Below are 113,555 nucleotides of genomic sequence, written 5' to 3'. Positions count from 1 at the left end.
TATTTCAGGCGCAGATTTGTCCGGATACAGGCGAACTTCTGACTGAAAGCAAAAAGATTTCTTCGGGATGCGGCGGACGATTTGCTGAGGGCCCCCATATGTATAAACTGGGAGACTGGTATTATCTGCTGACTGCGGAAGGCGGTACAGAGTTTTGCCATATGTCGTGTATTGCCCGTTCCAGATCCATATGGGGGCCTTTTGAGCCATGTCCCCATAACCCTATATTAACAGCAGTCAGAGAGCATAATCCAGACTTTGCGGGGCTTGGACATGGAGATATTGTGCAGGCTCATGATGGCACATGGTGGATTGTATTTTTAGGTCACAGGCTGACCGAAGCTTATTATCATCATATGGGGAGGGAGACAGGGATTGCTCCTTTAGAATGGATTGACGGATGGCCGGTAGTTAATAAAAATAAAGCTCCGGGCCTTCATATAGATATACAAACATCGGCAGGTGAAGGAAAGACAGAAACTTCTCCGGATATGTGCTGTAAAAACGGAGGCGTGGACATTTATGGCAATTCTTCGGTTCGTACTCTTTTTGACGGTAAACCTCTGGGATGGGAATGGAATTTTTTTAGAAAATTTTTTGACGGATATTCAATGGATGAACGTACCGGCTGGTTGACACTTTATGGAAATAAGTTTACATTAGATGATAAAGATACGCCGGCATTTATTGGGAGAAGAATTGATAATTTTGAATTTCGTGCAGAAATTCTTATGGATTATGTACCAGATAAATTTGGCGAGGCAGGCATCGCCATTGCGCATACGCCTTTTGTACATTATGAATTTGTATTAACCCGAAAAGACCATGCTATGAAATTTATTAACCTTTTATTTACGGATGAAGACGTCATTAACTTAATGAATTTTGGAATTGAAGGTGTACACTGGGAGGAAAAACCGGATGGCACAATTGGATTTCCTGAAGGCGTAGACAGTTCAAACAGCGGATATTATCTGAACGCAACATGGATTTTTGGAAATCAGTTCCTTTCCCGTGTATGGGAAGGAAATGATCCCGATTCCCGGCAGATTGCTTTGGAAAAACAGGAAAACGCCTTGTATTCACCGGCCATTGGCTTTACCGTGGATACATCTTTATTTGAGAATGAGCTGACTTCCATCAATAATATTATTGAAGAATATCGGAATGGTTTGATTTCAGGAGTATTGGATCCGGAAACAGAATTGCCTGCATTTCTTGAAAAGTTGGAAAATGGAGGTATGCCTGAGATTCTTCAATCCTGCCAGCAGCAGTATGATGAATGGAAAGCGCAGAATCAGTAGGAGGGGAAATAATTGGAGTTAGAAAAAATTATCCATCGTCTGGAAATTCTGGAGCAAAATAACCGGCTGCTGTCCCAAGATAACGCCAGACTTTCACAAAGGTGTGATCAACTGGAAAAAGCCTCTGTTTTATTGAAAGATAGAAATGAGATTTCTAATCTGATGTCAAAGTATATGCTTCTTCACGCGGCTTTCAGAGACGAGGAAATTATAGAGCTCTGAGCGAAAAGAGAGGACGTACATGCGGAGTATGGAAATGTGGGTGTGTATGAGGGTTATAAAAATGTTACCGATTATCACAGAGGACGTCCAAATCCTCCGGGAAAATGGATTTTTCACTCTTTGAGTAATGAAGTTCTGGAAGTGGCCGCAGATGGAAAAACGGCAAAGGGAGTGTGGCTGCTTTCAGGAACCGAATCCGGACATGGCCCTGCCCAGGACAACAACGCGCCTGAAAATTTCTATTGCGAAGGTATTTTTGACGGGTGCCGTGTGTGGGCACACTGGGTTTGGTCACGTTATGGCGTGGACTTTATAAAAGAGGATGGCACATGGAAATTCTGGCATTTCCATAATTATGAACTTCTGAGAACACCCTTTGATGAAAACTGGGTAACATATAATATGCGCCTGGTAAAAGAAAAATCCGGGAATAAAGGTAAGCCGGAGAAGACGATCCAATATGCCGGGAATAATGGAGAGATCAAGTATTTTCCTGAACCGGACAGGCCAAGTACTTTTACGTGGATATATGATGGAAGAACATCCCTGTCAGTTCTGGCTCCGCCTTTGCCCGAACCCTATACCCATTTTGAAGAAACTTTTGAATATTAACAGTGTTTAGCCGGTAACAGTCCAGCCTTCTCATTCCTGATGGCTGGACTGTTACTTCGTCCTCTTTAAAACTGTCATTGCAGTTTACCGCGTTAGTATGATATACTTGTTCCTAGAGAGTCTGTCCTGGGCAGACAGGTCTTTAGAAGGAGGAAATATTAGTAATGAAGAAGATCATTTTGACAGGCGACCGGCCGACGGGGAAACTTCATGTGGGACACTATGTCGGTTCGCTGAAACGCCGTGTGGAATTGCAAAATTCCGGCGAATATGATGATGTATTTATTATGATCGCCGATGCTCAGGCATTGACGGATAACGCGGATAATCCTGAAAAGGTGCGCCAGAATATTATTGAAGTTGCGCTGGACTATCTTTCCTGCGGGCTGGACCCGGAAAAGTGTACAATGTTTATCCAGTCTCAGGTGCCGGAGCTGACCGAGCTGAGCTTTTATTATATGAACCTTGTAACAGTGTCCAGACTTCAGCGCAATCCCACAGTAAAATCAGAAATCCAGATGCGTAATTTTGAGGCCAGCATCCCGGTGGGATTTTTCACCTATCCTATCAGCCAGGCATCCGATATTACAGCCTTTAAGGCAACAACGGTGCCTGTAGGTGAGGATCAGCTCCCAATGATCGAGCAGACAAAAGAAATTGTCCATAAGTTTAACGCGGTTTATGGGGAAACTCTTGTGGAGCCCCAGGTGCTTTTGCCGGACAACAAAGCGTGCCTGCGTCTTCCTGGCATTGACGGCAAGGCGAAGATGAGCAAATCTTTAAACAACTGTATTTATCTTTCCGACAGCGCTGAGGATGTGCGCAAGAAAGTAATGTCCATGTTCACCGATCCCAATCATTTGAAAGTTGAAGATCCGGGGCAGGTGGAAGGAAATCCTGTATTTACTTACCTGGATGCTTTTTGCCAGGATGGGCATTTTGAAAAATACCTCCCCGACTACAAGAACCTGGATGAGCTGAAGGCCCATTACACCAGAGGCGGTCTTGGAGATGTGAAAGTCAAGAAATTCCTCAACAACGTCCTTCAGGATGAGCTGGAGCCGATCCGCCAGAGAAGACGCCAGTTTGAGCAGGACATCCCCGGCGTGTACCGGATTCTTGAGGAAGGCAGCAAAAAGGCGGAATCTGTAGCTGCGGTAACTCTTGCCGAGGTAAAACGCGCCATGAAGATCAATTATTTTGAAGATCGTGAACTTATTGAGGAGCAGGCGCAGAAATACAGAGAAGGAAAATAATTACCAATATCAAATATTTGCAGGCGCAGGCGCAAAGCGTCTGAACGGCGCCTGGATCTATGCTATGCCGGGCACTGTGACATTTTGGGAGGAGGATGACTATGACAAGCGAGGAGAAGAAGATTAATGACGGCGTGCTGTTTTGTCCCGGAGATCCGGAACTGAAAGCGTTAAAGCTGAAATCCCACAATCTGAGCCAGGAATACAGCAGCACCCGCGAGGATGAAGTGGAGCGGCGGGCGGCCATCTTAAAAGAGCTTGTAGGGGAGCTGGGGGAATCGGTTTTTATCCAGGGACCGGTATTTTTCCACTATGGATGTCACACAAGTATTGGAAAACAGTGCTTTTTTAACTATAATCTTACCATTCAGGATGACGCCCATGTGACTATCGGGGAGGGCTGTGCCTTTGGCCCCAATGTAACCATTGTAACGCCGGTACACCCTATGCTGTCCAATGAGCGCCACCGCATTAAAACTGCTGATGGCTCTATCAAAGGGCTGTGCTACGCAAAACCGGTAGTTATCGGAAAGAACTGCTGGATCTCGGCAAATGTGGTGATCTGTCCGGGAGTGACCATCGGGGAGGACTGCGTTATTGGCGCAGGAAGTGTTGTAACCCGGAATATTCCCGCCGGAACCTTTGCCGCAGGGGTGCCATGCCGGGTTATCCGTGAGCTGACAGAGGCGGACAGCATGAAATATAAGCCGGAAATTCTGGCGGATAATACGCTGGTAGATTAAAAACAGATCTCCCGGCCAAGGGCCGGGCCACAGATAGAAAATAATATAACTAAATTGTAGGCCGGGGGATTTGCTCCCGGCTTTTCTTATAAAATTCCATAGGACTGACGCCGGCGATTTTTTTAAAAACTCTGGAAAAATAGTAAGGGTCGTCAAAGCCGCAGCTTTGGGCAATCTCGCTGATGGATAAAATACTTTTGTACTGAAGGATCTGTTCTTTGGCAAACTGGACTTTCAGTTCATGATAGTAGTGGAGCGGGGAACAGCCGCACTGTTCTTTAAATAAGGCTCTGAAATAATTGGAGGAGTATGGTGTGGAGCGGATGGCCTCATTAATATCAAAATCCGTATCGGCCACATGGTCGGCAAGAATTTTCTGGACGCGGAGGACGTGGGCGTTTTTTCCGGTAGCGTTGCGCCAGTGGGAAAGAAGATTTTGCATGGCGTCCACAATGGAGCGCAAAAAACGTTCCGCGTATACATCGGTGGCGGGGTTTATGGGGAAGGCGTAGGCCAGCTTAAATAAAGAGTAAAAGGACTGGCGGTCGTCATCCTGAAAGACAAGGACTGGCGCGGTGTCTTCCTTGAAGCAGAAATCCCCGATCAAAACGCTGCCGTCTACATAGCCTTCCGGGGAGGTTTTTCGGTGGGTAATGCCAGGATGAATACAAAAGATCGTTCCCGGGCGGAAGGGATAGGTTTTATCGTCGATAGTCGCCGTGCCGGAGCCTTCAATATTAATGATCACCTCCCAGAAATCATGATGATGGGGCGGATAATCGTAAAATTTTTCTTCTTTGCTCATCACTAAAAAATCCATATCTTTTACCTCCAATGATCAAAATCGTAATTTTGTCCATTTTTATCATTATATCATGTATGGAATAAAACAGGAGCTTTCAATATAATAAATTTATCCGATAAAGATCTGACGGATGAAGAAATTACCGTAAAAACGCCGTAATGAGACGTTTTCGGCAATGGGACTTTTATGGAATAACAGGAGGTAGTTTTTTATGAGTACTGAAAAAGGACATCCCAGAAGAGGGATCTGTCTGTACAGTTATCACAATCTTTTGGGAAAAACAATGACTTTGGAAGATGCTTTTCTGGAAATGTATGATACAGGGGCCACATGCTTTGAGTTCCTCACAAGCTATATCCCCAATTATCCCAATCCCACGCCGGAATGGGTGGACAAATACTGGAGACTGTGCGAGAAATATAATCTTCAGCCGTCCGAGCTTGGCCACTGGGCAGAAAACCATCTTCACCGCGGTCCCGGGATGACCGATGATGAAGTTGTGGAAGAACTGAAGCAGGATTTCCGTCTGGCAAATCTTCTTGGATTTAAGGCTCTGAGAACAAAGATTACATGTGTCAATGAACTGTGCGATCCGGAACCGGGATGGCAGAATTACATTGAGAAGGCTCTGCCTTATGCTGAAAAGTACAATGTGCGCATGCAGAATGAGGTTCATCTCCCAACAACCCTCCACACCCCTCATATCCGGGATGAATATCTGGATTTTATCCATCGCACGAAGACAGAGCATTTTGGCTTCAATATTGATTTCGGCACATTCCAGTACAGAGCGGCTAAAGGCGGCCGGGAAATGGATTTTTCCGATGTGACCAAACCGGAAGAGATTGTTGATTTCCTGCCTTACAGTTGGGTTTGCCATGCAAAGTTCAATTATGTCAATGAGAACTTTGAGGAGGAAACCATCCCTTATCCGGAAGTTATCCAGTATATGATCGACAATGGATGGAGCGGCGATCTTCTCTCCGAGTGCGAGTGCCCGATCCGTTTCCATGCGGAGGAAAGCCCGGAAAAATTCGCCCAGGCGATGGTGGAGATTCCGGAGCAAGTGCGCCGCCATCAGATTATGCTGCGCAACATTTTAGGATATTAAAAAGGAGGTTTACATAATGGTAGAATTTCAGCCGATCCAGCAGCGGGGATTTCATAATACATATGATGAAAATGGGGAAATCGACGGATTTGAGTTCCGCTTTGTCCCCAAATACTATAAAGGATACTGGTTTACCCAGTGCCGTTTCGGAAATGTAGTCGTTGACGGGGAAGTTTTCGACCGCGACGATATCATTTTTGAGTACGACGGCCTGGAATATACAAGAGAAGAAATGTTTGATCTTAAAAAATACTGGCAGTTCAGAACACCGCTTATTTATAAGATCAAAAAGAAAGGCGGCCTGTCTGTCGGTTATCATGATGTGAGCCTTCAGTTCGGCTGGGTATTAAATTATAACGGCGCCCTTGAGGCGGAGCCGGACGGCAGCGGCCTTGGCAATATGGCCCATATGTTTGATACAGATCATGAGAGACGAATGCTTCTGTGCCGGTAAAAAATTAATGCAAATCCCCCGCGCGGTATATTGCGCGGGGGATTTTTTCGGAGGTAATGAAAAAAAGATTTGCGATAAGCAGGGTATTATCGGTTGCTTTCAAGCCATGCGTCAAGCTGTTCCTGCATGGTGGCTACATAGGAATCTACGTCAGCGGCTTTGAGTTTCTCAATGAAACCGTCCAACTGATCGCTTCCCTCAATTCCGCTGGAGAAAGACGGACGCATTTCATTAATGACGTTGGTCAGAGCTGTCAGAGTATTTTCAACGGAAGTATTATCAATACCAAACCCAAGAAATTCGGATACAGTAGCTTCCTGATTAAGCTTCAGACATTCTTCTCGGTAATTGGCAGGCTGTCCGGCTCTGACTTTGGCAAGGAAGCCATTTCCTAAAATGGATGTGACATCGCCCAGGTAATATCCGCAGGTGGAGGCGTCCTGGCCTTCCAGGAAATCAATGGTTCCATCTTCAAGAGTCTGATAATGAACGCCTTCGATTCCCCATGTGATCAGGTTGACGATTTCCTCATCTGTGTACAAAAGATTCAGGAATTTAACGGCAGCTTCAGGTTCGGTAGCGGCCTGGGGAACTGCCCATGTAAATTTACGGATCAGGAGTGTATCAATGACCGATTCGCAAAGCTCAATGACGGTCATATCGTAGCCTACAGATTGGCTGACAGAGGCCGCGCCAAGGGAACCTCCGCCGATCAGTTTAAAGTACCCAAAGCCCCGGTTGGCCTGGATCACAGACTCCGCTGTGTCATCCTTGTTGGCCAGATCCCGGTCGATATATCCGGCCTCATACCATGAGTGGGCCCAGTCAGTGGTTGCTTTGTAAGCGTCTGTCTCATATCTGTTGGTGATGGTGGAGCCATTCCCCGGCAGAATAGAAATGATGGAATTATTTCCTTCGCCCAGAGCTTCATAGGAAAAGAAATTTCCATCGGCGTCGATCATATAGGGCGCTGTCAGAAATCCTCTGTTTCCACCGCAGAGCGGAATCATATCCGGCGCCACTTCTTTGACTTTTGCAAAAAGCTGGGTAAAATCATCGGCAGTCTGGATGCTTTCCGGGTCAATGCCGGTCTGTTCCAGAATATCTGTACGGCACACAAAGCACAAAGGCGTTGCTTTGTCTCCATAGGATGTGACGGAATAGATTTCTCCGTCGATGGTCGTTCCTGAGAGCCATTCCTCAGGAACTGTTTCCAGAAGTTCCGGCGCGTACTCGGTGAGAAGATCGCTGATACCCATAAGCTGGTTCTGGGAGGTCATAGAGTTAAAGTGGGCTGAATCTCCGGGAAGGGTGACCATAAGATCCAGTTTTTCATTGCTGGATACTCTCAGGTTGACCTGCTGGGCATAGCTGCCCATGTCAACGATCTCAAGATTGATCTCGGTGTTGATCTTCTCCCGTGTAATCTCATTGATGGCTTCTTCCACCATGTCAATATCTCCGGGAACAGTATTCAGGGTCCAGAAAAGGATATTGATCTGGGCGATATCTTCATCGGCGCCGTTGTCTGCCTGTCCGCTTTCATCGGCAGATGATGACGGGGCTGATGTGCCGGTGGCCTCGGAAGAACTTCCCTGCCCCTGGGATGATTCAGAATTGCCGCATCCGGCAAAGGTGCTGACGATGAGAGCGGCGGCCATAAAGCCTGTAAAAAAACGTTTCATAAATTAAATCCTCCCTTTTGTGTGCTGTGTTTACAGATTTCAGATTTTTTCTTTTACAATGAAGCTGGCAAATCCGGGTTTTTTTGTGTCCGAAATAGTATATCCCCGGCGAATGTACATATAATCGGTATCACCGGGCCTTGCCGGTGAGGACGCTTCAACGAAGTTGTCCGGATCCGGATTTGAGATGCAGTCCAGATAATCGTCAAGGACACTTTTATCCAGCCAGTCTTTTTCGTGGCTGGGGCGCATTCTGACAAAATTAATTTTTTTTAGCTTTTCCAGTGTGTTTTTATATTCCTGGATGGGAGCGGCAAAAACGGACAAAACAAGATGTGAGTTGGCTGCGTCGCCGATATAAAGATCCCCGGTTTCCCTGTGAAGAAGGGCGCAGCTTCCCTTTGTGTGCCCCGGAACATGGATCGTTTCCAGAGTGATTCCTCCAAGATCAAAAATCTCCCCTTCATGTAAAGGCAAAAGGGAAACGGGGCGGATATGAATATAATCTTCGTCTGCCATATCATCGGGGACAATATTGATATAATCCGGGCTGTTCCAGCCTTTTTTTGTGTGCCTGGAACAGTTCAATGTGTGTTCCCTGTTTTCGGGCCTGCTGTAAAAGCTGTACACTTCCCAGTCATCAGGATGCATATAGATGGGAACGTTGGTAAACTGGTCATTTCCGTTGGCATGGTCATAGTGTCCGTGGGTGTTGACGATGGTCAGCGGAAGCTGTGTGACAGAGCGTACAGCGGACACAAGATCACCTAGGCCGACGCCGGTATCCAGAAGGAGAGCCCGGTCTGTTCCGGTAAATAGTTCCATATAAACCCCTTCCAGACTGAAAATCCGGTAGATTCCATGACCTTCATCAATGATCTGGTAAAAATCTTTTCTCAGCGCCAAAATAACACCTCCCTGGCTGTCTTTCAATTAAACTGATAATGAAATTATAAGTAAATTTTTGTTGTTTTGATATGAAATATCTGCTTTATTATTTAAAAGCAGGTCATTGATTTATGAAGTTTTTGTAAAACCTATCTGAAAAAGCAAAAAAATGCTATAATGAATCATCGAGATTTGTTAATAACCTGCGGCCAATACGATAAATATCAGGAGTAGATGGTGATATGGAGAAGGAGGGTGCGTGGTGGAAGATGAATTTATAAAGCCCAGAGTTTTGACCATTGCGGCGTATGAGCCTGTGCTTTTTAAGGAGTATCATCTGTTTTTAATTTTAAGCGGTCATGTGCGGGGATTGATGGATGGAGAAAATTTTTTTATGGATGAAAGCGATCTTGTTCTGTGTCTTCCGGGAGAAAAGGTTATATTTTGGGGAAGCGGAAGGAATATGGTTTTAGATGTGCCGGTCAGCGTGTCTGTTATGGAAAAATATATTCCTGTCCATGAAGGGAGATTTATATGCAACTCGTCTGTTGACGCCCAGAGGGATTATGCCAATTTAAGATCTCTCATGGCAAAGCTGGCCATGGCGTCCTGCGAAACCGGGGAGGACAGCGAACTTTATGAGAAATCAGTTTTTTACGGCTTGCTGTATGATCTTAAAAACAGGCACTTTGAAAAAAACATTGTCAATGTCCCGGACATATCCCGGAAATATTCGGACAGAGTGAACAGGATCTTTAATTACATCCAGGAAAATTATGCCCGGAATATAAGCCTTGATGATGTTTCCGCGTATACCCATCTGTCTCTGTCTTATCTGTCCCGGTTTTTTAAACAGGCTTTCGGGGAGAACTTTGTGACTTATGTGAAAAAGTACCGGGTTGAGAGATCGCTCAGCGATTTATGTTACAGTAAAAAAACAGTGACACAGGTAGGAATGGATCACGGATTCGGAGACGCTAACAGTTATATCCGGGCTTTTCGGGAAATCCACGGGACAACGCCCAAGGCTTTCAGAGACCGGTTTAATGCCGGGAATGAACGGCAGAGTACCGTCCGGCTTTGCGAGATTACAGACAGAACCCGATACGTGGGAAAACTTCAGGAATATTCTTTAAACGACAGCGGCCGCAGCGGGGAAGCTATGCCGGAATCCAGGCATTATATTGTTCAGGCCGATCTTGAGGGGATGGCAGTAGCGCCCCTTTGGAAATGCGGAATCAATATTTCCTCGGCAAAAAATATTGGTTCAGGAGATATTTCTGATGAGATCAGCGAAATTCAAAAAGATATCGGTTTTGCATATGGACGTGTAAGCTTTCTGCTGATGAACCGTTATGTTTTTAAAGATACGGAGCAGGGGGGATATAACTTTTTCAGTTTTACGAAGATGGTCAGCCATCTCTTGTCCGTGGGAATGATTCCTTACCTGGATTTGACCTTCAGCCATGAAGAATGTAAAACTCCCGGAGGCTATGAAGTGGACGAAGCTCAGTTTCTTGACTGGCTTGAACAGATGCTCCTTTACAGTGTTAATGTTTTTGGCCGGGAGGAAATGGAAAAATGGATTTATGATATTGGAATCACATACAGTATTACGGACAGAAGTATAGAGAAAACTGCTGCTTTTATTTCAAGATATATTAAAGGGGAACAGATTATCCGAAGGATTCTTCCGGAAGCAAGGATCGGAGGATTTAATGTGACGTCAGATATGGCTGATATGTGCATGGAAATTTTAAGCGGAGTATTAGAGGCAGGAGGCCATCCGGATTTTATATCTATGAGCATATTTCCCTATGTTTTTGTGGGGGATAAGGCCGGCGAACGGATGGTATATTCTTCAGATCCTGAATATGCTCTTCACAGAGTACAGGAATGGAAACGGGCCATGGGTCATTGTCAGGGGATGGATGGCCGGGCGCTGCCTATTTATGTTAATGCCATTGGAACGACGGTTGCTCAGAGAAATTATATTAACGACACATGCTATCAGGCCACATTTATTGTGAAGAATATCATCAGTCTATTGGGTGAGGTGGGGCTTCTGATTTTTTATCAGATGTCCGATTACAATTTTTCTTATGCGGAAAACCATCTGCTCCTTAACGGACGGAACGGCCTGTTTTCCCAATTTCAGATCCACAAACCGGGATATATCGCATTTTCTATGATGTCCAGACTTACAGAGCTTGTCCTTGCTAAAGGACAGGATTATATTGTGACAAAGGGAAAGCATGACACATACTATATTCTGCTCTGCAATCATGTTCCTGTCAGCGACAGGTACTGTCTGAGGATATGGGACAATACCCCGATCAGCGAGGCTTATACAGTGTATGCCCAGGCAGATGATCTGAACGTACTTCTTACTTTAAATCATGTAAAGGACGGCGATTACCGTATTTTAAGCTATCATCTGAACCGGGAAAACGGAAGTTTGTTTGATGAATGGGAAAAAACCGGTTTCTGGGAAAATCCGGGGACTGAGGAACTGAAATATCTCCGCCAGGCTATACATCCCCGGAGAAACTGTTCAAAGAGGAGCAGCTTTAATGGTCAATTGAATTTTCATATTGGCGTGAAGCCTTTTGAGGTAATATTTATCGAAGCCTCCCTGATCATATGATTGACGTTGATCAAAGCTATATGCTATACTTAGCCAAGATGTAAAAGTTAAAACAGATTAAAGGAAGTGGAATTATGATACAGTCCAGAACCCATACCTGCAACGAGCTTCGAGCTACCAATGTGGGCGAGAAGGTTACGTTAGTGGGATGGTATGAAAATCTCAGAAAGGTGTCCAAAAATCTTGGATTCCTGATCCTCCGTGATTTTTACGGGACAACCCAGATTGTTATTGAAACTGAAGAAATGATGCAGGCGTTAGACGGTGTGAACAATGAATCCACCATCAGCGTGGAAGGTGTTGTGCGGGAACGCTCCAGCAAAAATCCAAAGCTGCCTACTGGCGAGATCGAGGTAGTTCCGGAAAAGATTTCCGTACTTGGAAGCTGCCGTTATAACGCCCTGCCTTTTGAAATCAATCACTCCACAGACGCGGATGAGAATTTAAGACTGAAATACCGGTATCTGGATCTGAGAAATCCTGCGGTAAAGGACAAGATTGTTTTAAGAAGCAAAATCGTGGCGGAACTGAGACAGAGGATGATGGATCTTGACTTTCTGGAGATCACAACGCCGATCCTGACATGCTCTTCGCCGGAGGGAGCCAGAGATTACCTTGTGCCTTCCAGAGTGCATCCGGGCAAGTTTTACGCCCTGCCCCAGGCACCCCAGCAGTTTAAGCAGATTTTAATGGCTTCCGGATTTGACCGCTATTTCCAGATCGCCCCCTGCTTCAGAGATGAGGACGCCCGGGCGGATCGTTCACCGGGAGAGTTTTACCAGTTGGATATGGAGATGGCCTTTGCCACCCAGGAAGATGTATTTTCCGTGGTTGAGGAAGTGCTTCCTCCTGTATTTGAAAAATACGGCAAGTATAAAACAGCCTCAAAGGCGCCCTTTACCCGCATTCCATTCCTGGAAGCTATGGATAAGTACGGCTCAGACAAGCCGGACCTGCGCATTGACCTGGTACTTCAGGATGCCACAGAAGTTCTGTCCGGCTGCGGCTTTGGGCCTTTTGAGGGCAATGTGATCAAAGCTGTTGTTGTGGATCAGTTTGGCGCGACCCGCAAAGTGATTGACAAGATCTGCAGTGATGTGGAAGTTCAGACTGGAAATAAAGCATACTGGTTTAAGCTGGACGACAAGGGCGATCTTGTGGGCGGTATCAGCAAATTCCTTGTCAACATTAAAGATCAGGTAGTTGAGGCCCTTGGCTTAAAGCCCGGCGACTTTATCGGTCTGACTGCGGGAACAAAACTTAAAGCTCAAAAGACTGCCGGCGTTCTCAGAAACCTCCTGGGAGCCAACTGCGAAGCTCATATGAAAAAAGAGTGCTATGAATTTTGCTGGATCGTGGATTTCCCAATGTATGAGATCGGTGAGGAATCCGGAGAACTGGAATTTTGCCATAATCCATTCTCTATGCCTCAGGGCGGCCTTGATGCGCTGAACAATCAGGACCCGCTGACGATCCTTGCTTATCAGTATGACCTGGTGTGCAACGGTGTCGAACTTTCTTCCGGTGCTGTGCGTAATCATGATCCGGAAATTATGGTGAAGGCATTTAATCTCATCGGCCTGGGTGAAGACGATGTGAAGGCCAAATTCCCGGCCATGTACAATGCTTTCTGCTACGGCGCTCCGCCTCACGCGGGAATCGCTCCCGGCGTTGACCGTATGATCATGCTCATTACCGGCGAGGACAGCATCCGTGAGATCATTCCGTTCCCGATGAACAAGAATGCCATGGATGTGATGATGAACGCTCCGGCCACGGTGGAGCAAAAACAGTTGGATGATGTTCATATCCAGATCAAAGTGGATGACAAAGATAAGGAATAAATAGGACAATTCAGGACGGCGTATTTTCTGCCCTGAATTGTTACGAATAAATTAAAATAAAAGCCTGAGAGTCCAGGGGATTGAAACCGTGGACTCTCAGGCTTTTTAAGTGGTTCATTTATCGTTTTACAGACTCGGTCTGACTTGGAAGCAGCCGAAATGAAGCGTTATTCTTCCGGATAAAATCCCGGTTTGCACAGGATTTCATGGATTTTGGTTTCCATAATGGATGAAGAGTAGGACGGAGTTATGACAAGGGCTGTATCCTGACCGCCTCCGGTACCTCCCAGGGCAACTACCGGCTGACCAAAAAGAATGGCGTCTGCGTCCAGGGCCATGACGGCACATTCAAAGCAGACTTTTGTTCCCTGTCCCAGGGTGCGCAGTGTGTCCGCCATGATTTCCAGCGGGTAGATCCCCTTAGAGCGGCTGCTGATACCCCGCTCTCCGGCACTCAGAGCGTGGGCGGCGGTGACAACAATGACCCCGTCTCTTTCAAGAGTTTTTTTCGTTTCCCATGGCATAGGATTAACGCCGCCTTTGGCGGCTGTGGACGCGGTGCGCACAGCCACGATCTGGTTATTGTAGCCCATATGGCGGGCCTTTTCAAAAAGCTGGTGAGCGCTGCTTCCCGTGTATGTGGCAATAACAATGGGGCAATTGAGTTCGATGGCTTTATTGAGAGCGATCGTAATGGTTTCCTCTGTATGTTCACGTCCGGGTTTGCCAAATATAATCATGAAAATTTCCTCCTTTTGCCTCTATTTTACTCTATTTTTATTGTGCTGACAATACAGGTTCCAGACAGCTTTTCATAAAACAGCCGATGGTGCAGGGCCGCCATAATGGCGGCGAAGAAAATATAAAAGAAATACACACCGGCCACAGTCAGACTTAAAAGGGCTGTTCCGGCGGCAGGGACACCGCGGCTGTCCAGCCATGGGATAAAGACACCAAAAATCAGTCTGGGCAAAACAACCATAATAATGAGAAAAATTCCCGGCCTCAGAAGATATTGGTACCAGGAGGCGCGGTTTTTTCTGTAAGGGATGATACGGGTTCTGGTCACATATTTCCCAAAAGTTTTTCCACGGAAGGTCATAGGAACAAAAGCGTAGTAAATAAAAGCAGCCAGCACTGGCGGATATGGGATATCCCAGTGGAGGACATGGCAGATCCCGGCGATTATGCCGCTCAAAAGGCCGAGAACGGGAATATCGCACATAAAAGAGATCAGACGCCGGGAAAATGACACCTCTCGTCCACGGTGAAAGCTGATTTGGTCGATCTGATTCCGGGAGGGCAGTATTTTTATAAAGGGAAAACTGGCGGCGTATCCAAGCATTCCCCCGGCAGTATTGGCAATAAGGTCGTCCACATCAAAAAGACGGTAGCTGCGGGGGTAAATAAAATAAAGCCCGGAAAGCTGGGTCAGCTCAAAAAGCAGAGATAGTCCAAAGGACAGCAGAGCCGTTTTTTTGAAACTGCACTGAAAATAATATCTCAGATATATGCCAAAGGGCATAGTCATAATAACATTAAACAAGAATTGAAAAAGGGCTTTGTTAAAAATGCTGGTGTAAGTTCCCGGATCAGAGAGATCTATGTGTGCCTGACGGATAATGTCCGCCACGAATTTAAAGGGAATTGGCTGCGCGCGGGGGCCGGTCATGGCCAGAACTTCCGCCCTGGAGGGCAGGGGCAGAATGACCAGAAAAAAGACGCACATCAGGTAAAGGATAAAAGAATAGACAATACCGATGCGGATACTTAAAACAGAACCATATTTGTGGTAATTATAAAGGATATAGGGAAGTGTAAATAAGAACGCCGCAAAAGGAAATAATATCACTGCCTGCATGATTACTGCCGGATAATCGCCCATAAGATTCAAAGCTCCTTTCTGGCATTGGCGCGAAAGACGCGGTATAATAGCCACTTTGTGGCTATTATACCTTGTCCGCTATAGCGTCCAAGATAAGGCTCCGCCAGGAAGCGTACATTTGCGCAGAGGAATGCTCGCTCTGCTCGCAGCGCAAATGACGCGGTATAATAGCGCTTCGCGGCTATTATACCATAAAAAAACTAAGAAGTAATCTTACAAATTAGTCACATTGAAAAAGGCGGCTGCATAAAAAGATAAATTGGGAGAATTAGACCGTGGAGCGCGCTAAAGTTTTGAATGAAAATGATTGATTGAATGTGAATGATATTGAATGATTGTAAATAATATCCAAAATATTGCATGAATTATTGTGAATTAATATGATTGATTTTGAACGATTTAAGCGATATAATAAAAACAACATTAAGGAACGGAGGTTGGTTTGAAAATGATTTATACAGTGACATTTAATCCTTCCCTGGACTACATTATTTCAATGAACGGATTCCAGATGGGAATGACGAACCGAACCAGAACAGAGCAGATGCTTCCCGGAGGAAAAGGGCTGAATGTATCTACAGTGCTTAGACATCTGGGGGCTGAAAATACGGCCCTTGGTTTTATCGCCGGATTTACCGGGGACGAGATTTTGCGCCGGGCAAAACTTCTGGGAATCCACTGTGATTTTATCCACTTGGATGACGGCTTTTCAAGGATTAATGTGAAATTGAAGGATTTTGACGGGACGGAGATCAATGGCAAAGGGCCGGAGATTTCACCTCATAAAGTCTTTGAACTTTTTGAAAAGCTGGATCGGCTGGAAAGGGGAGATATTCTTGTCCTGGCAGGGAGTATACCGGAAAGCATGCCGGACTCAATCTATCGGGATATTATGGATCGGCTGAAAGACCGGGGGATATTATTTGTGGTGGATGCTACGAAAGATCTTCTCCTCAATGTGCTTGAGTATAGTCCCTTTTTTGTTAAACCAAATAATCATGAGCTGGGAGAAATTTTTCATACAGAATTAAAAACAAGAGAAGATGTGGTTCCTTACGCGAGAAAACTCCAGACAATGGGCGCGCGAAATGTTCTCGTCTCCATGGCCGGTGAAGGCGCGGTGCTGGTGGATGAATATGACCGGGTTCACACTCTGGGGGCCCCAAAAGGCCAACTTGTAAACGCAGTGGGATCGGGAGATTCCATGGTTGCAGGATTCCTTGCCGGATGGCTGAAGCAGCAAAATTATCAGTACGCTTTCCATATGGGGATTTCTGCGGGGAGCGCCAGCGCTTTTTCAGAAAATCTGGCTACAAAAGAAGAAATTGAAAAAGTATACCGTCAGGTTGTCCAGATGCAGAGTGAATCTGACGGATTAAAGGAGAGGTAGAATATGAGAATCACAGAATTACTGGACCCCAGAAGTATTTCTCTCACAGGGGCTCCAAAATCGAAAAATGAAGCTTTGGACCAGATGGTTGAGCTGATGGCGGCAAGCGGAAAGATCAATGATAAGGAAGCCTACCGCAAAGAGGTGTACCACAGAGAAACGGAAAGCACGACAGGTATTGGCGGAGGCATTGCCATTCCCCACGGTAAGGGAGCTTTTGTCAGCGCTCCAGGGCTGGCGGCCATGGTGATTAAAGACGGTGTGGATTTTGATTCCCTGGACGGAGAGCCGGTCCGCCTGATTTTCCTTATTGCGGCGCCAAACACTAAAGATAATGTCCATCTGGACGTTTTAAGCAAGCTGTCCATGCTCCTCATGGATGACAATTTTGTAAATAACCTGGAAAACGCCGAAAGTGTAGATTCGTTTTTAAAGATCGTGGACGCGGCTGATGAGGAGAAGCCGGATCTTGATGATCAGCTAGCGGCACAGACCATTGACGATCAGCCAAAGGCATGTAAGATCCTGGCAGTGACGTCCTGTCCTACAGGAATCGCTCATACCTATATGGCGGCGGAGGGGCTGGAGAAAGCAGCCAAGGCTAGAAATTGCAGTATAAAGGTGGAGACCCGCGGATCCGGCGGAGCAAAAAATGTCCTCACGGACGGGGAGATCGCCGAGGCGGACTGTATTATTGTGGCCGCCGATGCCAAAGTTCCCATGGAGCGGTTCCACGGGAAAAAGCTTATCGAATGTGCCGTTTCCGATGGGATCAGCAAAGCAGATCAGCTTATTGACCGGGCTGTGAGAGGGGACGCGCCTGTATACGAAGCTGGAAGGGGCAGTGAGGAGGAGAGCGCAGCCCCGGCCTCCGGCGGCGGTGTGGGTCACAAACTATATACCCAGTTGATGAATGGTGTTTCCCATATGCTCCCATTTGTTGTGGGCGGCGGTATTCTTATCGCCCTTGCCTTTCTTATCGACGGCCTGTGTGTTGATGTGAACAGTCTTCCCGATGAAATGAGGGCAAACTTCGGCTCCATCACGCCGGCAGCGGCTTTTTTCCGACAGATCGGTAATCTGGCTTTCGGCTTTATGCTTCCGGTACTTGCGGGATTTATTGCTGAGGGCATTGCCGACCGTCCGGGTCTTGCTTTAGGTTTTGTGGGCGGAATGATTGCTGCCAACGGAAAATCCGGATTCCTTGGGGCATTGTTAGCCGGATTCCTGGCAGGATATGTAATCATTTTGCTGAAAAAAATATTTAACAGACTTCCGGAAGCTATTGAGAAAATTTCACCGGTGCTTTTATATCCGCTGTTTGGTATATTGATCACCGGGCTGATTATGCTCCTTGTTGTAGAGCCGCCTATTGGTGCCCTGAATACAGCTTTGAACACAGCCTTGACGAATATGAGCGGAACGAGTAAAATTTTGTTAGGTATTATTGTTGCCGGCATGATGTCCATTGATATGGGCGGGCCTTTTAATAAAGCCGCTTATGTTTTCGGTACGGCATCTATCGCCGCAGGCAATTATGATATTATGGCAGCCGTTATGATCGGCGGTATGGTTCCGCCATGTGCCATCGCCCTTGCTACATTGCTGTTTAAGAAAAAATTTACAAAGCAGGAGAGAGAGTCCGGACCTGTAAACTTTATCATGGGTCTTGCCTTTATTACGGAGGGCGCTATTCCATTCGCTGCTTCGGATCCTGCCAGAGTGATCCCGTCCTGTGTTGTGGGAGCTGCTCTCGCAGGCGCCCTGTCTATGGCCTTTGGCTGTACCCTTATGGCGCCTCACGGTGGAATCTTTGTATTCCCGGTGGTAGGAAATGCCCTCATGTATCTGGTAGCCCTTATCTTGGGAACGATTGTCGGCACCGTCCTTCTGGGATTTTTGAAAAAAACAGTAAAAGAATAGTCCAATATCCCGATGCCGGGCATCGGGGTATTATCATAGGCCAGGCGGCGCTGCGTATCTTGTATATACGGCGCCGCCTGAAATCGTTTTTGGACCAAGAGGGCGGGAAAAAGACGAAAGCTGACTGCGGCCGATTTTTCGGGGGCGGACTGTAAAAAGAGAGGTAGAAAGATGCTTACAGAAAAAAGACAGGAAGAAATTCTGGAAATGCTCCATCAAAAGGGAAGTGTCACTTTACAGGAGCTAAAAGATCATTTTAAGATCTCCGAATCCACAATCCGCAGAGATCTCAACGCGCTGGACGCAAAAGGCGCCCTGACAAAGGTTTTCGGGGGCGCTGTCCGCAGCGAAGACCCTATGGATATAAAGGAGGAGCAGGTATCTAATCGGGAGACTTTAAATGCCGATGCAAAAGCGGCCATTGGACAGTACGCGGCGTCCCTCATCGGTCCCGATGATTTTGTGTACCTTGACGCCGGAACAACGACCGGTTTTATGATCCCCTATTTGACTCAGCGCTCGGCGGTATTTGTGACTAATGCAGTATCTCATGCTCTGAGCCTTGGACGCAGCGGCTTTCGGGTGATCCTCATTGGCGGGGAATTTAAGTCGATCACAGAAGCACTTGTGGGCAATGAAGCTTATGTCAGCCTGGAAAAGTATAATTTTACCAAAGGATTTTTTGGGGCCAACGGCGTAAGTCCATCGGCGGGGTATACCACACCGGATATTAATGAGGCTCTGGTTAAAAAATGCGCTATGGATCACACCCAAAATCCTTATATTTTGTGCGACAGCAGTAAATTTTATCATCGGTCGCCGGTGACTTTCGGGGATTTTTCCAGGGCAAAGATTATTACTGAGATGATACCGGATAAAACTTTGGCCGGTTACAGCCATGTGATCGCTGTACAATAAGAGGGGAGGCTAATATGAACTTGTTATGAAAAAATTGCTGTTGTTTTTTAAAAATGATGTGGTCTTGACCGCAGCCCTGATACTGGCCATCATTTCCTGCTTTATTGTTCCGCCTAATACCGGATATTTGGATTATATTGATTTTAACACATTGATCATGCTGTTTTGTTTGATGCTTATTGTGGAGGGCATGGGAAGTCTGGATTTTTTCAGATATGTGGGCGACCGGCTCCTTCAAAAGACGGGGACAGGGCGGGGCGTTGCGCTGACGCTGGTCTTTCTCTGCTTTTTTGGAAGCATGTTTATTACCAATGACGTTTCTCTGATCACTTTTGTGCCCTTTGGCATTATGATCCTGGAGATGACAGGGCTTTTGTCAAGGGCATCATACACTGTAGTTTTAATGACCATTGCGGCAAATCTGGGAAGTATGTTTACCCCCATTGGCAATCCACAGAATTTGTATCTGTTTTCACTGTCCGGAATGAATGTGGGGAAATTTTTGCTGCTCATGCTGCCATATACCGTGGCGGCGGCGCTCCTGCTGCTCATCTGTATTCTGGCCGGTTATAAAGGAACAAAGCTGAGGGTCAGAGAAAGCCACGTGAAAATAAAAAATACGAAACGTTTGTGCTTTTACGGCTTTTTATTCGTATGTGCCCTTTTAACTGTGGCCGGCGTCATTCCCCATGAGGCGCTCCTTGCCCTGGTGGTGATGAGCATACTTCTCACCAACCGGATACTGTTTTCGCGGGTGGATTATTCCCTTTTGCTGACATTCATATTCTTTTTTATTTTTACGGGAAATATCAATCATATGGAAGCTCTGCGCCAGACCATCGCCCAGCTTCTGGCCGGGAGGGAGGCACAAGTAAGTATTGTCTGTAGCCAGGTGATCAGCAATGTGCCTGCGGCTATGCTGCTGTCCGGTTATACGGAAAATGTGCCCGGCCTTATTGTGGGAACTAATATCGGGGGCCTGGGAACTCTTATCGCTTCCATGGCAAGTCTGATTTCTTACAAGCAGATCGCGGGACGTTTCCCGGAGGCGAAGAAAAAATACATAGGAATTTTTACACTGTTTAATGTGATCTTTTTAGCTGTTTTATGGCTGATCATGTGGGTGGTTTAGAACCGGTGCTTTAGAAAATGAGGTGGTTTTATGTCAGATTTATCGCGGTTTCATCAAGCGCAGAAATATGATTATGACATTGCGTTGCAGGAAATAAAAAATGGCCGGAAGGAGAGCCATTGGATGTGGTATATTTTTCCGCAGATCCAGGGGCTTGGATACAGCAGCACGGCCCAGTATTACGCCATTTCAGATATGGCGGAGGCGAAAGCTTATCTGAAGGATAATGTGCTTAGATGCCGCCTGGTGGAGATTTCCCAGGCACTTCTGGATCTTCCAGCGAATGACGCGATGGAAGTGTTTGGCGTTCCTGACAATATGAAACTGAGATCGTCTATGACGCTTTTTTCTATGGCGGCCCCTGAGATTTCGGTGTTTCAGAAGGTACTTGATAAGTTTTTTGCCGGGCAGCCGGACCGCCGCACCCTGGAGATCCTTGAAACGTCTGAGATATCATGAAAGCACAGGCCCCGATGTGGGGGCCAAACGGTGATTGTGCAGGTGAAAAAGCCCCCGGCCATCGGCTTTTGAGAAATCAATGACCGAGGGCTTATTTAGAAATCGTTGTAAAAATTTGTTATTTATCTTTTTGAGTGGCTTTTTAGCTGTCTGTACCGTACAGCGAAGGTTACAAAAACAAAAAGGTAGATTAGGAACAGGATTGAGTACAGGATGAGAATGATCGTCATATCATTCCGGGGCTCGCCAATGACGGAAAGAAGCTGCGGGATGAAAACGCCAAATAGGATGATACAAAGGGGGAGCATTCTTCCCTGGAAAACTCGTTGGAGCATTTCCAGGCGGGATTCTTCGTCGCAGAAAATTTGTTCGTCACCGTCCATCGCTGCTCTGGATTTCCTGAAATAGCTGTATCCGAAAAAATCCATAAGATATTCCCAGCCGCAGTCCTGAAAAAGCTGAACGTATTCATCTTTATTTGAAAGTCCGTCCTGGTTGTAGTCCAACTGGTAGACAACATCTTCGGGAGTACATTTTTCAAAGTAGTAAATACCAGGGAAAACAACTTTGACAAATTTCCAGCCCTGACTGTGGCGCAGGCTCAGATATTCCCCCTCTTTTTCATAATCTGTAATGAGAAAAATACGAAATTCTTTTTTTGTCTGCTTCATCCCAGCACCTCCTCTACATTCCTGTATAGCCTTTTGATCCTTCGGATTTCAAGAGCCAAAACTTCCTGGCCAAGTTCTGTAATGTGGTAGATTTTTCTTTTTTCGTCTTCCCGGACAAAACGGATCAGGCCGTCCTTTTCCATTTTCCCAAGGCTTCCATACATGGTTCCGGGGCTGAGGATCACATTTTTGTCTGTAAGCTTCTCAACTTTCTGGACAATGCCGTAGCCATGCATATCTTCCCTAAGACACAGAAGAATATAAAAACTGGTTTCTGTCATAGGGACATAGACTTTTTTTATGTGTGCGTCCATAAAATCCCTCCCTACATATCGAATTACAATATATCGTGGTACTATATATAATATATCGCACTGCAATATATTTGTCAATACAGATCAAAGACTTTCCCTTGACATTTAATATAATGCCATTTATGATAATATTCGCATAAAAATTGATGACAAGGGGAGCTTGTGAAACAGGCTGAGAGGAAGTTGCAAACTTCGACCCATAACCTGATTTGGATAATGCCAACGTAGGGAATATAGAACTGTCCACGGTCTCTCCTTGTTTTCAGTTAATGAATAAGGAGGGAATTTTTATGTTTAACTTTTTAGTAAACAGCGAAGGCGCGCTCTCGGCGGCCGGCTATGCTGTATGTATCGCGGCCGGAGTCCTTTTCTTTATTGCGGCTCTTTTCTTTGCGGGAAAATTTTCAAAGAAAAAGAAAATGGGAACGAAGCAGCTTGTCTTCTGCGCGGCGGCCATTGCCCTAGCCTTTGTAACATCTTATATTCAGATCCTGCCTATGCCCTGGGGCGGAAGCGTAACTCTGTGCAGTATGCTTTTTATTGTCCTCGTTGCCAATTGGTACGGTGTTCGGACCGGCGTTTTGGTAGGGCTGGCTTACGGAATCCTTCAGTTTATTCAGCAGCCCTTTGTCCTTACCTTCTTTCAGGTCTGCTGTGATTATATCCTGGCCTTTGCCGCGCTGGGGCTGGCCGGCTTTTTCGTAAAAAGCAGACATGGGCTGGTGAAGGGCTATATTCTTGCCGTTATTGTCAGAGGCGCTTTTCATACTCTGGGTGGATATTTGTACTGGATGGATTATATGCCGGAAAGCTTCCCACAATCTTTGAAATTTTTATATCCTGTAATCTATAATTACAGCTATCTTATTGTGGAGGCAGCGATCACAGTGATCATTATTTCCATTCCGGCAGTATCAAGAGGTCTCCAAAGGGTAAAACAACTGGCCGTGTAAGCCTGTACCGCTTTCGGAGTGGGTAAGGTGCAAAAGTTCGGGGGAAGCCGCTTCTATGGTTTCCCCTCTTCTGTTTTCAATATAGCACATCGGGCAGTAGCCCGTTATTGTAAGGGGGTACTGAAACAGTCCTACCTTACAGAAGGCGGCAGTCTGCCGCTTATTTCCTTGTCTGGTTTCGTCTGAAATCGTCATTTTATAAAAATTTGGTGTCAAAATTGGTGTCAGAATATTGGTTGCAATAAGGAAAATGGAATGTTATGCTATAAGCAGGAGAGGAAGGGAATGTTATGAGGGATAACGAATGTATCGCTGATATGTTGAATATGGATGGGGATTCAGAAAGTATTCTTGCGGCCCGTGACCGGCGTGTGGCGGAGGCAAGAAAATTTAACCTGTTAAGCAACGTGTTTATGTCCGTAGCTTTAGATGATAAAGGCGCCTGCCAGTATGTGTTAAGGATTTTGACGGGAATCAAAGACCTGGAGGTTAAGGAAATCCGGTCACAGTACCGGATCTCAAAAATCCATTCCCATGATGCTATATTGGATATACTCGCGGAGGATGGCAGCGGACGGCTTTACAATCTTGAAATTCAGCGCAGGGACACCATAGACCATGCCCGGCGTACCCGGTTTTATGGTGCTATGATCGACAGCGAATATCTGGAAAAAGGCAGATTTTATGGAGAACTGCCGGATGTTTATATTATTTATATCAGCGAAACGGACTTATGGAAAAAAGGACATACGATTTATCCGATAAAGAAGTATTTCGGTGATACAGAACTTAAATATGATGACGGACAGTATATTTTATATGTCAATGCAGCGGTTGATGACGGATCAGAGACGGCAAAGCTGATGGAATATTTTAAAACCGCAGATCCTAATGACATGACTCATGGGGAGCTTTCAAAACGAGTGCATTATCTGAAATGTGAAGAAGGAGGGTATTAGGAAATGTGTGAGGTATCTGAAAAAATTTACAGAGAAGGTATAGAAGATGGAAGAATATCCGGTTCAAAAGAAGGCTGGCTGGAATCCCAAAAAGAAACAGCAAAAAATCTGTTTGATATGGGAATGTCGGCGGATACCATTGCTCAGGCGTTAAAGGTCAGCGTTAAGCTGGTTCAGGAATGGCTGTCTGGCAGTACAAGTCCAGCCAGATAAAAATGGTATGAACAAAAATAAATTTAAAAGGCCCCGGCAGTCAATTGATATGCTCCCTTTTAGGTAGACAGTTGAAAAAATAAAACTGTTTTCCTGGAAGGGGGCATTTTCTATGGGGAAGATTTCTCCGGAAGAAAAAATACAAAAGGTATTGCAGTATATTATGGGCCATGCGCATATTAATGTAACCATGGAAGTGTATAATCATCTGGATGACCGGTCAAGAATTGAAAAAGAGGTCGTCCGGCTGGATGATCTGGCTATAAGTTTCTGACACTAAAAATAAAAAATTGGTGTCAAATTGGTGCAAAACCGGAAAAATGGCATATTTCAGAAATTTTTGAGGCTGTGAACCCTTGATTTTATTGGGTTCACAAAAAATTCACAATTTTGTTAGCACTCACCTCTTGACAGTGCTAATAATAAGTGTTATATTACATGTAGAACAAAGGAAGGGGATCAAAAGAGAGAGATCGATAGAGATTCCCGGAAAGGTTCCAAAAGAAGTTTTTAATTCAAGTGTATATAAATAGTCGAATGGAGGAATGACTTATGTTGATGCCTAGTATTTTTGGAGAAAATTTATTTGATGATTGGATGGACTTCCCATTTGAAAGAGAATTTTTTGGCAGACGTAATCCTCTGTATGGAAAGAACGCAAAGAACATTATGAAGACCGATGTGAAGGAAACCGACAGCACCTATGAGCTGGATGTGGATCTTCCGGGATTCAAGAAAGAGAATATCAGCGCTCAGCTGGAGGATGGTTATCTGACCATTACCGCAAACAAGGGCCTGGATAAGGACGAGAAAGATAAAGATGGCAAGTATATCCGTCAGGAAAGATACAGCGGCAGCTGCTCAAGAAGCTTTTATGTTGGCGAAGGTGTTACTCAGGATGAGATCCACGCAAAGTTTGAAGATGGTATCCTGAAGCTGTCGATTCCTAAGAAGGATGCGAAAGCTGTAGAGAAAAAGAATTATATTTCCATCGAAGGGTGATGGATAAGTGAAACCGGGGCCATGAAAACCATGACCCCGGAGATAAAGATCTTCTGAATGTGATGTTGAAAACAATCCTTGATGACGGTTACCCGCCGGAAGGGCCTTTTGTGCCGCTGACGGAGGATGTGGTTACACCAAAAGGCTGGACCTGCATTGACGGAACCGTATATATGGATCCCCAGGGGACGCCGTACTTGATCTTTTCCCATTCCTTTGAGGATGTGCCGGACGGAGACATGTGCATGATAGAGCTGTCCCGTGACCTGACCCGGGCTGTGGGCGACCCGGCCGTGCTGTTTTCTGCCAAGGATGCCCCATGGGCCAAGCCGGTGCCATTTGCCAAAGAGGAGTTTCATATGGACGGGGATGTATATTTCACCGATGGGCCTGCGGTTTACACAACCGGTGATCACCGTCTGATCGTTATATGGTCCAGCTGGGGAGATCACGGCTACAGTGTAGGTATGGCTGTTTCTGACAGCGAGGATATTAAAGGCCCCTGGCGCCATCTGGAAAAACCACTGTTTCCGGAAAATGGCGGCCACGGCATGATGTTTACGGATCTTCATGGAGAGGCACGGTATGTGCTCCATTATCCCAATGATTTTTACAAAGAACGTCCCCATTTTTACCGGTTAAAGGAAGCCGGGGACGGATTAGAGCTTGAATAATGAAATGACCTGCGGCGCTGTATTTCCTGAGATTTCGGGAAATGCAGCGCCGCATTTTTGGACCTTGCAGGCACATGTTTACAATTTTGCAATGGTACTGACAATGTGAGTGCCGGATATTTTTTCATAAAAAAGCCGTTTATGAAGGACGGCCATAATGGCGGCAAAAAATAAATAGAAAAAGTAAATGCCGGAAACCATAAGGCTGAGGAGGGCCAGCCCGGCGGCAGCTGCGGACCGTCTGTCAAGCCATGGGATAAGAATCCGGTAGAACAGCCATGGAATCACATACATGACCAGCAGAAAGCTTCCCACCCGCAGGGGATATTGATACCAGCGGGTACGGACATTTTTAAAGGATGCGATCCGGGTTTTGGTAATGAATTTTCCAAAAGTCCGGCCCTTAAATACCATAGGTACCAGGGAAAAATAAAGGAACAGGACCATTGCCCCAAAGTGAGGAATGTCCAGATGAAAAATCCTTAAAAATGTTGAGGCCAGGCCGCCTAAAAGGGCAACAACGATCAGGTCAAACATGGCGGAAATCAGGCGCCGGGTCAGGGAAACCTGCCGGCCCCGGTGGAAGCTGACTTTGTCGATCCGCTCCCGGGAGGGCAGTATTTTTAAAAATGGTGAAATGATAGCGTAGCCAAAAACACCCCCTAAAGTATTTGCCAGAAGATCGTCTACGTCAAAAAGCCGGTAGCTTCTTGGATAAATAAAGTAAAGTCCCGAAAGCTGGGTCAGCTCAAAAAACAGGGACAGGCAAAAAGACAGGATCAGTGTTTTAAGAAAACGGCATTTAAAGTAATACCTTAAGTAAATCCCAAAAGGCACGGTCATGATCACATTAAATAAAAACTGGAAAAATGCCGGGTTAAAGATCCCTGTATAGGTTCGGGGCTGGGACGGGACGATGTGGGCCCGTCTCAGAATATCTCCCACAAATTTAAAGGGAACCAGCTGCATCCGGGCTCCGGTCATGGCGGAAACTTCGGCGATGGAAGGCAGAGGCAGGATCACCAGAAAATAAATGCACATTAAATAAAGGATAAATGAATAAACGATAATAATGCGCAGACTTAAAACAGATCCGTATTTATGATAATTAAAAACCACATAAGGCAATGTAAATAAAAAGGCAACAATAGGAAAAAGTATAAAAGCCTGAAGGATGACTACCGGATAGTCGCCCATAAAAACCTTCCTTTCATTTGGGGCCGGTCTAAATAAAAAGACAGGGCCGGATTTCTGGTCATATCATGCCAGGGCTTGGACTCTGGCATCATCTAACCATTTTATCACAAATTATTCTCACTGTTCCTGAAAAAAGCATAAAAATCTTAAGATAATTTAAACCTCTAAGATCATCGAAAGCTCTAAGGCGATTTAAAGGAACATCTGTCAGGACCGATGCCCTAAAGGGACGTCACAGGCTATGAACGGAAAAAATTTACCCGGACCGTTTTTCCTGGCGGAAGCGCAGGGGCGTTATCTGGTATTTTTGGCGGAAGGCCCGTATAAAGCCGGTGCTGCTGCCGTACCCGCAGGTCCGGGCGATTTCCTCAATGGTGGCGCTGGTATGGACCAGCAGTTCTGAGGCTCTGGCCATGCGGCAGTCTTTGATAAAAGCCCCGATAGTGGTGTGATAGCACAGATGAAAGCCGGTCTTTAGTTTTTGTTCATTGAGAAAGACTTTATGTCCCAGCTGGGCAATGGTCAGATTCGCTTCGGGGTTTTTCAGGATCATTTGGCGGACCTGCTCAATGGCCTGAAAGTCCTGCTGAGTAAAAGTAAGCTTCCTTTGGCCCACATAGATCACGGGACGGTTCCCTTCAGGAGAAAAATACCCTTTGGCGGCAGCCTGGGACAGGAAGCCAAGGCACTGGAGGATCATGCCTTCCAGGATTAACGGAGTCAGGTTTTTTAGCTCCTGAAAAGAGGAGAGCTGGGATAAAATGGCGGATACAGGGGATGGAAGCAGGTTTTGGGTAACATTGTCAGGGAGCTGTCCTAAAAGCTCTGTATGAGGCTCCAGGCTTTTCACGGCACTAATATAGTCAAAGGAGAGGGCGATCTCAATGCCTTTATAGTGAGCGCCGGACTGCCAGTATTGAACGCCTTTGATATTTTCTTCTTTAACGATAAAATTTACCGGTGAAGATGACCGGGTTTTAACCCCTTCCACATGAAAACGGGTCTTGCCTTCATAAAAGCTTCCAAAACGCAGGATCGGCCCGGCGTTGTGAAAGGACAGGTGAAATGTTTTAGGAATTTTATAATCGCCAATGGTAAGGACATAGGCATCCGGACGGTGATACACAAAGCAGCAGCCATTTTCCGGGTGGGCGCTGTTTTGCCACAGAGAGCCCGGTCCCAGAGGCGTTTCTGTGTAGTCCATCTGTTTAAAGATCATTTTCTGAAAGTTCATATGGGTCTTTAAGGACATTTTTAACCCTCCTTGCAGGATAGATAAACCAAAAAGGTTCATAATATAAATCAAAACGGTGCATTTTAGATTATATGTTGAATTTTATACAGGTCTATGATAACATACTTTCCGGTTGGTTAGCTATAACTAATTTATATAACGCCAGCAACAAAAGTATGGAGGATACTGTTCACACAGCAGCCAGACACTTGCTGTATGGCTGCGTAAGAACGTGATTCAGGTACGGAGTGAGTCCGTATCTTTATGCCCATAGACTGGGCAGATCATTGATATACAGGATTCCAGAAAGGAGCAATTTTATGAGCAATTTCAGAGTGATTTCTTTATTTTCCGCAGCAGTTATGGCAGCCGGACTTTTGGCCGGCTGTGGTTCAAATACGGGTTCAACCCAGGCGGGGAGCGGGGCAGAATCTCAGGTACAGACCGAAACCCAGGCTCAGGAAGCTTCCGGCAGCCAAAGTGAAACCCAGGCGGCCGGGGATGCTGAGGGCGGCATGCGCACCGTAGAAACAGATAAGGGAACTGTGGAGATCCCGGAAAATCCCCAGGTGATCTTTTCCGACTATTATCTGGGAGAATTTCTTGCCGTAGGGGTAAAGCCGGTGATCGCCTCCCCCTATTCCCTGTCTAATCCTTTTTTGGCGGATTATGTAGACGGGATTCAGGAAATGAACGTGGCCAGCGCAGAGACCTCTTTGGAAATGATCGTTGAGGCCCAGCCGGACCTTATTGTGACGATTACAGAGGCGGATTATGAAAAATACGCGGCCATAGCGCCCACAGTTTATATTGAGGACGGAAAGCGCACCGATGAGGAGCTGTTCCGCTATATTGCCGACCTGGTTGGGAAAAGCGATGAGGCGGAGGCCTATATTGCGGACTTTAATCAAAGGGTTATGGACACAAAAGATGAGATCCAGGAGATTGTCGGTGACCGGACTGTTTCTATTGTGGAGGTTTGGCCTCAGGAAATTTACGTTATGGGAAGCCATTTTGCCCGGGGCGGAAGTATTTTGTATGATATGTGGGAATTAAAGGCGCCGGAAGTGATCCAGGAGGAAATGGTGGATGGGGATACCACTTATGAAGTCGTTTCCCTGGAGGCGCTGCCGGATTACGCGGGAGATTTTATTTTGTATGGTGTTTTGGCGGATACGGACAGCGCTTTTGTGGAGGATTCTCAGCTGTGGAACAGTCTGGACGCGGTGAAGGAAGGCCGGGTACTTTCTTATGAGCAGGTGGCCTTTATGCACCGGGATCCCATTACCTTAAACGCTCAGCTGGATATTTTCCTGGAGTTTTTCAGAAGCTTTAAGGAGGAAGCATGAGTCGTTTCGCAAGAAAGAAGTTTCTTTTGTTCGTGCTGGCAGGAAGCGCTGGCGTCGTCGCGGCCGCAGTGCTTTCTGTACTCTATGGAAGCACAGATATTCCTGTGTCAAAGATCTGGCAGGCGCTGACCGCCCCGGATCTGACGGACCAGCAGCAGATCATTACTTATGAGCTGAGGATTCCAAGGACTTTAGGCTGTATGCTGGTAGGGGCGGCATTTGCTGTGGCCGGAGCCATTATGCAGGGCGTGACCCGGAATCCTCTGGCGGATTCCGGGCTTTTAGGGATTAATTCCGGGGCCACTTTTGCCCTGGCTTTATGTCTGGCTCTTCTTCCCGGGTTCAATTTTTCCGGCACTGTGCTTTTATCTTTTTTGGGAGCTTTGGGGGCCATGGTCATTGTTTACGGGCTCATGAGCCTGAAGCGGCAAAAGCTGGACCCGGTGCGCCTTGTGCTGGCGGGAAGCGCTGTGAGCCTGTTTCTTTCATCTTTAAGCCAGGGGATTTCCATGTTTTATAATATCGGCTATGATCTGACCTTCTGGACCGCAGGCGGTGTATCGGGCATCAGAGGCGCCCAGCTGGTCTTTGCGGCTCCTGTGATCCTGGCAGGACTGGTATGCGCAGTTATTTTATCCAGAAGGATTTCTTTATTAAGCTTAGGGGATGAGGCGGCCCGGGGACTGGGCCTTAGAATTGAGCGGACCCGGTCGCTGTGTCTTGGCGTTGTCCTCCTTTTGGCAGGGGGCGCCGTAGCCCTTGCCGGTCCCATATCCTTTGTGGGCCTTTTAGTGCCCCATGTGGTCCGCTTTTTTGTTGGGGCAGACTACCGGTCCATTATTCCATGTTCTATGATCGCCGGAGCATTTTTTATGCTTATTGCGGATATAATATCCCGCACCATTAATGCTCCCGCGGAAACTCCTATTGGTCTTGTATTTGCTGTCGTTGGCGTCCCATTTTTTATATGGACGGCCCGGAGGGAGGAAAGAAATGTGGACTAAGCATTTAAAAAAGAAAGGCCGTCAGGCCACGGTGATTACTGTGCTTATCGTGCTGCTTTTTGTGGCTGTGTGGGCGGATATTAATGCCGGCTACCGGCAGATCACCCTGGCTCAGCTTTGGCAGATCCTAACCGGTCACGGGGAGGCAGGACTGACCTATACATTGATCCATCTGAGACTTCCCCGGGTGCTGACCAGTCTTTTGGTAGGCGTGGGCCTGGCCGTGTCCGGCTGTGTGATCCAGGGAGTGTCAAGAAATGATATGGCGGAGCCGGGAATCCTGGGAATTAATGCGGGAGCCGGGCTGTTTGTTGCCGGTTTTATCGTGTTTTTTTCAGGCAGCGGTCTGAGCGCTTCCCTGCTTTTGCCTTTTCTCGCTTTTGCCGGTTCTGTGTGTACGGCGCTGGTGGATTACCGCCTGGCCCTGACCCGGCAGGGGCTGTCACCGAGACGGCTGCTCCTTATTGGCGTGGCCATGTCTACAGCCATTTCCAGTGTGACCACCATGCTCATGCTGCGCATGTCTGACAGCGAGTATGCCTTTGTGCAAAACTGGCTGTCCGGAAGTATCTGGGGCGCTACATGGCCGAATGTGGTCATGCTTTTTACAGGACTGGTCCTTTTTACAGGGTTTGTATTTTATAAAAGCCGCACCTTAAATGTACTTACACTGGGGCATCAGACCGCCACAGGGCTTGGGGTGTCTGTTTCCCGTCAGACGGTGATCCTGCTGGGAGCGGCTATTGCCATGTCCAGTTTGTGCTGCGCTGTTGGCGGAGGCTTAAGTTTTGTAGGCCTTGTGTGCCCTCACCTGGCCCGGCGTCTTGTAGGGCCTAATTTTAAAATATTGATCGGGACCACAGTTCTGACCGGGGCGCTTTTAATGACGGTTTCTGATATTATTTCCCGGACGCTGCTGTCCCCAAATGAAATTTCGATTGGGATCGTGGCCGCGGTCATTGGCGCGCCATACTTTTTATACTTATTGATCCGGTCTTGAGAAAGGAGGAACCTATGGAAGCCATATTAAAAGGGGAAGGCATATCGGTAGGGTATCAGCAAAACACCATTATCCAAGAGATGGACGTGCAGATTCCTAAAGGTCAGATCACTTCCATTATCGGGCCTAACGGCTGCGGAAAATCCACGCTTTTAAAGGCTCTGTCCCGGATGATGCCTGTTAAAACCGGTCAGGTGATCCTGGACGGGCAGCAGATTGCCCAGCTGCCTACCATCCAGGTGGCTCAGAAAATGGCCATTCTCCCTCAAAGTCCCCAGGCTCCCGGCGGCCTGACGGTGGAGGAGCTTGTGGCTTACGGACGTTATCCCCACCAAAAGGGCTTCGGAAAGCTGAAATCTGAGGATCATAAGGCCATTCAGTGGGCCCTGGAAATGACCCATATGGAAGCGTTTGCCCAAAGAAATATTGACGCCCTTTCCGGCGGTCAGCGGCAAAGAGCCTGGATTGCCATGGCCCTGGCTCAGGATACGCCGCTGATCCTTCTGGATGAGCCCACCACATATCTGGACATGGCCCATCAGCTGGAGGTGCTGGAGCTGCTGAAAGATCTTAATGAAACCTCTCACAAGACCATTGCCCTTGTGATCCATGACCTGAATCTGGCGGCCCGTTTTTCCCACTGGATGATCGCCATGCGTGAGGGAAAAGTGCTGTACGAAGGCACAGCGGAAGCGGTGATGACCAGGGAAGTTCTGGCGGATGTGTTTTCTTTGGACGCTTATGTGGATAAAGATCCGTGGACCGGGCGCCCTATGTGTGTAACCTATAGGATCAAGCCGGTGTATTCAAAAAACTGAAGAAATCAGGATTTGGAGTGTCCCATGTTTGGGATGCTCCTTTTGTATTTCAGGACGTCTGATGTAGGCGGAGAATGGGCTTAAAATAATGACTGATTTTGAAAGAAAGTGACTGATTGTGAACTATATACAAAAATAATTCCTAAAGATTGTGAACTAATATGATTGAATTTGACTGATTATGGCGGTATAATAAAACCAACATATAACTTCTCGGAATCTCAATGAATAAGATTCCAACCGAAAATTGACAACTGAATATCGTGCAGGAAAAGAAATTTACGAGAAATGGACATAAACATTGGACATAGCGGGTACTATGTCTTGAAAAATCTTATGGAGTCGTTTAAGATATCATTGTTAGGCGGTGAATCCTAATAATGATTCGTGAAATGCCTCGACGGATGGCATTTCCCAGGCATCAAGATGTTGGAGCATCATGATGCCGTAGAGGCGGCAGTACCACATCTTCGTAGAGCGGTGCCTGCCGTCTTCTAATTTATAGTCCTCTTTCTCACGCTTATTCGAGCGTTCCACGGAAGTCCTTCTGTCATATTCCTTTTCCCATGCTTTAGAGTCCCTTGGCGGTATGTTAAATAACCTTGGATTGTCATCGGTAAAGATATGTACGGTCCTTCCGTATTTCGCCGGTGAACAGGGATGTTCACAAAAGCAGCCACGTTTTCGGTTTGCTTTTGGGCATCGGTATTTGGCCCGATGCTTGGCAGCCTCATATCCATCTTTATGCATACGTAAGCCCATCTTACAGATTGGGACACCATCATCGTCAATGGTGAAATCGTCCTTATAAGTGAAGTGTCCGGTATGACCCGGATTCAGGTCGATAAAAGGTGTGATCTTTTCCCGTCTGCAGTATTCATAGACAGCATAAGCGTCATGGGCGGAATCCAGAAGGAGTTTTTCAATACGGAACTGCGGAAGGTATGCTTTCATGGTGAAAAAGGAATGCAGAAAAGAAAACATGTCATGCCGGGAAGCCCGTTCCAAAAGCGGAAATACAGGGAGGTCGCTGTGGGAATCGGAGGCCACATACATGTAGAGGTGGTAACCAAAAAAGTAGCAATCCCGATGGGAATCCCATCCCCAGTTGCAGTCCGGCTGAGAATAATGGCGTTTGCAGCTGCAGGAAGGACAGCCGTTTTTCTTACAATCGCAGATCCGTTTTTTCCGTTGCTGCGCAGCAGTACGGACAGGGGTGCCGTCACCGGCAAGAGCCAGATGGTCTGGAACGATCAAACCTTTCTGAATAGAACGATCCAGGAATTGCTGATGATAAAGCCGAAAAATGAGAAAAAAGGGATTCTCTGGTTTCAAATTCCAGCGTTCCAGCAAAGGAAGAAGTTTGGAAGCGGTACTGGAAGAATCACAGGGAGTTTTCTCACCTTTCTTTTTCCCTTTGGGTGGTTTCATTTTAGGGAAACGGTCTTTGGGGGAAAGATTGTCAGAGTCAGCCTGCCAGATGCGGGAAAAGAAATCATAAAAAGTCCCGACACCGGGAGTATCCCCGAAGGGGAAACCGCTGAGGATGGCATAAAGAGGAGTTTACCTGAGCATGCGGCACCAGACGGTGATGGAAGTTACTTTCAGTCTCAAAGCAAGCAGATAGGAGCGCAGCATGCAGGAAGGAAGCCTGGGTTCAGGGCCAAAAACAGAGTAACACTCCTGCATAATGGAATCCGTCAGGGAAAGATCGAGATACCAGAACTGCACGATATAATCCCAGGTGCTTTTGGGAAGCGCAAAGGGATCCGGATAGAATTTCAGAAAATCGGATACGAAAGTATCCTGATAGGCGGCATGACCGCCAGGATTACAAGGTAACAAAGAAATCGCCTCCAGTCGATTGAAATAAAATATAATCAATCGGCTTCGCCGCAAATTTTGAGCGAATTGTCAAGCGTTTTTTGAAAAAAAGTGGGTGATTTTTTTAAGATAGGGGTCGGAAAGCCTTATAAAATCGGGGCTGAAGATTCCGAGAAGTTATGATATACTGGCGGAGGATAGCACCGGGCAGCTTTATAATTTGGAGATCCAGCGGTCGGAAACCATTGACCATGCCCGGCGTACCCGGTTTTACGGGGCTATGATCGACAGTGAATATCTGGAAAAGGGAAAGACCTATGGAGAACTGCCGGATGTTTATATTATTTATATCAGTGAAACAGACTTGTGGAAGGCAGGTTATACTGTTTATCCAGTAAAGAAATATTTTGAAAATACAGCGCTTAATTATGTTGATGGGCAGTATATTTCATATGTGAATGCAGAGGTAGATGACGGATCCGAAACGGCAAAGCTGATGAAATATTTCAAGACCGCAGATCCCAATGATATGACCCATGGAGAGCTTTCAAAAAGAGTCCATTATCTGAAATGTGAGGAAGGAGGCTATGAAGAAATGTGTGAAGTATCTGAAAAAATCTACAGAGAGGGTATCGAGGATGGAAGAATATCCGGATTGAAGGAAGGGCGAAAAGAGGGCTGGCTGGAATCTCAGAAAGAAACGGCAAAAAATCTGTTTGAGATGGGAATGTCAGCAGATACTATTGCTCAGGCGTTAAAGGTCAGCGTTAAGCTGGTTCAGGAATGGCTGTCTGGCAGTACAAGTCCAGCCAGATAAAAATGGTATGAACAAAAATAAATTTAAAAGGCCCCGGCAGTCAATTGATATGCTCCCTTTTAGGTAGACAGTTGAAAAAATAAAACTGTTTTCCTGGAAGGGGGCATTTTCTATGGGTAAGATTTCTCCGGAAGAAAAAATACAAAAGGTATTGCAGTATATTATGGGCCATGCGCATATTAATGTAACCATGGAAGTGTATAATCATCTGGATGACCGGTCAAGAATTGAAAAAGAGGTCGCCCGGCTGGATGATCTGGCTATAAGTTTCTGACACCAAAAATAAAAAATTGGTGTCAAAACCGGAAAAATGGCATATTTCAGAAACTTTTGAGGCTGTGAACCCTTGATTTTACAGGGTTCACAATTTTTTCACAAAATTATTAGCACTCACCTCTTGACAGTGCCAACAATAAGTGTTATATTACATATAGAACAAAGGAAGGGGATCAAGAGAGAGATTGAAAGAGATTCCCTGAAAGGTTCCTGAAAGAGTTTTTAAATCAGAGCACATAAATAGTCGAATGGAGGAATGACTTATGTTAATGCCTAGTATTTTTGGAGAAAACTTATTTGATGATTGGATGGACTTCCCATTTGAAAGAGAATTTTTCGGAAGACGCAATCCTTTGTATGGAAAGAACGCAAAGAATATTATGAAGACCGATGTGAAAGAGACAGACAATTCCTATGAGCTGGACATTGATCTTCCGGGATTTAAGAAAGAAAATATTACCGCCGAGCTGAAAGACGGTTATCTGACCATCACAGCCAACAAGGGCCTGGATAAAGATGAGAAGGATAAAGAAGGCAAATATATCCGTCAGGAAAGATACAGCGGGAGCTGCTCAAGAAGCTTTTATGTAGGCGAGGCGGTAACTCAGGATGAGATCCACGCGAAGTTTGAGGATGGCATTTTGAAACTGTCTATTCCTAAGAAAGACGCCAAGGCCGTAGAACAGAAGAAATATATTTCCATCGAAGGCTGATGGGATAAAGAGCGGGGACGTTGAGAAACGTCCCCGGATGTGAAAAGCAAAGTCAAAAGCAATCCTGGAAGGCGTGAAAGCGCCGGAAAGGTTCAGATATAAATTGAAGTTGAATATGCAGGTTGAATGGAGGAATGACTTATGTTGATGCCTAGTATTTTTGGAGAAAGCTTATTAGATGACTGGTTTGATGATGATTTCTTTGGCAGACGCAATCCTCTGTATGGAAAACATGCAAAGAATATCATGAAGACCGATATTAAAGAGACGAAAGATTCATATGAATTGGACGTTGATCTTCCGGGATTCAAGAAAGATGATGTTAAGATCCAGCTTGAGGATGGCTATCTGACCATATCCGCAGCGAAAGATCTTGAAAAAGATAAAAAGGATAGGAAAGGCAGATATATCCGCCAGGAGAGATATACCGGAAATTGTTCAAGAAGCTTTTATGTCGGCAACGGTGTGACGGAAGATGATATTCATGCCCAGTTTAAGGATGGTATCCTGAAGTTGTCCGTGCCTAAGAAAGATAACAAAGCTGTTGAGGAGAAGAAATATATCTCTATTGAATAATATGAGTTGCCCGACAAATGGGCATGAGACACGGATTGCTCCGTACTTCGTACTCCCGCAATCCTAAAAACACCTCAAATCCGCTCATTTTTCTGCAAAAAATGACTGCTTTTCGGTGTTTTGCGCGCCACAAAGCCATGCTTGCCTGCGCAAGCGCAGCCCGCATGACCTTTTGTCGCTTGTCTCATAATATAAAGGGCGGCAGGCTTTTAGCCGCCGCCTGGAAGTGAAAGTAAAATAAGATTAAAATCGTTTATTATAGATATGAAGTCGGAATGGAGGAATGACTTATGTTAATGCCTAGTATTTTTGGAGAAAGTTTGTTAGATGACTGGATGGATTTCCCATTTGATGATGAATTTTTTACAAGACGCAGTCCATTATATGGAAAACATGGAAAAAACATTATGAAGACCGACGTTCGCGAGACTAATGATGCCTATGAGCTGGATATTGATCTTCCGGGATTTAAGAAAGAGAATATTACCGCTGAGCTGAAAGACGGTTATCTGACCATCACAGCCAACAAGGGCCTGGATAAGGATGAGAAGGATAAAGAAGGCAAATATATCCGTCAGGAAAGATACAGCGGTACATGCGCGAGAACCTTCTATGTAGGTGACGGCGTTACACAGGAAGACATTCATGCCAAATTTGAGGATGGCATTTTGAAACTGTCTGTTCCGAAAAAAGACGCGAAAGCGGTAGAACAGAAGAAGTACATTTCAATTGAAGGCTAATACAAACTCCATTTGCATTATTTTAATATAGCCAGAAGCCCCCGGATGGTGTATTTTAACCGTCCGGGGGCTTTTGTATTAAATATGGCGTTGAATGTAGCGGCAGGCGTGGGACAGTGGGCGAAAAAGTACGAGAGCCACGGCAAAGTTTCCAGCGCAGTGGAGCAGGTCAAAGGGGATGCCGCTGATCCAGTATGAAATTCCGGCATACAAACCTCCGGCGATGCCATAGGGGATAGCGCATAATAAACCATAAGATAGACCATAGGCCCCGGAAATAATGGCCCAAATGACCGGGTTCTCTATACGGTGGAAAATCCGGGCGATGATATAAAGAATAGCCCATATGTAGCAGTAGTTAAACCACCATATGCCAAACCCATAGAACAGTCCTTCCAGAAGAACAAAACCATAAATACTCATGAGTGACCATTTTCCGAAGACAATGGCGCTGACGATGACAAGAATGGATACCAGCTCAATATTGGGAAGAAAGGACAGAGCGACCTGGGCTGTAAACATGACGGCCGCCATTAAAGCGGCAAAGGCAATCTCTTTCGCTTTTGACATTTATCCTCAGCCCTTTGTGTACTCAATAGAAAAGACATCGCCGTCGGCAACAGGCTGCTGCGTGATACCGTAGTTACAGTATTCGCCATTGATGTAAAACGCCCAGTAAGCCTGATCCGTGTTATAGTCCGCAGTTTCTCCGTTGACGGTGATAACCATATCTGTGGAATCTGTCTCATAGGACAACCCGTCGGCATCATCCATGGCGCCCTGGAGATATTCCGCGTCTGTTGCAACTTCGTAGCTGGAAGTCTCGCCGGCGCTGTTGATCACATTGATGGTTATATCTTTGGAACCGGACTGAGTGCCGGGTCTGAAAATACAATAGATCACTCCAATGACTGCCACAATGACGATCAGGGCGATGAGCCCTATAATGACGCTCTTTTTGCTGCTTTTTTCATTCATTTTCATAGTGCCTCCTGTAGGTGAATATAACCAAAATCTGCTGCAATGCCGGAGGAATCCGGAAAGCCTTTAAAATTTTGGAATAATTTTATTATATTATAAAAATCACTATCATTTATGGAAAAATTCTATAAAAATCACCATGCTTTTGTATTTTTTTTGACTGCAACTGGTGCGAACATCTAACGCGAATATAAATAGTGGTGCTTTTCGTACTTTTGTGGTAAAATAAATTTATGCACAAATTCCGTAATCATTTAGTCAGACATACCTTTTTCATGCTGAGGTCTGCGCAAGCCGGGAGAAGGCATATGGGGAAGATGGGCAAATGATTTGTCAGGGGAGGAGATTTTATGGAAAGCAGATTAAAAGATATTCGTTCTACAAGAAACCCGAAAGCCAGGATCAAGGTTATGAATGGGCATTTCGCCACATCCCATTCCCATGTCAATACTTACATTGACATGTCCACTGTAAAGTGCCGTCATAATAATGCCAGAGAGACGGCGAAAACATTGGCGGACAGATATATAAACACAACGCCTGTGGATACGATTATTTGTCTGGATGGGACTGAGGTTATCGCTGCGTTTATGGCGGAGATGCTTGCGGAAAATGGAGTGATGTCCATTAACGCGGGGAAGAATATATCTGTTGTCACACCGGAATATGGCTCCGGAGGTCAGATTATTTTCCGGGATAATAATCAGAGAATGGTGAAAAATATGCAGGTACTTCTGCTTTGCGCCAGCACAACCACCGGAAAGACCATTGCTCAGGCTGTAGAATGTATTAACTACTATGGCGGGAGCGTATGCGGTATCGCGGCGATATTCAGCGCAGTCAAAGAGAGCCACGGCCTTGAGGTCAACGCCATCTTCAGCGGAGAAGACCTTCCTGTGAAGTATGAAGCTTTTGCTCCGTGGGATTGCCCGTACTGCAAGCAGGGTATGCATGTTGAGGCTGTGATCAACGGATTCGGCTATTCCAAGATTTAGAAAATGCATATCAGTTTTTGGGCAACAGTTTTGCCATGAAGGATGGCGCGGGATGAACTGTTGCGCTTTTGAGAGGTTGAGGCACCGTGGAGTATATTGTTGTAGATTTTGAATGGAATCAGAGCCCATACGGCAAGGGGACGGGAAAGAAGACGCTCCCTTTTGAGATTATTGAAATCGGAGCCGTAAAACTGGATGAGAAAAGAAATATTATAGATACATTTGACGCGGTCATACAGCCCAAGGTCTATAAGAAGCTGCACCACATGACCATGGAGCTGACCGGGATCACCCAGGAAGAGATCGGCCACGGTGCTTTATTTACCCATACCATTGTAGATTTTTTGCTGTGGTGTGGCGATGACTTTATGTTTTGTACCTGGGGCAACACAGATCTGGTCGAACTTCAGCGGAATATGAAATATTACCGGCTGGAGGACCTGCTTGTGGGCCCCCTGAAATACTATAATGTACAAAAGCTGTTTCGTATATTAAAAGATCCTATGGAACGGCCCTCCTGTTCCCTGGAATCCGCGGTGGAACTTTTGGGATTGTCTGGGGAATATCCGTTCCACAGGGCCATTAACGACGCCCGCTATACGGCTCAGGTTTTTGCCCAAATGGACATGGATCTGGTAAAAAAGCTGTATTCCGTAGATTATTATCAGAATCCTCAGACGAGACAGCAGGAGATCCATCTGGATTATGAGACTCACTCCAAGTACATTTCCAGAGAGTTTTCAACGAAAGAGGAAGCTTTGGCGGATCGGGAAGTGCGGTCCACCCGATGCTGCATCTGTCATCGTCCGGCGGCTAAAAAGATCCGCTGGTTTCTGGGAAAGAACAAAGCTTACTACAGTCTTGCCATCTGTCGGGAGCATGGTCTCCTCAGGGGAAAGATCCGGTTTAAGAAAACCGATGAAGACCGGATCTATGTCGTTAAAACTATACGTCCCGTGACGGCAGATCAGGTGAAGGAACTGAGGGAAATGAAAAAGAGCGTGGCGCAAAAACGAAGGGAAAAGCGCCGCAGAGAAAATGAGAGCCAGAGAGCCAGATAGAGAGCGCGTTTCAAAAAAGTTCCGGCACCGAAGATGATTTCAGTGCCGGAACTTTTTTTGGTGCGCCCGGAAGGGCGCTGTGTACCGGTGGCCAGGATCGGATTTAAGGTTCGTTTTCCTTTTGGCTATCGGCTTCTTTTTGGTTTTCAGTAAGCCGCTGGCGTTTCATCGCTTCATAACGGCGGCGTCTGCGGCGGCGTTTGAACCTTCTGGCAATGTAGATCAGAACTAAGGACAGCGCTACAAGAACTACAAAAAGAATAACGCAGACGATGATAAGAGGCCGGTACTGGTTCATCCGGGAGTATTCCATAAAGGCTTCAAGAGATTTGTCTTCAATGGCTTCGTCCAGAGTTTCCTGGGAGGCCTGGTTTTCCAGATATTGGGTATAGACGGCCATGGATTCCTTTAAATAAGGATAGTAACCTTCCTGAGCGGACAAAGGGGTAATCTCAGGGTGATACCAGTCCATGAGGGCCATATCAGGATAATCCAGCAGTGCCTGGGCCTCGTTATATTCTTCTAAAAGCCGTTCATAATTTTCAAAACAATAATCCAGTGCCAGAGCGGTATCATCATAAATGTAATTACCGCCGCCGGGGCAGTCCATAACAACACATACCAGATCTATGTCTCCCCGCCTGGCATAGGTTACAAGGGTGTTTCTGGCCTCCTCGGTATAGCCGGTTTTTCCCCCGTAACACCCTTCATAGGGGTATTCATTGTTGACCATTTTGTGATGATTGTACAGAGGGAAAGGTTCAGGGACAAGCTCCGGGGTCGTTTGCGTACTTTCAGAGGCTGCCTCATTGCCGGTGGAATGATCTCCTTCCTGGGATTCTTCTGTCTCCGGAGTCATGGCTTTATAATTGATGTTTTCCACACTGTAGTTAATCGTCCCTGTGATTGTCCTAAAATCTTCATTTTGGGCGGCGGCGCTGGCAATAAGGGCCAGATCCTTGGCCGTTGTGTAGTGGTTATCATCGTGAAGCCCGCTGGCGTTGGTAAAATGGGTCATACGGCAGCCGAGACTTATGGCGTAGTCTGTCATGTCCTGAGCAAAGGCGTCCACAGAGCCGCTGACATACTCGGCAAGGCCGTAGGCAGCCTCGTTGGCAGACTGGAGCATGACGCCGTAGAGGGTCTGTTCTACCGTGAGCTGATCTCCCGGCTCAAGTTCCATATTGGAGCTGTCCCACCAGTTAATACTGTTCACAGCTTCCTCAGAAAAAGTGATCGTGTCACTGAGATCGGTTCGTTCCAGCGCCAGGAGAGTTGTGAGAATTTTTGTAGTGCTGGCAGGATAATGGCGGTCTGAGCGGTTTTTAGAGTATAAAATGGCATTGTTTTGTGTATCCATGACCACACAGGCGGAACTATACAGTAAAATATCATCTGTGGAGACTTTGTCTGTGTCCAAAAGCTGTGGAACCAGTTCTGTCTCAGCGGTTTCTTCGTCGGAGGTGCCATTATCTGAGGATGACTCCCCGGCGTTTTCTTCCGGTTGGTTCTGTGCCGCAGTCTCCGAAGCGTAGGCTGTCAGTGACGGAGCGTAGGCAGGAACGCAAGTCCCAGACAGACCAAGGAGCAGGACCGGAATGATAAATCGGATTCTTTTCATTTTTTCTTTACACGGCAGAATGGGGAAGGTTTCTCCTCAATCCGTCGCGTCCTCCCTTTATATATGGCATTTTAATGATGATGGTGTCAAAAGATATTTTTGACGCCTATGACGGAGTATCGCTTCGTGCTGACGCACTCCCGCGTCTTCGCTTTGCTTCGGTCGGCGCTAAGCGGACGTCCAGCGACCTAAAGTCATGCATGGCTGCGCAAGCGCAGACCTTATGACTCGTTGACGCTTGTATCATTTTAATAGAAATAGAAATAAAAGTCAAATCCTGTCGAAGAAGGATTTGGCGGACAGGAGTATTGACGGTGAATTTGTTTTCGTATAAGATGTTTCTAAGAAAAACCCAAGAAAACAGGGAATATTGGCTTTTATCTGCGGCGCGGGCGGATGGCTTTGCCGCACATGAAAGCGTAGGATGATGAAAGGAGAGACTTTTTGCCCGGCTGTGAAATCCGGGTGGGAGGCGGACAGATATGCGTTTAAGAAATGTAAAAGGTTCAAGAGAAACTATTGCGGCTAATTCTCTGGTTATACAGGAGGTGGCGGCACACAAGGGACAGTGGAGCCGGCTTTTTGGCAATGACCATCCTATCTTCATTGAAGTCGGAATGGGCAAAGGCAAGTTTATTGTGGAGATGGCCCGACAGAATCCTCAAAATAATTATATTGGTATTGAGAAATATTCCAGTGTGCTTGTGAGGGCCCTTGAAAAAATGGAAGATTTTGAAGGCAGCAATCTTTTGTTTATCCGAATGGACGCGGAATATATTTGCGATGCCTTTGACAAGGACGAGATTTCAGGGATTTACCTGAATTTTTCAGATCCATGGCCGAAAGACCGCCATGCTAAGCGCAGGCTGACGTCGGTGCCATTCTGGAACCGCTATGACGCTTTTTTAAAGAAAGACGGGCGGGTGACATTTAAGACAGACAATCGGCCCCTGTTTGATTTCTCTTTGGAGCAGGTGAAGGAGGCGGGATGGACATTGGAAAACTATACTTTTGATCTCCATCACAGCGAATATGCCCAGGGAAATATTATGACGGAATATGAGGAGCGTTTTACGGCAAAGGGTAATCCTATATGCCGCCTGGTGGCTTACCGATAGGCGTTTTCGGGCGCACATAAGGGCGGACTTTGCATAAAATACACTAAAGACTATGAAAACAGGAGTGATAGGATGAGCCTGACCCGGGACATTCAAAAGAAGATCACTCTGGCAATATATGATCACCAGTGTATGTGTAAAAAAATGGAGCAGATGTGGCATTCCCTCAAGGATGTGGAAAAGATCCTGGATGGATTTGGGAAAAATTGCTCTGGAAAAAATTGTCATGAAAAAAAATGCCGTGGACAAAATGGCGGACATGGAGGATGCGTCTGGCGCGGACCTGAAAAAAGGGGCCGAAGGACATAAAACTGGCGGCGCTCACATAGGATGGACTAAAGGGTGTTTAAGGCGGTGACCGGAAAATGGCAGCGTTTTCAGCATATATTTTGCCTGTGGTTGTCATCCTTATTGTGGTTTACGGCGTCCGGGCAAAAGTTAAGGTATACGACACATTTGTGGAAGGGGCTAAAGAGGGGCTTGGCATTGTCGCCGACATTTTGCCAACGCTGGCGGGACTGATGCTGGCTGTGGGAGTTTTGCGGGCCTCGTCCGCTTTCGACCTGCTGGGGGATGTTATGGGGCCGCTTCTTGATAAGCTCCATATGGCTGTAGAAGTCTTTACGCTGGTTATTGTGAAAATGTTCTCCTCATCAGCGTCCACTGGCCTTTTGCTGGATATTTATAAAAATTACGGGACGGATTCCTACAATGGGCTGGCCGCTTCTCTGATCTTATCCAGCACAGAGACGATTTTTTATACCATGTCCGTTTATTTTATGGCGGCTAAGATCACAAAAACCCGGTACACCCTCAAAGGCGCTCTTCTGGCAACTGCCGCAGGTACGGGAGCCAGTATGGTTCTTGCAGGACTCATGATGTGAGTGCGCGGCTGTTTTGTGGAAAGGGAAGGTGGATGTATATGAAGCTGTTTCAGAAAAAAATGAAAAAATATCCTTACGATCCGGCGCTTCAGAAGCCTGTGATTTATTCCAGTATTTGTACCGGGGAAAAGCGCGCCGGCTTTCTTTGGAATAAAGATGGGCGTTTTGAGGAAGTGGCCTGTATCCGCAGTAGCCGGGATATGGAGATGTTTTTGAAGGATTACGGGTTGAAGAAGGAGGATGTGGAGATCAAATATTAATTAAACCCTTCCGGATGGCGGCTGTGAGGTGCTGCCTTCCGGAAGGGTTCTTTGTTATTTTTCTATTTTTTTGCGCAAAAGTTTCGCGGTTTTATGTGAGATCTTACAAACGCGCCGGTCATAGGTGATCAGGCCGTTGCATTCCTCCTCAACGTCTGTGAGCTGGGTATATATAGCCGCGCACAGACCTTTTTTGATCAGCGGACGGATCTCGCGGAGCATCAGCCGGGAAAAGCCCTGTTCAAAATCACTGTAGGCGTGAAATGTGCGGTAGCCGTAGGAGCCTGTGCTGGCGCAGTGTTTTTTGATCCGGTAGACATAGCCGCCGTATTCGGAGAGGACATAGGCCCTAGAGTCTTTTATAGGCATCAGTTTTCGGAAATAATTGTGAACGCTCTTAAAGTCACCCAGACCATGATCAAACCATCCGCTGGCTGAGTCAATAAGCCGTTCTCCGTCCGCAGTATGGATCAGTTCGCTGATCAGTTCTGTGTCAAACTGTCCCCAGCCTTCATTAAAGGGAACCCATGTCATAATAGACGGAAAGATCCGTAACAGTCCGATCGTCTGGATGCATTCCCGCAAAAATTCCTGACGGCCTCGTGGATCTGTGCGGCCGGTAATAACGTATTCCAGCTTGCCATTGGGGGCAAGACCCGGATTTTTTCTGGAGAGCAGGCGCATGATCAGGGAATCTTCATGGAGCGGCGCTTTTTTTACCGGGCCGGGAACACATAAAAGGGTTGGCAGATAAGAAAGAAGTACCGGGGATGTGGGATGGCCGCCGTTGACCATATCCTGCCATACGAGTATTCCCATGGTATCGCAATAGTAATACCAGCGCCGGCATTCGATTTTGGCGTGGACACGAATCATATTAAACCCCAGTTCTTTGGCCTTACACAGGTCATAGCGCAGCGCCTCGTCGGCAGGAGGCGTGTAAAGTCCATCCGGCCAGTAACCCTGATAGAGGACGCCGTTGAGAAAAACAGACTCATGGTTCAGACAGATTCTTGGGATGCCTGTGTCATCTTTTTCTACGGAGAAACAACGCATGGCAAAATAACAGCGGACGGTATCAGATCCGGATGTGATTACTGCCGGGTACAGGTAGGGCGTCTGGGGTGTCCAGCTTTTCAGGTCAGGAATATCCAGAGTAAAACGTCGGGAGCCAAATTCACAGTCAATGACAGGAAGCGCCGTTTCATCCACATGATCCCACAGGGACAGGGCGCCGCCGGCGAGAAGCGGCTCATAAACCTTAATGTGTATCCGGGGAGATGATGGGGCGAGATATTCGCCTACATTGACAGTCACCTGATGCCGGTCATAGTCCGTACGAAAACTGACACTGGTAATGTGGTGTTTTGGCAGCATCTCCATCCATACCGTCTGCCAGATGCCGCTCTGGGCAGTATAATACATTCCCGAAGGCGCAAGTTTTTGCTTGCCCCGGCTGTGATAAGATGTGTCTGTAAAATCCTGCACCCGCACTGTGAGGCGGATATGATTTTTCCCTGGTTTTAACCAGGGTGTCAGATCCACATGGAAGGGAAGATACCCTCCGGCATGTTTTATGGCAAAATGTCCGTTAATGTATACAGCGGCGCACTGGTCTACCGCTTCAAAATGAAGGAGACAGCATGTTCCTTTTTTAAAATTTTCGATATCAATCGTGCGTTCATACCACAGGTATTCATCTGGGTGAAGCTGCCGGCCAACGCCGGAAAGTGGGCTTTCCGGAGAAAATGGAACCAGAATCAGTCCGTCAAATTTGTGGGGATATTTTCCTGAAGATGTAATGGCATAGCGCCAGTAGCCATTAAGAATCTCATAATTGCCGCGCATCATCTGGGGACGGGGATACTCTTCGAGAACATGGTTTGTATCAAGATTTTCTCCCCAGACAGTTTCCAGGGGTTTAAGGGGCCGCAGCTTTTCTTTTTTGGGCAGCGCTCCAAGCATTTGTTTGACATTCATATGTGTAAACCTCCTCCCTGAACACCCGGTCGGTGCCGTTTTTTCCTCAGCCGCATGACTGAATAGTTACAAAATTGCTGCCGGCCCGGCCACAGGTTATTGATATTTTATTTATTATTATAACTGTTTTTTTAAAGAATCGCAATGTATTAGTAACAGTTCATGAGGAAGGAGACGGGATGATTTATGCCATCATAAAGCTCAGACCGTCTCCTTCCTCATGAGCTGGTCTCTACCTTAAAAATCCTTTGAGGATTTTTAAGGTAGATTTAGAGATTGACAAATGTGAGGTATTTTAATCTTAAAAAGCTGTAAAAAATTACTAAAAAACAACTTAAAATACTTATATCATTCTTGCATATTGCCTGATAAAATCTTAAGCATGACAATACTTAGTATAGCTCATGCTTAAAGAATCAAGGGGGATGTAACCGTTTCATCTGTTTTTTTTCAGATGGCTGAACGGTTGCGGAAAACTACCGAATGATTTAAGGAGGTAAAGAAATGAAGGGTAAAAAATTATTAGCACTGGGGTTATCAGGGATGATGATCGCGGGAAGTCTTGCGGCCTGCGGCGGCGATACCCAGTCCCAGGACAGCACGGAGGCCCCGCAGACAACCACAGCCGCTGAAAGCACGGCACAGACTGAGGCCAGCGCGGCAGATACAGGCGCGGCACAGGACAGTGAAAGCGAAGCTGCCTCCGGGGATACGGTTGCGGCACAGGACACAGGAGCGGCTTCTGACGTAACTTACAATGTAACGTGGGATGATCTTGTAGACATTAATATTGTGCAGATTGCTCCCGGCGCTATTCCAACCGGCGTGCAGGAAGTAGAGGACGCGATTAATGAGATCACAGAGGCGCAGATCAACGTCCATGTGAATTTTGAAATGCTTGAAATGGGCAACTATGCTCAGCAGGTCAGCCTGATGATGAGTTCCAGCGAGCAGGTAGACCTTCTCATGAGCTTCCCGGTAGGCGCCGCCACATTTACATCGATGGTAACTCAGAATCAGCTTATGGATATCACGGATCTGATGTCTGAGTATGGACAGCCCATACTGGACACTGTGGGACAGTATATTAACGCCACAACGGTAAACGGAAGAATTTATGGTGTGCCTACATACCGCAACTATGCTTCCGGATCAAAACTGATTATGCGTACCGACGTGCTGGAAGATCTGGGCTTAGTGGAGCAGGCGGAGAGTATTACGAGTTTGAGCGAGTTGGGAGATATACTTGAGGCCGTGAAGTCCAGTGAAAAATGGTCCTATTTGGCAGGATTGTCCCCAGCATCAGGAAATGGTGATATTGCTTATGTGAATGCCTGCTATATCGCTCAGACGCCTGGGGCTGAAAATACTTTATATGATGGATTAAGTTCGCAGGTACTTGCTGTTGACGCCAGCGGTGATGACCCAACGGTGAAGTTGATCGCTGATCTTCCGGAGTACAAGGAGTTGTATGAAACTATCCATGACTGGTATGAAAAAGGATATATTTATCAGGATTCCGCCACAACATCTGATTTTGCGGCTGACTTGATTCGCTCAAATGTATTGTTTGCTACAATTATGACAGGTGAGTATGGCTATGAGGCTACCGCGGAAAGTCAGGCCGGTATGGATCTGACCGCAGTGCCCCTTGTAGATACACCGATCACCACCGGCGGTGTGACCGGCTTTGCATGGTGTGTTCCCAATTCTTCCGCGGAGCCGGAAGCGGCCATTACTTTTATGTCTATGATGTATACAAGCCCGGAAATCAGTAACCTTATGGCATGGGGTATTGAGGGACGTGACTATATTGTGGAAGACGGTGTGGCAAAATATCCGGATGGGAACTCGGAAGTGCCTTATCATTCAGATGATTTCCTTATCGGCAATCAGTTCCTGGCCCTTCCATGGGAAGGAAATTCTGCAACCATGCGTGAAGAATCTCAGGCTCAGGTAGAGTCCGCTCCGATTTCCGCATATCTCGGTTTTACCGCCAACACGGACAGCATCGCCACAGAAGTATCCGCGTTAAGTAATGTATATGCTGAGTTTGGCCCTCAGATTGAAACCGGTATGGCTGCTCCGGAAGTATATGACCAGTTTGTGGAACGGCTTTACTCCAATGGCGCTCAGAAAGTTATTGATGAATACCAGCGTCAGTTAGACGAGTGGATCGCTCAGAATCAATAAGAGATTTTACCAATAAGTCTTTCATAAAATCCAATATTCTGCTGCAGTCAGCGGGATACTGGATACCCACGGTATCCGCGCGTTTGCCCGGTTAACTGCCGTGGGAATAAAGCTGCGAAGACGGCTTAAAATCCGCAAAGGATTTTTAAGCCGTCTTTATTTGAGACAAAAACTCGCAAAAACTAAGTTAAAAAACGTATATCATATGTGAGTCTAAAATAGTAAAATAAAATCAGCAAATTTGAGGAGGAGAATGTAATGGCACTTAGAAGTACAATGACAACATACGGCGCTGTCCGCGGCGTACCCTGCGGAAATCCTACATTTACCGTATACCGGGGAATCCCGTACGCCGCTCCGGCGGTGAGAGAGAACCGCTTTAAGGCGCCTCAGCCGCCGAAAGCCTGGGAGGGTGAACGGCTGTGCGATACTTTTTCGGATATCTGTATGCAGGCGTCCCCCATCCAGGGGCTTCCCTTTGGAGATTTTTTCTTAAAGGAGTTCTATCCTTACCGCTATCGGTGCAGCGAGGATTCCCTCTATCTTAACGTGTGGACGCCGGCCCAGAGCGTTGATGAAAAACTTCCGGTCATGGTGTGGATTCACGGCGGCGGTTTTGGCAGCGGTTACGGACACGAGATGGAGTTTGACGGGGAAGCTTTGTGCAAGGCCGGGGTGATCCTTGTGACGATTAACTACCGTCTCAATTATTTTGGTTTTTTCGCTCACCCGGATTTAAGAGATGAACACGGTGTTTCAGGAAACTATGGCATCCTCGACCAGGTGGCGGCTCTTCGCTGGGTTCAGGAAAATATTGAAGCCTTTGGGGGAGATAAGGATAATGTGACTATCTTTGGACAGTCTGCGGGAGGGGCAAGTATTGTATCTCACCTGATCACCGATCTGTCTGACGGTCTGTTTTCCAAAGCGATTATCCAGAGCGGCACTTTTACCATGGCGGGAAATATTATGATGTCCTCCATGGAAGAAGGGGAAGAATGGGGCGTGAAAGCCTGTGAATATCTTGGAAAGACCATAGAGCAGCTTCGGGAGATGCCGGCCGAAGAACTGGCCAGCGCTTTTGAGGACGCTGAAAAGCATATTGGCCCGGCTCCAAAACTGGTAGTGGACGGATATGTATTTAAGGAAAGACCTTTCGATGCTTTAAAGAGTGGACAGTGGAAAAATGTTCCTACTATTGCCGGATCTGTCAGCGGCGATAAAGATCTGCATGTAGGACGTGAGGAAGTTCTGAAAGCCATGGGTTTGGAGGCTGCCACGGCGCCGTTTATGGGAGACACTTTTGTGGGTCTGGCCCAGAGTGCAAAAGACCGTATTCCTGCCTATGTTTATTATTTTGATCCGTATATTCCGGGACATGACGAGTATCATTTTGTGGAGGACGGCCTGGCCTATCACTCCGCGGAGATCTGGTATGTTTTCGGCACGCTGGCCCGGTGCTGGAGAGATTTTGACGGGCGTCACTACGATCTGTCCAGATTGATGATCAAATACTGGACAAACTTCGCGAAAACCGGAGACCCCAACGGCGAAGGGCTTCCTGAGTGGAAGACATTTTCCAAAGAGGCCCCTGAAGAAATGTACTTCAACGAAAATGGATCAGATACCCGCAAGGTCAAAGAATTTGACGCATTCTTAGATGTGTGGGAAAAGGGAATGAAAAATCTTTAAAATATTTTACGGTTATAAAAAAATAGTAACAGGAAAAACGCTAAAAGATATTGACCTTTTAGCGTTTTTCGTATATTATAAAGACAATTAGTTTAACCAATAAACTAAAAATGAAAGGGGAGTGTTTATAATGGGTAATCCCATGGAAGTAAAACCAATTACCGACGCCGCTTTTAGAAAATACGGACATCTGGTGGACGGTCTTGATGTTGCCGGCCTTCTGGAGAAGATGAAGGCTACGCCGCTGCCTGAGGATTCAACGGTGTATGTGGCTTCCGATCCGGTTCTTGAAGGGGACAGCGCCTGCGAAGCGATTACATACAGCCTTTTTGGCGGAATGCCTGTACAGATCGGCTACTGCAATGGCAATAATCATAAACTGAACGCAGTAGAATATCATCGCAATTCAGAGATCAATATTCCGGAGACCGACGCTGTTTTCATCGTGGGTATGCAGCAGGATATTGAAGATGATTTCACCTATGACACATCTAAAATGGAAGCGTTCTACGCTCCGGCGGGAAGTGTGATCGAGCTTTACGCAACTACCCTCCATTACGCTCCGTGTAATGGAAAAGACGGTGGTTTCAGAGTTATTGTGGTTCTTCCCAAAGGAACCAATACAGACATTGAGAGCCGGGAAGCTGCCACGGCGGAAGACCGACTTCTTTTTGCCAGAAACAAATGGCTCATCGCCCATGAGGAAGCCGGACTTGAAGGAGACGGCGCTTTCGTAGGGCTTAAAGGCGAGAATCTTTGTGTATAAAGAACCTGATGGAGCTTTCAATAAAAAAGCCCTGTGATAAAAGAGGAGGAAAAAAGAAATGAACAATATCCCTGAAATTAAAGTGGGTATCGTGGCTGTAAGCCGTGACTGTTTCCCGATGACATTATCCGAAAGCCGCAGACAGGCTGTCGTTGCTTCTTACAAAGCAAAATACGGCGATATCTATGAATGTCCTGTTGTTGTGGAGAGCGAAGTACATATGCAGCAGGCACTTGCCGATGTGAATGCTAATGGCTGTGACGCTCTTGTTGTTTATCTTGGCAATTTCGGACCGGAAACCAGCGAGACACTTCTGGCGAAATACTTTAACGGCCCAGTAATGTTTGTTGCTGCCGCTGAGGAAACTGGAAGCAACCTGATCGACGGCCGGGGCGACGCTTACTGCGGTATGCTTAACGCCAGCTACAACCTGAAACTGCGCAACATCCGCGCTTATATTCCGGAATATCCTGTTGGAACAGCCGATGAAGTAGCTGATATGATCAACGAATTCATGCCTATTGCCCGGACTATTGTAGGCCTGAACAACTTAAAGATCATCAGCTTTGGCCCCCGGCCTCAGGACTTCCTTGCCTGCAACGCTCCCATCAAACAGCTTTACAACCTGGGCGTTGAAATTGAGGAAAACTCTGAGCTTGACCTTTTTGAAGCATTTAAAAACCATGAAGGCGATGCCCGCATCCCTGAAGTTGTTAAAAGTATGGAAGAGGAGCTGGGCACAGGCAACAAGAAACCGGAGATCCTTCCAAAACTTGCTCAGTATGAGCTGACACTGTTAGACTGGGTTGAGGCTCACAGAGGTTCCAGAAAATATGTAGCTATTGCCGGAAAATGCTGGCCTGCATTCCAGACACAGTTTGGCTGTGTTCCATGTTATGTCAACAGCCGTCTGACAGACAGAGGCATCCCCGTATCCTGTGAAGTAGATATTTACGGCGCCCTCAGCGAGTTTATCGGAACTGTGATCTCCCAGGATACAGTAACACTGTTGGATATTAACAATACTGTTCCGGCGGATATGTTTGACGAAGATATTAAAGGCAAATATAATTATACACAGAAAGATACATTTATGGGCTTCCACTGCGGCAATACCGCAGCCAGCAAGCTTTCCTTCTGCTCTATGAATTTCCAGCGGATCATGGCGAGAACACTGCCTGAGGAAGTAACCCAGGGAACTCTTGAGGGCGATATTATTCCCGGAGATATTACATTCTTCCGTCTCCAGAGTACATCTGACGCGAAACTCCGCGCCTATGTGGCTCAGGGCGAAGTCCTTCCGGTGGCAACCCGTTCCTTCGGCGCTATCGGTGTATTTGCTATTCCTGAAATGGGCAGATTTTACCGTCATGTCCTTGTTGAGAAAAACTATCCTCATCATGGCGCTGTGGCATTTGGCCATTTCGGAAAAGCATTATATGAAGTGTTCAAATATTTAGGTGTAGAGGCAGAGGAGATTGATTACAATCATCCGAAGGCACTTCCTTACAAGACGGAAAATCCATTTGCCTGATGTCTTGGCGGCTCTGTTTTAGAAGTCGGATAAGTGAGCCTTTTCACATCTGATAAAAGCTCCGGACCAGAAGTTTGGGCCGGAGCTTTTTAAATATGGAAGATAAAGGAGGAGCGTAAATATGAGTTTATATATTGGTGTAGATCTCGGAACCTCAGCGGTTAAACTTCTGCTGATGGACGGTTCCGGAAAAATTGAAAAAATTGTGTCAAAGGAATATCCCATTTCATTTCCCCATCCCGGATGGTCGGAGCAAAATCCCCAGGACTGGTGGGACGGCGTTGTTGCCGGTATCCGGGAGCTGACCGCGGACTGTGATAAAGACCAGGTGGCAGGGATCAGCTTTGGCGGGCAGATGCATGGCCTTGTTATCCTGGATGATAAAGATCAGGTGATCCGCCCGGCTATTTTGTGGAACGATGGCCGGACAACAAAAGAGGTGGATTATCTTAACAATGTCATTGGCAAAGATAAATTATCCCAGTATACCGCCAATATCGCCTTTGCTGGATTTACAGCGCCTAAAATCCTGTGGGTTCGTGAAAATGAGCCGGAAAATTTTGACCGCATTACAAAAATCATGCTGCCAAAAGACTATATTGCCTACAAGATGACCGGCGTTCACTGTACGGACGTGTCCGACGCATCAGGAATGCTTCTCCTGGACGTAAAGAACCGCTGCTGGTCTGATGAGATGATTGAAATCTGCCATATCCGCAAGGATCAGCTTCCTCACGTCTATGAAAGCTACGACGTTGTAGGCACTCTGACTGAGGAAGCGGCAAAGACTCTTGGACTGCCCCAAAGCTGTAAAGTGGCTGCCGGCGCAGGCGATAACGCGGCCGCGGCTGTAGGTACAGGGACTGTGGGCGACGGTATGTGCAACATTTCCCTGGGAACCAGCGGTACCATTTTTATTTCCAGCGATAAGTTCGGTGTGGATGCCAACAACGCCCTCCATTCCTTCGGACACGCGGATGGCCATTATCATCTCATGGGCTGTATGCTCAGCGCCGCTTCCTGCAATAAGTGGTGGATGGATGACATTATCGGCACAAAAGATTACGGCAATGAACAGAAAGAAATCACAAAGCTGGGAGAAAACCATGTGTTCTTCCTGCCTTATCTCATGGGCGAGCGTTCGCCTCACAACGATCCCAATGCCAGAGGTACATTTATCGGCCTGACCATGGACAATACCCGTGCCGATATGACCCAGGCTGTGCTGGAAGGCGTTGCCTTTGCCATGAGAGATTCCTTTGAGGTAGCTAAATCCCTGGGAATTAAGATCGAGAGGACAAAGATCTGCGGAGGCGGCGCCAAGAGTCCTCTGTGGTGCAAGATTATGGCCAATGTCCTGGGGATCAAAGTGGATCTTCTGGCATCAGAGGAAGGCCCGTCTATGGGCGGCGCTATGCTGGCCGCTGTGGCCTGCGGCGAATATCCGTCGGTAAAAGCCGCGGCGGATGCCATTGTCCGGGTTGTGGACACTATTGAGCCGGAGCCTGAACTTGTGGAAAAATATGAGAAGAAATACCGTCAGTTTGCCGCTATTTATCCGGCGGTGAAGGGCCTGTTCGCCCAGTGGGCACAGGAGTAAAAGGAAAGTCCGGGACAGTCATCCTTTTGGATCTGCCCGGACTTTTTACTGCTAATTTTTCATCTCCATATTTTCCTTCTGTTTTTATGATATTCTACTCCATCAAATTTTACTTTTATAACCCGATAGATTTAAGGAAATCTTTTTGTTGACAATAAAAAAGGGACAGGCAAAATAAAATTATATCCGATGGAAAGGAGAATGATAATGAAAAATATTCTTGTGATACAGGGCGGCGGACGTCCCAACGGAAATACCGCTCAGTTGATTCGCCATTTTCAGGAGGGAGCGTCGGAAGCGGGACATAAAGTGGAAGTGATCTCACTGATGAAAGAGGCGGTCAAAGGATGTCTGGGCTGTAATGCCTGCCGGTATGAAAAGTATCCGGTGAAAGACTGTGCCCTGTTGATGACATCTGCAGACAACTTTTTCTGGACCTTTGAGCAGGCGGTTTCCTACTATCAATTTGCCATTGTCAACTATATTGGCTTTACGGACCGGGGGATGCTTTTGGCCGGCGGCTGCGGTGACACTAACGGCAAGTCTAAGATTGAAAGGACGGACTGGCTGGAAAAGGCATATGCCTTTGGGTTAAATTTATACCCGACAGAGGAAGGCATCGCCTGGGAAAACGTGGGAGGTGACAGATAATGGCAGAATTAAAAAAACCCCGGCGGCTTTTGCCAGGAGACTGTGTGGCTATTGTCTCCCTGTCCAGCGGAATGATGGGAGATAGTCCTTTCATCCACAAATATTATCTAGCCAAAGAGCGCATGGAAAAGGACTATGGTCTGAGAGTGATCCCCATGCCTAACGCCTTAAAAGGCTCGGAGTATCTTTACAGGAATCCCCAGGCCAGAGCCAGCGACCTTATGGAGGCATTTGCCGATCCTAAGATCAGCGCTGTGTTTACGGCTGTGGGGGGCGATGATACGGTCCGGCTCCTGCCCTACGTGGATTTTCATGTGCTGGGGGATAACCCTAAAATCTTTGCCGGCTTTTCCGATACGACTATCAACCATTTTATGATGAATAAAGCGGGGCTGGTTTCCTACTATGGTCTTTCGGTGATGGGTAACTGGGCGGAATATGTAAAAATCAACGAGTATACCCGGACAGCTATGGAAAATATGCTGTTTTATCCCACAGAAACTATGGATATTCTGCCCAGCGGTTTTTGCAGCTATGACCCGGATCAGGTGTGGTGGAGCGAAGAAAATATACATATTTCCACGCCCTGCTATCCCAACTCCGGCTATGAGATCCTGCAGGGCGCAGGAAAGGTTCGCGGACAGCTTCTTGGCGGATGTATCGACGTGTTTACCCAGATTTACGGCACATCTTTGTGGCCTTCTGTAGAAGAGTGGCAGGGGAAACTGCTTCTCATCGAGACAAGCGAAGTGAACCTGTCCGAGGATCTTTTATGCTGGCTTTTGCGCAACCTGTGGGCGCAGGGCATTTTTGACGTGATCAGCGGCATTATTGTGGGAAAGCCGGCCTTTAAAGAAAAAATAGACAGCTATAAAAAGATTTACCGCCAGGTGGTAGGTTTTGAAGCAGGAAAGCCGGACCTTCCCATTTTGTATAATGTCAACGCGGGGCACGCCTATCCCATCGGCCTTTTTGGCTTTGGCCTGGAATATGAGCTGGACTGTGATCGGAAGACGCTGCGGCTTCTGGAGCCGGGTGTCTGCTGATGAACGGTAATGTTTGGTGACATTGATTTACTGGCCCTTCCCGGATTTTTTCGCCTTTCCCTGTTTTAAGGAAATATCTCCGCTGATGGAGTTTAAGGTGATTTTAACACGATCACCGTCCGGGATTCTCTGAAACTCGTCGGCGGCTGTCCGCTCTCCGTCGCGTATGTGGATGCTGCCGCTGACCGATGTGGCAAAGGTACTGCATGGTTTCTGTCCCGGTTCCAGCTTTACGGAAATCTCCCCACTGATGGTTTTGATAAGGCCATTATTTAAAACCAGGTGGCTGCAGCTTACATCGCCGCTGATATTGTGGGCCGACAATTTTTTGGTGGACACATCCTTGCAGCCCATATCCCCGCTGAGAGATTTAAGTTCACAGTGATTCGTTTCAGTGTGATGGATGCTGATGTCGCCGCTTTTTGTGGTGATAAAGGTGCCTTCGTTGCTTACGCGGCGGACACGGCAGTCTCCGGAAATGGTGGTGAGGCTTAAAAGCTGGCTTTTTATATCCTCTGCAGAAATATCGCCGCTGACTGTCTCAATCCGTATGTCGTCAATGCCTTCGGGGATAGCGAGGATGACAGTATCCACCGGGCCGCCGAAGAAATCATAAAGGATCTCCAGACCGAAAAATGAGACGGAGCGGTTTCGTCGTACCCGCCCTTCGTAAGTGTTGCCCTGCCAGGTATGTTCCAGATTTTCCATCTCTTCCGGATCTTCAGTATAAACATAAAAATCTCCGGTGGCTGAGGGAACCAGACGGACATCGGCGCTGTCGGCACGAAAACGTATATTTTTCAGTGTAAAGCCGTCCTGGGCGCTGCTGCTCCAGGAGTAACGTTTTTTCTGGCTATGGGATTGCTTTGTTGAATTTTCAACTTCTATGACAGGACGGGCCAGCGCCTGACTAGAGTCAACGCCATCCATCATATTTTTGATCTCCTGGATCAGATCGGCGGGATCGCCTAAGGCCTGGCAGATTTCCTCCTCGCTCTGTCCCTGGGAGAGTGCGTCCTGAAAGTGTTCTTCATAATCATCGAGAATCTCCTGTACATAGGTCTGGTCATACTGTTTCAGCCCCTGGCTGATTTTATTAAGATATTCATCTTTTTTCATACATTTTCTCCTCTTAATCTAAAAGTTTTTTCATGGCGAGAACAAAATCTTCCCATTCTTGTTTTAATTTCTGCTGATATATCTGGCCTTTTTCAGTCAGATGATAATATTTGCGGGCGGGCCCGCCATCGGATTCTACAAGATAAGTGTCCACATAGAGATCATCTTTTAAACGTTTGAGGATGGGATAAAGTGTTCCGACAGCGATGGTCATTTCCTGGGAGATCACTTCTGTCAGCTCATATCCGTATTTATCCCCTTTGGCAAGCTGGGACAGGACACATACTTCCAGCGCTCCTTTCTTTAATTGCGCGTTCAAATCTTCGCCTCCCTGAAATCACAGGATAAGAATCCTGGTGAACAATAGTCTGATTTATCTTAGATATATATTAACACATACTATTATATAATGCAATATACTAATTTAAAAAATATATGCTGTAACAGTTCAGCCATCAGGAATAGGGCGTGATGTTTTATGCTCGCATAAGAATCAGGCCGATAGCTTTTGCAGCCTTTTGGCTCCATAGTAGGTCAGGAACACAAACAGATCCATAATGGCGAGATACTCTGTAAAAAAACAGTGGGAGCGGACGCTCAAAATCAAAAAAACAAACGTAGTTGTTAAAAACATATAAGAGAGAAACTGATTCTTTATAAAGGAATAAAGTCCATAAACAGAGACTGCCGCACCTGTAAGGCATAACCCTATTTTTAGAGGCTTTGATTGAATCGGCCCAGATGCTTTCCGTATCATGCCAAGAATCATATTCCAGTGTAGGCCCAAATGTGATGCCATCAGAACAAAGCCCCAGAAAGAGCAGAAAATATGCATAGATCTAGCCAATGCGATTCCGCCGGATATAGGCAGGAAAGCAAAAACTTCTCTGGATAGGATAATAGCACTTACCATAGTTCCGAGCATGGAAAGGAAAAGTAACAGATTTACAATGACCTGCACCATGCGAAATGGCGTATATTTGCCTTTGAATAGATTGCCATGCCACTTAAAATTCAAAATGTGGTGAACGACCCAGAGAAGAAACATTCCTGCACCGTTTCAATACGGAACAAATCGCCGCCGCCATAAGTCAACATAACCGTTTCGCCAACATTGCCAAGCTCTGCGGAAAATGCCTGTGCCGCGCTTCCTTCTCCAAAATAAACTCTTGTAGGATAAGAAAATGTAAATTTATTCATTGTAAAATGCCTCCTGCTATTTCAATTATCTATGTGTTTGCTTGAACCGCTTGTTATAACCGATTATATATTGCGGTTGTTACTATCGGTCAATGGCTTTTTGAAAGATTATTAAAAACCGCCTCATTGCATGAAATGCAAGTTTCCAGCGCTCCGAAGATGAAACTCCATACTGGCGAACTTTAAAAGCAAATGGCGAGCTGAACGCCAAGTACACCGGTGGCATAGAGGCTCAAAAAGAGAAATTAGAAGCAGAAGGACACACAATATCTTCCGCCCCACGATCAATCAATATTCGGCGTGAGCCATACGACCATACAAGACATATTGCAGATGAGATACAAATACCGGGCAGGAAGAATCCCGCCCGGCGCTTGTTATCTCACTTATTTTTCTTGGATTGGCACATTTCGTTGTCGAAAGATCCTGCCGATTGTAGTATAAAGACATCCAAAGATATCGGCAATGGCCGGCATAGTCATGTCCCTACGGTATATTTTCTCTACCTCGGCCCGTTGGGCTTCAGTGAGAATCTTTTGATTTAGAGTAATCTTTCTGGCAAACTTAGTACCCTCATCGTATGGATATTTATTGCAGGGTTTGTCAATAGAAACCTCACCTTTGTTGATCCTTTCCAGTGTTGAGACTGCGGTAACGGTTAAAGGCGGCGAATATCTCCTGTCGCCGGGGCATAGCCAGCCCTGAGGGGAGATAGCTGCTTTCGCACACGGAGGCCAGTCCTTTTGAGCGGACGGTCTCCTCAAGAAGATCCACAATCTGGGTCAGTGTCCGGGCGCCGTCGATGAAATGGTTCTGAGCATAGGCCAAAAGATAGCCAAGGGTTGTGAGCTGCTCACTGTCCACAAGCTGTTCCACATAGCGAAGATCAATGGTTTCTTTGTTGATGCTCACACTGTCTCTGCCATTGACTTTGATTTTTACCCGGTTATCTCTGCCGTTCTCACGGCTGCCGGGGCCACGGCGTCCCTGGGAAGCTGGCGCCGGAGAATTTTTTCCAGCCAGGGGGATCCGGTTAAAATCCGGCGCCGGGCAGGTTCCGGAATCGTTTTGAGCGTGGCTGCAGTCCGGCGATTGAACACCGTTTTGGGATTCGGGGGAAGGCTGTGGCGAGGCGCCGCCAAAAAGGCGGGCCTGTTCTTTGGCAAACTTGGTAATATCTTTGGGAATGTACTGATCCATCTGCAGGATCACGTCGGCCTTATCAAAAAAGGCTCCGGAACTTCCGGCCACAAGGATGGTGGAAATGCCATAGTCTTTCCACAACTGACCGATGCGGTGGACTAAAGGTGTAATGGGCTCGCTGTCCTGGGAGACCACTTTTTCCATGAGGGCGTCGCGCACCATAAAGTTGGACGCGCTTGTATCTTCGTCAATGAGAAGGAGTTTTGCGCCCGCCTCCATGGCCTCCACCACGTTGGCGGCCTGGGAAGTGCTTCCGCTGGCGTCCTCCGTGAGGAAATGCTTCGTATCTTTATGGTTGGGAAGATTATTAATAAACATGGAGATATCGGTACGCCGGATGCTCCGGCCATCCTCGGCGCGGATTTTCATGGCGCTGCTGTCTGTGATGACATATTCCCGGCCGTCCCCGGCAATATGGTTGTATACACCCCGCTCCAGGGCTTCTAAGAGGGTGGATTTTCCGTGATAGCCACCGCCGACGATCAGGGTGATCCCTTTGGGGATACCCATGCCTGTGATCGTCCGGCCTCCCGAAAGATTCAGAGTGACGGACATGGAGGCCGGAGACTTAAAGGTTACGGCGCCGGCCATGGACTTTTGGGAAATGCCTGAAGCTCTGGGAAGGACGGCCCCGTCGGCGACAAAAGCGCACAGGCCAAGTGGGGGAAGCTGCCGGCGGATGGCCTGCTGGTCATCGGAAAGATCAATGACGGCCTGGATTTTTGCGCTGTCCAGGGCCTTAAAAAACAGAGCCTTTTTGACGCAGACAGGAAGAAATTCAAAAAAGATTTTTATAAGTTCTCTGGCGTTGATGGTCCGGCCGTTGGCCGGGAAACCCACTTCCAGGCGGAGGGTCAGCCTTCCATCTCCGGGGTCGATGGTGCAGGCGGACCGGGCAAGGACTTCCTGGCCGCATTTGCTTACGCTGATGAGGCCGCTTTTGCCGGATCCGGACGCTTTAAATGTGAAACTTTCAGCCTGCCGGGAAAAGAGACGCAGCAGTGTGTCACATAAAGCAGTCCGTTTCCACGGCTGGTCGTAAAGCCGGGAAGGAAAGTTTGCCTGAAGGCCCGAAACGTGGACACTGATCTTTGATGGGGAGGCGAAGGGATCCCCCTGTACATGGTCGATAGATAAGATATATCCGGGGAACTGGTAGGCGCCCTGGGTTTCTTTATATGCGGGATATCCCCGGTGGTCAATACGGTTTAAAAGATCTTTAAGATCCTGAGAAGATTTCATGTTTTGACTCCTTTGCTGGAATTTGCAGGGCAGCATGTCCGCCCTTTGATAAGACAGGTTTACTATAAACCCTTCGGGGGATGCGCACGATTTTTGCAGGGAAAGATCTGCGCTTTGCGCAGCAAAAATCGGCGCAGGAAACGTCATAATAAAAATTATTATGACGTTTCCTATATTTTATTTTACACAAAAAGAAATATAAAAGCAATGCGGCCTTCATTGGAAAAGGGGGAACGCTGTGGTAAAATGGGGGTAAGAGCCGAGGAGATTATTTAATGAGGAGAATGGGATCATGAAAAATTTCAATGTGGCGATGCTGCAGCTTCTTCCGGAGGGCAGCCTTAGCGCTAATCTTGATAAAGGACTTGAGTATTGTAAAAAGGCAAAGGCTATGGGAGCGGATCTGGCCCTGTTCCCGGAAATGTGGAGCGCAGGCTACACCATACCGGAGGATGTGGCTTTGCTTAAATCCATGGCTGTAAGGGCGGACAGCGATTTTGTCATGGCCTTTGGGAAAATGGCGGCCCGCCTGAATATGGCCGTGGGGATTACTTTTCTGGAGGCGTGGGAGCCGCTGCCAAGAAATACACTCTGTCTTTTTGACCGTTTTGGACGAAAAGTAATGACTTACGCAAAAGTACATACCTGCGATTTTGGCGATGAGTGCCGGCTGACGCCGGGAGATGATTTTTTTGCGGCCGATCTGGATACGAAGGACGGGCCGGTCAGGGTAGGCGCTATGATCTGCTATGACCGGGAATTTCCGGAAAGTGCCCGGATTCTTATGCTTAAAGGCGCTGAGGTTATCCTTGTGCCCAACGCCTGTCCTATGGAGATCAACCGGATCAGCCAGTTAAGAGCCAGAGCTTTTGAAAATATGACAGGGATCGCCACCGTTAATTACCCTTATGGAAAGCCGGACTGCAACGGTCATTCTACAGCCTTTGACGGCATTGCTTACAGAGAAAATGAGCCGGGATCAAGAGACACGCTGATCATAGAAGCAGGGGAGGGTGAAGGTATTTATATGGCGTCTTTCCCCATGGAAGAATTGCGGGCGTACCGGCAAAGCGAAGTTCACGGCAATGCTTACCGCCGCCCGGAGAAATATCATCTGCTGATTTCACGGGAAATACGGGAACCTTTTATCCGGGCGGACCGCCGGGGGGAGGACGAGAGCAATGATTGATCTGGAAGAACTGCTGGAAGAAGCTATAGAGGAGCAGGGTGATATAAAAAATGTGACCATAAAGAACGCCGGCCTGTATTATAAAGATTTTGAAAAGACCGGGTTTGAAAATGTTATTTTTGAAAACTGCCGTTTTTCCCAGTGCGATCTGTCGGGCTGCAGTTTTGTCAATGTGAGTTTTCATGACTGCGACATTTCCAACAGCCGCTGGGATTTGGCTTATTTTAAAAAATGTCAGTGGCAGTCTGTAAAAGGGGTAGGCTGTTCTTTTGTTGACATCATCATAAAAGAAAGCGTGGCTACGGACTGTAATTTCCAGTACAGTAATTTTCATCAAAGTAATGTGCAGTCCTCAGAATTTACCCGCTGTGATTTCAGCCATGGAGCCATCACATCCAGCCGGCATAAGAAGATGGCTTTGTCGGCCTGCCAGATCGTGGAAACAAACTTTTTCGGGACGTCTCTCGCCGGCCTGGATTTTTCCGACTGTGATATGTCAGGGCTCATCGTTTCAGATACGCTTTCTGAGCTTCGCGGAGCTGTAGTCAATCCTATTCAGGCAGTGGAACTGGCGAAATTGCTGGGAATTGTGGTGAAAGAGTAGAGGCCGATGCTGCGGCCGGATTTCCGGCAGCATTGGCGGTGATTCCGCTGGCTGAGAAATAAGCGACTAATTTTTTACTCATCTTGATAACCTTCTGATTTAAAGATAGAGTATGGTTTGGCGCATCTGATTTTGCACCAATAACGCCCTGCAAAAAAGCGGGATATCTGATACAACTTTATCATAATCATTTGGTCATGAACCATCAAGATTTTGTGACCGGAAAATAACTGGAAAACATACTGAAAATTTACCTGAGAGGTACATTGACAGTTTGACAAATATGAACATCTGCGCTATAATAAATTTACCTTAAAGGTAAATCTGAAAGAGAGGCAATGGTTTGGATATCACGTACAAAAATAAAAAAATTGAAAAAATTTGTACAGATGCCAAAATGGCAGAGAGAACCTACGGCCGAGAAATGGCCGCTAAAATACATCAGCGTATAGATGAAATTAATGCAGCGGATACTGTTGAAATGATGATACAGTTCCATATCGGACGATGCCATCCGCTTAATCAGAATAGGAAAGGTCAATATGCGGTGGATTTGGTGCATCCGTATAGATTGGTATTCGAGAAGAATGGCGACGAAATACAAATAGCGAATATTTTGGAAATAGTTAATTATCATTAAATGTCAAGAGGGAAAGTCAGGAGGTAGCACTATGGTGAGAAGTCGCAGTTTTATTGCAACGCCACCTGGGGCGACAATTAAGGAGCAGTTAAACGACAGAGGTATGAGTCAGAAAGAGTTTGCAGCCAGGATGGATATGTCTGAAAAGCATATCAGCAAGCTTATTAATGGTGATGTACAGCTTACGCCTGAGACCGCAGTTAAGCTGGAGATGGTTTTAGGCGTTCCGGCTAAGTTTTGGAATAATCTTGAGGCTATTTACAGAGAGAAGATTATTAAGGCAGAAACAGAAAATGCAATGGATGCCGATGCTGAAATAGCTAAACGATTTCCCTATAGTGAAATGGCAAAACTCGGATGGGTTCCGGAAACAAGGGAAGCGAATGAAAAAGTGATAAATCTTAGAAAATATTTTGAGGTTGTCCAACTTTCTCTCCTGGGTAGCGACCAGATTACAAGAATAGCCTGCAGGCGGCTGGCAATTACGGATAAAAGTGATCTGGCCTTGATGGCATGGGCTCAGGAGGCAAAGATTAAGGCTCGTGGTATACAAACTGCGCCGATCAATATCAAAGGATTGATTTTGGCAATGCCCAAGATACGTAAAATGACCGTACTCAAGCCGAAGGAATTCTGTCCAAAGATAAAAAAGTATTTGGCGGAGTGTGGGATCGCACTGGTATTTCTCCCTCATCTGAAAGGCTCTTTCCTACAGGGAGCTTCCTTTATGGACGGAAAGAAGCTTGTTGTAGGGCTTACTGCAAGAGGTAAGGATGCTGATAAGTTCTGGTTTAGTTTGTTCCATGAATTGGCGCATATTGCTCTCGGTCATGTAGGACGGCCAAATGGCACATCTGAAGAGGATGAAAAAGCTGCCGATAAATGGTCTGGTGATATACTAATCAAGTCCGAAGATTTTGAACAATTTAGGATAAATCAGGATTATTCAGAGCAAAGTGTAGTGCAATTTGCGAAAGATCAGGGAATCGCACCTGGTATTGTTGTTGGAAGAATGCAGTTGGAAGGAATGATCAAGTACAGTATGCTGAATAATCTGAAGGAAAAGTACGAGATAGTAGTATAAAAGAATCAGTAATAAATGATTTGGGGGGGCTGTCGCATGTGATGTAGTGAGGCAGCCATTTCCCCCTGAAATTACCTCGGCAATGTCGGATATCTACACATAGATCCTCTCCAGGCGCTGACCCAGGCGGGAGAGGATTTCGTTGGAGATAGTGCCGCAGGCGCGGGCCATCTGGGCGGCGTCCAGATTTTTTCCGGAGACTTCGTCCCGGCCCATGATGACAGCCTCCATTCCGGCCCAAACATTGGGAATCTGTGTGACATCGGCAAAAAGCTGATCCATGCAGACACGGCCGATAATGGGGGCTTTTTGCCCCTGGATGAGAACATGGACGGGAAAAGTTTCGTCGATGTTTCTGGGAATGCCGTCGGCGTAACCGATGGAAATAACAGCGGCTTTCATGGAAGTTTTTGCCGTAAATGCCCGGCCGTAGCCAAGAGACTCTCCCTCGTTTAGGGAGAGAATCCGGGCAATCCGGGCCTTGATGGTCATGGCAGGGATGAGGCAAAAACTGCCGACCCCGGCAGTGCCGTCTGGATTGGCGGGGCTGCTGTATACACCATATAGGGCAATGCCGATGCGGGAATAATCATAGTGAAACTGGCTGTAATTGAGAAGTCCGTAGCTGCTCTGAATATGGGTGGAAAAATGGTGCAGTCCGTGACGGTGGAGATATTTTATCACAGAGTTAAACCGTTCAAACTGTTTTAAAGTAAAATTCTGATCGTCCGGAATTTGGCTGTCTGCGGCGCACAGATGGGAAAAGACTCCGGTGACGCAAAAGCGTTCCTCAAAAAACTGCTTTCGGATCAGTTCCGGCCTGTCCCAGGCAAGGCCGAGACGGTGCATCCCTGTATCTACGGCAATATGAATTTTTATGGGTGATGCGGGGGAATATGCTGCCAGCTCCCCGGCATGATTTTCGTCAATGACGGCCTGGGTCAAATCATACTCCCCGATCTGACCGGCAAGCTGGGGCGGCGTGTATCCCAGAATAAGGATTTCGCCGGGGATACCGGCCGCGCGCAGTTCTATGCCTTCCTGGAGGGAGGCCACACAGAAATGGCAAACGCCGCTGTAGGCCAAAGCCCGGCTGACGCCAACCGCCCCGTGGCCGTAGGCATTGGCCTTGACAACAGCCATTATGCCCTTTTTCGACAGCGGAGAAAAGACGCCGGCATTGTGGATCAGGGCGCTGGTGGAAATCTCAGCCCACGCCCGGCTTGTTTTTACGGAAGACAGTTTTTGTGAGGTTTCTATTGGGGTCATTATCGGTCAGCTCCTTTTGAATCTTTGGATAACGGGGGTCAAAATAAGGGCGGCCGTCAGAGACAGCGCAGCGGTGAGGGCGTACAGCAGCAGTCCGTTATTAATAAGCCGCCCTTGAAGATTTATCAGCTTATCTGCGGCGCGGACAGCGATGATCATCAGCGGATGGATAATGTATATGATCATGGAAATTCGGCGGAATATTTTAAAGGACGGACAGGGACAGCAGGTTTTTTTAAACCTCTGGTTCAGGTCAAGAAGAAGGCAGAAAACAAAATACATAACCAGGGGCAGGAAGATATACATACTGTCATGGCGCTGCAAGTCAAAGTGATGGAGGATCAGCCCTTCCCCTGTCATGGCCAGAAACGCTGTCAAAAGCAGAGGGCCATTTTTGAAAAATTCCGGGCCTTTAAGGGCAAGCTGCCGGCCAAGAACAAGAAACAGGGGAACATAAAAGAGGCCGTTGCGGGTGTATGTACAAATGGCAAAGATACCGTCGTATACTATTTTAAGCGCGGGCATCTGGATGGCCAGTCCATAGTAGCTGTCCCCCATGAGGCCGAAAATATAAAGGAGGGCGGTGATGATCAGGACGCATCTTTGGGAACATACTTTTAAAAGCAGGGACACAAGGATCAATCCGGTGATCAGGGCGGGAAAATACCACAGGTGATAAAAGGTTCCATCCACAAAAATCCAGCGGATAAGGGAAAGTATCCACAATGGACCGGGCGAATCGCCGGTATTTGTCCACAAAGGGATCTGTCCGGCATAGATATTTACCGGGAGATATAAAGCTATGGCAATGACATAGAGAATAAGAATTTTTTTCACCGAGGAGGCGGGAAATATATTTCCACGGCGACGTTTCGGTTTTAAAGTAAAGTATCCGGTGACCATGATGAAAAATGGAACGGCCACCCGGCCAATGATTCCGGTCAGGATAAAATCCGCCCTTTCATTGATAAAGGCCAGAGGCGATATGTGAATGGCGATGACCAGGAGCGCCGCGGGAAATCTGGCCAGATCAAGGAGAGGAAACGGGGTCGTTTGTTTAGCCCTGGGGGTTATTTTTTTTATTAATGTTTTCAATATATTCCTCCAGGCACAGACCTTTTTGGGTGATGATCTCACTGTGAGGCGTGCCTACATATCTGAAATGCCATGGCTCATGACTGATGCCGGTGACATTTTCTTTTTCTTTTGCGTACCGTAATATAAATCCATAGGAAGGCGCCAGATTCCGGAAGGTTTCACAGATTCCGTCATAGGGGAACCAGGGGCGTATAAAATCCATGTTTTCCATAGTCAGGCCAAGGTCAATGGCAAGCCCTGTCTCATGTTCGCTGCATCCCGGCCAGGCCACATATTTTTTCGTAAACTCTTCGCCGTTTTCTATTAGAGAATCTTTATAAATATTTACCTGTTCACTAAAAGAGCGCCAGCCGCTTACCGCCGTGATGACTCCTTTGGCGTCAAGATGATCTAAAAGGGCTTTCAGGGCTGATGCCGCCGGAAAAAGGAGATAAACTTTCTGTCCGGGCATTACAGGCATGAAAGTGGAAACATCCACAAGACCGGCGGGCGTTTCTGAGGGATTTTCCAGGGCATGGCTGCGGTTGACAAGGAGGAGTGGATCGTAAAAGGGTTCTTTTTTATAAACTTGAGCTGTTTTCATTGGGGCACCTCCATTTCAATAAGACGGTCAACGACTTCATCAAAGGAAATTCCGGCGCTTTCCATCATTTTGGGAAAACGGCTGTGAGGCGTAAATCCGGGGATGGTGTTGACCTCGTTAAAGCAGATTTCACCCGACGGAGTGAGGAACATGTCAATGCGGGCAAAATCCTGACAGTTAAGAATGCGGTAAATCCTCCGGGCTGTTTCCTTGATTTCTTCGGCTTTGGCCTTTGGAATCCTGGCAGGAACAAAGATCTGGGATGTTTTTAAAGTATACTTTTCTTCGTAATCAAAAAATCCTCCGGACAGCCGGATTTCATCAATATCCCCTACGGTGAGAGTTTCATTTCCCATAATGGCGCATCCCACTTCAAATCCGTCAATGTTTTCCTCAATAATGACCTGGTGATCGTGTTCAAATGCCTGGCATACAGCCCAGGCCAGGCGGGAGGGATCAGAGATTTTTGTGATTCCGAAAGATGACCCGGCACAGACCGGTTTGATAAAGACGGGAAGGGAAATCCCAAGATTGCCAAGCCGCTCTGTTAGCCATGCGCAGGCAGCCTCCGGCGCACACCAAAAGATCCGGGACGTCTCTTTTTCAAGGACTAGAGTTTTGGGAACCCGGATACCCGCAGCGCCTACAAGGCGGTGGGATGCGTCCTTATTCATGCACAGCGCTGAGCTTAATGTTTTGCAGCCGATCACCGGAATCTGGGCCATGCAAAGAAGCCCCTGGACCGTACCGTCCTCTCCGTTTTTACCGTGCAGAACCGGGAATACACCGTCTAAGTGGATTTTCTTTAGCCGCTGATCCTCAACGATCCAAAGACTGTGTTCCCTGGTATCCGGCGGAATGATGGCGGGCTGGCACAGATCCGGTGCAGACCAGGTGTCGTTGAGAATATTTTCCACAGGGCCGCTGTAATATCGCCACTGTCCGTCACGGGTAATGCCGATGAGGATGGGATTATATTTGCGCCGGTTGATATGGGTGACCACTCCGTGGGCCGACTGCAGGGATATTTTGTATTCTGTTGAATTTCCTCCGAATAAAATGCCTATATTTTTCATTAGTATCATTGCCTCCTGTAAGGGGTTTAAAGTAAGTGCCATTAATCTGTTTCTTTGTTTATAGCTTATCCGGGCAAGCTTACAGTCCGGTGACAGGATTTATGACAATGTTGTCACTATTGGTCATTATGTGCCCCATAGCGGGCGATCATGGCGGGTGAATTGGCTTTAAAAGAAGGTACTCCGAAAATCAGCCGTTGCTCCCAAATATGCCGGCGTGTTATACTATGAAAAAGACATTAAGAGGTATTTTGCTGCCTGTGATACACCCACTTTTCCGTGGGGACTATGATGTTTTGGGGAGGGGAACTGTCATGAGAGATCTAGCCTATTTGAAACTTTTATCTAAAGAATATCCGACTATTAAAGAGGCCACCAGCGAAATTATCAATTTGTCGGCCATCTGCGGTCTGCCTAAAGGAACCGAGTATTTTTTCAGCGATCTTCACGGGGAATATGAGGCGTTTATCCATCTGCTGAGAAGTGCGTCAGGGATCATCCGTGAAAAAATCCGGCTGACTTTCGGACATCTTCTTTCCGAGGAGGAGCAGGTGGCCCTGGCCAATCTCATTTACTATCCAAATCGGAATCTGAGCCGGATACAGAAACAGGAGAATTATACCCGGGACTGGCAGCGGATTACCATTTACCGGCTGGTTCAGATTTGCAAGGAGGTTTCCTCCAAATACACCCGGTCAAAAGTGCGCAAGAAGATGCCAAAAGAGTTTGCCTATGTCATTGATGAGCTGCTCCATGTGGATTACAGTGACGCCAATAAAGAGGTGTATTACAGCGAAATTATCCATTCGATCATTGAAAATGAAGTGGCGGACAAGTTTATTATTGCCCTGTGTGAGCTGATCCAGAACCTGACCATTGATAACTTGCATATTATCGGGGATATTTTTGACCGGGGGCCCAGAGCGGATGTGATCATGGACGCATTAATGCAGTTTCACGATGTGGATATCCAGTGGGGCAACCATGATATTTCCTGGATGGGCGCCGCTGCCGGGAGCCTGGCCTGTATATGCAATGTGCTTCGGATCGCTATCAGTTACAACAGTTTTGATATCCTGGAGGACGGCTACGGCATTAACCTGCGCCCGCTTTCCATGTTCGCCGCCAGAGTGTATCAGGATGACCCGTGTCGCCGTTTTGTGCCTAAAATCCTGGACGAGAATATTTACGATGCTGTGGATCCGGGATTGGCCGCCCGGATGCACAAGGCTATCGCGGTCATGCAGTTTAAAGTGGAGGGGGCCATTATTAAGCGTCATCCGGAATTTCTTATGGATGACCGGGTACTTTTGGAGCAGGTGGATTTTGCGCGGGGGACGGTATCGCTGGACGGAAAGGAATATCCTATGCTGGATACAAGTTTCCCAACCATTGATCCTAAGGAACCTCTGGCGCTGACCGAGGAGGAAAAGACACTCCTTCGTACCCTTAGAGCCTCATTTTTGCATAGCGATCTTCTTCAGCGTCATGTGAAGTTTTTATATTCCCACGGGGATATGTACAAATGCTGCAATTCTAATCTTTTGTACCACGGCTGTATTCCCATGAGGGAGGACGGCAGTTTTGACAGTATTCAGGCGGAGGGCGCCGTTTATTTTGGCCGAAGTTTGATGGACTATTTTAATACTCAGGTACGCAACGCCTATCTCATGCCTGAAGGGACGCCTCAGAAACAGTGGGGGCTTGATCTGGTGTGGTATTTGTGGTGCGGCGCCCGATCCCCGTTGTTTGGAAAAAGTAAAATGGCTACCTTTGAGCATTATTTTATTGAAGATAAATCCACCCACAAAGAACTGATGAATCCTTACTACAGGCTGAGTATTAAAGAGGAATACTGCGATCAGATTCTGGAAGAATTTGGCCTTCCCAGGGAGGGCTCCCATATTATTAACGGTCATGTCCCTGTAAAAATGAAAGACGGGGAAACCCCGGTCAAGGCCGGAGGCAAACTGTTTATTATCGACGGCGGCCTGTCCAAAGCCTACCAGGCCACCACAGGTATTGCCGGATACACGCTGATCTACAATTCCCATCACCTGGCCCTGGCCCAGCACAAGCCCTTTCACCCCGACGAGGAGAGTACGCCCAAAGTTTATGTGGTAGAAAAAATGAAAAGCCGGGTGATGGTGGCGGATACGGATAAGGGGGAAGAACTTAAAAGCCAGATCCGGGATCTGAAAGATCTGGTGGCCGCCTACCGGGACGGTCGGCTGAAAGAAAAGGCGGAATAGAGGGCAAAAAATATAGCGATAATTTTGTAACAGTTCAGCCCGCGCCTTATCTGATAGCTGAACGGTTGCCATATTTTCAGAAAAAGCAGAGAGGAGTGTTATTTTTGAATGGAAAACCTTTGCCTGTTGGCGTAGATAATTTTTCAGAAATTATCGAAGAGGGCTATTTTTATGTAGATAAAACACTGCTTATTAAAGAACTGCTGGATATGAAGGGGGAAGTCAATCGTTTTAACCGTCCGCGGCGTTTTGGTAAAACATTGAATATGAGTATGCTCCGTTACTTTTTTGAAAAGGGCGGCGATGACCACAGTCATCTGTTCCGTGGGCTGAAAATAATGGCGGCGGGGGATGAGTATCTGGCTCATATGGGAAAATATCCGGTGGTCAGCATTTCTCTGAAATCTATGAAACTGGCTTCTTATGAACAGGCTTTTGAGATGCTGAAAAAAATCATGGCGGAGGAATATCTGCGCCATTGGGCGGACATAGGGGACAGCGACCGCCTGACCCAACCTCAGAAAGAGAGCTTCCTGCGTATACGGGATATGAAGGGGACGTTCGGAGACTATCTGGATGCTTTGAAATTTCTCACAGAGTGCCTGTATCAGTGTGCCGGGGAGAAGGCCGTCGTGCTGATTGATGAGTACGATGTACCCTTGGAAAATGCCTGGTTTTCCGGTTTTTATGATCAGATGATCACAGTGATCCGCTCACTGTTTGAATCTGCCCTGAAAACCAACGATCATCTGGCATTTGCCGTGGTGACCGGGTGTCTTCGTATCAGCCGGGAATCCATCTTTACAGGCTTAAATAATCTTAAAATAAACTCCATCACCAGCACGGCATTTTCTGAACATTATGGCTTTACACAAGGGGAAGTGGATGAAATGCTGAAGGCATATCGTTTATCTGAGAAAAGGGGGGAAATAAGAGACTGGTATAACGGTTATTGTTTCGGCACGTCCCAGGTGTACAATCCCTGGAGCGTGATCAATTATGTGGACGCCTGCCGCGCGGATGCTGACGGGAATGCTGAAAAACATGAAAAATTATATTGTGCTTTCTAACAGAGAATCGGACAATGGAAGGCCGGATATTTTGGTGAAATATCCCAGCGTCCGGGGCAAGGCGGTCATTTTTGAACTGAAAGTTTCCAACACTTATTCCGGCCTTTCGGCCAAATGTGATGAGGCGCTGGAACAGATCAGAGATCAGAAATACAACGAGGCGCTCAGGGAAGAAGGCTATACAGATATATTCAAATATGGTGTGGCCTTTTACCGGAAGGAATGTATGGTAAAAGTAGAATAAAAGTGTGACAGCGCAAGATCGCTCAGGACGCTGCGCCGCGTATACGCGGGCAGATATTTGCCAGTCGGTGCATATTGCATATATAAATACCTCCTATAAAATTTTAATTATGTTGGTTGTTGTTTCCATACCATACTGTAATCTTTTTCGTTGGTATCTTTATCTATACCAGTTTGAATGATTTCAAAATGCTCCCTTTGATAGAATTTCACTGCACGAATATTTTTTTGATAAACATTCAAAGTTAATTCATCTCTAATTGTTTTTGCAAAATCCAATAATTGCTTTCCTATATGACGGGATTGGAGTTCGCTGCGAACAAAAATTCCAGAAATATAATTATGCTCTAAACCGATAAATCCTTGTATGCTGCTATTATCTTCATAAACATATACTTCGGCTTGGGATAGCATATTTTTAACCATTTCAAAATTGCTTAACCAGTATGTCGGATTGATAAAATTGTGGGCTGATATATTCGTATTCAGCCAAATTTCAGCAACGGTATCAATATCTTTTTCTTGAATTATCCGAATCAAAATGAACCTCCATTATTTTTTTATGTAAATTCTTACTTCGCATATAAACATCCGTCGCCCCCCATTAGTGCAGTCATTTCCTCAATGCGTTCTAAAGGAAATGGCGGCTGTGATAATGGCTTCATAGCGATAGACATAAGTTTCATGGGGTTATCATCAGCAGCCACACGATTTGAGCTTAAATGACCGCATCTCCGGCAACGATGAATAACCGCCCATTCTCCGGTCTTTCGCACCCATACGCCTACCGGCTCCATAATCCCTCCACAATCAGCTTCCCTGTCTCCTGGCTCAATATCTAAATGTAAGCTACTTAGGCAGTTCGGGCAATGGTTCCTGTGTCCGCTTCCTGCTCCGGCAGATACTACAAGCCTACCGCATACTTTACAAGTAAAGCTGTCTTTACAACTATGTGTTTTATAATAACCTTTTTCATATTGTTTGCGTTTGTTTTCTCTGTTCATAACTGCTCCTTTTGTGGGGCAGGATTGTCTATAAATCTTCACGCAGATACTTTTTTAACAAGTCTCGGTATGTTTGCGTGAATTGTATATATTTTTCTTGTTCATTGACTGTCCATGCACCCCATATTTTATCTTCGATTTGAAATAATGGGAGAATTTTTTTCGTCGAAAAATTTTTCCCTTTTTCGGTCAAACAGACCATTGTATTTCGGCCCTCTTTCTGTTCCAGATAGACAAGCTCACCTTTTTCTAATTTGCGGATTGCCGAATTGATTGTTTGCCGGCTGATACCTGTTAGCCTGAATATGTCGCTTTGAAGGCATTGTCCTTCCTTTTCGCAAAGCACATACAGGATATTTAAGACAGTATCAGAAATGCCTATTTTTACAGCCGCTTTATGATACAATGAAGTAATTTCCGCAGATAAATAGGCATATATTCTTGATTTTTTATCGTTCATCAGTTCATCACGTCCCCCTTTAATATCCGAAATCGTATATATTATATATCTGATTTCGGATATGTGTCAAGCCCTTTTTTACGGAATGTAGGGCTGATGTCTATCAAGTTCTTGCAAAATTCCATAGGGGTTTCTCCTTTCCGTGACGGGGATGGGTTCCGGCTGCAGGAGGGCCTGGGGCAGACGGATATTCAGGTGGACAGTGACAGGTAAAATAATCTGCTTCATACAGTGACCTCTTTCAATGAATTTGTTGTTGAATATTCGTGCAAAGTATTGTTTTCTTCGTGCAAATAGCATATACTAAAAGTACCAGCGGAAAGGGGTTGATGATATGGCTGGAAATACCACAAATATTAGCATCCGCATGGACGCGGATTTGAAGGCACAGGCCGATGCCCTGTTTGCGGAACTCGGCATGAATTTATCCACGGCGTTCAACATTTTCGTGCGCCAGTCGCTTCGTGAGGGCGGCATTCCCTTTGAAGTGAAGCTGGAACATCCCAACAAAGAAACGATTGCTGCCATGCTGGAAGCGGAAAGGATTGCAAAAGACCCGTCTGTAAAGGGCTACAATGACCTTGACAAGTTGTTTGCAGACCTGAAAAAATGAGGAAAACAAAGTACACCGTCAAGTACACATCCGGCTTTAAGAAGGACTACAAACGGGCAATAAAGCGCGGCCTGAAAATCGAATTGCTGGAGCAGGTCGTGGCGCTGCTGGCGATGGGCGAACCGCTGCCGGAGAAAAACCGCGATCACGATCTGTCTGGCAATTGGGTGGGCCATCGGGAATGTCACATCCTCCCGGACTGGCTGCTCATTTACCGCATCGAGGATGATGTGCTGGTTCTGACGCTTGCCCGCACCGGGTCGCACAGCGACTTGTTTGGCAAATAAACCGTCTGCCGCCGTATGGGTAAAACCTGTACGGCGGTTTTGCTGTGTGCAAAGGGGCGCCAAAACGCCGTACCCTTTACCGTTCCGGTCCCCAGTCATGGGACTTACCATTACTTTTAAATGGTCATCAAAGCATTAATCTTGGAGGAATAGTTTTGGACCTGGAGTTATGATTTGGCAGCCGCTACGGAAGTCCCTTTGTCAGTTGAAAGAAACAGAAGATAAAATAGTTGATATGAATATACGATTGCTGTGGCTGGGGCATGATCTGTCCCCAAAGCCTGTTCCGATCAATAAAGACAATGTTTCAGTGGTGACATTTAATATGCGAACGGATATTTTAGAGGAACTGGGGCTGGTAGAGCAGGCAGAAGCCATTTCGTCTATACAGGATATTGAGGAAATTTTTAAGTTGTAGATGAGCAGACGGATCTTATCCCATTGGCTCCATCAGGCACTGGCGGTGTCTTAAATTTTGCGGATGTGCTGCTCTATGGCGATTTTGAAGACGCGGTAACCTTCGATTCTCTTGTAGAAACCTATGTTGTGGCATTAAGTACAGATCCTGAGACTGCAGTATGTCTTTATGATACGGAAGAGTACCATAAATCTGTTAAATTTTGGTATTGAGAATGAAGATTATGTGATTCTGGAAGATGGGCGAATTGATTATCCGGAAGGACAGGATGCCAATTCTGTAGGTTACAGTGTTAATGAAACATGGTTATTTGGCAATCAATATCTGTCGCATGTATTTGTCCCCCTGGATGCTGATGTTCGGGAACAATCCAGACAGATCAATGATTCGGAAGAACTGTCCCCGCTTTTTGGATTTACAACAGATATTTCGGATTATTCTACAGAGATTACGGGGCTTACAAATGCATATAATACATATGCCCGTGGATTGCATTGCGGAACCATGGATGTTGATGAAGCTATAAATCCGTCCTGTATCTGATAAAAATAAAAACTCAGAACAAAACTCTTTAAATGGGAGTTTTGTTTTGAGTTTTTTGCGAGTGCGGCAGGAGAACTTTTCCTCAGCCCCACCTGAAGTGTTGGGCCCCGGCGCCAAGTTCAAAGTGGTATTTGACGATGCCAAGGTCAATTTTACTGTAGAAACCAAGTCTTTCCTTTGCCGTCACCACATTGTCCTTCAGAGAAAAGACAAATTTTTGCTGATTCATGGCTGTGGGCGCCAGCAAAGCGGCGTCAATGCCTCTGATAAACCAGTCCGGGGGCGTCTGTGATACATTCATCACCATTTCCCTTGTCTTGGATTTGTGGGGAACACCTACGGTTGTTCCATGGCCGACGGCGATGAGAAGACATAATTTTTCGTTCTTGTTTAACTGGATTTTCGCTGCCCCTTTTTTGTATGTCAGGGCAACCCAGCAGGTATTTAAGCCCAGCATTTGGGCAAAGAGAACAATTTTTTCGCCGTAATAGCCGCATTTCTCCCATAAACCTTTGCTCTTTGGCCCCGCAAGAACAATATAGTTTCTCACATTGGAAAAATTGCCATAATGGGCCATAAAGCCGTCAAAAGCTTTGGGTTCGTCTAAGACAAGCTCTAAATGGAGTCCGCTTTCGTTTCCGCATTGTTTGATAAAATCCAGTAAATTATCTTTTATTTTTCCGTCTATAGGCTGGTTTGTGAAGGAACGGACCGAGTGCCGTTTCTCCATGGCCTGCAATACATCCATTGAAAAATCCTCCTGATTGTTTTAAATCTTTGCCAGTACTTTCTTAAACTTGATACGAAAACAGGTAAAGGTTGTTACCGCTGCCAGGAAATCCGCGATAGGTTCCGCCAAAAATACGGCGAAAACCTGGTCAGCCAGAAACAGAGGAAGAATAAAAATCAGTGGGATCAGCAAAATAATCTTTCTCAGCAGAGCAAGAAAAAGGGAAATTTTTGCTTCGCCCAGGGCAACAAAGGTCTGCTGGCAGGAGTTTTGAACGCCCATCATAAATGCTGCGGCCAGATAAATGCGCAGAGCCCAGGCGGAATAATCCCGAAGCTCCGGTGTGCTTGCGAAAAGGGATACCAGAAGTTTTGGCGCAAGCATATTGACCAGCCAGAAAGCGGTGGAAAACACAACCGCGCATGTAAACAGGAGGCGGAACGCTTTTTTAACCCGTTCTTTATTGTGGGCTCCGTAGTTGTAGCTGATAATGGGCTGAGCGCCCTGAGCCAGTCCCATAATAGGGAGGGAGAAAAACTGCATAATACTGGACAGGATAGTCATAGCGCCCACTGCCAGGTCGCCGCCGTATTTTTGCAGGGACATGTTAAAGCAGATGTTTAACAGACTTTCCGTGCTTTGCATAATAAAAGGCGAAACGCCCAGCGCAACTACAGGGAGGAGGATCTTTGGGCTTAACCGTATATTTTTGGGGCGTATTTTTAAAATGCTCCGCTTGGATGTGAGGAATTTCAGCACCCAGATACAGGAGATGGCCTGGGAAAGAATGGTGGCCCAGGCGGCGCCGGCAACGCCCATGTTAAAGCCAAACATAAATATAGGATCGAGTATGATATTGATCACGGCGCCGATGATAACCGTGAGCATACTGGTCTTGGCAAAGCCCTGGGCGGATATGAAGTTGTTCAGTCCCATGGTGACAGTTACGAAAAATGTACCTAGCACATAGATGGACATATATTCCCAGCCGTAGCTGATGGTATTTTCGCTTGCGCCAAAGAGCCATAAAAGGGGCTGGCCGAAAATTTCAAAAATAATGATCAGCAGAACAGAAAGTACAATGGAAAGAGCCAGACAGTTTCCAAGAATCTTTTCCGCGCCTTTATTGTCCTTTTGCCCCATACGTATGGAAGCTCTCGGCGCCCCGCCCATGCCTACAAGGGCAGAAAATGCGGAAATAATGGTAATAATAGGGAAGGTGACGCCCACGCCAGTGAGAGCCGTGGAGCCAATCTCCGGAAGATGCCCGATATAGATCCGGTCAACGATGTTGTACAGCAGGTTGACCACCTGGGCGGTGATACAGGGGATGGCCAGCGATGTCAGAAGCCGGCCCACAGGGGCGGTCCCCAGCTTGTTTTCTTGTTCAGCCATGTTTTTTCATCTCCTGATAATGATATACAGACAGCTTTTCAGCCGCCGCAATGTCGATTCGGCCGCATTGACAGCGGAAAGCGGTAAAGCGTGGCTGAATCGTTGCCTGATCAATAATAAATGGGGTCACATGCCTGCCTGTCATGTCAGTGATAATGACTTGTCCGGCAAACAGCCCCCACAATCCTGTAGTGTTATTGTACCACGGAATGGTGGGGGCTGTATAGAGGGAATCAGTAATTGACGCAAAGTTTGGATAAGGGTATACTATATAAAGTATGGGATAATAATGTTGGAGGTGTTGCCTGATGAATTATGACGTGATCATTATCGGCGCGGGCCCGTCAGGGATTTTCTGCGCCTACGAACTGATAAAAGAACGGCCGGATATGAAGATTTTAATGATTGAAAAAGGCCGGGCGATTGAACATCGCAGTTGTCCCAAGCGTAAGACAAAGAAGTGTGTGGGCTGTGTGCCCTGTTCCATTACTACAGGTTTTGCCGGGGCCGGGGCATTCTCCGACGGAAAGCTGTCCCTGTCGCCGGATGTTGGCGGAAATCTTCCGGAGATTCTGGGCTATGAAAAGGCTGAAGAGCTGATCCGGGAGGCCGACGGCATCTATCTGAAATTCGGTGCTGATGAAAAAGTGTACGGCATTGACGATTACAGAGCCATCGAGGAGATCCGGGCCAAAGCTATCCGGGCGAACCTCAAGCTCATTGAATGTCCCATCCGCCATCTGGGTACAGAAGAAGGTTATAAGATTTATACCCGCATCCAGGAGCATCTCCTGAAATCTGGTGTTGAGATCCGGTTTATGACCATGGTCAAAGATATTATTATTGAAAATGGCCGGGCTGTGGGAGTGATCACAGACAAAGGGGAGTCCTTCTATGCCGGTGAGATCGTCGTGGGCGTAGGCCGGGAGGGCTCCGAGTGGTTTTCTGATATTTGTAAGGCCCATGAGATTGAGACAAAGGTTGGTACTGTGGATGTAGGCGTCCGGGTGGAAGTCCGGGACGAGATCATGAAGGAGCTGAATGAAAAGCTGTACGAGGCTAAACTGGTCTATTACACCCCCACTTTTGACGATAAAGTCCGGGTATTCTGCACCAATCCTTCCGGGGAAGTAGCCACCGAATATTATGAGGGCGGTCTGGCTGTGGTCAACGGGCATGCCTATAAATCTCAGGAGTTTAAGACAAAAAATACCAACTTTGCCCTCCTTGTATCTAAAAATTTTACATCCCCATTTAAGTCGCCTATTGAGTACGGCAAGCATATCGCCCAGCTTGGAAATATGCTCTGTGACGGGAAGATCCTTGTCCAGCGTTACGGCGATTTTAAGCGGGGGCGCCGGACAACCCAGGAGCGGATGGTGCGCAACAATATTATTGCCACATTGAAAGACGCGGTGCCGGGGGATTTGTCCCTTGTATTTCCCCACAGGATCATGGTGGACATTGTGGAGATGATCGAGGCTCTGGATAAAGTTACGCCGGGCATCGCCAGCGATGAGACCCTTCTTTATGGCGTTGAGGTGAAGTTTTATTCCAATAAGGTGCTGGTCAATAAAGACTTTGAGACAAGTATTGCAGGGCTTCGGGCCATGGGCGACGGAGCCAGCGTAACAAGGGGGCTTTTGCAGGCGTCTGCCAACGGCATCAGCGTGGCCCGGAGTATATTAGATGGGAGATGATCCCCGCCTCTATAGGCGGTGGGTAACAAATTCGTATCAGCGGCGAAAGCCGTCCTATAAATATGGAAAGAGGAAAACATCATGGAATTTAAAGAAAGAGAGTTCGTCCCGGTGCTTTTCGGGGGCGATATTAACACATACAGTGTGGCGAGGGCATTTTATGAGGAATACCAGGTTAAATCATGGGTTCTTGGGAAATATATGTCCGGGCCGAGCTGCTACAGCAAGATTACCAATTACCGTAAAAATCCCAAAATGGATACAGAGGAAGTCTTGCTTAAAGCGGTGCGCAAATTGGCCCAAAAGTATAAAGATAAAAAGGTGCTTGCTATCGGCTGCGGCGACAGTTATGTGGAAACAATCAGCAAGATTAAAGATAAGTTTCCGGAAAATGTGATTGCACCTTACATTGATCACGACCTTATGGAGCAGCTTATCCTAAAAGAAAATTTCTATAAAATGTGTGAAAAACATGGCGTGGATTATCCGGCTACCCTTGTGTATAGCCGAGATATGGGGGACAATGTTGACGTAAAATTCCAGTATCCTGTCATCTTAAAACCGTCCAATGGAGTAGACTATTTTCATCATCCATTTGATGGCCAGAATAAAATCTATAAACTTAATTCCCTGGAGGAAGTGAAAAAGACTATCGAGGACATTTATGCCTCAGGATATTCTGACAAGCTGATTATCCAGGATATGATTCCGGGAAATGACGAGTATATGCGGGTGCTGACCTGCTATTCCGACAGAAATCACAAAGTGAAAATGATGTGTCTTGGCCATGTGCTTTTGGAGGAACACACCCCCCTTGGTCTTGGCAACCACGCTCTGATTATCACAGAGCCCAACGACGCCCTGATGGAAAAGGTGAAAAACCTCCTGGAAGACTTAAATTACACCGGATTTTCCAATTTTGACATCAAATATGATACCAGAGACGGCAAGTATAAATTCTTTGAGATCAACTGCCGCCAGGGCCGGAGCAACTTTTATGTGACTAATTCCGGCTTTAACGTGGCCCGCTATTTTGTTGAGGACTATGTTTATGAGAAGGAGATTCCTTTTAAAACCGCCCAGGAAGAGTATCTGTGGACTGTCCTTCCTAACGCCGTGGCTTTTAAATATGTGAAAGACCCGGAAATGAAACGCCGGATGAAAAAACTGATCAAAGAGAAAAAAATGGTCAATCCCCTGTTTTTGCGGGGGGATCTGGGGCCAAAGAGGTATCTGCGCCTGGTTAAAGGCCATTTAAGGCAGTTTTCCAATTATAAAAAATATTATAGCTGATTTAACACAGATATTGTGCTGACCTGCGGTTCCGGGCGAGATCGCAGATGCTTCTTGTAAACAGGAGGTGAGGGCGCAATGGTTATGTCCGAAAATGCCGTTGCGGGGGTAAAAACAATAACGCTTAATGAACCTGTGGATGTGATTCATAATACGGTAGATATTATCCTTGTCACGGAAGGCCGGATTTTTGCCTTTCTGCCTTCCCTGCCAAAACTGACTCTTTTACTGGATGATTTTATGATGGTTTCACCGGAATATAGTTACTCTCTGGAACCGGGAAACGAAGGGGGGAGGTTTACACTGATTACCCTGGATTCCCATGATGTGGAACAGTTCCTGGGAAATACCATATCTGTGCGGTGTAATTCCGCCCTGGCGCCTAACAAAAATTACGATTATATACGTATGCTTGTCCAGGGCATCGCCCGCCGGTATCTTGATGACGCAGCGGGAAACCGTCTGGAAATTCTGTCCCTGTATTTTGCTCTTTTGTCTGAAATTAAGAAAAATTTTTCTGTGTCCGTAGGCCCCGATCCGGAGACCTCGGTGAAATACGGGGAGAGAATGCGCAAAATTGTCAATCTGATCGAAGAAAATTTTTCCAGGGAAATGACCTTATCCTTCCTGGCCCGTGAACTCTTTTTGTCGCCTCAGTATCTGTCCCGCTTTTTTTCAGAGCATTTTCATAAAAGCTTTACAGCCTATCTCAATGAAGTCCGGCTCAGACACGCGGCGAGCGATCTTATAGAAACGAATTATGATGTGACGAAGATTGCCATTAATAATGGCTTTGGAAGCCCGGCGTCTTTTAACCGGGCCTTCAGAAAATATTTTGGGATGTCTCCGGGAGCCTACAGGAAAAACGCGGATACACCCAAAGATGATCCGCGCTGTGCCAGTTTTTTTGCCATGATGCCGTCTCCGGGGACACGGCAAAAGCTTTCAGAGGAGCCTTAGTCCTGATGGCTAAATCGAGGTAATAAATTCGTCAAATTTTTTGATGCGCTCCATTTTTTTATCCAGCAATTCTTTATTTGCCATAAGTTTTGGGCCGCAGATGGCTCCAAAGCCCTGAATCTCTGTGGTATGCTCCCGCAGACCCTTAAATGTGCCTCTGGCCCGTTCCTGCTGTTCCTGAGAGAAGACAACTTTCAGCCGCTCGCCTTCCACAGACAGCTTCCCTTCAATGCCGCAGATGGGACACTCTACAGTTGTTGTTCCGTTGACAGTGAGAAGATTCTGATGGCAGACCGGGCATGTCCCTTCATCCCCAAACCATGAAACCGGTGCGTCCTCGCTGACGCCGGCCATGGCGGTGCGCCGTCCCATTTCGTGCATATCTTCAATGAGTTGATCATCCAGGTAAGGATTTCCGATGGTGCCCATGCTGTGGGCATCGTAGTTGCCAACGACTCTCATCATTGCCGGAAATGCCAGCAGATGCATGGTGGCGCATCCTATGGACACCCAGTTTTTTGTGGAGGCTCCGCCTACAGAAATAAAGGACACTGCCCGGCGTTTCAGCCGTTCTATAGGAAAATCTTCGGCATTGCCCGGCATTTCCCCTGTCCTGCGCCTGTCCAGTACCCAGTTAATGGCTGACACATCATGGCGGCAGCTAAAACGATCTACAAAGTCTTTAAATTGGCCTACCGGCTGAAGAACATAGACCGGGGCCCCCACAATCAGGGCGTCCGCTTTGCGGACTTCATCTTCCAGCATCTGGAAATCATCTTTCACAACACATGGATTGTCCCCGCCCCGCTCCAGGCTTGTGGAGCAGGCGCCGCAGCCGATACACCGGCCGATATTAAGGCGCACTGTATTGATAAACTTTATCTCAGCCTCCGGCTGGGCTTCTTTTGCGCCGTACAGCGCTTCCTTTACAAGGATGTCTGTGTTTGCGTTCTTTTTCCCAAAGGATATACCTAAAATATACATCTTAAACCTCCTGAAATTTTGAGGAAATGGCAGAAGCCATTTCCTCAGATATTTGCGCGGTACGCTGGTTATTCATTATTTTGGTTGGCGGCCACCCACTCATCTAACTGTCCCTGGATGGTGTCAAGATATGTCTCAACGCCGTTGCTCTGAAGCTGCTGGATAAATTCGTTAAGATAGTCCTCTGTGTATAAGCCGCAGGCCAGTGCCGGACGGTACTGTTCCACAGTGTTGGTCAGCGAGGCCACCTGGTTTTCCAGCCCGGTGGTATCAAAGCTGAAGCCGTTAAAACGGGATACCTGGGCGTTAAGATTTAATTCCAGCGCCGTATTTCTCAGATCAGGATCCTGTCCATTGCGGACTTTTGCAAGGAATCCGTTGCCGAAAATAGCTGTACAGTCGCCAAGATAGTAGCCGCAGTTGTTGGCGTCCTGGCCCTCAAGGAAATCAATAGATCCGTCGTCCAGGGTCTGATAGTGGACGCCCTCGATTCCCCATGTGAGCAGATTCAGTACTTCCGCGTCGGTGTAAAGGAGATTCATAAATTTAACGGCAGCTTCCGGCTCTGTGGATGTGGAAGGCACGGCCCAGGTAAATTTGCGCAAAGAGAGGGTATTAATAATCGGGCTGTCGTCCAGCATGATATAATACATCTCGTGACCGCAGGTGGCGCTGGCGGACGCTTCGCTGCCAACGGAAACCTGCTTGAATGTACCAAAAAAGTTGCCTGCGGCTATAAGGGATTCCGCTGCTTCATCGTAGGTGGAACCGTCTCTGTAAAGGTAGCCTTTGTCATACCAGTCTTTCATCCGCTCGATAGTCGCTCTGTACTCATCGGTTTCATAGTAATTTTGTATTTCGGTGCTGTCATCGCCGAAAATACTGATAATGGAATTGTCACCTTCTCCCAGACCATCAAATTTTATAAGTTCGCCATTTTCATCGAAAGAATATGGTGCAAAGATAACTTTCTGGCTTCCGATAGCCACAGGAGTCATATCCGGATGAATCTCTAGAACTTTGGCAAAGAGGGCGTCCAGATCGTCGGCATTTTTTACAGTATCCGGATCAATGCCCATTTCATCCAGGATATCCTTCCGGCACATAAACGCCATGGGTGTTGCCTTGTCCCCAAAGGAAGTCACAGAATAGATACGGCCGTTAATGGATGTTCCATCCAGCCAGTTTTCCGGAACAGTGTCAAGAAGCTCCGGCGCGTATTCCTGCAAAAGATCGGTAATATCCATGAGCTGGTTCTGACTGGTCATGGAGTTAAAATGGGCGGAATCGCCTGGAAGAGTTACCATCAGATCCAGTTTTTCACCGCCGGACATCATCAAATTTAATTGTTGAACATAACTTCCCATCTCAATAATGTTTAAGTTTACCGTTGTGTTGATCCTTTCCTCCGTGATGGCGTTGATGGCGTCTTCGACCATGTCAGTGTCTGACGGGATGGTATTTAACGTCCAGAACATAACTTCGATTTCAGCCAGATCCTCCAGATTTTCCCCGTCATTGGCACTGCTGCCGCTGTCTGCGCTGCTGTCACTGTTTGTGCCGCTGTCTGCGCTCTGTGTTCCGGCTGCTGTTGTCTCTCCATTTGCGGAGCCGGAACCGCTGCTTTCAGAATTACCGCAGGCGGCAAGGCTTGCGGCTAACGCCGCTGTCATCAATAAAGCTGCTAAACGTCTTCCTCTCATATATTATGTACCTCCTCAATATTTCCGGCAGCCGTTCAGCAATCAGGAATAAGCTGAACGGCTCCCTTTTTTGATGGGATTATTATAAATGATAGACAGGGAAAATGACTTTGCGGATGATATCGTATATCGGCGGAAATGAATCATTTTTTAATGTAATCAGGTATTCTGTTTCAGGTTCTTCTCTGTAAATAATCCATTGTATATTATGACATAATTATGCTATAATCATGCCATAGAAAGGAGAGGATTTTATGCCAGTTATTATACCAATCAAAGATCTTCGTAATACAAGTGAAATATCTGATATGGCTCATAAAACCCAGGAACCGATTTTTATCACCAAAAACGGATATAGTGATTTAGTTGTTATGAGCAGTGAACTATATGATAAATTTGTAAAAATCAATCGCATTGATCAGGCAATTTTTGAATCTGAGAAAGAAATAGAAGAAGGTGGCGTTTCTATTGATCTCGATGAAGCATTTGAGAAATTAAATAGAAAATATTATGGATAAATACAAAGTCAAATTAAATCCACAGGCATTTCGCGAAATAGATGATATTTTTGCCTATATTGCATTGGAGAAATTATCGCCGGAAAAGGGTACCGTCAATTGCTTATAGACAATTATATAGTCATTTTTAGAATTGACGAGACAAGCAAAACAGTTTATGTTGTGACTGTACAGTATCAGGGACGGAACATATAAGGGGGAGCAGGAGTAAGAAAACAGGGGGAGGAGGTTCATGATCATGAATGTGCTGGAGCTTAAAGATGTTTATTACACCTATCAGACAAAATATCAGAGGGAGGAAGCTTTAAAGGGGGTAAGCGCGGCGTTTGAGCCGGGGACGCTCAACGCCATTGTGGGGCGGTCCGGCAGCGGCAAGACAACCCTTTTGTCACTGATGGCCGGCCTTGATCTGCCCACGTCCGGACAGGTGATCTGCGAGGGGACGGCGACAGATCGGATGCGGCTGTCCACTTACCGGCGGGAAAAGGCTGCGGTGATCTATCAGAGTTTTCGACTGATCCCTCTGCTGACTGTGGAGGAAAATATTATGTACCCTATGGAGCTGAGGGGGATGAAGGCCAGGGACGCTCGGGCGCGGGCCGGGGAACTGGCGCAGAAGGTCAACCTTTCCCAGGGACTTTTAGGACGCTTTCCGACCATGCTCTCCGGCGGGGAGCAGCAGCGGGTGGCCATTGCCCGGGCTCTTGGGATGGATACGAAGATCCTTCTGGCTGACGAGCCCACAGGAAATCTGGATACGGAAAATGGCTGGCGTATTTTTGAGCTGCTTTTAGAGCTGGCCCATGACATGGGTTACTGCGTGATCATTGTGACCCACGATATGGAGCTGGCAGGCCGGGCGGACCGGGTGATCGAACTTAGGGACGGCCGGATTATCCGGGATGGGAGGGCTGGCCAATGATCCTTCGCAACAGTATCCGGACGACTTTAAGAGCCCGGAGAAGAACCCTGCTTTTTACAGCGCTGATCGTAATTTTGACTTTGAGTCTGACACTGAGCCTTGGCATGTATGTCTATTCTTCAGGAACCCTTGCCCTTATGGATGAGCGGTACACGTCAATGGCTTTAGTGGAGTACATGGATGAGAATTATCCCGATGAGGACGGAGCAGACCCAAAGGCGAGATCGGCCATGGACAGGATTGACGGACAGGTGCTGTCCGGGATAGAAGGGGTCTTGCTTTGGGAGAAGACCGACGAAACACTGGGGCAGATGGAGGGCTATGAGCGCGCAGACGGGGAGATTCCCTATGAAGGCCGTGCGATCGTGGAGGCCACAGGATTTTATCCGGTAAATACAACAAATGGGAGTACCATTTATTCAGCCCGCATTGTTCAGACGCTCTACAATCAGGAAGGCCGGGGGGCCATGTTTATGGTGGATGTGGGCGATACGGACTTTGTGCCGGAGGACGGAGCCTCTTATCTGCTTCACGGCGTTTTCGCCGAGAGCGGCACCAGTAATCCCACGCTGTCCCTGGTGGATTTTGACACGGGCGAAACGGCTTTTTATAAAGTTTCCGGGGAGGACGACCCGGCATTTACTGACAGCATTTTTACCCAAATGGCCAGATATTACGCCAACGCCAATAATTATGTCCGTATTACGGCATCCGACGCGCCCCGGGCCCTTGAAGAGTTTCATCAGGGCATACTTACCCTGGCCCAGGGCCGGTTTCCGGAGGCGGGAGAAGCGGGCGTGTGCGTGATTGATGGAAAAACGGCCGGCCAGATGGGGCTGACACCCGGAGACGAAATTCATGTAAATCTTTATGATTCCCAGGAAGATGACCGCTTCAGTGTTTCTGAAAATAGTGTGGAGAAAACATGGACAGTGGTGGGAATAACTTCCCTGTCTAATGACTGGGCCGGAAGAATCTGGGTATCCCAGGGGGAAGGGGGATTTTCCCAGCCTTTATTTGGATTTTGCCTGGGGATGGCAGTGCTTGATAATGGGATGGCCCGCCAGGCGGCAGATCAGATCCGGGAAATGATGCCGGAGGGGATTTCTGTAACCCTTTATGACCAGGGCTATTTTTCAGCCGCCCAGCCTTTTGAGGCTATGAAAACAACGGCTCTTGCCGTGGCAGCGGCCTCAGCCTGCGCCGCCTTTGCCGTTCTTGTGCTGTTTGCCAGTCTGTTTGTGGGGCGCCAGAGAGAGACTGTGGGGATTTTAAGGTCTCTGGGGACGCCCTCGGCGAAAATCCGTCTCTGGCTCATATCCGGCGCGTCGCTGATCGCTGCGGCTGCGGCTATCCTGGGCGCTGTTTTGGGGCGCGCTTTTACAGGAGGCATGATCCGGTGGGCTCTTGGCGCGGCACAAAAACTTTATACCATTGACCACCGTTACAGCGAATCTGCCATGGGGACGACGATCACGCCTGTGGAGATGACGCAAATGCCGCTGTGGCCGGCGTTTGTTTCCGCTCTGGCAGTCTTTGGGGCGGCGCTGGTGTTTTGCCTGCTGTTTTTATCACAGGCATTGAGCCGCTCCGCGCCTGAGAAGGGGAAAGAGAAGGTGCGCATCCCCCGTGGCAAGACATCTGTGGGAGGCCGGGGTGTGCTGCGGTATGCTTTTGTATTTTGCCGCCGGGGCGGCGGACGCTCTGTGATCGTGGCCGTGGCATCCGGGGTTCTGACGATATTTCTTGGAATTTTGATTTTTGTATCCCAGGGGTGGCAGTCCCAGATGGACAGCCTTTATGATACGTCTCAGATTTTCGGGCGGGCAACCAGCACCAATGGCCGTCAGTCTGTCAATATTGTGATTAACGGGAACAATGCCCGGCTTTTGGCCAGTTCCGGATACCTTAAAGATATCGGCCTGTCTTTGAACTGGCATTACTGGTTTGATGAGGATATGCCGCCCTTTGGCCGGGGAGGCTTTGCCGAGGAAACAAAGAGGAACTGGATTGCCAGGCAGCCAACTATCACGGCATTGAATACCCTTTTAGCCGCCCCTGATTTCTTCTATGATGATGAAGTGGCTGTAGAATGGCTGGAAGGCTGGAATGAGGATTTTCTCATGTCTGATGAATATTATCCGGTGGATGCCAGTATAAGCTACAGCCAATCGGGCGTAGGGGTGGAATGGGAAAACTATCCCTGTGTTGTCGGCAAAAATTTCCTGGATGCCAGAGATCTGTCTTTGGGGGATGTATTTACAGTATATTTTCAGATGGATTCATTTTACGGCGCTCGTATGGAAGTTCCCATTGATCTTAAAGTAGTGGGTGCATGCACGGAAAATGATACGGAAGATATTTATGTGCCCCTGGCCTTTGCCATCAGCCCCGGATATTTTGAAACCGATGGGAACTCATACTCCGGGGAAAATGAGGTCACTGAAGCGGCTGCTGACATGGAATCCGACGGCGCACAGGCTTACTGGAACTCGGAGGGCCTTGATTATTACCTTTGCAGAATGACCAGTTTTTCCACATGCCGGTTTACGCTGGATTCGGCCAGAGATCTGGATGCTTTCAGAAATTTTCTGGCGGACAATGGCGTCAGCCAGCCGGGCATCCTTGGCAGCAACCGTCTGACCATCGTGCTGTCGGATCAGTCCTTTGTGGAGACTGTGGGCGGCCTTGGGCGGCTCATCAGTTTTTGCGGGATATTGTTTCCAGCCCTGTTCGGGGCCGTCTGCCTGCTGGGCTTTGTCATTTCCTGGCTCATGGTGGGAAGCCGGAGGATGGAATTTGCCGTTCTTAGGGGACTTGGAACATCAGGGCACCGTGTCTTTTTTATCTTTTTTGTGGAGCAGGCCCTGTTATGTCTGGCGGGAAGTGCTATTGGAGCGCTGATCGTCACGGTGACAGGCACCCCTTCCGGATGGATCGGAGCCGGTGGATTTTTCCTGTGCTATCTGGCAGGCTGCGCTCTCTCGGTCATTCTCTCGGTCCGGGTGCGGCTCATGGATCTGCTCTCGGAGAAGGAATAAGAGTTTGTATAGATAAGATGAATTGTTGCTAAACATTTTTAAAATTCGTTAAGATCAGGGATAAAACATTTTTAATTTTCGTTAATAATAGGAAACGTCATAATAATTATCATAATGACGTTTCCTGCGCCGATTTTTACCGCGCAAAGAGCAGATCTTTCCTTATGCCGCGGATGAAGGCGAAATGGTCTTTAGGCGGGCATGATCAGCCCGCCTGTTCCTCCCAGTTAAATCCATTTGCTATTGGCAGCAGACCAATGCCCGGCAAATGTTTTATTCTCTATTGCCGCGGCAAAAGGGTGTTCAAGGAAATTCCTTATTGCTTTTAGGACGATACTGTAATCGTCTGTCTTAGTATTGATTTTGCGGATAAAAGCTTTCCATTTCTTCTGCATGAACGCATCATCGGCAAAACTCATAACCTGATTAAATTGCTCAAGAGTGAAGCTGCGTTCACGGTTAGCAAATGTCTTTCTGAGAGCCTCGGTAAGTACTGAACCGTCAAAATCGAAATTGTTAGCGATATAATAAAGATCGTAGTAGTCTTTCATTCTTCAACAGAGTAGGTATTTACCGTTGGCGATTCAAAATCTGGAAGCTGCGTTGGTATCCGGCGTTTTTCCTGTTTCGGAACAATGACATCTCCTACGCCAAAATCAATGCTAAACGGCGTTCTTGTGTTTTTGATACGGGCAGTGATAGAGACGCCGATTCCCGCATACTTTTTAGTGACAGCAATAGGGGCAATATCCTTGATTTCAAAGGTTACAAAATCATTGCCGGTGGGAACAGCGATAATATCTTCTAAAATGGATTTTAATTGTTCCGGCGTATTCGGTATTTGCCGAAGCAGAAAGTCCACATCCACCGTTACCCGACTGTCAAAATCAGTCAGAGAATAGAGGAATAACCCGCCCTTTAACACGAGACTTTCAGCATATTTGGATTTTTCCAGACGGCGGAGAAATTCTTCCTGAAAAAAAAGCTGCAAGCAGAGCTGATAGCTTCTGCCGCTTTCAGCAGCCTTGTTTTTCAGCCGTGCAAGCACGGAAGCCGCAATATCAGCCACCTGTTATGAAAATCCGGCCCCATTTTCCCACTCTATTTTTGGCGGCATGATTTGCGGACGCCCGGCTGTGGTTATCGGACACAGGGAAGGGGAGAAAAATCTCATTCTTTTTACCTGGGATAAGGAGCGAAAAGAATATATTTATGAGTACATAGATAAAGACTGCGGTTCAGCCAATGTCTATAAATTTACGAATCATGGGGAGGATTATATTCTGTCTGCCAACAGGGAGACTGATGAAGTGGCGCTGTACAGATTGTGGTTGTGAAAAGGGGATTATTCAGATATACGCTTAAATTATTCTCTGGATGAATAGTTTAAGCGTATATTACTTTTGGCTAGATATAAGTATGTTTGCTGTAAATATATCATTATATTTTATGTTGTTTTTTGCAGCAAAAAGGTGTATATTAATATAATATAAAGTAACAACTCAGTCCTGGGAAATAGTTTAAGAGAGCGGGGTGATTTTATGCCGAATATTAAACCAATATCTGATTTAAGAAATTATTCGGAAGTTTTGAGAGATGTTACTGTGGGATCTCCGGTATTTCTGACAAAAAATGGGCGCGGACGTTATGCAATTCTTGATATGAAGGATTATGAAAAAGTGAAAGCAACGATAAAGTTGCTGAATGCCCTGGAAAAGGGGAAAAAATCTGGAGAGGAAAAAGGATGGGTTCTGTCCGATGATGTAAGAACCCGTTTTGGGGAGAAGTAAGATGGTATGTAAAATTTATTATTCCCCAGAGGCCGTCAATGATTTAGATGAAATATATGAATATATTCAAACCGAATTGTGTAATCCGCCTGCGGCATTAAATGTTGTTAACAATATTTTGGATATAATTGATCAATTAAAAGATTTTCCAGACATGGGGGCCAGGCTTTCTGATGCGATAGATGTAGAAACGGAGTATCGCTTTGTAATATCCGGAAATTATATGGCGTTTTACCGGCATATTGACACAGCGGTTTATGTTGATCGTGTCCTTTATGGAAGGCGGGACTATCTGCGCATACTTTTTGATGACTGCCTGTGAAAGCGCCAAAGGCAGAGGGACTGCAGCACTAATTACTTAGTGCCGCAGCCCCTCTGTTCAGCTTTACACATGCAAAATGCTGATTAAAGTCCCAAAATCCTCCGCTCCATGGCGATATGTTTTGCTACAGCCTGGGCGGCAGGCATAGTGCTGTGGCCTTCAAATTCAGAGACGATGTAGCCGTCGTAACCGGCTTCATCAAGGATGGGCAGCAGTTTGTCGTAAGGAATACTCAGCTCGTTGCCCTCCTCGGTCATGCAGTGGAATTTGCCGTGAACGTGGAAGACGTAAGGCATGATCCGTTTCAGACCTTCAAAATCCGGATTCTTCCGGAAGGTGAGGAAGCCGTACATGTTGAAGAAAGAACTCATAACAATAGGATCGGCGCCTTTAGCTTCCAGAAGTTTCTGGGCCTCGTCCATTGGAACATCATCGTAGCGCAGGGAAACGGCGTAATCCAGCATTTCCTTATTGGCTCCCTGCTCCAGAGCGCCCTGATAGCTGGCGACGTTTGGCTTGTCGGCGAATGCGCCCAGGTCGGGGACAAAGCCGATGTATTTGGAGCCGGATTTCTCGATGGCCTCCAGGTAGGCTTCCATAGCCGGTGTGGATGGGGTTTCAGGGTTATGTATTTCAATACCGATCTTAATGCCGTACTCCTCGGCGTAAGGGGCCACCTGTACCAGGTTCTTGGGGGAAAGGAGATACTGAGCGCGGATCACCGGGCAGCCCAGCTTGTGAGCGGCTTTTATATCCCGGATGGTACTGGCCAGAAGTTCTTCATCATTTAAGTCCCGGTCAAAGCGCATACCACGGTCGGTGTTGGCGCCGTAGCTGATGGGCCGGACGCCGTACTCGGCTTTCAGCCGGTTGACTTCCCCTAAAAATTCATCGCTGACATAAGGGTAGGAGGGGATCATCTGTGTGGCCACGATCTCGTAGCCGTCAACGCCCAATTCCGCGCAGCGGCGCACACAGTCTTCAAAAGTATATTGTCCGCTGACATATTCTGCTGTATAACTGTATAATGTTACACCTAATTTGATCTTTGTCATGTCCTTTACCTCCCTCTTATTCCGATAATGTTACGGTTTTCCGGTCGCAGCTATTGATAGGTGTGTACTGATGAGGCTCTGTGGCTCCCGGCAGGGGCATATACGGACTGTGAAGCATAAGAGTAAGATTGACATCATGATCTCCCTGGCTCAGTCCGCCGGGCTTGCGCACCTTTATGGTAGCCGGCGTCAGAATCGTCCAGAACTCGGAAAACTGATATTTCAGCTCTGCCGGAGCAAATTCTTTGCCGTTGACACAGAAGGTCACATCTAAATCATCTGCTTTTTCTCCGTCAACTTCCACGGCCAGTTTGTCGATGACAGAAAGGTAATGTCCCCGGTAATAGCCCAGGCGGACGTCAAACTGGTAACCGTTGATCTTGCCATTTACATAGTAATTCTTTAATGTGCCCGGACGGATAACATCCGTAAAGGCCATTTTCATTTCTAATCCCATAGCGTATACCTCCTACTATATATATTGTAACTATTCAGCCGTGCCTTTTATGATTCTCGCAGCTAACACAGCTTTACCGCCGTTTGCGCGGCTGAATCCTGGATTTGGCTTGGCGCCATATGTCTGGTTTATTCATAAATTCTCTGCAAGTAAACTTGCGCCGAATTTTTATTAAACCAGCCGTATAGCTGAATAATTATTATGTATTTATCATATCACAAAAGCTGTATTTTGGCGTCGGCAAAAAATGAAAATCAGTTTCTGATATTGGAAGCGGGCTATGAAATCTGTGGATATCATCGGGGCTGAGGGGCAGGCTTTTTGAGGGCCTTCTGGATATAGCTAACGGGCAGTGAGGCCGTGGGATTTTTTAGATGCTTGTGCCTAAAAGGCTGCGCAAACATATTCCCAGGACTCACTGCCCGAAAAGATAAAAAACAGGATAAGATTTAATAATAAGCCGCTTTCTGGTTGTGAAGAATATCCGTATTATTGTAGAACATGGTATTTTCTTCATTCATATCCAGAATATGATGGATCAGCCCGTTGACAAAGTCCGATGTGCGGTGATCCACATCGTGGGTCATGTTAAATTCTACAATGTCCATAGCTGCAATAGGGAGTCTGTTTAGAAAAGCGTTGATCATCTCATAGACCTGGTCTACTGTAAAGCCGCTTTTGACAGGTACAGAGACGCCGGGCATAAGATCCGGGTCCATGGAATCCACATCAAAACTCAGATGAATCGCTTTTAAATGGGATAAATACTGGATGGACTCCTCAATACATGTTGTAAGTCCCGTCTTTTGGATGTCGTCATAAGTATAATATTTGATATGAAGCTCGTCCAGGAATTTCTGCTCAGGAGGGTCAATGTCTCTGAGACCGAGCATGACAATATTCTCAGGCCGAAGCTTTGGTGAGGAGGAAAGGATATTTGTCAGAGATTTCTCGCCCATGCCAAGGAGGGCGGCAACTGGCATTCCGTGGATATTTCCTGTAACCGTGGTCTGGTCTGTGTTAATATCCGGGTGGGCGTCGATCCAGATAAGTCCAAGATTTTCATAATTGACACTTGTCCCGGAGATGGAACCGATGACCGCGCTGTGATCTCCGGCGATAAAGAGGGGTGTGTCGTGATGCTGGATGATATGGTGCTGATGTCTGGCAATGTTTCGGCATGTAGCTACCACGCTGTCTAAGTTTTTCAGATTAGCAAGGTGCTTATCAGGCATGGTGATCTCCGGCACGATAGGAATGTTCAGATCATAATACTGATTCAAATAATCCAGGCTGTAGATCAGACCTTCATCGCCTACTCCGTAATGCATTGGACATCCATAAATACTATACATAATGACCTCCGTAATCCATAATTCAAGACTCCTTCGAGAGTCTTGGCGAGGGATTTGGGTCAGCGTCAGTGGATATCTTCTGATCCTAATCCCTGTACTCTGTGTTGGCCGGACAATCCGGCCAAAGTGTTCGCTTGATAAATACAATCTTCAATATAGCATACTTTTTGTAAAGAATCAATTAATAAATTGCAAAAACCGTTCAGCCATCAGACAAGGTGCAGACTGATTTATGCTCGCATAAGGGTCAGGATGCACCTTGTCTGTGAGCGGAGCGCCGGAACATGAGCAAAGGAGCGGCGTAAGCCGCGGGTCAGCGCGTTAGCGCGGCTTTGCGAATGGCGCGGGCTGAACCGTTCAGCCATCAGACAAGGTGCAGACTGATTTATGCTCGCATAAGGGTCAGGATGCACCTTGTCTGTGAGCGCTGTGGAAAACGCTTCCAATATTGACAGTGCAGTTTTGGATATACTATAATTATACGGTAACTATGCGGAAACGAATACAAAAGCTGCGGTCCCTTTCTTATCATGAGCGGAAAACAGGTTTTGTATTCGTTTTGGTATACAAGATGAAGAGAAATGCCGCTGTTCACCCTGGGGACAGCAGCGGAATGGAAAGGCGTCCTTATGATAAATTTTGGAAAGCTGAAAACATTGGGGGTTTTGGGAGGTCTGGGACCACAGGCCACAGATTTTTTTTACAATGGAGTGATTGAACATACAGATGCGTCCTGCGACCAGGAGCATATTGATATGATTATTTTAAGCCACGCGACTACGCCGGACCGGACAAAAGCCATCTTGACCGGGGAGGATCATGAGCTGATCCGGTCGCTGATCCAGGATGTCCAGATGCTTGAGCAGGCGGGGGCGGCCAATATCGCTATCCCATGCAATACGTCCCATTATTATTATGAACAGATGCAGGCAGCGGTACATATTCCAATCATCCATATGGTCCGGGAGAGTGTGCGCTATGCCAGGGCCAAGTTTGAGAATGTGAAGCGCATTGGCATTATGGGCACTGACGGAACCATCGCCACGGGGATTTACGACGCGGAATGTGAGCGTGCCAAAGTGACGGCGGTACATCCGGGGGCTCAGCGGCAGAAAGATGTGATGCACATTATTTATGACGAGATCAAAGCCGGTGAGCGGGGAAGCAAGCATCTGTTTAACCGTGTGGTGGATGAGCTTACCAGGGAGAAAGGCTGCGAAGTGGTCATTCTGGCATGTACGGAGCTGTCGGTATATAAACATTTTCATGAAGTCCCGGACTGCTGCCTGGACGCCATGGATGTGCTGATCCGGGAAGCGATCCTTCGCTCCGGAGCGGTTTATCAGTAATCGGGAGGATAAAATAATAAAATGAAAGAATTGAAACAGTATCATTTATCAGAATACATCCAGTGTCTTGAGGATAGCGGACTTTTGGCCAAAGGCGCGCCGGAGATTTTGGGAGATCCGCTGATTAAAGGGCTGACTTATAATTCAAAAGAGGTGTCGGAGGGCACATTATTTATCTGCAAAGGCGCGGCTTTTAAGGCAGACTACCTGAGAGAAGCCTGCAGCCGGGGCGCCTGCGCCTATGTGAGCCAGACCGCCTACGATGTGGACATTCCATGTATTTTAGTGGCGGATATTCGCCGGGCTATGCCTTATCTGGCTGATCTGTATTTTTGCCGGCCATGGGAAGAACTGAACCTGATCGGTATTACCGGGACCAAGGGAAAGTCAACCACAGCCTACTATATTAAAGCTATTATTGACGATTACATGGCCGCGGTGAGAGGCCGTGAGAGCGCGGTGATCTCCTCCATTGATGTGTACGATGGCGTTGTAAAAAAAGAGTCCCATATTACAACCCCGGAATCTGTGGAGCTGATGGAACATTTTCGCCATGCTGTGGACAGCGGCATCACCTACCTGGAGATGGAAGTGTCCAGCCAGGCGCTGAAATATGATCGTGTGGATGGAATCACTTTTGACGTGGGCGTGTTTCTCAATATTTCAGAGGATCATATCAGTCCTATAGAGCATCCGGATTTCAATGATTATCTGGAAGCAAAGCTGCGGATATTCTCACAGACAAAAACCGCCTGCGTCAATCTGGATTCTGATGAGATCGGGCGGATTATGGAGGCTGCGAAAAATGCCGGGAGCGTGGTCACTTTTGGAACAAAGCCGGAGGCGGATATCCGGGGCTACGGTATCCGCAAGGATGGCATGGATACTATATTCCATGTGGCCTGCGACCGGTTTGACCAGGAGTTTATTCTTGAGATGCCAGGACTGTTTAATGTGGAAAATGCTCTGGCAGCCATTGCCATTGCCTATGTTTTGGATATACCTGTGGAATACATGTATTCCGGACTGAAACGGGCCCGATCCAGCGGACGTATGGAACTGTACCACAGCCGGGATCACAAAGTGGTGGCTATTGTAGATTATGCCCACAACAAGCTGAGTTTTGAAAAACTTTTTGAATCTACCCTGGAGGAGTATAAGGGCCGCAAAATTATTACTATTTTTGGCTGTCCTGGGAAAAAGGCATATATCCGCCGCAGAGATCTGGGTACGGTGGCCGGTAAATATTCGGACATGATCTATCTTGTGGCCGAGGATCCGGGGGAGGAGCCGGTGGAAAACATTTCCAGGGATATTGCCCAGTATGTTCAGGCTCAGAACTGTCCCTACGAGATGATTGAGGATCGCGGTGAGGCCATTAAAAAGGCTATTTTGGAGACAAAAGAACCAACTGTCATTCTGATCACAGGCAAGGGCAATGAAACCCGGCAGAAGTATGGCAGGGAATATGTGGACTGCCCTTCAGACGTGGCATATACCAAGGAATTTATAGAGGAGTACGACCGTACCCATGGCTGATGTGAAAAAAACAACAGGTTTTGGCGAAGAAAAAAGCTTTCGGGGGAAACTGGCGTCGGCGCTGTGGGATTACGGGCAGTCGGACGCATACCCTTTTCATATGCCCGGACATAAGAGGAATCCTGCGTTTATGACCCTTCCGCCGGTTAATTCTATAGATATTACAGAAATTGACGGATTTGATGATCTTCACCACAGCGATGGAATTTTAAAAGAAGTCCAGGAAAGGGCGGCCCGCGTCCGGGGGGCCGAACGGACATGGTTTGTGGTCAACGGAAGCACCTGTGGCATACTGGCGGCGGTGTCCGCCTGCGTCCGTCCGGGGGAGCGCATTCTCCTGGCCCGCAACTGCCACAAGGCGGTGTACAACGCCATCGAACTTAGGGGACTTAACCCGGTCTATCTGTATCCTAAGCTCCATGAGAAATATGGAATCTATGAGGGCGTGGAGGCACGGGAGGTTCAAAGGCTTCTGGAAATTTATCCGGATATTAAAGCGGTGGTCATCACATCTCCCACCTATGAAGGGATCATTTCCGATGTGGAGGCTGTGGTCCGGGTGGCCCATGAGGCGGGGATTCCCCTTATTGTTGACAGCGCCCACGGCGCTCATCTGGGATACAGTCCGGATTTTTTTCCGTCACCGGTGTCCCTTGGGGCGGACCTGGTTATTGAAAGTCTTCACAAGACATTGCCGTCCATGACCCAGACCGCTCTGCTCCACCGCTGCATGGGCCTGGTGGATGAGCGGAAGGTGGAGAAATATCTGTCTATGTATGAGTCGAGCAGCCCATCCTATGTGATGATGGCGGCCATGGATCAGTGTGTTTCATTGTTGAAAGATCAGGCAGGGCCATTATTTTCCCAGTTTTTTGGACGGCTGGAGAAATTTTATCAGGACTGTAGGGGCCTTAAAAATATGCGGCTTTTAATGCCCGGAGACTTTCAATACGCTAAAGGTTATGATCTCTCCAAGCTGGTCTTTTATGTGACCTGCCGTGCGGGTATGGGACCTTGGCTTTATGACCGCTTGAGGGAAGATTATCATCTTCAGATGGAAATGGCGTCGGCGGACTATGTTTTGGCCATGACCAGTATTTGCGATACCGATGAGGGTTTTCGCCGGCTGAAAGAGGCGGTTTTTGCCCTGGATGAAAGGCTGGAAGATTATGACGGAGTACAGACCCAAGGGAAGGACTGCTCCCTGGCAACAGGCAAAGGGACCCTTCTGGAAGAAAATCTGAACCGCCCGGCGATACCAGTGATGAATAGCGCACAGGCTGCGGAAAGAGAGTGTGTCTGGGTGGATCTTAAAGACGCGCCGGGACATATCAGCCAGACGTATGTCTATATCTATCCGCCGGGAATACCTATGATCGTTCCCGGAGAACAGGTGCCAAAGGCAATGCCATCCCAGGTAGTAAGGTTTCAAAAAGCAGGGCTTAAAGTTCACGGACTGGAAACAGGGGAGACAGGAAAAGAAGAACCCCGCATGGCGGTCATCGCTCCGGAAAAGGAGATCGGGCCGGGAGGAAATATTGATGAGTAAAATTTTTTGCGTCATGGGTAAAAGCGCGTCGGGTAAAGACTCGGTGTTTAAAAAACTGGCGGCAGATCCCGGACTTGGGCTGCGCACTGTAGTCCCATATACTACCCGTCCCATACGTGAAGGCGAGCGGGACGGCGTCGAATATTATTTTACAGATGAAAGGCATTTTCAGGATTTAAAACAATCCGGAAAGATCATAGAGGACCGGGCGTACCATACGGTTCATGGGCTGTGGCGGTATTTTACAGCGGACGACGGACAGATCTGCCTGTCGCCGGAAAATAATTACATTATTATCGGAACACTGGAAGCTTACCGACAGATGCTTAACTATTTCGGCCCTGATATCATGCGTCCCGTCTATGTGGAAGTGGAAGACGGACAGCGGCTTTTGAGGGCTCTGAAACGGGAACAGTTCCAGACAAAGCCCCGGTACGCTGAAATGTGCCGTCGTTTCCTGGCAGACTGCGAAGATTTTTCGGAAGAAAAAATCGGGGATTGTGGCATTATAAAAAGGTATGCTAATATAGAGTTAGAACAGTGTGTCCGCCAGATTAAGGCGGATATTGAAGAAGAGATTAAAAAGGGGTGAGTGTTGTTGGCAAGTTTTAAAGATGTGATCGGACATGAACAGATCATTGAACATTTAAGTAATTCTCTGAAAAATAAAAAAATCAGTCATGCGTATATTTTTTGCGGGGAAGACGGAACCGGGAAAAATATGCTGGCAAAGTTGTTTGCCAAGGCACTTCAATGTGAGGCTGGCTATGGCGACAACTGCGGGATGTGCCGCTCCTGCCGTCAGGTAGAATCCGGTAATCAGCCGGATATCCGGTGGGTGACTCATGAAAAGCCTGCCAGTATCGGCGTGGATGACATTCGGGAGCAGGTCAATAATGACATTGCCATAAAGCCCTACAGCAGCAAATATAAGATCTATATTATTGATGAAGCTGAGAAAATGACACCCCAGGCTCAGAACGCTCTGTTAAAGACCATTGAGGAGCCGCCTTCCTACGGGGTGATCATGCTTCTGACGAACAATATGGACGATCTGCTCCAGACTATACGTTCCCGCTGCGTCACATTAAGTCTGAAAGCCATTCCTACGGGGAAGATTCAGGAGTATCTTATTGAAAAATATGAGATCCCCGATTATAAAGCCCGCATCTGTGCTTCTTACGCCCAGGGAAATATGGGAAAGGCTATCCGCATGGCCACCTCAGATGAGTTTAACGAGCTTCACAGCTCTGTCTTAAATCTTGTGAAAAATGTTGACGATATGGATATTTACATGGTTATGGACGCAGTGAAAAAATTGTCAGAATATAAAGTTGAAATTTATGATATTATTGATATGATGATGGTGTGGTACCGGGATGTCCTTATGTTGAAACTGACCAACGATCCCAATCTTTTAGTGTATCCGGAAGAGTATAGCGCTCTGTCCAAAAGAGCATCCAGGTCCACATTTGAGGGGCTTGACTATATCATTAAAGCCATGGAAAAGGCAAAGACCCGCCTGCGGGCCAATGTCAACTTTGACACAGCATTAGAATTAATGCTTTTAACGATAAAGGAGAATTAGACTATGGTAAATGTAATCGGAGTCCGTTTCCGGAGCGCGGGGAAGATTTATTATTTTGATCCCGCCGATCTGCCCGTTGAGACAGGACAGCATGTGATTGTGGAAACTGCCAGAGGCGTGGAATATGGACGTGTTATGACCGGGCCCAGGCAGGTGCCCGATGAGTATGTGGTGTCGCCCTTAAAGCCGGTGATCCGCATTGCCACTCCGGAGGATGATGAGATCGAGGCAAAAAATAAAGAAAAAGAGAAAGAAGCCTTTAAAATCTGCCTGGAAAAAATTGCCAAGCACAAACTGGAGATGAAACTGATCGACGCGGAGTATACTTTTGACAATAACAAAGTGCTGTTTTATTTTACCGCCGACGGCCGCATTGATTTCAGAGAGCTTGTAAAAGATCTGGCTTCTGTATTTAAGACCCGCATTGAGCTTCGCCAGATCGGTGTCCGGGATGAGACAAAGATTCTGGGCGGTATGGGTATCTGCGGACGGGAGCTGTGCTGCCACAGCTTTTTGTCGGAGTTCGCCCCGGTGTCTATTAAAATGGCCAAGGAACAGAATCTTTCCCTCAATCCGGCCAAAATTTCCGGCGTGTGCGGCCGTCTTATGTGCTGTCTGAAAAATGAGCAGGAGACTTATGAGTACCTTAACGGCCGTCTCCCGTCTATCGGGGATACAGTGACCACCGATGACGGTTACAAAGGTGAAGTCAGTGACGTCAATGTGCTGCGTCAGACGGTTAAGGTGATCATTACCCAGGAAAATGACGCCAAAGAGATTAAAGAGTACCGTGTCAAACAGTTAAAGTTTAAGCCCAAAAGGCGCAAAGAGAAGATGAACATTAACGACGCGGAACTGAAAAAGCTGGAAGCTCTTGAGAAGAAGGAGGGTAAATCCGCGCTGTGACAACAACAGGATTATTAAAGCCGGGTGAGCGCATGGATGACCTGGAGCGCAACGGCTACAAGATCATACAGACGCCCAACCGTTTCTGCTTTGGCATGGACGCGGTGCTTCTGTCCGGATTCGCCCAGGTGAGAAAAGGGGAGACGGCTATTGACCTTGGAACGGGAACCGGGATCATCCCTATTTTGCTGGAGGCCAAAACGCCGGGGAAGCATTTTACCGGACTTGAGATCCAGGAGGAGAGCGCAGATATGGCCCGGCGCAGCGTGGCCTACAATCACCTGGAAGAAAAGATAGATATCATCCTTGGGGATATCTGCCAGGCGGGAGAACTGTTTCCAAAGGCATCTTTTGATGTGGTCACATCCAATCCCCCCTACATGAATGATATGCATGGTCTGAAAAATCCATCGGATGCCCTGGCCATCGCTCGTCATGAGGTTAAGTGTACCCTGGACGATGTGGCGGCGGCAGCCTCCGCCCTGCTCCGCTCTGGCGGCCGTTTTTATCTGGTCCACCGGCCCTTCAGGCTGGTGGAGATTTTTTCTGCCCTGACCCGGTATCATCTGGAACCGAAACGGATGCGTCTGGTCTATCCTTTTGTGGATAAGGAGCCAAACATGGTCCTCATCGAGGCTGTCCGCGGCGGACGCTCCATGATCAAAATAGAAAAACCCCTCATTGTTTATGAAAAACCGGGGGTTTATACGAAAGAAATTTATGATGTTTACGGGTATTGATGGGGATGTCCCAGGAGAACCGTAATCCCCAAATATAGATTCTTTGCTGGCCCGGGCAATGCGGTCATAATGGCCGCTCCAGCGCCAGGTTGGTTATCCAGCATAATCGCCTTTCTGTATTATAATCTGGCAGCCAATTAAAAGCAGGTTTTTCAATGATCATAGTATTTTCTCTGAAATCCTGCAATGGTATCTTAATATAGTTATATATTTTCCCAAAATCGTTGGATGGAAAACTTGAAAGAACAGTGGTATGATAAAACCATAGACTGCACTGCTTTGGCACGGAGCAATCAGTGCTGAAGCAGGCGTCAAAATACCTTTTGACGCCTGTGTCATTATATTATATGCGAGGAGGATTTTTATGTCAAAGATACCTTATATCGGTGAAGTTAACGGAATCAAAACACTGTTTGTGGACGACAGACCCTTTTTTGTCCGGGGAGGCGAGCTGCACAATTCCAGTTCATCCAGCCTGGAATATATGGAAGAAAAAGTATGGCCTATGCTTAGAGGTCTAAATATGAATACGGTTGTTCTGCCTGTGGCCTGGGAAAATATTGAGCCCACAGAGGGCGGCTTTGATTTTTCCCTTGTAGACGGACTTCTTGACCAGGCCCGCCGGGAAGGGATGAAGCTGGTCATTTTGTGGTTCGGCCTGTGGAAAAATTCTGAATCCAACTATGTACCTATGTGGGTTAAACGGAACTATGAGACATACTGGCGGGCGGAAAATGCTAAAGGGGATAAACTTAATATTATTTCACCTTTCTGTAAAGCGGCGGTGGAAAAAGACGCCCTGGCTTTTGGAAAGCTCCTTGAGCATTTAAAAGACGTGGACAGTGAGGACAACACTGTGATCTTCCTTCAGGTAGAAAATGAGATCGGCGTTCTTCATTCTGAAAGAGATTTCAGCGCCGGCGCTGAGAGTCTTTTCCAGTCGGCGGTGCCGGAAGATATTAAGACTCTGTTTGACGGGGATGAGCGTTTCCCTGCCAATATGGACGGCCAGAGCTGGCCGGAAGTCTTCGGGGAGAATGCCTGCGAAATGTTTATGTGCTGGGGCTATGCCAACGCGGTGGAGACCATTGTCCAGTCGGGACAGAGACAGTATAAACTGCCTATGTATGCCAATGCCTGGCTGGAGCAGCATCCGTGGCGTCCGGGAACTTATCCCTGCGGCGGTCCTATCGCTAAAATGCATAAGATCTGGAAGCACTGCGCGCCGTCTCTCTTTACTTTTGGCCCGGATATTTATGTGCCTTACACCGCGGATGTTATGGACGAGTATGCCGCGCCGGACAACCCGCTCTTTGTCCCCGAAGTGCGCAAGGACCCGGGAGCGGTGAGCTATCTGCTCTATGCGTTTGGCCATAACAATGCCATCGGCGTTTCGCCTTTTGGGGTGGAGGATATTAACGCGGACCCGGCAACTCTGAAAAAACCGCCATTTTTTGTAATGATGGCTTTAAATATCGATCCGGCGGCCATGGACTGCAGCGCTACAGCCCCCTACCTTTCCGCAGTTTATGGATTTATCCGCGAGATGGAACCTCTGCTTTTAGAGTACCGGGGGACTGCTCATATGAAGTCCTTTGTTAAGCATAACGCTGTGGATGACGGTATTATGCTGTCCTTTGAGAAATATGATATTGTAGTTAATTATGGCCGCACAGAAGAGAAGAAACCGGTGGCTTCCGGAATTATTTACGAGCTGGCTCCGGATCGCTTCCTTATGACTGGAATGAATTATACATTTACCATCTATCCTAAAATGGGTGACCGCAGCGAGGTTGTTATCGGCGAGGCCCGGGAAGGCCGTCTGGAACAGGGCCGCTTTGTCTCCGGGCGTATTCTCAACGGTGATGAGCGCATGGATATTAATCTCGGGGATATGCCGGGAGCTGTCAGTGTAGAGGTCTACACCATTTAATGTTTTTTGAACCGGATAATTGCCTCGGACCGTTTAATGGTTCCGGACAATACCATTTTGCCGGCGAAAGTCGCCGGGAGAAATATGTTCAATTTTTTTGAAAATCTTATTAAAGTAACTGCTGCTGTTGAAACCGCACAGGCTTCCGATGGTGTGGGCCGGGAGATCGGGCATGCCAAGCAGCAGTTCTTTGCTGTGTTTTACCCGGGTCTGCTGGACATAGTCAAAAATGCTCATGCCTGTGGCGGACTTAAAGAGCTGACACAGATACTCTTTGGACAGGCCGCACAGACCGGCGATATCATCAAGGTAGATCGGCTCCCGGTAATGTTCTTCAATATAAGAAATGACCGGCGATATCCGTTGAGACTGGCCAAAACGGGGCGTATCTGACGGCCTGGAGGTGTGGAGCGTCAGAAACAGGAGAAATTCATAAATAATAGCGGAATATTTTGCGCCGGCAAATGCTGGGGGCAGCGGTTCCATGTTGTAAATCTTTTTAAGAATATCCATGGCTTGGGACGCTTCCCCAAGATCAAAGACGTCAGATGTATTTAAAGGGGTGTTCTTCAGAAGCTTTTCAATACCGTAGCCGTTGAAGCAGACAAAGCTGACCATCCACTGCTCCTGATGTTCTACGGACTGGTACATATGTGGGATGCCTGGTTTGATAAACATGCCCTGGCCCGGATGGATCAGGTATTCCCTGGACTGGATGTGAACACAGCCCCGGCCGTTAAGGCACTGAATCCATTGATAGACGGGGAGGCCGTCAGGGCGCCGTACAGACTCCTGGGGATGATTCATCCCAAGGCTGTACAGCATAAATGGCAGGTCAAGGTTGTTGTTAAAGTTGGATGGAAATAAAATATCAGACATGGTACCCTCCCGGTTTTTTATAAACGAACATAATAAAAGCCGCAAAGCTGAATTGTTACTATATATCATAAAACCAGACGGCCTTAAAGGCAAGGGAGAAAAGGTAAGATTTCAAATATCAGAAATGGGGCGATAAGTATGGGAATTGCGGTTTTTTATGAAAATATCGCGGAAGGCGTTCAGTATTGCCAGGGGGATATGGCCGGGACGCTAAAAAAGCTTAAAACAATGGGAATGGACCGGATCTATCTCAGCGACCGGAGTTTCTACCAGGATCAGGATCTTTTGGAGCCTTTGCTCAAAGAACTGGATCTTGGGGTGGAAGGGATGTTTACTTTCGCTGATTTCGCCCATGATCCGCACAGTCAGGATTATAAAAAGTTTATTGATCTGGCAAAAAGCCTGGGCGCAGGCAATGTTCTCATCATCCCGGGAGTGATCCCGACGGAGGAGACCGGGGACAGCCAAAGGCTGACGCAGAATATGATATGCGGTATGGGAAAGGCGGCCAGATATGGGAAAGAGCAGGGCGTTAAAGTGTCCATGGAAGACTTTGACGGACTGGCTGCGCCGTTTTGTTCGATCCGCGGACTGAAACAGTTTATGGATGCCATTCCGGAGCTGTTTTGCAGTTTTGACACCGGCAATTTTATTATGTATCATGAAAATGAGCTGGAAGCTCTGGAATTATTTAAAGACCGCATCTGTACGGTGCATATGAAAGACCGGAGCAGGACGCCGGTCTATCCCGGTGACCGTCCGAAAATCTGCGGGGACGGTGCCAAAGAGTATCCCTGTCCTGTGGGATATGGCACCATAGCTATGGAGGAGATTATCCGCCGGCTGAAATCCTGGGGCTATGAGGGCAGCTATATTGTGGAGTTGATGGACTGTACTCCAAAATATTTGCCGGAAGCCATTGAAAAATCGGTGAGATGGCTGAAAGCGCATATTTGAAGGGAGAAGGACAACATGAAGATTGGTATTAATGTGATGAGTTCGATTAGGGAAATGCGTGAGGATTTTGAAGGGACAGCGTCAAAGCTGAAATCCTGGGGCTGTGATTATTTTGAGGCCATGTCCGACTGGGGCGCCCGCCAGGAAACTGTGGATCATTACGCCCAGTTTACGGGGGAATCTTACTGGGACCGGGAAAATACGCTGAAACGTCTGGAATATCTCCGCTCCATCGGCATGGATATTAAGGGCATGTTTGTATTTGATGAGCTTTTGGAAGAGCAGGCCAAAGACCTGGGGATTTACTGCCGGGACAATCATATCGGATATGTGGTGCTGAGTTTTCTCGACTACGGCGCTGTTGATGAGATTTACGAGAAGATCAGCCTGATCAAAAAAGTTTCTGAGGTTCTTAAAGATTATGGAGTACGTCTGTATCTTCATAACCATGAACACGACATGAACATAGTGACAGACCGTGATGGCCGGGATAAAGCTATGATCGACGTATTTTTGGAACATCTCTCCCCGGAAGAGCTGATGCTTGAGGTGGACACTGGATGGCTCATTTACGCCGGCATAGATCCGGTGGCCTATGTGGCGGAGCATGAGGATCGGATTGCCATTCTTCATCTGAAAGATATTGTCCCTGATTTTAAAACCAGGGACAGAGATAAAATCTTTGTGGCCTGCGGCAAAGGGGTGACAGATTTTAAGGCGCTGTTTAACGCTCTGTCTCCAAAAAAGCGGGATGAGATCCTTTATGTTATTGATCAGGATAACTCTCAGGGGAGTATCCTGGATGATTTAAGGGACGGGATTGTTTATCTGAAGGCGCTGTAAAATCCCAAAAGGCTCTGGCGCCGGCCGATAACAGTTTACGGCGGGCACAGATCATATAAATATCGGTGACCAGTGAAGGCGAGGCAATATCTATGTAGTCCAGCTTCCGGTCATCGGTATATTTTTTTATGGAAGGCGGGGCAATGGCAATGCCCATATTTCCGGCGACAAGGGGAATGATACTGGAAATCTGGTTATACATGCCGATAATCTGGTAGGAGCCGCCGTTGGTGGAGAGCCAGTTGTGGACTTCATTTTGAAGGGGCTGGCGGGAGGGAATAAACAGAGGGTACTGACAGATCTGGTCTAGTGTGGCCGGCGGCGTCTCCGGTTTTGAGTGAATTACCTCGCTAAATCTTATGTCAACTTCTGCCTTTCCTTTTGCCGCCAGGGGATGGCCTTTGGGAGCGACGGCGATCCAGGCTTCCTGGGATATGCGGGAAAATTCCAGATTTTCCATGGAAATGGGTTCCCGGACAATGCCAATATCCAGAAGGCCCTGTTCCACCCTCTGGCTGACGTCAGTGCTGCTGCCGCACCAGATATTGTAGGATACATGAGGATAGAGCCTGGAAAATTGCGGGAGGATACCGGGGAGGACGCCAGCGCTGCATGTCTCTGTAATGCCTAAAAGGAGAACGCCCTTAACCTCCTGGCTTTTCATCTGGGCAAGCTGCTGGGCGGTATGCTGAGCCATGTCAAGGATATGCTGGGCCTGCTGGGCCAGATATTTTCCTTCCTCAGTGAGCTGGATACGGCGTTTCCCACGAATAAAAAGAGTAACACCAAGTTCCTCTTCAAGCTGGGAGAGCTGGCGGCTCAATGGCGGCTGGGAAATATTCAGTTTCCGGGCCGCGTGAGTGATATTTTGTTCTGCTGCAACGGTGAGAAAATAGTGGAGAGTCCGTAATTCCATTAATTATCATACCTTTCAAGTATTATATAGCATATATTATATGTATTTTAAATTATTTGGTCAATGTGTTAAGATAAAAATCGGTGATTGAAAGTGAATTGGTTAAAAAAAGAAAATGATACAGCACTCCATTATAATATGTGCCTCGTCGGCGGCTTTCTTGGGGCCTACGCCATGTTTTTGAGGGGCGGGAATTTCGGTTCGGCCCAGACCGGCAATCTTATCGAGGCGGTCATGGAAGGACTTGGCGGTCAGTGGCAGGAACTTCTGATCCGTGTTGGCGGGCTGGCCATTTATATCTGCGCCATTGTGGCCTCTTTTCTTCTTGGCAAATCTCTGAGTAAAGGGAAGATGCGCCGTCTTTGTTTCTTTGTGGAAGCCGTGGGCATTTTGGCGGCCGCCATTCTTCCGGAGAAGATGAATGATATTTTGGCCCTGTATCCGGTATTTTTTATTACAGCTTTCCAGTGGGGCGTTTTTTCCGGAGCCAAAGGTTATAACAGTGCGACCATATTTTCAACGAACAATATAAAACAGACCGTTCTTGGCTGGACGGAATACTTTCGGACAAAAGATCTGAAACAGAGAGAAAAAGCTGTTTTTTATACATTGACATTAACCTTTTTCCACACCGGCGTGGCCGCAGGATTTCTGGCGACGACGGCGATTGGCGCCCCGGCCGCCCTGTGCTGCCTGGCGCCCCTGGGGAGCGCCGCGGTTATTACGGTAATGGGCGAGGAGCCAAAAAGGGCAGTCATCAGGGAAAAGGCTGTGAGCTAGGGATATATGAGGAAGCAGGTGCCAGACGGCACCTGCTTCTTTTTTAGAGCCCGGTAAATAAAATATGCATCTGTCCGTGGCGGTCATGGACAATTTCCGTTTCCACGCCGTAAACTTCTCTGATAAATTCCGGGGTCAGCAGGTTTTCCGGCGTGCCCTCGCCCACAATTTTTCCGCCTTTGATGCCGTAGATCCGGTCACAAAACATGGCGGCAATATTCAGATCGTGGATGGCGGCGATTACAGAAAGCTTCAGCTCTTTGACTATTTTCATAAGCTGGATCTGATGGGTGATGTCCAGATGATTAGTAGGCTCATCCAGGATCAGGCAGGGGGTCTGCTGAGCCAGGGCCCGTGCGAGAATGACCCGCTGCTGCTCGCCGCCGGACAGGGTGGAAAAGCTGCGGTCAGCGAAGGCTGACATACCGGTCTTTTCCAGAGATTTCCGGACAATGGCATAATCCGCGGCATTGTCCCGGTCCAGAGGCTTTTTGTGGGGAGCCCGGCCCATAAGAACGATGTCTTTGACAGTAAAATCAAAGTTATATTGATTGTGCTGGGCTACAACGCCCATTTTTCTGGCGGACTCCCGGACGGTTAAGCGGCTTAGATCACACTGGTCGAGAAAAATCTGTCCGGCGTCTGGCTTTAAAATCCGGTAGATACATTTTAACAGGGTGGATTTGCCGCTGCCGTTAGGGCCGATAAGCCCTACAAATTCGCCGGGGCGGCTGCTGATATCAACGCCTTTTAAAATTTCATGGGCCCCGAAGGAGCGGCGGATGTTTTGAGCAGTAATATTCATTTGCGTCCACCTCCAAAAGCACTTCGGATCATAAGGTAAATAAAGCACGGGGCTCCGATGAGAGATATAAGTATACCGATGGGAAGCTCGGCGTAATCAAGGATGATCCGGCAGGCCACGTCAGCCCAGATGAGAAAAATGCCTCCTGTGAGGGCGCACAGGGGAATCAGATGTTTATGTCCTGTGCCGAATACCATCCGCATGGCGTGGGGGATGATCAGGCCCACAAATCCGATCATCCCCGCGCAGCATACGGCAAAGCCTACCATAAAGGCGGTCAGAAGCATATAGGCAATGCGGGAGCGGCGAAGATCTGTCCCCAGTGTGACCGCAGTTTCATCTCCCAGGAGCATAAGGTCAAGATTCCGGTATTGTGTCCAGAAAATGGCTGTGCCAAGGATCATAATAATCAGAGTGACTGGCATATTGTCCCAGTCGGAAGGGGCAAGGCTTCCCATGCTCCAGTAGGAGATCTGGGTGATAGCATCCCTGTCGTTGGCTATGTAAATGAGAAAATTGGCAAAGGCTGAGCAGATGGTGCTGATAGCCATGCCCGACAGAACAAGGCGGGCGGCGCTCTGGAAACCGCCGATACCGGAAATGGCCATCACGGCAAAGGAGGCGAGGATAGCGCCTGCAAAAGCCATGATTCCCATGGAATTGCTTCCCAAAACAGCTCCAAGGCCGAGGATGACAGCCGCCGAGGCGCCCAGATAGGCGCCGGAGGAGACTCCGAGAACGTACGGATCGGCCAGAGGATTTTTGACGACAGCCTGCATAACGCATCCGCATACAGACAGCCCCATGCCTACGGCTGCAGCCATAAGCACTCTTGGCAGGCGGATCAGCCATACAACGTCATGGACGGCACCGGAGGAAAATTCTGTGAACCACTGTCTGCCGGAAATCTGGCAGATGATCACCTGGTATACATTTTTAATAGAAATATCTGCGTTGCCAAAGGTGACAGATACGAGAATGGACAGAACCAACCCTGACGCGAGGTTGATAAGGACAACGGTAAAACCCGGTGCCTTTAAGCGTTTTTCTTTCATGGCGCACCTTTAATCCAGGGAAAGATCCGGGTAAAGTCCCTGGGCGATGATTTCAATGCCATCCTGGGTGCGGGTGGCGCTGGCGTAGATTTCACTGAGCATTATGGGAACGACACGACTATCCTGTACCGCTGAAAGGCTGGCGAAAGTATCATCCGCCAAAATATTGTCCAGATGTTCCTGTTTTACTGTTTCCGGGTCATCCCCGGCGTATGGCATGTAGACCACAAAAATCACATCCGGATCTGCGGCGATAATGTCCTCTTCGCCCAGGGTGGGAGCGTCGGGATTGGCAAGCGTACCGCCAAGCTGGGTGACCATATCCCCGGCAATGCTGGAGGCTCCGTAATTGGTAAAGGTGCCGTTTAAATTTTCAATAACCAGGACAGATGGGCTGCTGGACTGTTCTTCGGCCATTTCCTTGACAGTATTAATGGTATTTTTCATTTCGTCCACAATGGCCTGTGCCCTGTCCTGAACGTCAAAGATTTTGCCAATGTTTAGAATATCATCAAATTCATTTTCAAGAGAATCGCTGCTTACCGCAGTGTTTGTATTGATGTAAACGTTAGTGCCGCTGCCGATCCATTCATCCGGACTTCCAAGGGTATCTTCTCTAAAGTAAGAACTCCAGGAAAAGATCATATCCGGTTCAAGCATAGTCACTGTTTCTTTGGAAGGGGTAAATTCATCCAGATAATTGGTGGAAGAGAATGCCGCTTTAAGATTATCGGGCACCTCATTGTCAAGTCCGGCGGTGGCCACAATGTGGTCTTCCAGACCAAGGGCGAGAAGCGTCTCGATACATCCCTGATAGACGGCGACCACTTTTTCAGGAGCCTTTTCAAAGACCATGGAATATTCCTGGCCATCCGGTCCGTAGGTGGTCATTGTGAGAGGATACTCAGTGCGCAGGCCGTTGTTTTGACCGGTCTCACTGCTGATCTGAACTGTTTCGCCGCTGCCGCCGGCGGAAGAAGTCTGGCTGTCCGCCTGATTGTCAGCACGAACGCTCTGGGCGTCGATACGGCCTGCGTCGCCGCTGCCGCTGCCATTGCTGCCGGCTGTGCTGCCGCAGCCTGCGGAAGACACAGTGAGGCCTGCGGTCAGGAGGATTGTCAGGGCCAGGTGGGTTAATGTTTTGGTTTTCATGTTTTTTCTCCTTTCATCATAAAACCCTGCCTCAGATTGAGGCGTTAAAGTTATACATGATGAAAGCTTCCCGCAAGTGTTTTGCAGGCGCAGGTGCCGTTTATGGGCGCACTTCTCCCGCAAAAACCGATGTACGCTTTACTCGGAAGCTTCATCTTCCACTGTTAAGCAGGTTTCCTGGCTTACACATCAACACCTGTTTTTGCCTTCTCACATACTGAAGCATCCTGCCGGCTTTTGCCGGAGAGGTGAACGCTCTTTCTGCAATGACCTATTTAAAAACAGATTCCATGATCACAGTGACCGGATCGCCAAAGATTTCCACTTTTGTTCCCTTTTAAAACGTCCGCCGGAAAATGATCCGCGCGGAAATTCACTTAACAGCGCTGCAAAAAAAGATGGAAAATAATCCATCCTGTATAAATGTAACACAACAGGGATAAGATAGCAAGAGCTGAGCGAAGCGGCTATTTGCGCATTACTATTTACAGTCTCCTCCACGCTGCATTTGCAATTCAGCCCGCTTTTCAGGCTTTATCGCTGCTGCTTTGGATAAAAGGCTTGACATACAGTACGAAATAGTATTATATTGGCTATGATACGAATTCGTACTTTAATTTTTTGGATTGGGGGTGCTGTGTTGGAGGATTCCTATGAAGCCATACGACATCTGATGATCGCCATTAACAAAATTGACGGGGGATACTACCTTTGCGCGAGGAAGCTGGGCATTAATGAAAATATGCTGGCCCTGCTGTATGCCCTGGACGATGGGGAAGCCCATTCTCAGAAACAGATCTGCGAGGATTGGCTTATTCCCAAGACCACCATCAATACCGTGGTCCATGAACTGACAGAAGCTGGGTACATTACCCTTATCCCAGGTAAAAAAAGGCGGGAGAAGATCATTTGCCTGACTGAAGAAGGGAAAAAGTATACCCATAGTCTGGTTGAAAAACTCTACGTTGCGGAGCAGGAAGCTCTGCGGGAAACTCTGGAAAAATTTTCTCCGGAATTTGTGGAGGCTATGGACTGTTTCGCGGGAAATCTGGAAGCAGCTTTTCACAGACATATTTTAGGATGAAAGGAAGGAATTTTTTATGGATTCCCATAAGTTATTTGCCAATACACCGCCCCTGAGGATGTTTTTTATCGCGGCGATACCGGGGGCTGTAAGTATGCTGGCGTCAGCGCTATATCAAATGTTTGATGGCATTTTTGTCGGACAGTTTTTGGGCGCTACAGAATTTGCGGCCCTCAATCTGGCCATGCCCTTTGTTATTATTAATTTTTCTCTGGCAGATTTAATTGGTGTCGGTTCGGCGGTTCCCATATCTGTGAGTCTTGGACGAAAGCTGGATAAAGAGGCCAATAATATATTTACCTGCGCATGTCTGATGATTTTTATGGCCGGCATTATTGTTGGCGCGGTTCTTTTTGCTGCCGCTCCGCTGTTGATGCGGCTTATGGGAGCGGAAGGTGAGTTCGCAGAGTTTGCGCTGCAGTACCTGCGTGTATATGCTATATGTTCGCCAGTGACAACGATTGTTTTTGCTATGGATAATTTTTTGCGGATCAGCGGCATTATTCGGGGCAGTATGTTTCTAAATATTTTTATGTCTGTTCTCAGCGGTACTTTGGAATTTCTGTTCCTGGGGGTTTTTGGCTTTGGCATTTGGGGGGCGGCGCTGGCTACATGCCTTGGTATGATTGCTTCCGCCTGTCTGGCTCTGATCCCGTTTATTCGTGGCAAAGCGACACTGCGTTTTTGCCGCCCGCGTTTTTCATGGGCCATGATCCGGCAGATTATTGCCTGTGGCAGTCCAAACTTTCTCAATAATATCGCGGGACGTATTACATCTATCCTGTTGAACTTTATCCTTGTTCGCCTTGGCGGTGAGCGGGCCGTATCCGTTTACGGTATTTTAATGTATGTGGATGGCTTTATACAACCGTTGCTTTACGGTATGTGCGATTCCCTTCAGCCGGCTGTGGGCTATAACTGGGGAGCAGGAAAATATTCAAGAGTCCGCGCTATTGAAAAATGCTGCTTTATTGCCAGCGCCATTGTATCATTGGCTGCTTTTGTGGTTATTCTTCTGTTCCCGGAAATGTTGGCCCGGTTATTTATGAGCGGCGAAGGGGAAGAATTTATTGCCATGGCGGCAGGGGCCCTGGGGCTGTTTTGTATCACATATGTTACCCGGTGGTTTTCTTTTGCCACACAGAGTTATATGCTGGCTGTAGAAAAGCCCCTTCCGGCTTCTATTATTTCCGTAGCCACAGCGTTGGTGTTTCCGGTGATCTTAGTGGCAGTCCTGTGGCCTTTGGGACTTACAGGTATCTGGCTGAACCTTCCGGTGACGGCTGTACTGGCAGCAATCCTGGCCTTTATCATTTTAATGAAATTCAGGAAGGAACTTCACCAGCCGGATGTCGATGTCCGGGCATAGTAGCCACTCTGTGGCTACTATAACGGGTCTTTTGCGCGGCGGCTGAAGGGAGCATTCATGTGCGCAAAAGTACGTATCCGGGCGGAGTCCTACTATGCCTGCGGCCGCAGGCGTGGTATAATATAAAAAAGAGGAATCTGCTTTGGCAGTATTTAAATAGCGAGGAGGGATGCGCGAATGCGCCGTATAATAACAATCAGCCGTGAATTTGGAAGCGGCGGACGCGAGCTTGGTAAGAGGCTGGCGGAGCGTATGGGAGTAGCTTATTACGATAATGAAATCGTCACCGCTATCGCTCAGAAGAGCGGACTGGCTCAGAGTTATGTGCAGGGGGTTATGGAAAACAGGATACAGTCTTATCCGATTCATTATGGGAGGACATTTTCTCTCTATTCTCTGCCGAATAATGAGAATCAGATTCATATTTTTGCGGCACAGCATGAGATCTTACAGGAGATGGCACAGAAAGATGACTGTGTGATTGTTGGCCGGTGTGCGGATATTATTTTGAAGGACTACAGGCCCTTTAATCTCTTTGTTTATGCGGATATGCCGTCCAAGATGGAGCGGTGCCGCCAGCGGGAGCCGGAGGGCGAGCATTATTCGGACAAAGAACTGGAAAAGAAGATCCGCCAGGTAGATAGTGGGAGGGCCCGCTACCGCCGTCTTTTTACCTCAGTGAAATGGGGAAGCCG

General features: G+C 47.2%; 113 protein-coding genes, 6 pseudogenes and 2 riboswitches (2 of these 121 running past the window's edge). Of the genes and pseudogenes, 78 read left to right on the top strand and 41 right to left on the bottom strand.

Annotation, left to right across the window (positions count from 1 at the left end; all coding sequences use genetic code 11):
• From HNP82_RS18180 to HNP82_RS05965, 6 genes and pseudogenes are all read left to right on the top strand, one after another.
• Positions 1-395: pseudogene (locus HNP82_RS18180) on the top strand (family 43 glycosylhydrolase) (its annotated part extends 160 nt beyond the left edge of the window); the annotation flags it as partial.
• A gap of 96 nt (positions 396-491) precedes the next feature.
• The gene (locus HNP82_RS17975; RefSeq protein ID WP_243164669.1) at positions 492-1,304 is read left to right on the top strand and encodes a DUF3502 domain-containing protein; all 813 of its coding nucleotides are present in this window, start codon (positions 492-494) and stop codon (positions 1,302-1,304) included.
• 12 nt (positions 1,305-1,316) lie between these two features.
• Positions 1,317-1,526, top strand: a complete 210-nt coding sequence (locus HNP82_RS05980; RefSeq protein ID WP_183772497.1) for a hypothetical protein — start codon at positions 1,317-1,319, stop codon at positions 1,524-1,526.
• Positions 1,527-1,547: 21 nt separating this feature from the next.
• Positions 1,548-2,138 (top strand): annotated as a pseudogene (locus HNP82_RS05975) (nuclear transport factor 2 family protein); the annotation flags it as partial.
• A 164-nt stretch (positions 2,139-2,302) separates the two neighbouring features.
• On the top strand, positions 2,303-3,394 hold the full coding sequence (gene trpS / locus HNP82_RS05970; protein ID WP_183772493.1) for a tryptophan--tRNA ligase: 1,092 nt from the start codon (positions 2,303-2,305) through the stop codon (positions 3,392-3,394).
• A 101-nt stretch (positions 3,395-3,495) separates the two neighbouring features.
• Positions 3,496-4,137, top strand: coding sequence for a sugar O-acetyltransferase (locus HNP82_RS05965; RefSeq protein ID WP_183772491.1), 642 nt, complete (start codon positions 3,496-3,498; stop codon positions 4,135-4,137).
• Positions 4,138-4,186: 49 nt separating this feature from the next.
• Here the strand turns inward: HNP82_RS05965 and HNP82_RS05960 are convergent, their stop codons facing one another.
• Positions 4,187-4,957, bottom strand: coding sequence for a helix-turn-helix domain-containing protein (locus HNP82_RS05960; RefSeq protein WP_183772489.1), 771 nt, complete (start codon positions 4,955-4,957; stop codon positions 4,187-4,189).
• 196 nt (positions 4,958-5,153) lie between these two features.
• Here HNP82_RS05960 and HNP82_RS05955 point away from each other — a divergent pair, with 196 nt between their 5' ends.
• Both HNP82_RS05955 and HNP82_RS05950 read left to right on the top strand, forming a co-directional pair.
• Positions 5,154-6,053 (top strand): sugar phosphate isomerase/epimerase family protein, encoded by a 900-nt coding sequence (locus HNP82_RS05955; protein WP_183772487.1) that lies wholly within the window; start codon positions 5,154-5,156, stop codon positions 6,051-6,053.
• A 16-nt stretch (positions 6,054-6,069) separates the two neighbouring features.
• Positions 6,070-6,507, top strand: coding sequence for a C-glycoside deglycosidase beta subunit domain-containing protein (locus tag HNP82_RS05950; RefSeq protein WP_183772485.1), 438 nt, complete (start codon positions 6,070-6,072; stop codon positions 6,505-6,507).
• Between the two features lie 86 nt (positions 6,508-6,593).
• Here HNP82_RS05950 and HNP82_RS05945 read toward each other — a convergent pair whose 3' ends face one another.
• Positions 6,594-8,192, bottom strand: a complete 1,599-nt coding sequence (locus HNP82_RS05945; RefSeq protein ID WP_183772483.1) for an ABC transporter substrate-binding protein — start codon at positions 8,190-8,192, stop codon at positions 6,594-6,596.
• Positions 8,193-8,231: 39 nt separating this feature from the next.
• The gene (locus HNP82_RS05940) at positions 8,232-9,098 is read right to left on the bottom strand and encodes an MBL fold metallo-hydrolase (RefSeq protein WP_183772481.1); all 867 of its coding nucleotides are present in this window, start codon (positions 9,096-9,098) and stop codon (positions 8,232-8,234) included.
• A gap of 244 nt (positions 9,099-9,342) precedes the next feature.
• On the opposite strand from HNP82_RS05940, the gene HNP82_RS05935 reads away from it, so the two are divergent.
• Positions 9,343-11,727 carry a GH39 family glycosyl hydrolase gene (locus HNP82_RS05935; protein ID WP_183772479.1) on the top strand — a complete coding sequence of 795 codons (2,385 nt, stop codon included), beginning with the start codon at positions 9,343-9,345 and terminating at the stop codon, positions 11,725-11,727.
• A gap of 74 nt (positions 11,728-11,801) precedes the next feature.
• Complete coding sequence (gene aspS, locus HNP82_RS05930; RefSeq protein WP_183772477.1) at positions 11,802-13,571, top strand: aspartate--tRNA ligase; 1,770 nt, start codon at positions 11,802-11,804, stop codon at positions 13,569-13,571.
• Positions 13,572-13,738: 167 nt separating this feature from the next.
• On the opposite strand, the gene HNP82_RS05925 is transcribed toward aspS, so the two are convergent.
• On the bottom strand, positions 13,739-14,311 hold the full coding sequence (locus tag HNP82_RS05925; protein ID WP_183772475.1) for a pyruvate kinase alpha/beta domain-containing protein: 573 nt from the start codon (positions 14,309-14,311) through the stop codon (positions 13,739-13,741).
• Positions 14,312-14,337: 26 nt separating this feature from the next.
• Positions 14,338-15,456, bottom strand: a complete 1,119-nt coding sequence (locus tag HNP82_RS05920; protein WP_183772473.1) for a VanZ family protein — start codon at positions 15,454-15,456, stop codon at positions 14,338-14,340.
• Between the two features lie 448 nt (positions 15,457-15,904).
• On the opposite strand from HNP82_RS05920, the gene pfkB reads away from it, so the two are divergent.
• From pfkB to HNP82_RS05895, 5 genes are all read left to right on the top strand, one after another.
• On the top strand, positions 15,905-16,846 hold the full coding sequence (gene pfkB, locus HNP82_RS05915) for a 1-phosphofructokinase (RefSeq protein WP_183772638.1): 942 nt from the start codon (positions 15,905-15,907) through the stop codon (positions 16,844-16,846).
• A 3-nt stretch (positions 16,847-16,849) separates the two neighbouring features.
• Positions 16,850-18,769, top strand: coding sequence for a PTS fructose transporter subunit IIABC (locus tag HNP82_RS05910; RefSeq protein WP_183772471.1), 1,920 nt, complete (start codon positions 16,850-16,852; stop codon positions 18,767-18,769).
• A 171-nt stretch (positions 18,770-18,940) separates the two neighbouring features.
• Positions 18,941-19,687 (top strand): DeoR/GlpR family DNA-binding transcription regulator, encoded by a 747-nt coding sequence (locus tag HNP82_RS05905; RefSeq protein WP_183772469.1) that lies wholly within the window; start codon positions 18,941-18,943, stop codon positions 19,685-19,687.
• Between the two features lie 25 nt (positions 19,688-19,712).
• Positions 19,713-20,819, top strand: a complete 1,107-nt coding sequence (locus tag HNP82_RS05900; protein WP_183772467.1) for an SLC13 family permease — start codon at positions 19,713-19,715, stop codon at positions 20,817-20,819.
• A gap of 30 nt (positions 20,820-20,849) precedes the next feature.
• The gene (locus tag HNP82_RS05895) at positions 20,850-21,278 is read left to right on the top strand and encodes a DUF1810 domain-containing protein (RefSeq protein WP_183772465.1); all 429 of its coding nucleotides are present in this window, start codon (positions 20,850-20,852) and stop codon (positions 21,276-21,278) included.
• Between the two features lie 122 nt (positions 21,279-21,400).
• On the opposite strand, the gene HNP82_RS05890 is transcribed toward HNP82_RS05895, so the two are convergent.
• Positions 21,401-21,949 (bottom strand): DUF2812 domain-containing protein, encoded by a 549-nt coding sequence (locus HNP82_RS05890; protein WP_183772463.1) that lies wholly within the window; start codon positions 21,947-21,949, stop codon positions 21,401-21,403.
• Positions 21,946-22,263, bottom strand: a complete 318-nt coding sequence (locus HNP82_RS05885) for a PadR family transcriptional regulator (protein ID WP_183772461.1) — start codon at positions 22,261-22,263, stop codon at positions 21,946-21,948. Before HNP82_RS05885 ends, HNP82_RS05890 begins: the two co-directional genes overlap by 4 nt.
• A gap of 142 nt (positions 22,264-22,405) precedes the next feature.
• Positions 22,406-22,512, top strand: a riboswitch (TPP riboswitch).
• 41 nt (positions 22,513-22,553) lie between these two features.
• On the opposite strand from HNP82_RS05885, the gene HNP82_RS05880 reads away from it, so the two are divergent.
• The 6 genes and pseudogenes from HNP82_RS05880 to HNP82_RS05855 all read left to right on the top strand — a co-directional run bounded on the left by HNP82_RS05880 (position 22,554) and on the right by HNP82_RS05855 (position 26,064).
• Positions 22,554-23,216, top strand: coding sequence for an energy-coupled thiamine transporter ThiT (locus tag HNP82_RS05880; RefSeq protein WP_183772459.1), 663 nt, complete (start codon positions 22,554-22,556; stop codon positions 23,214-23,216).
• A gap of 290 nt (positions 23,217-23,506) precedes the next feature.
• Positions 23,507-24,175: a PD-(D/E)XK nuclease family transposase gene (locus HNP82_RS05875; protein WP_183772457.1), complete on the top strand. Its 669-nt coding sequence runs from the start codon at positions 23,507-23,509 to the stop codon at positions 24,173-24,175.
• 3 nt (positions 24,176-24,178) lie between these two features.
• Complete coding sequence (locus HNP82_RS05870) at positions 24,179-24,388, top strand: hypothetical protein (protein WP_183772455.1); 210 nt, start codon at positions 24,179-24,181, stop codon at positions 24,386-24,388.
• Between the two features lie 145 nt (positions 24,389-24,533).
• Positions 24,534-24,662 (top strand): annotated as a pseudogene (locus HNP82_RS05865) (site-specific integrase); the annotation flags it as partial.
• 278 nt (positions 24,663-24,940) lie between these two features.
• Positions 24,941-25,390, top strand: a complete 450-nt coding sequence (locus HNP82_RS05860) for an Hsp20/alpha crystallin family protein (protein ID WP_183772453.1) — start codon at positions 24,941-24,943, stop codon at positions 25,388-25,390.
• A gap of 62 nt (positions 25,391-25,452) precedes the next feature.
• Complete coding sequence (locus HNP82_RS05855) at positions 25,453-26,064, top strand: family 43 glycosylhydrolase (protein WP_243164667.1); 612 nt, start codon at positions 25,453-25,455, stop codon at positions 26,062-26,064.
• Between the two features lie 78 nt (positions 26,065-26,142).
• Here the strand turns inward: HNP82_RS05855 and HNP82_RS05850 are convergent, their stop codons facing one another.
• On the bottom strand, positions 26,143-27,261 hold the full coding sequence (locus tag HNP82_RS05850; RefSeq protein WP_183772449.1) for a VanZ family protein: 1,119 nt from the start codon (positions 27,259-27,261) through the stop codon (positions 26,143-26,145).
• A gap of 256 nt (positions 27,262-27,517) precedes the next feature.
• Positions 27,518-28,513 carry a helix-turn-helix domain-containing protein gene (locus HNP82_RS05845; protein WP_183772447.1) on the bottom strand — a complete coding sequence of 332 codons (996 nt, stop codon included), beginning with the start codon at positions 28,511-28,513 and terminating at the stop codon, positions 27,518-27,520.
• A 302-nt stretch (positions 28,514-28,815) separates the two neighbouring features.
• On the opposite strand from HNP82_RS05845, the gene HNP82_RS05840 reads away from it, so the two are divergent.
• From HNP82_RS05840 to HNP82_RS05825, 4 genes are read left to right on the top strand one after another with little or no spacing between them, the layout of a single operon-like run.
• Complete coding sequence (locus HNP82_RS05840) at positions 28,816-29,844, top strand: ABC transporter substrate-binding protein (RefSeq protein ID WP_183772445.1); 1,029 nt, start codon at positions 28,816-28,818, stop codon at positions 29,842-29,844.
• A complete protein-coding gene (locus HNP82_RS05835) occupies positions 29,841-30,848 on the top strand; it encodes a FecCD family ABC transporter permease (protein WP_183772443.1) in 1,008 nt (335 codons plus the stop codon). Before HNP82_RS05840 ends, HNP82_RS05835 begins: the two co-directional genes overlap by 4 nt.
• Positions 30,838-31,848: a FecCD family ABC transporter permease gene (locus HNP82_RS05830; RefSeq protein ID WP_183772441.1), complete on the top strand. Its 1,011-nt coding sequence runs from the start codon at positions 30,838-30,840 to the stop codon at positions 31,846-31,848. Before HNP82_RS05835 ends, HNP82_RS05830 begins: the two co-directional genes overlap by 11 nt.
• 14 nt (positions 31,849-31,862) lie before the next feature.
• Positions 31,863-32,666, top strand: coding sequence for an ABC transporter ATP-binding protein (locus HNP82_RS05825; RefSeq protein WP_183772439.1), 804 nt, complete (start codon positions 31,863-31,865; stop codon positions 32,664-32,666).
• Positions 32,667-33,026: 360 nt separating this feature from the next.
• Here HNP82_RS05825 and HNP82_RS18365 read toward each other — a convergent pair whose 3' ends face one another.
• Both HNP82_RS18365 and HNP82_RS18360 read right to left on the bottom strand, forming a co-directional pair.
• Positions 33,027-34,097 carry a transposase gene (locus HNP82_RS18365; RefSeq protein ID WP_330599454.1) on the bottom strand — a complete coding sequence of 357 codons (1,071 nt, stop codon included), beginning with the start codon at positions 34,095-34,097 and terminating at the stop codon, positions 33,027-33,029.
• Positions 34,098-34,229: 132 nt separating this feature from the next.
• Positions 34,230-34,511, bottom strand: coding sequence for a hypothetical protein (locus HNP82_RS18360; protein WP_330599453.1), 282 nt, complete (start codon positions 34,509-34,511; stop codon positions 34,230-34,232).
• A 199-nt stretch (positions 34,512-34,710) separates the two neighbouring features.
• Here HNP82_RS18360 and HNP82_RS05815 point away from each other — a divergent pair, with 199 nt between their 5' ends.
• The 5 genes and pseudogenes from HNP82_RS05815 (at position 34,711) to HNP82_RS05795 (ending at position 37,612) form a co-directional block, all read left to right on the top strand.
• The gene (locus HNP82_RS05815) at positions 34,711-35,307 is read left to right on the top strand and encodes an Rpn family recombination-promoting nuclease/putative transposase (protein ID WP_183772437.1); all 597 of its coding nucleotides are present in this window, start codon (positions 34,711-34,713) and stop codon (positions 35,305-35,307) included.
• A 145-nt stretch (positions 35,308-35,452) separates the two neighbouring features.
• Positions 35,453-35,581 (top strand): annotated as a pseudogene (locus tag HNP82_RS05810) (site-specific integrase); the annotation flags it as partial.
• 265 nt (positions 35,582-35,846) lie between these two features.
• Complete coding sequence (locus tag HNP82_RS05805; protein WP_183772434.1) at positions 35,847-36,296, top strand: Hsp20/alpha crystallin family protein; 450 nt, start codon at positions 35,847-35,849, stop codon at positions 36,294-36,296.
• 141 nt (positions 36,297-36,437) lie between these two features.
• The gene (locus tag HNP82_RS05800; protein WP_183772432.1) at positions 36,438-36,872 is read left to right on the top strand and encodes an Hsp20/alpha crystallin family protein; all 435 of its coding nucleotides are present in this window, start codon (positions 36,438-36,440) and stop codon (positions 36,870-36,872) included.
• Positions 36,873-37,162: 290 nt separating this feature from the next.
• Complete coding sequence (locus tag HNP82_RS05795; protein ID WP_183772430.1) at positions 37,163-37,612, top strand: Hsp20/alpha crystallin family protein; 450 nt, start codon at positions 37,163-37,165, stop codon at positions 37,610-37,612.
• Positions 37,613-37,690: 78 nt separating this feature from the next.
• Here HNP82_RS05795 and HNP82_RS05790 read toward each other — a convergent pair whose 3' ends face one another.
• Both HNP82_RS05790 and HNP82_RS05785 read right to left on the bottom strand, forming a co-directional pair.
• Positions 37,691-38,182 carry a hypothetical protein gene (locus HNP82_RS05790; RefSeq protein WP_183772428.1) on the bottom strand — a complete coding sequence of 164 codons (492 nt, stop codon included), beginning with the start codon at positions 38,180-38,182 and terminating at the stop codon, positions 37,691-37,693.
• 6 nt (positions 38,183-38,188) lie between these two features.
• A complete protein-coding gene (locus HNP82_RS05785; RefSeq protein WP_243164659.1) occupies positions 38,189-38,596 on the bottom strand; it encodes a DUF4430 domain-containing protein in 408 nt (135 codons plus the stop codon).
• Between the two features lie 347 nt (positions 38,597-38,943).
• Here HNP82_RS05785 and HNP82_RS05780 point away from each other — a divergent pair, with 347 nt between their 5' ends.
• Both HNP82_RS05780 and HNP82_RS05775 read left to right on the top strand, forming a co-directional pair.
• The gene (locus HNP82_RS05780) at positions 38,944-39,588 is read left to right on the top strand and encodes a type I phosphoribosyltransferase (RefSeq protein ID WP_183772426.1); all 645 of its coding nucleotides are present in this window, start codon (positions 38,944-38,946) and stop codon (positions 39,586-39,588) included.
• Positions 39,589-39,674: 86 nt separating this feature from the next.
• Entirely contained in the window at positions 39,675-40,649 is a 975-nt protein-coding gene (locus HNP82_RS05775) for an exonuclease domain-containing protein (RefSeq protein ID WP_183772424.1), read from the top strand.
• Positions 40,650-40,752: 103 nt separating this feature from the next.
• Here HNP82_RS05775 and HNP82_RS05770 read toward each other — a convergent pair whose 3' ends face one another.
• Entirely contained in the window at positions 40,753-42,270 is a 1,518-nt protein-coding gene (locus HNP82_RS05770) for a D-alanyl-D-alanine carboxypeptidase family protein (RefSeq protein WP_183772422.1), read from the bottom strand.
• 482 nt (positions 42,271-42,752) lie between these two features.
• Between HNP82_RS05770 and trmB the strand changes: the two genes are divergently transcribed.
• The 3 genes from trmB to HNP82_RS05755 all read left to right on the top strand — a co-directional run bounded on the left by trmB (position 42,753) and on the right by HNP82_RS05755 (position 44,532).
• A complete protein-coding gene (gene trmB, locus HNP82_RS05765; RefSeq protein WP_183772420.1) occupies positions 42,753-43,388 on the top strand; it encodes a tRNA (guanosine(46)-N7)-methyltransferase TrmB in 636 nt (211 codons plus the stop codon).
• A gap of 365 nt (positions 43,389-43,753) precedes the next feature.
• Complete coding sequence (locus HNP82_RS05760) at positions 43,754-44,272, top strand: nucleoside recognition domain-containing protein (RefSeq protein WP_183772418.1); 519 nt, start codon at positions 43,754-43,756, stop codon at positions 44,270-44,272.
• A 38-nt stretch (positions 44,273-44,310) separates the two neighbouring features.
• Entirely contained in the window at positions 44,311-44,532 is a 222-nt protein-coding gene (locus HNP82_RS05755; RefSeq protein WP_243164658.1) for an aspartate dehydrogenase, read from the top strand.
• 54 nt (positions 44,533-44,586) lie between these two features.
• Here HNP82_RS05755 and HNP82_RS05750 read toward each other — a convergent pair whose 3' ends face one another.
• Positions 44,587-46,512, bottom strand: coding sequence for a glycoside hydrolase family 2 protein (locus HNP82_RS05750; RefSeq protein WP_183772417.1), 1,926 nt, complete (start codon positions 46,510-46,512; stop codon positions 44,587-44,589).
• A gap of 504 nt (positions 46,513-47,016) precedes the next feature.
• Between HNP82_RS05750 and HNP82_RS05745 the strand changes: the two genes are divergently transcribed.
• The 7 genes from HNP82_RS05745 (at position 47,017) to HNP82_RS05715 (ending at position 55,994) form a co-directional block, all read left to right on the top strand.
• Complete coding sequence (locus HNP82_RS05745; RefSeq protein ID WP_183772415.1) at positions 47,017-48,705, top strand: ABC transporter substrate-binding protein; 1,689 nt, start codon at positions 47,017-47,019, stop codon at positions 48,703-48,705.
• 258 nt (positions 48,706-48,963) lie between these two features.
• Positions 48,964-50,397 carry a carboxylesterase/lipase family protein gene (locus HNP82_RS05740; protein WP_183772413.1) on the top strand — a complete coding sequence of 478 codons (1,434 nt, stop codon included), beginning with the start codon at positions 48,964-48,966 and terminating at the stop codon, positions 50,395-50,397.
• Positions 50,398-50,539: 142 nt separating this feature from the next.
• Entirely contained in the window at positions 50,540-51,163 is a 624-nt protein-coding gene (locus tag HNP82_RS05735) for a DUF4867 family protein (RefSeq protein WP_408609656.1), read from the top strand.
• Between the two features lie 58 nt (positions 51,164-51,221).
• Positions 51,222-52,697 carry an L-fucose/L-arabinose isomerase family protein gene (locus HNP82_RS05730; RefSeq protein ID WP_183772409.1) on the top strand — a complete coding sequence of 492 codons (1,476 nt, stop codon included), beginning with the start codon at positions 51,222-51,224 and terminating at the stop codon, positions 52,695-52,697.
• A gap of 121 nt (positions 52,698-52,818) precedes the next feature.
• A complete protein-coding gene (xylB, locus tag HNP82_RS05725) occupies positions 52,819-54,297 on the top strand; it encodes a xylulokinase (protein ID WP_183772407.1) in 1,479 nt (492 codons plus the stop codon).
• 207 nt (positions 54,298-54,504) lie between these two features.
• Positions 54,505-54,948, top strand: coding sequence for a flavodoxin family protein (locus HNP82_RS05720; RefSeq protein ID WP_183772405.1), 444 nt, complete (start codon positions 54,505-54,507; stop codon positions 54,946-54,948).
• On the top strand, positions 54,948-55,994 hold the full coding sequence (locus HNP82_RS05715; protein ID WP_183772403.1) for a S66 family peptidase: 1,047 nt from the start codon (positions 54,948-54,950) through the stop codon (positions 55,992-55,994). The genes HNP82_RS05720 and HNP82_RS05715 overlap by 1 nt, the downstream gene beginning before the upstream one ends.
• Positions 55,995-56,021: 27 nt before the next feature.
• On the opposite strand, the gene HNP82_RS05710 is transcribed toward HNP82_RS05715, so the two are convergent.
• The 4 genes from HNP82_RS05710 to HNP82_RS05695 form a co-directional block, all read right to left on the bottom strand.
• Positions 56,022-57,113, bottom strand: a complete 1,092-nt coding sequence (locus HNP82_RS05710; RefSeq protein WP_183772401.1) for a DUF4097 family beta strand repeat-containing protein — start codon at positions 57,111-57,113, stop codon at positions 56,022-56,024.
• A gap of 13 nt (positions 57,114-57,126) precedes the next feature.
• A complete protein-coding gene (locus tag HNP82_RS05705) occupies positions 57,127-57,432 on the bottom strand; it encodes a PadR family transcriptional regulator (protein WP_183772399.1) in 306 nt (101 codons plus the stop codon).
• Positions 57,433-57,606: 174 nt separating this feature from the next.
• Complete coding sequence (locus HNP82_RS18590; RefSeq protein ID WP_279288884.1) at positions 57,607-58,077, bottom strand: DUF4405 domain-containing protein; 471 nt, start codon at positions 58,075-58,077, stop codon at positions 57,607-57,609.
• A gap of 50 nt (positions 58,078-58,127) precedes the next feature.
• The gene (locus tag HNP82_RS05695; protein ID WP_243164657.1) at positions 58,128-58,313 is read right to left on the bottom strand and encodes a hypothetical protein; all 186 of its coding nucleotides are present in this window, start codon (positions 58,311-58,313) and stop codon (positions 58,128-58,130) included.
• Between the two features lie 137 nt (positions 58,314-58,450).
• On the opposite strand from HNP82_RS05695, the pseudogene HNP82_RS17960 reads away from it, so the two are divergent.
• Positions 58,451-58,648: pseudogene (locus tag HNP82_RS17960) on the top strand (methylated DNA-protein cysteine methyltransferase); the annotation flags it as partial.
• Positions 58,649-58,928: 280 nt separating this feature from the next.
• Here HNP82_RS17960 and HNP82_RS05685 read toward each other — a convergent pair.
• Positions 58,929-60,758, bottom strand: a complete 1,830-nt coding sequence (locus HNP82_RS05685) for an ABC-ATPase domain-containing protein (protein ID WP_183772395.1) — start codon at positions 60,756-60,758, stop codon at positions 58,929-58,931.
• A 292-nt stretch (positions 60,759-61,050) separates the two neighbouring features.
• Between HNP82_RS05685 and HNP82_RS05680 the strand changes: the two genes are divergently transcribed.
• The 4 genes from HNP82_RS05680 to HNP82_RS05665 all read left to right on the top strand — a co-directional run bounded on the left by HNP82_RS05680 (position 61,051) and on the right by HNP82_RS05665 (position 64,275).
• Positions 61,051-61,947, top strand: a complete 897-nt coding sequence (locus tag HNP82_RS05680) for a carbon-nitrogen hydrolase family protein (protein ID WP_183772393.1) — start codon at positions 61,051-61,053, stop codon at positions 61,945-61,947.
• A complete protein-coding gene (locus HNP82_RS05675; protein WP_183772391.1) occupies positions 61,940-62,551 on the top strand; it encodes a pentapeptide repeat-containing protein in 612 nt (203 codons plus the stop codon). Before HNP82_RS05680 ends, HNP82_RS05675 begins: the two co-directional genes overlap by 8 nt.
• A gap of 343 nt (positions 62,552-62,894) precedes the next feature.
• Complete coding sequence (locus HNP82_RS05670) at positions 62,895-63,191, top strand: type II toxin-antitoxin system RelE/ParE family toxin (RefSeq protein ID WP_183772389.1); 297 nt, start codon at positions 62,895-62,897, stop codon at positions 63,189-63,191.
• A 31-nt stretch (positions 63,192-63,222) separates the two neighbouring features.
• Positions 63,223-64,275, top strand: a complete 1,053-nt coding sequence (locus HNP82_RS05665) for a HigA family addiction module antitoxin (RefSeq protein WP_183772387.1) — start codon at positions 63,223-63,225, stop codon at positions 64,273-64,275.
• A 93-nt stretch (positions 64,276-64,368) separates the two neighbouring features.
• Here the strand turns inward: HNP82_RS05665 and alr are convergent, their stop codons facing one another.
• From alr to vanG, 4 genes are read right to left on the bottom strand one after another with little or no spacing between them, the layout of a single operon-like run.
• Positions 64,369-65,544 carry an alanine racemase gene (alr, locus tag HNP82_RS05660; RefSeq protein WP_183772385.1) on the bottom strand — a complete coding sequence of 392 codons (1,176 nt, stop codon included), beginning with the start codon at positions 65,542-65,544 and terminating at the stop codon, positions 64,369-64,371.
• A gap of 6 nt (positions 65,545-65,550) precedes the next feature.
• The gene (locus tag HNP82_RS05655) at positions 65,551-66,639 is read right to left on the bottom strand and encodes an acyltransferase family protein (RefSeq protein ID WP_183772383.1); all 1,089 of its coding nucleotides are present in this window, start codon (positions 66,637-66,639) and stop codon (positions 65,551-65,553) included.
• On the bottom strand, positions 66,602-67,225 hold the full coding sequence (locus HNP82_RS05650; protein ID WP_243164656.1) for a D-alanyl-D-alanine carboxypeptidase family protein: 624 nt from the start codon (positions 67,223-67,225) through the stop codon (positions 66,602-66,604). The genes HNP82_RS05655 and HNP82_RS05650 overlap by 38 nt, the downstream gene beginning before the upstream one ends.
• Positions 67,222-68,301, bottom strand: a complete 1,080-nt coding sequence (gene vanG / locus HNP82_RS05645; protein ID WP_183772381.1) for a D-alanine--D-serine ligase VanG — start codon at positions 68,299-68,301, stop codon at positions 67,222-67,224. Before vanG ends, HNP82_RS05650 begins: the two co-directional genes overlap by 4 nt.
• Before the next feature lie 314 nt (positions 68,302-68,615).
• Between vanG and HNP82_RS05640 the strand changes: the two genes are divergently transcribed.
• The 3 genes from HNP82_RS05640 (at position 68,616) to HNP82_RS18355 (ending at position 71,867) form a co-directional block, all read left to right on the top strand.
• Positions 68,616-70,553, top strand: a complete 1,938-nt coding sequence (locus HNP82_RS05640) for a fructose-1,6-bisphosphatase (RefSeq protein ID WP_183772379.1) — start codon at positions 68,616-68,618, stop codon at positions 70,551-70,553.
• Positions 70,554-70,657: 104 nt separating this feature from the next.
• A complete protein-coding gene (locus HNP82_RS05635) occupies positions 70,658-71,623 on the top strand; it encodes an AAA family ATPase (RefSeq protein WP_330599451.1) in 966 nt (321 codons plus the stop codon).
• On the top strand, positions 71,598-71,867 hold the full coding sequence (locus HNP82_RS18355; RefSeq protein WP_330599450.1) for a PD-(D/E)XK nuclease domain-containing protein: 270 nt from the start codon (positions 71,598-71,600) through the stop codon (positions 71,865-71,867). Before HNP82_RS05635 ends, HNP82_RS18355 begins: the two co-directional genes overlap by 26 nt.
• A 107-nt stretch (positions 71,868-71,974) precedes the next feature.
• Here HNP82_RS18355 and HNP82_RS05630 read toward each other — a convergent pair whose 3' ends face one another.
• From HNP82_RS05630 to HNP82_RS05615, 4 genes are all read right to left on the bottom strand, one after another.
• Positions 71,975-72,406, bottom strand: a complete 432-nt coding sequence (locus HNP82_RS05630) for a GNAT family N-acetyltransferase (RefSeq protein WP_183772377.1) — start codon at positions 72,404-72,406, stop codon at positions 71,975-71,977.
• A gap of 32 nt (positions 72,407-72,438) precedes the next feature.
• Complete coding sequence (locus HNP82_RS05625) at positions 72,439-72,870, bottom strand: RNHCP domain-containing protein (protein WP_183772375.1); 432 nt, start codon at positions 72,868-72,870, stop codon at positions 72,439-72,441.
• 28 nt (positions 72,871-72,898) lie between these two features.
• Positions 72,899-73,330 (bottom strand): MarR family winged helix-turn-helix transcriptional regulator, encoded by a 432-nt coding sequence (locus tag HNP82_RS05620; protein WP_183772373.1) that lies wholly within the window; start codon positions 73,328-73,330, stop codon positions 72,899-72,901.
• Between the two features lie 78 nt (positions 73,331-73,408).
• The gene (locus HNP82_RS05615; protein ID WP_183772653.1) at positions 73,409-73,558 is read right to left on the bottom strand and encodes a hypothetical protein; all 150 of its coding nucleotides are present in this window, start codon (positions 73,556-73,558) and stop codon (positions 73,409-73,411) included.
• 106 nt (positions 73,559-73,664) lie between these two features.
• On the opposite strand from HNP82_RS05615, the gene HNP82_RS05610 reads away from it, so the two are divergent.
• The 5 genes from HNP82_RS05610 (at position 73,665) to HNP82_RS05595 (ending at position 75,191) form a co-directional block, all read left to right on the top strand.
• Entirely contained in the window at positions 73,665-73,943 is a 279-nt protein-coding gene (locus tag HNP82_RS05610; RefSeq protein WP_183772371.1) for a type II toxin-antitoxin system RelB/DinJ family antitoxin, read from the top strand.
• Positions 73,940-74,230, top strand: a complete 291-nt coding sequence (locus HNP82_RS05605; RefSeq protein WP_183772369.1) for a type II toxin-antitoxin system YafQ family toxin — start codon at positions 73,940-73,942, stop codon at positions 74,228-74,230. Before HNP82_RS05610 ends, HNP82_RS05605 begins: the two co-directional genes overlap by 4 nt.
• 235 nt (positions 74,231-74,465) lie before the next feature.
• Positions 74,466-74,648 carry a hypothetical protein gene (locus tag HNP82_RS05600; RefSeq protein ID WP_183772367.1) on the top strand — a complete coding sequence of 61 codons (183 nt, stop codon included), beginning with the start codon at positions 74,466-74,468 and terminating at the stop codon, positions 74,646-74,648.
• Between the two features lie 23 nt (positions 74,649-74,671).
• Complete coding sequence (locus tag HNP82_RS17820; protein WP_207720566.1) at positions 74,672-74,860, top strand: hypothetical protein; 189 nt, start codon at positions 74,672-74,674, stop codon at positions 74,858-74,860.
• Positions 74,817-75,191, top strand: a complete 375-nt coding sequence (locus HNP82_RS05595; RefSeq protein ID WP_183772365.1) for a DUF3502 domain-containing protein — start codon at positions 74,817-74,819, stop codon at positions 75,189-75,191. The genes HNP82_RS17820 and HNP82_RS05595 overlap by 44 nt, the downstream gene beginning before the upstream one ends.
• Before the next feature lie 82 nt (positions 75,192-75,273).
• On the opposite strand, the gene HNP82_RS05590 is transcribed toward HNP82_RS05595, so the two are convergent.
• Both HNP82_RS05590 and HNP82_RS05585 read right to left on the bottom strand, forming a co-directional pair.
• Complete coding sequence (locus tag HNP82_RS05590) at positions 75,274-75,939, bottom strand: nitroreductase family protein (protein ID WP_183772363.1); 666 nt, start codon at positions 75,937-75,939, stop codon at positions 75,274-75,276.
• A gap of 21 nt (positions 75,940-75,960) precedes the next feature.
• Positions 75,961-77,316 (bottom strand): MATE family efflux transporter, encoded by a 1,356-nt coding sequence (locus tag HNP82_RS05585; RefSeq protein WP_183772361.1) that lies wholly within the window; start codon positions 77,314-77,316, stop codon positions 75,961-75,963.
• Positions 77,317-77,624: 308 nt separating this feature from the next.
• Between HNP82_RS05585 and HNP82_RS05580 the strand changes: the two genes are divergently transcribed.
• The 3 genes from HNP82_RS05580 to HNP82_RS05570 all read left to right on the top strand — a co-directional run bounded on the left by HNP82_RS05580 (position 77,625) and on the right by HNP82_RS05570 (position 81,269).
• The gene (locus HNP82_RS05580) at positions 77,625-79,016 is read left to right on the top strand and encodes an NAD(P)/FAD-dependent oxidoreductase (RefSeq protein ID WP_183772359.1); all 1,392 of its coding nucleotides are present in this window, start codon (positions 77,625-77,627) and stop codon (positions 79,014-79,016) included.
• Positions 79,017-79,097: 81 nt separating this feature from the next.
• The gene (locus tag HNP82_RS05575) at positions 79,098-80,309 is read left to right on the top strand and encodes a carboxylate--amine ligase (RefSeq protein WP_183772357.1); all 1,212 of its coding nucleotides are present in this window, start codon (positions 79,098-79,100) and stop codon (positions 80,307-80,309) included.
• Between the two features lie 78 nt (positions 80,310-80,387).
• Complete coding sequence (locus HNP82_RS05570) at positions 80,388-81,269, top strand: helix-turn-helix transcriptional regulator (protein WP_183772355.1); 882 nt, start codon at positions 80,388-80,390, stop codon at positions 81,267-81,269.
• A gap of 9 nt (positions 81,270-81,278) precedes the next feature.
• Here the strand turns inward: HNP82_RS05570 and HNP82_RS05565 are convergent, their stop codons facing one another.
• Positions 81,279-82,253: a flavodoxin family protein gene (locus tag HNP82_RS05565; RefSeq protein ID WP_183772353.1), complete on the bottom strand. Its 975-nt coding sequence runs from the start codon at positions 82,251-82,253 to the stop codon at positions 81,279-81,281.
• Positions 82,254-82,321: 68 nt separating this feature from the next.
• Positions 82,322-83,956 carry an ABC transporter substrate-binding protein gene (locus HNP82_RS05560; RefSeq protein ID WP_183772351.1) on the bottom strand — a complete coding sequence of 545 codons (1,635 nt, stop codon included), beginning with the start codon at positions 83,954-83,956 and terminating at the stop codon, positions 82,322-82,324.
• A gap of 254 nt (positions 83,957-84,210) precedes the next feature.
• On the opposite strand from HNP82_RS05560, the gene HNP82_RS05555 reads away from it, so the two are divergent.
• From HNP82_RS05555 to HNP82_RS05540, 3 genes are all read left to right on the top strand, one after another.
• Complete coding sequence (locus HNP82_RS05555; RefSeq protein WP_183772349.1) at positions 84,211-84,474, top strand: type II toxin-antitoxin system prevent-host-death family antitoxin; 264 nt, start codon at positions 84,211-84,213, stop codon at positions 84,472-84,474.
• A 238-nt stretch (positions 84,475-84,712) separates the two neighbouring features.
• Positions 84,713-85,396 carry an ABC transporter ATP-binding protein gene (locus tag HNP82_RS05545; protein ID WP_183772347.1) on the top strand — a complete coding sequence of 228 codons (684 nt, stop codon included), beginning with the start codon at positions 84,713-84,715 and terminating at the stop codon, positions 85,394-85,396.
• On the top strand, positions 85,393-88,437 hold the full coding sequence (locus tag HNP82_RS05540; protein WP_183772345.1) for an ABC transporter permease family protein: 3,045 nt from the start codon (positions 85,393-85,395) through the stop codon (positions 88,435-88,437). The genes HNP82_RS05545 and HNP82_RS05540 overlap by 4 nt, the downstream gene beginning before the upstream one ends.
• Positions 88,438-88,664: 227 nt before the next feature.
• On the opposite strand, the pseudogene HNP82_RS05535 reads toward HNP82_RS05540, so the two are convergent.
• Positions 88,665-89,362 (bottom strand): annotated as a pseudogene (locus tag HNP82_RS05535) (nucleotidyl transferase AbiEii/AbiGii toxin family protein).
• Between the two features lie 211 nt (positions 89,363-89,573).
• On the opposite strand from HNP82_RS05535, the gene HNP82_RS05530 reads away from it, so the two are divergent.
• The 3 genes from HNP82_RS05530 to HNP82_RS05520 all read left to right on the top strand — a co-directional run bounded on the left by HNP82_RS05530 (position 89,574) and on the right by HNP82_RS05520 (position 90,549).
• Complete coding sequence (locus HNP82_RS05530) at positions 89,574-89,774, top strand: hypothetical protein (RefSeq protein ID WP_183772343.1); 201 nt, start codon at positions 89,574-89,576, stop codon at positions 89,772-89,774.
• Positions 89,775-89,978: 204 nt separating this feature from the next.
• Positions 89,979-90,227, top strand: coding sequence for a type II toxin-antitoxin system prevent-host-death family antitoxin (locus tag HNP82_RS05525; protein WP_183772341.1), 249 nt, complete (start codon positions 89,979-89,981; stop codon positions 90,225-90,227).
• 1 nt (position 90,228) lies between these two features.
• Positions 90,229-90,549 carry a type II toxin-antitoxin system RelE/ParE family toxin gene (locus tag HNP82_RS05520; RefSeq protein ID WP_183772339.1) on the top strand — a complete coding sequence of 107 codons (321 nt, stop codon included), beginning with the start codon at positions 90,229-90,231 and terminating at the stop codon, positions 90,547-90,549.
• An 83-nt stretch (positions 90,550-90,632) separates the two neighbouring features.
• Here the strand turns inward: HNP82_RS05520 and HNP82_RS05515 are convergent, their stop codons facing one another.
• The 3 genes from HNP82_RS05515 to HNP82_RS05505 all read right to left on the bottom strand — a co-directional run bounded on the left by HNP82_RS05515 (position 90,633) and on the right by HNP82_RS05505 (position 93,416).
• On the bottom strand, positions 90,633-91,604 hold the full coding sequence (locus HNP82_RS05515) for a sugar phosphate isomerase/epimerase family protein (protein WP_183772338.1): 972 nt from the start codon (positions 91,602-91,604) through the stop codon (positions 90,633-90,635).
• Between the two features lie 16 nt (positions 91,605-91,620).
• Positions 91,621-92,061 (bottom strand): C-glycoside deglycosidase beta subunit domain-containing protein, encoded by a 441-nt coding sequence (locus HNP82_RS05510; protein WP_183772336.1) that lies wholly within the window; start codon positions 92,059-92,061, stop codon positions 91,621-91,623.
• 449 nt (positions 92,062-92,510) lie between these two features.
• Positions 92,511-93,416: an arginase gene (locus HNP82_RS05505; protein WP_183772334.1), complete on the bottom strand. Its 906-nt coding sequence runs from the start codon at positions 93,414-93,416 to the stop codon at positions 92,511-92,513.
• A 629-nt stretch (positions 93,417-94,045) separates the two neighbouring features.
• Between HNP82_RS05505 and cuyB the strand changes: the two genes are divergently transcribed.
• The 8 genes from cuyB to HNP82_RS05465 all read left to right on the top strand — a co-directional run bounded on the left by cuyB (position 94,046) and on the right by HNP82_RS05465 (position 103,020).
• On the top strand, positions 94,046-94,765 hold the full coding sequence (gene cuyB / locus HNP82_RS05500) for a cysteate racemase (protein ID WP_183772332.1): 720 nt from the start codon (positions 94,046-94,048) through the stop codon (positions 94,763-94,765).
• A 21-nt stretch (positions 94,766-94,786) separates the two neighbouring features.
• Positions 94,787-96,304: a Mur ligase family protein gene (locus tag HNP82_RS05495; RefSeq protein WP_183772330.1), complete on the top strand. Its 1,518-nt coding sequence runs from the start codon at positions 94,787-94,789 to the stop codon at positions 96,302-96,304.
• Positions 96,297-97,853, top strand: coding sequence for an aminotransferase class I/II-fold pyridoxal phosphate-dependent enzyme (locus HNP82_RS05490; protein WP_183772328.1), 1,557 nt, complete (start codon positions 96,297-96,299; stop codon positions 97,851-97,853). The genes HNP82_RS05495 and HNP82_RS05490 overlap by 8 nt, the downstream gene beginning before the upstream one ends.
• On the top strand, positions 97,846-98,445 hold the full coding sequence (locus HNP82_RS05485) for a guanylate kinase (RefSeq protein ID WP_183772326.1): 600 nt from the start codon (positions 97,846-97,848) through the stop codon (positions 98,443-98,445). Before HNP82_RS05490 ends, HNP82_RS05485 begins: the two co-directional genes overlap by 8 nt.
• A 6-nt stretch (positions 98,446-98,451) precedes the next feature.
• Positions 98,452-99,441: a DNA polymerase III subunit delta' gene (gene holB, locus HNP82_RS05480; protein WP_183772323.1), complete on the top strand. Its 990-nt coding sequence runs from the start codon at positions 98,452-98,454 to the stop codon at positions 99,439-99,441.
• A 3-nt stretch (positions 99,442-99,444) separates the two neighbouring features.
• The gene (locus tag HNP82_RS05475; protein WP_183772321.1) at positions 99,445-100,347 is read left to right on the top strand and encodes a PSP1 domain-containing protein; all 903 of its coding nucleotides are present in this window, start codon (positions 99,445-99,447) and stop codon (positions 100,345-100,347) included.
• A gap of 32 nt (positions 100,348-100,379) precedes the next feature.
• Positions 100,380-101,087 (top strand): tRNA1(Val) (adenine(37)-N6)-methyltransferase, encoded by a 708-nt coding sequence (locus HNP82_RS05470; RefSeq protein ID WP_183772630.1) that lies wholly within the window; start codon positions 100,380-100,382, stop codon positions 101,085-101,087.
• Positions 101,088-101,451: 364 nt separating this feature from the next.
• Positions 101,452-103,020 (top strand): DUF5597 domain-containing protein, encoded by a 1,569-nt coding sequence (locus HNP82_RS05465; protein WP_183772319.1) that lies wholly within the window; start codon positions 101,452-101,454, stop codon positions 103,018-103,020.
• A gap of 33 nt (positions 103,021-103,053) precedes the next feature.
• On the opposite strand, the gene HNP82_RS05460 is transcribed toward HNP82_RS05465, so the two are convergent.
• Positions 103,054-103,899, bottom strand: coding sequence for a helix-turn-helix transcriptional regulator (locus tag HNP82_RS05460; protein WP_183772317.1), 846 nt, complete (start codon positions 103,897-103,899; stop codon positions 103,054-103,056).
• Positions 103,900-104,037: 138 nt separating this feature from the next.
• Here HNP82_RS05460 and HNP82_RS05455 point away from each other — a divergent pair, with 138 nt between their 5' ends.
• Both HNP82_RS05455 and HNP82_RS05450 read left to right on the top strand, forming a co-directional pair.
• On the top strand, positions 104,038-104,856 hold the full coding sequence (locus HNP82_RS05455) for a sugar phosphate isomerase/epimerase family protein (protein WP_183772315.1): 819 nt from the start codon (positions 104,038-104,040) through the stop codon (positions 104,854-104,856).
• A 15-nt stretch (positions 104,857-104,871) separates the two neighbouring features.
• On the top strand, positions 104,872-105,699 hold the full coding sequence (locus tag HNP82_RS05450; protein WP_183772313.1) for a sugar phosphate isomerase/epimerase family protein: 828 nt from the start codon (positions 104,872-104,874) through the stop codon (positions 105,697-105,699).
• Here HNP82_RS05450 and HNP82_RS05445 read toward each other — a convergent pair.
• A complete protein-coding gene (locus HNP82_RS05445; RefSeq protein ID WP_183772311.1) occupies positions 105,623-106,615 on the bottom strand; it encodes a LysR family transcriptional regulator in 993 nt (330 codons plus the stop codon). The genes HNP82_RS05450 and HNP82_RS05445 overlap by 77 nt on opposite strands.
• 93 nt (positions 106,616-106,708) lie before the next feature.
• Here HNP82_RS05445 and HNP82_RS05440 point away from each other — a divergent pair, with 93 nt between their 5' ends.
• On the top strand, positions 106,709-107,395 hold the full coding sequence (locus tag HNP82_RS05440; RefSeq protein WP_330599447.1) for a YoaK family protein: 687 nt from the start codon (positions 106,709-106,711) through the stop codon (positions 107,393-107,395).
• A gap of 43 nt (positions 107,396-107,438) precedes the next feature.
• Here HNP82_RS05440 and HNP82_RS05435 read toward each other — a convergent pair whose 3' ends face one another.
• Genes HNP82_RS05435 through HNP82_RS05425 form a run of 3 tightly spaced genes read right to left on the bottom strand, consistent with a single transcriptional unit; the run spans position 107,439 to position 110,407 of the window.
• Complete coding sequence (locus HNP82_RS05435) at positions 107,439-108,200, bottom strand: ABC transporter ATP-binding protein (protein ID WP_183772309.1); 762 nt, start codon at positions 108,198-108,200, stop codon at positions 107,439-107,441.
• On the bottom strand, positions 108,197-109,255 hold the full coding sequence (locus HNP82_RS05430; RefSeq protein ID WP_183772307.1) for a FecCD family ABC transporter permease: 1,059 nt from the start codon (positions 109,253-109,255) through the stop codon (positions 108,197-108,199). Before HNP82_RS05430 ends, HNP82_RS05435 begins: the two co-directional genes overlap by 4 nt.
• Before the next feature lie 9 nt (positions 109,256-109,264).
• Positions 109,265-110,407, bottom strand: a complete 1,143-nt coding sequence (locus tag HNP82_RS05425) for an ABC transporter substrate-binding protein (RefSeq protein WP_183772305.1) — start codon at positions 110,405-110,407, stop codon at positions 109,265-109,267.
• 150 nt (positions 110,408-110,557) lie between these two features.
• Positions 110,558-110,802: riboswitch (cobalamin riboswitch) on the bottom strand.
• A 245-nt stretch (positions 110,803-111,047) separates the two neighbouring features.
• Here HNP82_RS05425 and HNP82_RS05420 point away from each other — a divergent pair.
• The 3 genes from HNP82_RS05420 to HNP82_RS05410 form a co-directional block, all read left to right on the top strand.
• Positions 111,048-111,491 (top strand): MarR family winged helix-turn-helix transcriptional regulator, encoded by a 444-nt coding sequence (locus HNP82_RS05420; RefSeq protein ID WP_183772303.1) that lies wholly within the window; start codon positions 111,048-111,050, stop codon positions 111,489-111,491.
• 16 nt (positions 111,492-111,507) lie between these two features.
• Positions 111,508-112,860 (top strand): MATE family efflux transporter, encoded by a 1,353-nt coding sequence (locus tag HNP82_RS05415; RefSeq protein ID WP_183772301.1) that lies wholly within the window; start codon positions 111,508-111,510, stop codon positions 112,858-112,860.
• 177 nt (positions 112,861-113,037) lie between these two features.
• Positions 113,038-113,555: the 5' portion of a cytidylate kinase-like family protein gene (locus HNP82_RS05410; protein ID WP_183772299.1), read on the top strand. It continues 118 nt past the right edge of the window; the window shows 518 of its 636 coding nt (coding positions 1-518); its start codon is at positions 113,038-113,040; the stop codon falls past the right edge of the window.

This window comes from Catenibacillus scindens, from assembly GCF_014202115.1.
In the GTDB taxonomy this organism is placed as follows: Bacteria; Bacillota; Clostridia; order Lachnospirales; family Lachnospiraceae; genus Catenibacillus; species Catenibacillus scindens.
The sequence above is the reverse complement of the archived record's forward strand: the minus strand, read 5'-3'. Positions and strand labels throughout refer to the sequence as shown.

Excerpts from the sequence above, each read along its gene's own strand:
- HNP82_RS05475 (WP_183772321.1), top strand. The coding sequence starts at position 99,445 with ATGGTAAATGTAATCGGAGTCCGTTTCCGGAGCGCGGGGAAGATTTAT.
- HNP82_RS05565 (WP_183772353.1), bottom strand. The coding sequence starts at position 82,253 with ATGTATATTTTAGGTATATCCTTTGGGAAAAAGAACGCAAACACAGAC.
- HNP82_RS05745 (WP_183772415.1), top strand. The coding sequence starts at position 47,017 with ATGAAGGGTAAAAAATTATTAGCACTGGGGTTATCAGGGATGATGATC.
- HNP82_RS05680 (WP_183772393.1), top strand. The coding sequence starts at position 61,051 with ATGAAAAATTTCAATGTGGCGATGCTGCAGCTTCTTCCGGAGGGCAGC.
- HNP82_RS05800 (WP_183772432.1), top strand. The coding sequence starts at position 36,438 with ATGTTGATGCCTAGTATTTTTGGAGAAAGCTTATTAGATGACTGGTTT.
- HNP82_RS05790 (WP_183772428.1), bottom strand. The coding sequence starts at position 38,182 with ATGTCAAAAGCGAAAGAGATTGCCTTTGCCGCTTTAATGGCGGCCGTC.
- HNP82_RS05490 (WP_183772328.1), top strand. The coding sequence starts at position 96,297 with ATGGCTGATGTGAAAAAAACAACAGGTTTTGGCGAAGAAAAAAGCTTT.
- pfkB (WP_183772638.1), top strand. The coding sequence starts at position 15,905 with ATGATTTATACAGTGACATTTAATCCTTCCCTGGACTACATTATTTCA.
- HNP82_RS05515 (WP_183772338.1), bottom strand. The coding sequence starts at position 91,604 with ATGACAAAGATCAAATTAGGTGTAACATTATACAGTTATACAGCAGAA.
- HNP82_RS05425 (WP_183772305.1), bottom strand. The coding sequence starts at position 110,407 with ATGAAAACCAAAACATTAACCCACCTGGCCCTGACAATCCTCCTGACC.
- HNP82_RS05835 (WP_183772443.1), top strand. The coding sequence starts at position 29,841 with ATGAGTCGTTTCGCAAGAAAGAAGTTTCTTTTGTTCGTGCTGGCAGGA.
- HNP82_RS18365 (WP_330599454.1), bottom strand. The coding sequence starts at position 34,097 with ATGAAACCACCCAAAGGGAAAAAGAAAGGTGAGAAAACTCCCTGTGAT.
- HNP82_RS05580 (WP_183772359.1), top strand. The coding sequence starts at position 77,625 with ATGAATTATGACGTGATCATTATCGGCGCGGGCCCGTCAGGGATTTTC.
- HNP82_RS05805 (WP_183772434.1), top strand. The coding sequence starts at position 35,847 with ATGTTAATGCCTAGTATTTTTGGAGAAAACTTATTTGATGATTGGATG.
- HNP82_RS05615 (WP_183772653.1), bottom strand. The coding sequence starts at position 73,558 with ATGAAGCAGATTATTTTACCTGTCACTGTCCACCTGAATATCCGTCTG.
- aspS (WP_183772477.1), top strand. The coding sequence starts at position 11,802 with ATGATACAGTCCAGAACCCATACCTGCAACGAGCTTCGAGCTACCAAT.
- HNP82_RS05465 (WP_183772319.1), top strand. The coding sequence starts at position 101,452 with ATGTCAAAGATACCTTATATCGGTGAAGTTAACGGAATCAAAACACTG.
- HNP82_RS05505 (WP_183772334.1), bottom strand. The coding sequence starts at position 93,416 with ATGTATAGTATTTATGGATGTCCAATGCATTACGGAGTAGGCGATGAA.
- HNP82_RS05585 (WP_183772361.1), bottom strand. The coding sequence starts at position 77,316 with ATGGCTGAACAAGAAAACAAGCTGGGGACCGCCCCTGTGGGCCGGCTT.
- HNP82_RS05625 (WP_183772375.1), bottom strand. The coding sequence starts at position 72,870 with ATGAACAGAGAAAACAAACGCAAACAATATGAAAAAGGTTATTATAAA.
- HNP82_RS05495 (WP_183772330.1), top strand. The coding sequence starts at position 94,787 with ATGAAAGAATTGAAACAGTATCATTTATCAGAATACATCCAGTGTCTT.
- HNP82_RS05920 (WP_183772473.1), bottom strand. The coding sequence starts at position 15,456 with ATGGGCGATTATCCGGCAGTAATCATGCAGGCAGTGATATTATTTCCT.
- vanG (WP_183772381.1), bottom strand. The coding sequence starts at position 68,301 with ATGAAAAATATAGGCATTTTATTCGGAGGAAATTCAACAGAATACAAA.
- HNP82_RS05910 (WP_183772471.1), top strand. The coding sequence starts at position 16,850 with ATGAGAATCACAGAATTACTGGACCCCAGAAGTATTTCTCTCACAGGG.
- HNP82_RS05750 (WP_183772417.1), bottom strand. The coding sequence starts at position 46,512 with ATGAATGTCAAACAAATGCTTGGAGCGCTGCCCAAAAAAGAAAAGCTG.
- cuyB (WP_183772332.1), top strand. The coding sequence starts at position 94,046 with ATGATAAATTTTGGAAAGCTGAAAACATTGGGGGTTTTGGGAGGTCTG.
- HNP82_RS05620 (WP_183772373.1), bottom strand. The coding sequence starts at position 73,330 with ATGAACGATAAAAAATCAAGAATATATGCCTATTTATCTGCGGAAATT.
- HNP82_RS05860 (WP_183772453.1), top strand. The coding sequence starts at position 24,941 with ATGTTGATGCCTAGTATTTTTGGAGAAAATTTATTTGATGATTGGATG.
- HNP82_RS05885 (WP_183772461.1), bottom strand. The coding sequence starts at position 22,263 with ATGGACGCACACATAAAAAAAGTCTATGTCCCTATGACAGAAACCAGT.
- HNP82_RS05675 (WP_183772391.1), top strand. The coding sequence starts at position 61,940 with ATGATTGATCTGGAAGAACTGCTGGAAGAAGCTATAGAGGAGCAGGGT.
- HNP82_RS05650 (WP_243164656.1), bottom strand. The coding sequence starts at position 67,225 with ATGAAAACAGCTCAAGTTTATAAAAAAGAACCCTTTTACGATCCACTC.
- HNP82_RS05435 (WP_183772309.1), bottom strand. The coding sequence starts at position 108,200 with ATGAATATTACTGCTCAAAACATCCGCCGCTCCTTCGGGGCCCATGAA.
- trmB (WP_183772420.1), top strand. The coding sequence starts at position 42,753 with ATGCGTTTAAGAAATGTAAAAGGTTCAAGAGAAACTATTGCGGCTAAT.
- trpS (WP_183772493.1), top strand. The coding sequence starts at position 2,303 with ATGAAGAAGATCATTTTGACAGGCGACCGGCCGACGGGGAAACTTCAT.
- HNP82_RS05695 (WP_243164657.1), bottom strand. The coding sequence starts at position 58,313 with ATGAATAAATTTACATTTTCTTATCCTACAAGAGTTTATTTTGGAGAA.
- HNP82_RS05570 (WP_183772355.1), top strand. The coding sequence starts at position 80,388 with ATGGTTATGTCCGAAAATGCCGTTGCGGGGGTAAAAACAATAACGCTT.
- HNP82_RS05460 (WP_183772317.1), bottom strand. The coding sequence starts at position 103,899 with ATGTCTGATATTTTATTTCCATCCAACTTTAACAACAACCTTGACCTG.
- HNP82_RS05880 (WP_183772459.1), top strand. The coding sequence starts at position 22,554 with ATGTTTAACTTTTTAGTAAACAGCGAAGGCGCGCTCTCGGCGGCCGGC.
- xylB (WP_183772407.1), top strand. The coding sequence starts at position 52,819 with ATGAGTTTATATATTGGTGTAGATCTCGGAACCTCAGCGGTTAAACTT.
- HNP82_RS05600 (WP_183772367.1), top strand. The coding sequence starts at position 74,466 with ATGAATATACGATTGCTGTGGCTGGGGCATGATCTGTCCCCAAAGCCT.
- HNP82_RS05905 (WP_183772469.1), top strand. The coding sequence starts at position 18,941 with ATGCTTACAGAAAAAAGACAGGAAGAAATTCTGGAAATGCTCCATCAA.
- HNP82_RS05870 (WP_183772455.1), top strand. The coding sequence starts at position 24,179 with ATGTGTGAGGTATCTGAAAAAATTTACAGAGAAGGTATAGAAGATGGA.
- HNP82_RS17975 (WP_243164669.1), top strand. The coding sequence starts at position 492 with ATGTGCTGTAAAAACGGAGGCGTGGACATTTATGGCAATTCTTCGGTT.
- HNP82_RS05960 (WP_183772489.1), bottom strand. The coding sequence starts at position 4,957 with ATGGATTTTTTAGTGATGAGCAAAGAAGAAAAATTTTACGATTATCCG.
- HNP82_RS05715 (WP_183772403.1), top strand. The coding sequence starts at position 54,948 with ATGGCAGAATTAAAAAAACCCCGGCGGCTTTTGCCAGGAGACTGTGTG.
- HNP82_RS05610 (WP_183772371.1), top strand. The coding sequence starts at position 73,665 with ATGGCTGGAAATACCACAAATATTAGCATCCGCATGGACGCGGATTTG.
- HNP82_RS05730 (WP_183772409.1), top strand. The coding sequence starts at position 51,222 with ATGAACAATATCCCTGAAATTAAAGTGGGTATCGTGGCTGTAAGCCGT.
- HNP82_RS05640 (WP_183772379.1), top strand. The coding sequence starts at position 68,616 with ATGAGAGATCTAGCCTATTTGAAACTTTTATCTAAAGAATATCCGACT.
- HNP82_RS05895 (WP_183772465.1), top strand. The coding sequence starts at position 20,850 with ATGTCAGATTTATCGCGGTTTCATCAAGCGCAGAAATATGATTATGAC.
- HNP82_RS05740 (WP_183772413.1), top strand. The coding sequence starts at position 48,964 with ATGGCACTTAGAAGTACAATGACAACATACGGCGCTGTCCGCGGCGTA.
- HNP82_RS05415 (WP_183772301.1), top strand. The coding sequence starts at position 111,508 with ATGGATTCCCATAAGTTATTTGCCAATACACCGCCCCTGAGGATGTTT.
- HNP82_RS05455 (WP_183772315.1), top strand. The coding sequence starts at position 104,038 with ATGGGAATTGCGGTTTTTTATGAAAATATCGCGGAAGGCGTTCAGTAT.
- HNP82_RS05840 (WP_183772445.1), top strand. The coding sequence starts at position 28,816 with ATGAGCAATTTCAGAGTGATTTCTTTATTTTCCGCAGCAGTTATGGCA.
- HNP82_RS05770 (WP_183772422.1), bottom strand. The coding sequence starts at position 42,270 with ATGAAAAGAATCCGATTTATCATTCCGGTCCTGCTCCTTGGTCTGTCT.
- HNP82_RS05825 (WP_183772439.1), top strand. The coding sequence starts at position 31,863 with ATGGAAGCCATATTAAAAGGGGAAGGCATATCGGTAGGGTATCAGCAA.
- HNP82_RS05735 (WP_408609656.1), top strand. The coding sequence starts at position 50,540 with ATGGAAGTAAAACCAATTACCGACGCCGCTTTTAGAAAATACGGACAT.
- HNP82_RS05875 (WP_183772457.1), top strand. The coding sequence starts at position 23,507 with ATGAGGGATAACGAATGTATCGCTGATATGTTGAATATGGATGGGGAT.
- HNP82_RS05850 (WP_183772449.1), bottom strand. The coding sequence starts at position 27,261 with ATGGGCGACTATCCGGTAGTCATCCTTCAGGCTTTTATACTTTTTCCT.
- HNP82_RS05665 (WP_183772387.1), top strand. The coding sequence starts at position 63,223 with ATGGTGAGAAGTCGCAGTTTTATTGCAACGCCACCTGGGGCGACAATT.
- HNP82_RS05595 (WP_183772365.1), top strand. The coding sequence starts at position 74,817 with ATGATACGGAAGAGTACCATAAATCTGTTAAATTTTGGTATTGAGAAT.
- HNP82_RS05760 (WP_183772418.1), top strand. The coding sequence starts at position 43,754 with ATGGCAGCGTTTTCAGCATATATTTTGCCTGTGGTTGTCATCCTTATT.
- HNP82_RS05560 (WP_183772351.1), bottom strand. The coding sequence starts at position 83,956 with ATGAGAGGAAGACGTTTAGCAGCTTTATTGATGACAGCGGCGTTAGCC.
- alr (WP_183772385.1), bottom strand. The coding sequence starts at position 65,544 with ATGACCCCAATAGAAACCTCACAAAAACTGTCTTCCGTAAAAACAAGC.
- HNP82_RS05590 (WP_183772363.1), bottom strand. The coding sequence starts at position 75,939 with ATGGATGTATTGCAGGCCATGGAGAAACGGCACTCGGTCCGTTCCTTC.
- HNP82_RS05755 (WP_243164658.1), top strand. The coding sequence starts at position 44,311 with ATGAAGCTGTTTCAGAAAAAAATGAAAAAATATCCTTACGATCCGGCG.
- HNP82_RS05710 (WP_183772401.1), bottom strand. The coding sequence starts at position 57,113 with ATGAAAAAAGATGAATATCTTAATAAAATCAGCCAGGGGCTGAAACAG.
- HNP82_RS05795 (WP_183772430.1), top strand. The coding sequence starts at position 37,163 with ATGTTAATGCCTAGTATTTTTGGAGAAAGTTTGTTAGATGACTGGATG.
- HNP82_RS05965 (WP_183772491.1), top strand. The coding sequence starts at position 3,496 with ATGACAAGCGAGGAGAAGAAGATTAATGACGGCGTGCTGTTTTGTCCC.
- HNP82_RS05510 (WP_183772336.1), bottom strand. The coding sequence starts at position 92,061 with ATGGGATTAGAAATGAAAATGGCCTTTACGGATGTTATCCGTCCGGGC.
- HNP82_RS05780 (WP_183772426.1), top strand. The coding sequence starts at position 38,944 with ATGGAAAGCAGATTAAAAGATATTCGTTCTACAAGAAACCCGAAAGCC.
- HNP82_RS05545 (WP_183772347.1), top strand. The coding sequence starts at position 84,713 with ATGAATGTGCTGGAGCTTAAAGATGTTTATTACACCTATCAGACAAAA.
- HNP82_RS05520 (WP_183772339.1), top strand. The coding sequence starts at position 90,229 with ATGGTATGTAAAATTTATTATTCCCCAGAGGCCGTCAATGATTTAGAT.
- HNP82_RS05430 (WP_183772307.1), bottom strand. The coding sequence starts at position 109,255 with ATGAAAGAAAAACGCTTAAAGGCACCGGGTTTTACCGTTGTCCTTATC.
- HNP82_RS05450 (WP_183772313.1), top strand. The coding sequence starts at position 104,872 with ATGAAGATTGGTATTAATGTGATGAGTTCGATTAGGGAAATGCGTGAG.
- HNP82_RS05945 (WP_183772483.1), bottom strand. The coding sequence starts at position 8,192 with ATGAAACGTTTTTTTACAGGCTTTATGGCCGCCGCTCTCATCGTCAGC.
- HNP82_RS05900 (WP_183772467.1), top strand. The coding sequence starts at position 19,713 with ATGAAAAAATTGCTGTTGTTTTTTAAAAATGATGTGGTCTTGACCGCA.
- HNP82_RS05555 (WP_183772349.1), top strand. The coding sequence starts at position 84,211 with ATGCCAGTTATTATACCAATCAAAGATCTTCGTAATACAAGTGAAATA.
- HNP82_RS05785 (WP_243164659.1), bottom strand. The coding sequence starts at position 38,596 with ATGAAAATGAATGAAAAAAGCAGCAAAAAGAGCGTCATTATAGGGCTC.
- HNP82_RS05720 (WP_183772405.1), top strand. The coding sequence starts at position 54,505 with ATGAAAAATATTCTTGTGATACAGGGCGGCGGACGTCCCAACGGAAAT.
- HNP82_RS05950 (WP_183772485.1), top strand. The coding sequence starts at position 6,070 with ATGGTAGAATTTCAGCCGATCCAGCAGCGGGGATTTCATAATACATAT.
- HNP82_RS05605 (WP_183772369.1), top strand. The coding sequence starts at position 73,940 with ATGAGGAAAACAAAGTACACCGTCAAGTACACATCCGGCTTTAAGAAG.
- HNP82_RS05485 (WP_183772326.1), top strand. The coding sequence starts at position 97,846 with ATGAGTAAAATTTTTTGCGTCATGGGTAAAAGCGCGTCGGGTAAAGAC.
- HNP82_RS05925 (WP_183772475.1), bottom strand. The coding sequence starts at position 14,311 with ATGATTATATTTGGCAAACCCGGACGTGAACATACAGAGGAAACCATT.
- HNP82_RS18590 (WP_279288884.1), bottom strand. The coding sequence starts at position 58,077 with ATGGTGCAGGTCATTGTAAATCTGTTACTTTTCCTTTCCATGCTCGGA.
- HNP82_RS05445 (WP_183772311.1), bottom strand. The coding sequence starts at position 106,615 with ATGGAATTACGGACTCTCCACTATTTTCTCACCGTTGCAGCAGAACAA.
- HNP82_RS05830 (WP_183772441.1), top strand. The coding sequence starts at position 30,838 with ATGTGGACTAAGCATTTAAAAAAGAAAGGCCGTCAGGCCACGGTGATT.
- HNP82_RS18355 (WP_330599450.1), top strand. The coding sequence starts at position 71,598 with ATGAAAAATTATATTGTGCTTTCTAACAGAGAATCGGACAATGGAAGG.
- HNP82_RS05855 (WP_243164667.1), top strand. The coding sequence starts at position 25,453 with ATGTTGAAAACAATCCTTGATGACGGTTACCCGCCGGAAGGGCCTTTT.
- HNP82_RS05845 (WP_183772447.1), bottom strand. The coding sequence starts at position 28,513 with ATGTCCTTAAAGACCCATATGAACTTTCAGAAAATGATCTTTAAACAG.
- HNP82_RS05470 (WP_183772630.1), top strand. The coding sequence starts at position 100,380 with ATGGATGACCTGGAGCGCAACGGCTACAAGATCATACAGACGCCCAAC.
- HNP82_RS05540 (WP_183772345.1), top strand. The coding sequence starts at position 85,393 with ATGATCCTTCGCAACAGTATCCGGACGACTTTAAGAGCCCGGAGAAGA.
- HNP82_RS05575 (WP_183772357.1), top strand. The coding sequence starts at position 79,098 with ATGGAATTTAAAGAAAGAGAGTTCGTCCCGGTGCTTTTCGGGGGCGAT.
- HNP82_RS05890 (WP_183772463.1), bottom strand. The coding sequence starts at position 21,949 with ATGAAGCAGACAAAAAAAGAATTTCGTATTTTTCTCATTACAGATTAT.
- HNP82_RS05525 (WP_183772341.1), top strand. The coding sequence starts at position 89,979 with ATGCCGAATATTAAACCAATATCTGATTTAAGAAATTATTCGGAAGTT.
- HNP82_RS05955 (WP_183772487.1), top strand. The coding sequence starts at position 5,154 with ATGAGTACTGAAAAAGGACATCCCAGAAGAGGGATCTGTCTGTACAGT.
- HNP82_RS05685 (WP_183772395.1), bottom strand. The coding sequence starts at position 60,758 with ATGAAATCTTCTCAGGATCTTAAAGATCTTTTAAACCGTATTGACCAC.